Source organism: Methanoregula sp. (assembly GCF_003170075.1).
In the GTDB taxonomy this organism is placed as follows: domain Archaea; phylum Halobacteriota; class Methanomicrobia; order Methanomicrobiales; family Methanospirillaceae; genus Methanoregula.
In genome coordinates, this window is record NZ_PMZU01000035.1 from 1 (window position 1) to 87,899 (window position 87,899).

General features: G+C 56.7%; 91 protein-coding genes, 4 tRNA genes and 1 pseudogene. 43 read left to right on the forward strand and 53 right to left on the reverse strand.

The window, feature by feature from the left end:
* The first annotated feature begins 97 nt into the window (after positions 1 to 97).
* Both QZN75_RS03645 and QZN75_RS03650 read left to right on the forward strand, forming a co-directional pair.
* Positions 98 to 1,123, forward strand: a complete 1,026-nt coding sequence (locus QZN75_RS03645) for an XRE family transcriptional regulator (protein WP_292424864.1) — start codon at positions 98 to 100, stop codon at positions 1,121 to 1,123.
* An 11-nt stretch (positions 1,124 to 1,134) separates the two neighbouring features.
* Positions 1,135 to 1,635, forward strand: a complete 501-nt coding sequence (locus QZN75_RS03650; protein WP_292424866.1) for a PIN domain-containing protein — start codon at positions 1,135 to 1,137, stop codon at positions 1,633 to 1,635.
* Between the two features lie 852 nt (positions 1,636 to 2,487).
* Here QZN75_RS03650 and QZN75_RS03655 read toward each other — a convergent pair.
* From QZN75_RS03655 to QZN75_RS03670, 4 genes are all read right to left on the reverse strand, one after another.
* Positions 2,488 to 2,775, reverse strand: coding sequence for a zinc ribbon domain-containing protein (locus tag QZN75_RS03655; protein ID WP_366652794.1), 288 nt, complete (start codon positions 2,773 to 2,775; stop codon positions 2,488 to 2,490).
* 66 nt (positions 2,776 to 2,841) lie between these two features.
* Positions 2,842 to 4,917 carry a DEAD/DEAH box helicase gene (locus QZN75_RS03660; protein ID WP_292424870.1) on the reverse strand — a complete coding sequence of 692 codons (2,076 nt, stop codon included), beginning with the start codon at positions 4,915 to 4,917 and terminating at the stop codon, positions 2,842 to 2,844.
* Entirely contained in the window at positions 4,914 to 5,723 is an 810-nt protein-coding gene (locus tag QZN75_RS03665) for a MarR family transcriptional regulator (protein ID WP_292424874.1), read from the reverse strand. The genes QZN75_RS03660 and QZN75_RS03665 overlap by 4 nt, the downstream gene beginning before the upstream one ends.
* The gene (locus QZN75_RS03670; protein WP_292424877.1) at positions 5,707 to 6,219 is read right to left on the reverse strand and encodes an ArsR family transcriptional regulator; all 513 of its coding nucleotides are present in this window, start codon (positions 6,217 to 6,219) and stop codon (positions 5,707 to 5,709) included. Before QZN75_RS03670 ends, QZN75_RS03665 begins: the two co-directional genes overlap by 17 nt.
* Before the next feature lie 57 nt (positions 6,220 to 6,276).
* Between QZN75_RS03670 and hypF the strand changes: the two genes are divergently transcribed.
* The 3 genes from hypF to QZN75_RS03685 all read left to right on the forward strand — a co-directional run bounded on the left by hypF (position 6,277) and on the right by QZN75_RS03685 (position 10,030).
* Positions 6,277 to 8,517, forward strand: coding sequence for a carbamoyltransferase HypF (hypF, locus tag QZN75_RS03675; RefSeq protein WP_292424881.1), 2,241 nt, complete (start codon positions 6,277 to 6,279; stop codon positions 8,515 to 8,517).
* A 70-nt stretch (positions 8,518 to 8,587) separates the two neighbouring features.
* A complete protein-coding gene (locus tag QZN75_RS03680; protein ID WP_292424884.1) occupies positions 8,588 to 8,998 on the forward strand; it encodes a hypothetical protein in 411 nt (136 codons plus the stop codon).
* A 33-nt stretch (positions 8,999 to 9,031) separates the two neighbouring features.
* Positions 9,032 to 10,030 carry a radical SAM protein gene (locus QZN75_RS03685; RefSeq protein ID WP_292424886.1) on the forward strand — a complete coding sequence of 333 codons (999 nt, stop codon included), beginning with the start codon at positions 9,032 to 9,034 and terminating at the stop codon, positions 10,028 to 10,030.
* Positions 10,031 to 10,162: 132 nt separating this feature from the next.
* Here QZN75_RS03685 and rpl12p (QZN75_RS03690) read toward each other — a convergent pair whose 3' ends face one another.
* On the reverse strand, positions 10,163 to 10,474 hold the full coding sequence (rpl12p, locus tag QZN75_RS03690; RefSeq protein WP_292424888.1) for a 50S ribosomal protein P1: 312 nt from the start codon (positions 10,472 to 10,474) through the stop codon (positions 10,163 to 10,165).
* A gap of 23 nt (positions 10,475 to 10,497) precedes the next feature.
* On the reverse strand, positions 10,498 to 10,626 hold the full coding sequence (locus QZN75_RS03695) for a hypothetical protein (RefSeq protein WP_292424890.1): 129 nt from the start codon (positions 10,624 to 10,626) through the stop codon (positions 10,498 to 10,500).
* 86 nt (positions 10,627 to 10,712) lie between these two features.
* Here QZN75_RS03695 and QZN75_RS03700 point away from each other — a divergent pair, with 86 nt between their 5' ends.
* Entirely contained in the window at positions 10,713 to 12,242 is a 1,530-nt protein-coding gene (locus QZN75_RS03700; protein ID WP_292424892.1) for a response regulator, read from the forward strand.
* A 160-nt stretch (positions 12,243 to 12,402) separates the two neighbouring features.
* Here QZN75_RS03700 and rpl12p (QZN75_RS03705) read toward each other — a convergent pair whose 3' ends face one another.
* From rpl12p (QZN75_RS03705) to QZN75_RS03725, 5 genes are all read right to left on the reverse strand, one after another.
* Entirely contained in the window at positions 12,403 to 12,714 is a 312-nt protein-coding gene (rpl12p, locus tag QZN75_RS03705) for a 50S ribosomal protein P1 (RefSeq protein ID WP_292424894.1), read from the reverse strand.
* Between the two features lie 23 nt (positions 12,715 to 12,737).
* On the reverse strand, positions 12,738 to 13,586 hold the full coding sequence (locus QZN75_RS03710) for a 50S ribosomal protein L10 (RefSeq protein ID WP_292424898.1): 849 nt from the start codon (positions 13,584 to 13,586) through the stop codon (positions 12,738 to 12,740).
* Positions 13,586 to 14,230 carry a 50S ribosomal protein L1 gene (locus tag QZN75_RS03715; protein ID WP_292424901.1) on the reverse strand — a complete coding sequence of 215 codons (645 nt, stop codon included), beginning with the start codon at positions 14,228 to 14,230 and terminating at the stop codon, positions 13,586 to 13,588. The genes QZN75_RS03710 and QZN75_RS03715 overlap by 1 nt, the downstream gene beginning before the upstream one ends.
* 57 nt (positions 14,231 to 14,287) lie before the next feature.
* Positions 14,288 to 14,764, reverse strand: a complete 477-nt coding sequence (locus QZN75_RS03720) for a 50S ribosomal protein L11 (RefSeq protein WP_292424904.1) — start codon at positions 14,762 to 14,764, stop codon at positions 14,288 to 14,290.
* A 387-nt stretch (positions 14,765 to 15,151) separates the two neighbouring features.
* Positions 15,152 to 16,513 carry an MFS transporter gene (locus QZN75_RS03725; protein ID WP_394339491.1) on the reverse strand — a complete coding sequence of 454 codons (1,362 nt, stop codon included), beginning with the start codon at positions 16,511 to 16,513 and terminating at the stop codon, positions 15,152 to 15,154.
* Between the two features lie 259 nt (positions 16,514 to 16,772).
* Between QZN75_RS03725 and QZN75_RS03730 the strand changes: the two genes are divergently transcribed.
* From QZN75_RS03730 to QZN75_RS03740, 3 genes are read left to right on the forward strand one after another with little or no spacing between them, the layout of a single operon-like run.
* A complete protein-coding gene (locus QZN75_RS03730) occupies positions 16,773 to 17,690 on the forward strand; it encodes an ABC transporter ATP-binding protein (RefSeq protein WP_292424908.1) in 918 nt (305 codons plus the stop codon).
* Positions 17,690 to 18,433, forward strand: coding sequence for an ABC transporter permease (locus QZN75_RS03735; protein WP_292424911.1), 744 nt, complete (start codon positions 17,690 to 17,692; stop codon positions 18,431 to 18,433). The genes QZN75_RS03730 and QZN75_RS03735 overlap by 1 nt, the downstream gene beginning before the upstream one ends.
* 35 nt (positions 18,434 to 18,468) lie before the next feature.
* Positions 18,469 to 19,131 (forward strand): class I SAM-dependent methyltransferase, encoded by a 663-nt coding sequence (locus QZN75_RS03740; RefSeq protein ID WP_292424914.1) that lies wholly within the window; start codon positions 18,469 to 18,471, stop codon positions 19,129 to 19,131.
* An 85-nt stretch (positions 19,132 to 19,216) separates the two neighbouring features.
* Here the strand turns inward: QZN75_RS03740 and QZN75_RS03745 are convergent, their stop codons facing one another.
* The 3 genes from QZN75_RS03745 to QZN75_RS03755 are packed head-to-tail and all read right to left on the reverse strand — an operon-like array spanning position 19,217 to position 21,520.
* Positions 19,217 to 19,999 (reverse strand): DUF169 domain-containing protein, encoded by a 783-nt coding sequence (locus QZN75_RS03745; protein ID WP_292424916.1) that lies wholly within the window; start codon positions 19,997 to 19,999, stop codon positions 19,217 to 19,219.
* Positions 19,996 to 20,835: a DUF169 domain-containing protein gene (locus tag QZN75_RS03750; RefSeq protein WP_292424919.1), complete on the reverse strand. Its 840-nt coding sequence runs from the start codon at positions 20,833 to 20,835 to the stop codon at positions 19,996 to 19,998. The genes QZN75_RS03745 and QZN75_RS03750 overlap by 4 nt, the downstream gene beginning before the upstream one ends.
* A 16-nt stretch (positions 20,836 to 20,851) precedes the next feature.
* Positions 20,852 to 21,520: a flavodoxin family protein gene (locus QZN75_RS03755; RefSeq protein ID WP_292424922.1), complete on the reverse strand. Its 669-nt coding sequence runs from the start codon at positions 21,518 to 21,520 to the stop codon at positions 20,852 to 20,854.
* Positions 21,521 to 21,753: 233 nt separating this feature from the next.
* Between QZN75_RS03755 and QZN75_RS03760 the strand changes: the two genes are divergently transcribed.
* Genes QZN75_RS03760 through QZN75_RS03770 form a run of 3 tightly spaced genes read left to right on the forward strand, consistent with a single transcriptional unit; the run spans position 21,754 to position 25,367 of the window.
* The gene (locus tag QZN75_RS03760) at positions 21,754 to 23,175 is read left to right on the forward strand and encodes a nitrogenase component 1 (protein ID WP_292424925.1); all 1,422 of its coding nucleotides are present in this window, start codon (positions 21,754 to 21,756) and stop codon (positions 23,173 to 23,175) included.
* A complete protein-coding gene (locus QZN75_RS03765) occupies positions 23,156 to 24,514 on the forward strand; it encodes a nitrogenase component 1 (RefSeq protein WP_292424928.1) in 1,359 nt (452 codons plus the stop codon). The genes QZN75_RS03760 and QZN75_RS03765 overlap by 20 nt, the downstream gene beginning before the upstream one ends.
* A 7-nt stretch (positions 24,515 to 24,521) precedes the next feature.
* Positions 24,522 to 25,367: an AAA family ATPase gene (locus QZN75_RS03770; RefSeq protein WP_292424931.1), complete on the forward strand. Its 846-nt coding sequence runs from the start codon at positions 24,522 to 24,524 to the stop codon at positions 25,365 to 25,367.
* Between the two features lie 148 nt (positions 25,368 to 25,515).
* Here the strand turns inward: QZN75_RS03770 and QZN75_RS03775 are convergent, their stop codons facing one another.
* The 5 genes from QZN75_RS03775 to QZN75_RS03795 form a co-directional block, all read right to left on the reverse strand.
* Positions 25,516 to 26,037 carry a hypothetical protein gene (locus QZN75_RS03775; protein ID WP_292424935.1) on the reverse strand — a complete coding sequence of 174 codons (522 nt, stop codon included), beginning with the start codon at positions 26,035 to 26,037 and terminating at the stop codon, positions 25,516 to 25,518.
* Positions 26,038 to 26,510: 473 nt separating this feature from the next.
* Positions 26,511 to 27,035 carry a transcription elongation factor Spt5 gene (locus QZN75_RS03780; RefSeq protein ID WP_292424938.1) on the reverse strand — a complete coding sequence of 175 codons (525 nt, stop codon included), beginning with the start codon at positions 27,033 to 27,035 and terminating at the stop codon, positions 26,511 to 26,513.
* Between the two features lie 11 nt (positions 27,036 to 27,046).
* On the reverse strand, positions 27,047 to 27,253 hold the full coding sequence (locus QZN75_RS03785) for a protein translocase SEC61 complex subunit gamma (RefSeq protein ID WP_292424941.1): 207 nt from the start codon (positions 27,251 to 27,253) through the stop codon (positions 27,047 to 27,049).
* 6 nt (positions 27,254 to 27,259) lie between these two features.
* Positions 27,260 to 28,351, reverse strand: a complete 1,092-nt coding sequence (gene ftsZ, locus QZN75_RS03790) for a cell division protein FtsZ (protein WP_292424944.1) — start codon at positions 28,349 to 28,351, stop codon at positions 27,260 to 27,262.
* Positions 28,348 to 29,664 carry a D-aminoacyl-tRNA deacylase gene (locus tag QZN75_RS03795; RefSeq protein ID WP_292424947.1) on the reverse strand — a complete coding sequence of 439 codons (1,317 nt, stop codon included), beginning with the start codon at positions 29,662 to 29,664 and terminating at the stop codon, positions 28,348 to 28,350. Before QZN75_RS03795 ends, ftsZ begins: the two co-directional genes overlap by 4 nt.
* Before the next feature lie 102 nt (positions 29,665 to 29,766).
* Between QZN75_RS03795 and QZN75_RS03800 the strand changes: the two genes are divergently transcribed.
* From QZN75_RS03800 to QZN75_RS03810, 3 genes are all read left to right on the forward strand, one after another.
* Positions 29,767 to 29,943: a hypothetical protein gene (locus tag QZN75_RS03800; protein WP_292424950.1), complete on the forward strand. Its 177-nt coding sequence runs from the start codon at positions 29,767 to 29,769 to the stop codon at positions 29,941 to 29,943.
* 9 nt (positions 29,944 to 29,952) lie between these two features.
* Positions 29,953 to 31,158, forward strand: a complete 1,206-nt coding sequence (gene glp / locus QZN75_RS03805; protein ID WP_292424952.1) for a gephyrin-like molybdotransferase Glp — start codon at positions 29,953 to 29,955, stop codon at positions 31,156 to 31,158.
* Between the two features lie 240 nt (positions 31,159 to 31,398).
* The gene (locus tag QZN75_RS03810; protein ID WP_292424954.1) at positions 31,399 to 32,292 is read left to right on the forward strand and encodes a response regulator; all 894 of its coding nucleotides are present in this window, start codon (positions 31,399 to 31,401) and stop codon (positions 32,290 to 32,292) included.
* Positions 32,293 to 32,526: 234 nt separating this feature from the next.
* Here QZN75_RS03810 and QZN75_RS03815 read toward each other — a convergent pair whose 3' ends face one another.
* Positions 32,527 to 32,712, reverse strand: a complete 186-nt coding sequence (locus QZN75_RS03815; RefSeq protein WP_292424956.1) for a hypothetical protein — start codon at positions 32,710 to 32,712, stop codon at positions 32,527 to 32,529.
* Between the two features lie 213 nt (positions 32,713 to 32,925).
* Between QZN75_RS03815 and ileS the strand changes: the two genes are divergently transcribed.
* Positions 32,926 to 36,108, forward strand: a complete 3,183-nt coding sequence (gene ileS / locus QZN75_RS03820; protein WP_292424959.1) for an isoleucine--tRNA ligase — start codon at positions 32,926 to 32,928, stop codon at positions 36,106 to 36,108.
* A gap of 625 nt (positions 36,109 to 36,733) precedes the next feature.
* Positions 36,734 to 38,086: an ATP-binding protein gene (locus QZN75_RS03825; RefSeq protein ID WP_292424962.1), complete on the forward strand. Its 1,353-nt coding sequence runs from the start codon at positions 36,734 to 36,736 to the stop codon at positions 38,084 to 38,086.
* Here QZN75_RS03825 and QZN75_RS03830 read toward each other — a convergent pair.
* Both QZN75_RS03830 and QZN75_RS03835 read right to left on the reverse strand, forming a co-directional pair.
* Entirely contained in the window at positions 38,054 to 38,791 is a 738-nt protein-coding gene (locus QZN75_RS03830; protein ID WP_292424965.1) for a tRNA(His) guanylyltransferase Thg1 family protein, read from the reverse strand. The genes QZN75_RS03825 and QZN75_RS03830 overlap by 33 nt on opposite strands.
* A 79-nt stretch (positions 38,792 to 38,870) precedes the next feature.
* Positions 38,871 to 39,137 carry a PRC-barrel domain-containing protein gene (locus QZN75_RS03835; RefSeq protein ID WP_292424967.1) on the reverse strand — a complete coding sequence of 89 codons (267 nt, stop codon included), beginning with the start codon at positions 39,135 to 39,137 and terminating at the stop codon, positions 38,871 to 38,873.
* A 53-nt stretch (positions 39,138 to 39,190) separates the two neighbouring features.
* On the opposite strand from QZN75_RS03835, the gene QZN75_RS03840 reads away from it, so the two are divergent.
* On the forward strand, positions 39,191 to 40,324 hold the full coding sequence (locus tag QZN75_RS03840; protein WP_292424970.1) for a CBS domain-containing protein: 1,134 nt from the start codon (positions 39,191 to 39,193) through the stop codon (positions 40,322 to 40,324).
* 9 nt (positions 40,325 to 40,333) lie between these two features.
* Here QZN75_RS03840 and QZN75_RS03845 read toward each other — a convergent pair whose 3' ends face one another.
* From QZN75_RS03845 to QZN75_RS03855, 3 genes are read right to left on the reverse strand one after another with little or no spacing between them, the layout of a single operon-like run.
* Positions 40,334 to 41,995, reverse strand: a complete 1,662-nt coding sequence (locus QZN75_RS03845) for a radical SAM protein (RefSeq protein ID WP_292424974.1) — start codon at positions 41,993 to 41,995, stop codon at positions 40,334 to 40,336.
* Positions 41,985 to 42,611, reverse strand: a complete 627-nt coding sequence (locus QZN75_RS03850; protein WP_292424978.1) for a 6-hydroxymethylpterin diphosphokinase MptE-like protein — start codon at positions 42,609 to 42,611, stop codon at positions 41,985 to 41,987. The genes QZN75_RS03845 and QZN75_RS03850 overlap by 11 nt, the downstream gene beginning before the upstream one ends.
* Before the next feature lie 38 nt (positions 42,612 to 42,649).
* Entirely contained in the window at positions 42,650 to 44,119 is a 1,470-nt protein-coding gene (locus QZN75_RS03855; protein ID WP_292424981.1) for a DHH family phosphoesterase, read from the reverse strand.
* 109 nt (positions 44,120 to 44,228) lie between these two features.
* Here QZN75_RS03855 and QZN75_RS03860 point away from each other — a divergent pair.
* Positions 44,229 to 44,302: transfer RNA gene (locus QZN75_RS03860), tRNA-Lys, on the forward strand.
* 122 nt (positions 44,303 to 44,424) lie between these two features.
* On the opposite strand, the gene QZN75_RS03865 is transcribed toward QZN75_RS03860, so the two are convergent.
* Positions 44,425 to 45,093: a flavodoxin family protein gene (locus QZN75_RS03865; protein WP_292424983.1), complete on the reverse strand. Its 669-nt coding sequence runs from the start codon at positions 45,091 to 45,093 to the stop codon at positions 44,425 to 44,427.
* A gap of 349 nt (positions 45,094 to 45,442) precedes the next feature.
* Between QZN75_RS03865 and rbr the strand changes: the two genes are divergently transcribed.
* Positions 45,443 to 46,015 (forward strand): rubrerythrin, encoded by a 573-nt coding sequence (rbr, locus tag QZN75_RS03870; protein WP_292424986.1) that lies wholly within the window; start codon positions 45,443 to 45,445, stop codon positions 46,013 to 46,015.
* An 83-nt stretch (positions 46,016 to 46,098) separates the two neighbouring features.
* The gene (locus QZN75_RS03875) at positions 46,099 to 46,365 is read left to right on the forward strand and encodes a DUF4405 domain-containing protein (RefSeq protein ID WP_292424989.1); all 267 of its coding nucleotides are present in this window, start codon (positions 46,099 to 46,101) and stop codon (positions 46,363 to 46,365) included.
* Between the two features lie 35 nt (positions 46,366 to 46,400).
* Here QZN75_RS03875 and QZN75_RS03880 read toward each other — a convergent pair whose 3' ends face one another.
* The 4 genes from QZN75_RS03880 to QZN75_RS03895 form a co-directional block, all read right to left on the reverse strand.
* Positions 46,401 to 47,099: a molybdopterin-dependent oxidoreductase gene (locus QZN75_RS03880; protein ID WP_292424991.1), complete on the reverse strand. Its 699-nt coding sequence runs from the start codon at positions 47,097 to 47,099 to the stop codon at positions 46,401 to 46,403.
* Positions 47,100 to 47,237: 138 nt separating this feature from the next.
* The gene (locus QZN75_RS03885) at positions 47,238 to 47,984 is read right to left on the reverse strand and encodes a bifunctional 2-polyprenyl-6-hydroxyphenol methylase/3-demethylubiquinol 3-O-methyltransferase UbiG (RefSeq protein WP_292424994.1); all 747 of its coding nucleotides are present in this window, start codon (positions 47,982 to 47,984) and stop codon (positions 47,238 to 47,240) included.
* Positions 47,985 to 48,080: 96 nt separating this feature from the next.
* The gene (locus QZN75_RS03890) at positions 48,081 to 48,671 is read right to left on the reverse strand and encodes a transglutaminase family protein (protein WP_292424999.1); all 591 of its coding nucleotides are present in this window, start codon (positions 48,669 to 48,671) and stop codon (positions 48,081 to 48,083) included.
* Between the two features lie 109 nt (positions 48,672 to 48,780).
* Positions 48,781 to 49,119, reverse strand: coding sequence for an AN1-type zinc finger domain-containing protein (locus QZN75_RS03895; protein ID WP_292425002.1), 339 nt, complete (start codon positions 49,117 to 49,119; stop codon positions 48,781 to 48,783).
* Positions 49,120 to 49,217: 98 nt separating this feature from the next.
* On the opposite strand from QZN75_RS03895, the gene QZN75_RS03900 reads away from it, so the two are divergent.
* On the forward strand, positions 49,218 to 49,796 hold the full coding sequence (locus tag QZN75_RS03900; RefSeq protein ID WP_292425004.1) for a class I SAM-dependent methyltransferase: 579 nt from the start codon (positions 49,218 to 49,220) through the stop codon (positions 49,794 to 49,796).
* 66 nt (positions 49,797 to 49,862) lie between these two features.
* Here QZN75_RS03900 and QZN75_RS03905 read toward each other — a convergent pair whose 3' ends face one another.
* On the reverse strand, positions 49,863 to 50,462 hold the full coding sequence (locus tag QZN75_RS03905) for an NAD(P)H-dependent oxidoreductase (protein WP_292425007.1): 600 nt from the start codon (positions 50,460 to 50,462) through the stop codon (positions 49,863 to 49,865).
* Positions 50,463 to 50,662: 200 nt separating this feature from the next.
* On the opposite strand from QZN75_RS03905, the gene QZN75_RS03910 reads away from it, so the two are divergent.
* Positions 50,663 to 50,989 carry a type II toxin-antitoxin system PemK/MazF family toxin gene (locus QZN75_RS03910; protein WP_292425010.1) on the forward strand — a complete coding sequence of 109 codons (327 nt, stop codon included), beginning with the start codon at positions 50,663 to 50,665 and terminating at the stop codon, positions 50,987 to 50,989.
* 71 nt (positions 50,990 to 51,060) lie between these two features.
* Positions 51,061 to 52,593, forward strand: a complete 1,533-nt coding sequence (locus QZN75_RS03915) for a beta-ribofuranosylaminobenzene 5'-phosphate synthase (RefSeq protein ID WP_292425013.1) — start codon at positions 51,061 to 51,063, stop codon at positions 52,591 to 52,593.
* Between the two features lie 162 nt (positions 52,594 to 52,755).
* Here the strand turns inward: QZN75_RS03915 and QZN75_RS03920 are convergent, their stop codons facing one another.
* On the reverse strand, positions 52,756 to 53,229 hold the full coding sequence (locus QZN75_RS03920; protein WP_292425015.1) for a hypothetical protein: 474 nt from the start codon (positions 53,227 to 53,229) through the stop codon (positions 52,756 to 52,758).
* Between the two features lie 202 nt (positions 53,230 to 53,431).
* On the opposite strand from QZN75_RS03920, the gene QZN75_RS03925 reads away from it, so the two are divergent.
* Positions 53,432 to 54,046 carry an RDD family protein gene (locus tag QZN75_RS03925; protein ID WP_292425018.1) on the forward strand — a complete coding sequence of 205 codons (615 nt, stop codon included), beginning with the start codon at positions 53,432 to 53,434 and terminating at the stop codon, positions 54,044 to 54,046.
* Positions 54,047 to 54,134: 88 nt separating this feature from the next.
* On the opposite strand, the gene QZN75_RS03930 is transcribed toward QZN75_RS03925, so the two are convergent.
* The gene (locus tag QZN75_RS03930; RefSeq protein ID WP_292425021.1) at positions 54,135 to 54,389 is read right to left on the reverse strand and encodes a SemiSWEET family sugar transporter; all 255 of its coding nucleotides are present in this window, start codon (positions 54,387 to 54,389) and stop codon (positions 54,135 to 54,137) included.
* An 80-nt stretch (positions 54,390 to 54,469) separates the two neighbouring features.
* On the reverse strand, positions 54,470 to 55,375 hold the full coding sequence (locus tag QZN75_RS03935) for a metal-dependent hydrolase (protein ID WP_292425024.1): 906 nt from the start codon (positions 55,373 to 55,375) through the stop codon (positions 54,470 to 54,472).
* 215 nt (positions 55,376 to 55,590) lie between these two features.
* Here QZN75_RS03935 and QZN75_RS03940 point away from each other — a divergent pair, with 215 nt between their 5' ends.
* Positions 55,591 to 56,343 carry a hypothetical protein gene (locus QZN75_RS03940; protein ID WP_292425027.1) on the forward strand — a complete coding sequence of 251 codons (753 nt, stop codon included), beginning with the start codon at positions 55,591 to 55,593 and terminating at the stop codon, positions 56,341 to 56,343.
* Between the two features lie 296 nt (positions 56,344 to 56,639).
* Complete coding sequence (locus QZN75_RS03945) at positions 56,640 to 57,311, forward strand: hypothetical protein (RefSeq protein ID WP_292425030.1); 672 nt, start codon at positions 56,640 to 56,642, stop codon at positions 57,309 to 57,311.
* A gap of 378 nt (positions 57,312 to 57,689) precedes the next feature.
* On the opposite strand, the gene QZN75_RS03950 is transcribed toward QZN75_RS03945, so the two are convergent.
* The 3 genes from QZN75_RS03950 to QZN75_RS03960 form a co-directional block, all read right to left on the reverse strand.
* Positions 57,690 to 59,213 (reverse strand): PKD domain-containing protein, encoded by a 1,524-nt coding sequence (locus QZN75_RS03950; protein WP_292425033.1) that lies wholly within the window; start codon positions 59,211 to 59,213, stop codon positions 57,690 to 57,692.
* 130 nt (positions 59,214 to 59,343) lie between these two features.
* Positions 59,344 to 60,348, reverse strand: coding sequence for a mechanosensitive ion channel family protein (locus tag QZN75_RS03955; protein ID WP_292425036.1), 1,005 nt, complete (start codon positions 60,346 to 60,348; stop codon positions 59,344 to 59,346).
* 286 nt (positions 60,349 to 60,634) lie between these two features.
* Positions 60,635 to 60,708, reverse strand: a tRNA-His gene (locus QZN75_RS03960).
* 257 nt (positions 60,709 to 60,965) lie between these two features.
* Between QZN75_RS03960 and infB the strand changes: the two genes are divergently transcribed.
* The 3 genes and pseudogenes from infB to QZN75_RS03975 all read left to right on the forward strand — a co-directional run.
* The gene (gene infB, locus QZN75_RS03965; protein WP_292425039.1) at positions 60,966 to 62,744 is read left to right on the forward strand and encodes a translation initiation factor IF-2; all 1,779 of its coding nucleotides are present in this window, start codon (positions 60,966 to 60,968) and stop codon (positions 62,742 to 62,744) included.
* Between the two features lie 180 nt (positions 62,745 to 62,924).
* Positions 62,925 to 63,365, forward strand: coding sequence for a 30S ribosomal protein S6e (locus QZN75_RS03970; RefSeq protein ID WP_292425042.1), 441 nt, complete (start codon positions 62,925 to 62,927; stop codon positions 63,363 to 63,365).
* A gap of 139 nt (positions 63,366 to 63,504) precedes the next feature.
* Positions 63,505 to 63,768: pseudogene (locus QZN75_RS03975) on the forward strand (NAD(P)/FAD-dependent oxidoreductase); the annotation flags it as partial.
* A 380-nt stretch (positions 63,769 to 64,148) separates the two neighbouring features.
* Here the strand turns inward: QZN75_RS03975 and QZN75_RS03980 are convergent.
* The 5 genes from QZN75_RS03980 to hypB form a co-directional block, all read right to left on the reverse strand.
* Positions 64,149 to 64,673 (reverse strand): hypothetical protein, encoded by a 525-nt coding sequence (locus QZN75_RS03980; RefSeq protein ID WP_292425045.1) that lies wholly within the window; start codon positions 64,671 to 64,673, stop codon positions 64,149 to 64,151.
* 106 nt (positions 64,674 to 64,779) lie between these two features.
* The gene (locus QZN75_RS03985) at positions 64,780 to 65,223 is read right to left on the reverse strand and encodes a DUF2240 family protein (RefSeq protein ID WP_292425048.1); all 444 of its coding nucleotides are present in this window, start codon (positions 65,221 to 65,223) and stop codon (positions 64,780 to 64,782) included.
* Positions 65,224 to 65,237: 14 nt separating this feature from the next.
* Positions 65,238 to 65,660, reverse strand: a complete 423-nt coding sequence (locus tag QZN75_RS03990; protein ID WP_292425049.1) for a hypothetical protein — start codon at positions 65,658 to 65,660, stop codon at positions 65,238 to 65,240.
* A 145-nt stretch (positions 65,661 to 65,805) separates the two neighbouring features.
* On the reverse strand, positions 65,806 to 66,183 hold the full coding sequence (locus tag QZN75_RS03995) for a 30S ribosomal protein S8e (RefSeq protein WP_292425053.1): 378 nt from the start codon (positions 66,181 to 66,183) through the stop codon (positions 65,806 to 65,808).
* Positions 66,184 to 66,300: 117 nt separating this feature from the next.
* Positions 66,301 to 66,879: a hydrogenase nickel incorporation protein HypB gene (gene hypB, locus QZN75_RS04000; protein WP_292425057.1), complete on the reverse strand. Its 579-nt coding sequence runs from the start codon at positions 66,877 to 66,879 to the stop codon at positions 66,301 to 66,303.
* A 56-nt stretch (positions 66,880 to 66,935) separates the two neighbouring features.
* Between hypB and QZN75_RS04005 the strand changes: the two genes are divergently transcribed.
* From QZN75_RS04005 to QZN75_RS04025, 5 genes are all read left to right on the forward strand, one after another.
* Positions 66,936 to 67,211, forward strand: coding sequence for a signal recognition particle subunit SRP19/SEC65 family protein (locus tag QZN75_RS04005; RefSeq protein ID WP_292425060.1), 276 nt, complete (start codon positions 66,936 to 66,938; stop codon positions 67,209 to 67,211).
* The gene (locus QZN75_RS04010; protein ID WP_292425061.1) at positions 67,208 to 67,861 is read left to right on the forward strand and encodes a histidinol phosphate phosphatase domain-containing protein; all 654 of its coding nucleotides are present in this window, start codon (positions 67,208 to 67,210) and stop codon (positions 67,859 to 67,861) included. Before QZN75_RS04005 ends, QZN75_RS04010 begins: the two co-directional genes overlap by 4 nt.
* A gap of 103 nt (positions 67,862 to 67,964) precedes the next feature.
* Positions 67,965 to 68,243 (forward strand): H/ACA ribonucleoprotein complex subunit GAR1, encoded by a 279-nt coding sequence (locus QZN75_RS04015; RefSeq protein WP_292425062.1) that lies wholly within the window; start codon positions 67,965 to 67,967, stop codon positions 68,241 to 68,243.
* A 15-nt stretch (positions 68,244 to 68,258) separates the two neighbouring features.
* Complete coding sequence (locus QZN75_RS04020) at positions 68,259 to 69,263, forward strand: transcription initiation factor IIB (RefSeq protein ID WP_292425064.1); 1,005 nt, start codon at positions 68,259 to 68,261, stop codon at positions 69,261 to 69,263.
* A gap of 83 nt (positions 69,264 to 69,346) precedes the next feature.
* A tRNA-Ala gene (locus tag QZN75_RS04025) sits at positions 69,347 to 69,418 on the forward strand.
* Positions 69,419 to 69,721: 303 nt separating this feature from the next.
* Here QZN75_RS04025 and QZN75_RS04030 read toward each other — a convergent pair.
* A complete protein-coding gene (locus QZN75_RS04030; RefSeq protein ID WP_292425067.1) occupies positions 69,722 to 69,904 on the reverse strand; it encodes a hypothetical protein in 183 nt (60 codons plus the stop codon).
* 221 nt (positions 69,905 to 70,125) lie between these two features.
* Between QZN75_RS04030 and QZN75_RS04035 the strand changes: the two genes are divergently transcribed.
* Entirely contained in the window at positions 70,126 to 71,421 is a 1,296-nt protein-coding gene (locus QZN75_RS04035) for a PEGA domain-containing protein (protein WP_292425070.1), read from the forward strand.
* A gap of 97 nt (positions 71,422 to 71,518) precedes the next feature.
* Positions 71,519 to 71,590 (forward strand) — tRNA-Ala (locus tag QZN75_RS04040).
* Positions 71,591 to 71,677: 87 nt separating this feature from the next.
* Here the strand turns inward: QZN75_RS04040 and QZN75_RS04045 are convergent.
* The 4 genes from QZN75_RS04045 to QZN75_RS04060 all read right to left on the reverse strand — a co-directional run bounded on the left by QZN75_RS04045 (position 71,678) and on the right by QZN75_RS04060 (position 75,906).
* Positions 71,678 to 72,142 (reverse strand): hypothetical protein, encoded by a 465-nt coding sequence (locus QZN75_RS04045; RefSeq protein WP_292425072.1) that lies wholly within the window; start codon positions 72,140 to 72,142, stop codon positions 71,678 to 71,680.
* 85 nt (positions 72,143 to 72,227) lie between these two features.
* A complete protein-coding gene (gene thiL, locus QZN75_RS04050) occupies positions 72,228 to 73,091 on the reverse strand; it encodes a thiamine-phosphate kinase (protein WP_292425075.1) in 864 nt (287 codons plus the stop codon).
* A 2-nt stretch (positions 73,092 to 73,093) separates the two neighbouring features.
* Entirely contained in the window at positions 73,094 to 75,064 is a 1,971-nt protein-coding gene (locus QZN75_RS04055) for a DUF460 domain-containing protein (RefSeq protein ID WP_292425078.1), read from the reverse strand.
* Positions 75,049 to 75,906, reverse strand: a complete 858-nt coding sequence (locus QZN75_RS04060) for an RIO1 family regulatory kinase/ATPase (protein WP_292425081.1) — start codon at positions 75,904 to 75,906, stop codon at positions 75,049 to 75,051. Before QZN75_RS04060 ends, QZN75_RS04055 begins: the two co-directional genes overlap by 16 nt.
* A gap of 120 nt (positions 75,907 to 76,026) precedes the next feature.
* Here QZN75_RS04060 and QZN75_RS04065 point away from each other — a divergent pair, with 120 nt between their 5' ends.
* The 3 genes from QZN75_RS04065 to QZN75_RS04075 are packed head-to-tail and all read left to right on the forward strand — an operon-like array spanning position 76,027 to position 79,394.
* Positions 76,027 to 76,935, forward strand: a complete 909-nt coding sequence (locus QZN75_RS04065) for a tRNA(Ile)-lysidine synthase (protein ID WP_292425084.1) — start codon at positions 76,027 to 76,029, stop codon at positions 76,933 to 76,935.
* Positions 76,932 to 78,632 carry a TrkA family potassium uptake protein gene (locus QZN75_RS04070; RefSeq protein WP_292425087.1) on the forward strand — a complete coding sequence of 567 codons (1,701 nt, stop codon included), beginning with the start codon at positions 76,932 to 76,934 and terminating at the stop codon, positions 78,630 to 78,632. The genes QZN75_RS04065 and QZN75_RS04070 overlap by 4 nt, the downstream gene beginning before the upstream one ends.
* A gap of 15 nt (positions 78,633 to 78,647) precedes the next feature.
* On the forward strand, positions 78,648 to 79,394 hold the full coding sequence (locus QZN75_RS04075) for an NAD+ synthase (protein ID WP_292425090.1): 747 nt from the start codon (positions 78,648 to 78,650) through the stop codon (positions 79,392 to 79,394).
* Here QZN75_RS04075 and QZN75_RS04080 read toward each other — a convergent pair.
* From QZN75_RS04080 to QZN75_RS04090, 3 genes are all read right to left on the reverse strand, one after another.
* The gene (locus QZN75_RS04080; protein ID WP_292425092.1) at positions 79,372 to 80,085 is read right to left on the reverse strand and encodes a glucose-6-phosphate isomerase family protein; all 714 of its coding nucleotides are present in this window, start codon (positions 80,083 to 80,085) and stop codon (positions 79,372 to 79,374) included. The genes QZN75_RS04075 and QZN75_RS04080 overlap by 23 nt on opposite strands.
* On the reverse strand, positions 80,082 to 81,377 hold the full coding sequence (locus tag QZN75_RS04085; RefSeq protein WP_292425095.1) for a COG1361 S-layer family protein: 1,296 nt from the start codon (positions 81,375 to 81,377) through the stop codon (positions 80,082 to 80,084). The genes QZN75_RS04080 and QZN75_RS04085 overlap by 4 nt, the downstream gene beginning before the upstream one ends.
* 117 nt (positions 81,378 to 81,494) lie before the next feature.
* Positions 81,495 to 82,241, reverse strand: a complete 747-nt coding sequence (locus tag QZN75_RS04090) for a DUF128 domain-containing protein (RefSeq protein ID WP_292425099.1) — start codon at positions 82,239 to 82,241, stop codon at positions 81,495 to 81,497.
* A 60-nt stretch (positions 82,242 to 82,301) separates the two neighbouring features.
* Between QZN75_RS04090 and QZN75_RS04095 the strand changes: the two genes are divergently transcribed.
* From QZN75_RS04095 to lysS, 3 genes are all read left to right on the forward strand, one after another.
* Positions 82,302 to 83,276, forward strand: a complete 975-nt coding sequence (locus QZN75_RS04095) for a hypothetical protein (protein ID WP_292425102.1) — start codon at positions 82,302 to 82,304, stop codon at positions 83,274 to 83,276.
* A 10-nt stretch (positions 83,277 to 83,286) separates the two neighbouring features.
* Complete coding sequence (locus QZN75_RS04100) at positions 83,287 to 84,633, forward strand: NAD(P)/FAD-dependent oxidoreductase (RefSeq protein WP_292425105.1); 1,347 nt, start codon at positions 83,287 to 83,289, stop codon at positions 84,631 to 84,633.
* An 89-nt stretch (positions 84,634 to 84,722) separates the two neighbouring features.
* Positions 84,723 to 86,300, forward strand: coding sequence for a lysine--tRNA ligase (gene lysS, locus QZN75_RS04105; RefSeq protein ID WP_292425116.1), 1,578 nt, complete (start codon positions 84,723 to 84,725; stop codon positions 86,298 to 86,300).
* Positions 86,301 to 86,324: 24 nt separating this feature from the next.
* On the opposite strand, the gene QZN75_RS04110 is transcribed toward lysS, so the two are convergent.
* From QZN75_RS04110 to QZN75_RS04120, 3 genes are all read right to left on the reverse strand, one after another.
* Complete coding sequence (locus tag QZN75_RS04110; RefSeq protein ID WP_292425108.1) at positions 86,325 to 86,663, reverse strand: hypothetical protein; 339 nt, start codon at positions 86,661 to 86,663, stop codon at positions 86,325 to 86,327.
* A 94-nt stretch (positions 86,664 to 86,757) separates the two neighbouring features.
* Positions 86,758 to 86,901: a hypothetical protein gene (locus QZN75_RS04115; RefSeq protein ID WP_292425110.1), complete on the reverse strand. Its 144-nt coding sequence runs from the start codon at positions 86,899 to 86,901 to the stop codon at positions 86,758 to 86,760.
* Positions 86,882 to 87,676, reverse strand: coding sequence for a class III extradiol ring-cleavage dioxygenase (locus QZN75_RS04120; RefSeq protein WP_292425113.1), 795 nt, complete (start codon positions 87,674 to 87,676; stop codon positions 86,882 to 86,884). Before QZN75_RS04120 ends, QZN75_RS04115 begins: the two co-directional genes overlap by 20 nt.
* Positions 87,677 to 87,899: the final 223 nt, after the last annotated feature.

Consider the following 87,899-nt stretch of genomic DNA (forward strand, 5'->3'; position numbering starts at 1 on the left):
CATATTATTTTATATGTAATTACGTAGTTTACTTTATTGGTAAGAATTTACCAATTGGTAAACTTTGGTGATAGTAGTTTGATGAGAGGGTAGATCAATGTCATTAGGTGAACGCATTAAATCGGCCAGGATCAATGCCGGGTTATCGCAGGAGGCGCTTGGCAACAAACTGGGAATTACCAAGATGGCGATCTCGAAATACGAGAACGGGACCGTCACGCCGAATTCGGGAATTCTCATTGCTCTTTCAAAAGCGCTCGAAGTCAGGATTGAGTACTTCTTCCGGACTAAAGAGATCCGGCTGTCAAAACCAGTATACCGGGCACGAAAAGCACTGTCACCGAAAGATGAAACAAAAATCCTCGGGAAGACCGCGGACTGGCTGGAGCGGTACGTTGACGTTGAACAGATCGCCGGCTCAGAGAAGCCGCTCAGTCTGCCGGATCCCGGGTCCTGTCGTGTGTCCTCGCTGGACGAGATCGAAGAGGTAGCCGTGCGTGTCCGCGAGGAATGGAACCTCGACCTTAACCCCATAGAAAACTTAATGGACGTGCTGGAACAGCACGGGATCAAAGTCGGCGTGATCGCAGCCCCGGTAAAGTTCGATGCACTCACCATGAAGTACAACGATGAACACCCGCTCATCATTGTCAACAAGACATTCCCCGGAGACCGGCAGCGCCTCAGCCTCGCCCATGAACTGGGACACCTGGTCCTGAAACTCGATGAGGGGATCGATGAAGAGGAGGCTGCATTCCGGTTCGCGGGTGCATTCCTGATCCCAAAACAGACCGCGATACGGGAACTCGGCCCAAAACGAAGAATGCTGGACTTCAGGGAGCTCTACGTCTTAAAACACAAGTACGGTATGAGCATGGGTGCATTGATCTACCGGGCCAAGAACCTGAATATCATCTCGGATGCGGCCGCAGACCGGCACTGGGTCGAGATGCGATCCAGGAAATGGCATCTGGAGGAGCCCGGGAAACAAGTAGAACCGGAGGTACCTACCCACTTTGAACTCCTCCTTCTCCGGGCCCTTACAGAACACAAGATATCGCAGTCCCGGTTCGATGAACTGAAAGGAGACGATTCGCCCATCTTAGCGGCGCCGTGCCAGTGAGGAAGAAAATCATGAGCAGAAGAACATGTTGCATCGATGCGAATATCCTCTTCGATTTCGTCGCAGGGGATATCTTCGATCTGCTGTTTCTTCTCCCGTTTGATTTCCATACCTCCGATATCGTCGCAAATGAAATCTCCAGATCGTATTCTGAACGACAACTGGCCCAACTGGGACTCGAAATCCTGGCTCTCGATGATTCTGAAGTCCTTGAGATTTTCACCCTGAAGCAGGAGCACATCGGACTCTCAGTTGAAGATGTCTCGGTCTATTTCCTGAGCAGGAAACATGGTACAATGATCCTTTCAAACGACGGACCGTTACGGAAACTGGCTGACGCTTCCCGGATCGAATACCACGGGACTCTCTGGCTTCTCGAAAAGATGATCCAGGGAGAGATCCTGCGACCACAGGAAGCCGCTTCTGCTCTGAGATTCATGCTTAATAACAAACGCTGGCTTCCCCGTCCGGAATGCGAAACCTTGATCAAAAAATGGGAGTCTCATGAATAATCAATAAAAAAATTCTGTCGGGAAACTCATTGAATATCTCGGTGAATAAGAATCCAAATGTCGAGGGGATTTATAGAATTATTACTTTCTTTTAGTTAACATTCCAGGACCCTTCACAAATTCCCCAGAAAGTCTATGAGCCCCGCGTGAAGAAGATTAATAGTAATCGTCCAAGTGAAACGGTTTTGTGCTAATATCTTCCATGAGGCTGTTTAAGTTTCTTCCGCCATGGTTCCTTTCAATCTGGCGTGCGGAAACCATCGATCCTAAGTTGGCGGCGAACCGGCGGTGCGAGCGGTTGACGCAAGGCAGTACTGGAGAACGCGTTTGTTTGGAAAACGGGAGCCGGCTGTTGCAGTCAGTCCATAATTTTTCCTTTCCCGTTACCCCCTATCGCCCCCGATCCAGCCGTTTTTCCTGTGAGCCTCTTTGCAGACCCGACACAATCCGGGCTCAATTTGAGCCCCATTCGCCTTTTGATCACCCCAAAAGAAGCCCGTATCGGGCTCCTTTTCTAAATACCCCCAAATCAGCCGTATTTTGCCAATCTGACGAATTAAAACGCCCTCATATTGCGGTTTTAAGGCCCGATTCCGGGCCCGGATGGGTTTTCTGTTGATGAAAGAAATAATGGCCATTACAGGGCTTCTATGACACGGTAAAAGGTATTATATGGGGCTCAATTTGGACTTTTTTTGGCAAACAGGGGCACATACGTCACCAGATTTTATTGTTTCAAATCGAACGGTTTTACAGGCTTGAATTTGTCGGCAAAAAGGGATTTGAGGGGAAATCCTGCTACGACGGCGAATGCGAGACCGGGTGCTTTTCAGACATAGATAACCTCCCTGGTTACCGGGATCCAGTGAACCCAGGGATCATCCGCCGGGTAATTCTCCAGAACACCCATGTCACGGCGGCACCGGCAATGAGGCACAAAACCGCCCGGAGACTGTGATCGATCTCCATCTTACCGGTGACAACAAAGAGCAGGAGACTAATGGCAAGCATGACGGCAAAAAGGGCAACAACGATGATGCAGGCCTCGGCGAGCGTTCTCTCCTGCGGGGGAAGATATCCGCAGAAATGGCAGCGCATACTCCCTTCGGGCAACCGGGTTCCACAGTTCGGGCAGATCATATTTTGTATCTTGTTTCACCGTATAATCAGTTAAAACCGTAGGATTGTTGTGACCAGTATCACCCTTCACCGTCTCCCGTGCCCCTTCTTTCCCCCGTGATGCTGCTTTTCGGACTTTTTTGGAGACGTCTCCTTTTCCATCCCCTCGCTCTCCAGCTCCGCGATAATATCGAGCGGATCGTCCATCTTCTGCGCAAGCCGTACGATCTCAAGCAACCGCTCGATCCCGATGAAATGCTCGGACATCACGCGGGCAAGGGGCGTCAGCTCGATCTTTGACCCCTTCTTCTGCACGAGCCGGTGGGCGACGAGCTCCGGCAGCACCGGCTCCATGCTCCCCACCATCGTTGCATTGATCCGGGCAAGGTCAGCCTCCTCGCCCCCGCAGGCGACCGCGTTTGCCACGTACTCCTCCGAACTCTGTTCGAGATCGTGGACGGGTGCGACCTCCTCCATCTCCCCTTTGAGGAGTTTCAGCGCAATCTCCTCTTCCGTTCCCGGGTTCTCGCGCGAGTAACTCCCGCCGGGCTCGGCAAGGAGCACCACGCGGCCGAGGTCGTGGAAGTCCGGCCGCCCGGCCCGGCCTGCCATCTGGTTGAACTCCTGCACGGAGAGCCAGTCCCGGCCCATCGCAAGGGCATCGAAGATCACCTGCGACGCGGGGAAATCGACCCCGGCCCCGAGCGCTGCCGTCGTCACGACCGCCATCAGCTTGCCGCCAAGGAACTTGGTCTCGACCTCGCGGCGTTCCTGGCTTGAGAGCCCCGCGTGGTAAGCGGCCGCACGCATCCCGAGCGCATCGGCAATCGTGTGGCACCGGGCCCGGGCATTCGTGAAGATGATTGTCTGGCCCCGGAATCCCTTTGACGAGGTGTTCTTGTACTCATCGGTTGTCAGTTTCTTGATCGTCGGGATCTTCTGCTTGCGGTCCGTAAAAAGGAGGAAGCGTTCGAGTGCGACCGGCCGGTCGTCATACCTGACGAGCTGGCAGTTGAGTTTCTTTGCGAGCGTCTTTGGCGATCCTATCGTTGCAGAGAGATACAAAAACTGCGCCTGCGGGGCGAGATACTTGAGCCGTGCAATAAGGCCGTCGAGCCGGTGGCCCCGTTCAGGGTCCTCAAGCATCTGCACCTCGTCGATGACGACCGTCGCGATGTTCTGCATCCTCTGGCCGCACCGGATCATGTTGTCCACCCCTTCGTAGGTACCGACAACGATCGGCGCCTGCGGGTTCCGGTCACCGACCTTCCGGGTCTCGGGAAGGTTGAGGCGCGAGACGCCGGTCAAAAGACCGGTCTTTGCAAACGCGCTGTACCGCTCAGTGAACCGTTCGTACTTCTGGTTTGCGAGCGCGACAAGCGGTACCAGAAACAGCATCCGGCCCCGGCCCGCAAGGTAATTTTTCATCCCGGCCATCTCGCCGATGAACGTCTTACCGCTCGCGGTTGCAGCGACAACAAGGAGGTCTTTTCCGTACAACAGGCCGGCATCCACCGCAAGCTGCTGGACCGGCATGAGGGACTCGATCCGTGACGCAACCACAAATTCGTGCGGCAGCGGCAGTTCCTCCAGTTTTGCGGTCGCAAGCACCGGGTGCGCCTCGATCCGGTCGAAGAGGGCAGACTTCATCGAGAGTTTTTCCGGCTGGACAAGCGCGAGCACCCGGTCGAGGTTCCGGGTCGCATCAAGCAGTTCCTCGAAGTGTCGGAGCGTCTCCTTTCCCATGTGCCCGATCGGTGCCAGTTCGCGCCGGAGTTCCCGTCGCCCGCACTCAAGGCAGATCTTTTCGCTCTTCCCGAAGATCACGAAGTTGTCATTTGTGATCGGCGTGTACCGGTCGTCGAGCAGGCAGATCCGGCAGACATCCACGGGGCCGGTGCGGATCTGGAAGGCATGAAGAAACTCTTCGAACAAGGGGTCCAGCCTGACCATCCGCACGTCGCCCTCGCGGAGCTGGCCGATCAGGTCCTTTGACGGAGTGGCCCGGTACTCTTTCCGGGAACCCCAGCGGAGCCGGTACTTGACCGGCCGGGGCCCCTTGGGGGTATCGGTCATCTCGACAATGCCAATACCGTGGACGTGCTTCCCGTCGTAAAAGAGAAGTTTGTAACTGCCTTTGACCGGCTGGACGATGATCTTCATGAGGCGATCAGATCGACGATGACGTATGAGAGCCCGACGCCTTCAAGCCGTTTTAAGAAATCCGTGAACTCTTCGTCAACGATCACGATCACGCAGTCGATCCCGTGGAACGATGCCTCGATCACACCTTCACGTGCCCCGAAAAACAGGTCGGCTTTATGACCGGCGGCTTTGAGGGCGATATACGCCTCAAGCCCGACCGCCGCCACCATCCCTGCCGGGCGGATGAGTTCCTTTAATTTTTCCATCTGCACCCGGCGCGAGCCCCCATGCTGGATCCGGGGCACCTTGCAGATAGTGATGGTTCCTTCCCGGTGCTCGATGATACCGTTCAGGCGGGCCACGCCCACATCTTCGTCTTTTTTCGCGTCGGCGACGACCGAGCCGGTTGCCTGCTGCTGCTTTTTTGCGGCATACAGAAAACCGCCTTTCATGTAGACCCCGACCTCATCGCCGGCCCTGAGGTTTTCCGCGGCAATCGCCGTCCAGACTGAGACCTGCTGGATGATGTCGCGCCGGATGTGCCGGGCGTAGGACTCCAGAGACTCGGCGTTCGCGAGCACCCACTCGATGCCGGTCTTTGTGACCTCGTAGTTGCCGCGCCCGCTCGCGGAGACCATCCCCTCGTCCACGAGCTCGCGGATGTACTCGGAGATCGCCTGCGGCGTGACGCCGAGCTTTGTCGCGATCTCCTGCTGGCGCACCGCTGGCTGGTGCTCGGCGATCTCGACAAGGATCTGTAACCGGGAGACCTCGCGCTTGCTGCGCAGGATGGAGTAGAGGGGATCCTTAACGTCCGGTGTCAAGCAGCACCAGCCCCTGTCCCTTCACATCAAGCGCAGGTATCCGTTTCGCAAGTCCCTTGATGAACACCGGGCTGACACCGAATTTCCGGGAGAGATCGTTGATGGACGTGTTGCCGTTCCCCATTTCTGATTCTATCTGGCCGACAATTTCACGGAGGTTCTCATCGTTGGAGAGCGAGATGTACAGGATGTCCGAGAGGTCCTGCAGGCTGCACTGGAAGTTCGCGCGGAACTTGTTGTACGTCCCTCTGAACTCCCGTTGCGGTTTCGCCCCGGGCTTTGGCATTCTCCATTGCTCTTCGACAAGATTACCCTTCTTTAAGATCTGGAGACAGACCGGAACGGACTCATCGTTTACCTGCGCCTGGAGTTCTTCCTCGGTCATCCACGATTTGCTCAGCAGTTCATACACCTTCTTGAACGCAGGACTGTTGAACGTCATGAGGAGCGGAACAAGTTCTACGGGATCGTTGACAATTCGGATGTGACCCGGCACAGTAAAAACCCTATAATTATATCGCGGTATAAATCAATAAATTTATGCGGCTCAACCATGCAAAAAAAGGGCAGGATTTCGGTTCGCGGCATCGTGCAGGGGGTCGGGTTCCGCCCTTTTGTGTATGCACGGGCCTGCGAATTCGGGATCGCGGGCTCGGTGAAGAACCTCGGGAGCGAAGTGGAGATATTTGCCCGGGGCGAGCGGTTCGCTGACTTTCTTGCGGCAGTTTCCCGGGGCCCGCCGATGTCCCGGATCGATTCTGTTGACGTGACCGAGACAAGAGAAGACATTCCTGACGGTTTTGTGATTAAAAAAAGCGGGACCGGCTCTTTTTCCGGCATGATCCCGCCCGATATTGCGATCTGCGACGATTGTATCGCGGATATTTTCACGCCGGGCGGGAGATACGAGGGGTACTGGGCAACATCGTGCGTGAACTGCGGGCCCAGGTACAGCATCATCCGGGAAATTCCGTACGATCGGGAACGGACAAGTATGGATACGTTCCCGATGTGCCCGGCATGCGCGGGTGAGTACGGCAACCCGCACTCCCGGCGTCACCACGCGCAGACGATCGCCTGCCACATCTGCGGCCCGCAGCTCCGCCTTATGGATAAAACCGGCACCGATGTCCCATGCGGCGACCCGGTCCGGGAAGCGGCCGCACTACTCGATGCCGGGAAGATCCTCGCAATCCGGGGAATCGGAGGATTCCACCTTGCCTGCATCGAGGAGTCCTCGGGCGAGCTCAAATCCCGCCTCGGACGGATCGAGCAACCGTTTGCGGTGATGGTGCGCCCGGGTGTTATCGATCCGATCGCCGTGGTCTCAAAAGAAGAACTGGAACTGCTGGAGAGTCCTGTCCACCCGATCGTGGTGCTGGAGAAACGCGATCATTCCTCGCACAGTACCATCAGCAACCTGCACACGATCGGCTGCATGCTGCCTTACACCGGGCTCCACCACCTCCTTTTCTCGTCCTTAAAACACCCCCTGCTCATCATGACGAGCGCAAACATGCCCGGCTACCCGATGATCACCGATACTGACGTAGCGCTCGTAAAACTTGCAAAGGACGCAGATTATTTCCTCGTCCATAACCGCACCATCACCAACCGCGTGGACGATTCGGTCGTGCGCGATGGCTATATCCTCCGGCTCTCCCGGGGGATCGCCCCGAAACGGACCGCAATCGACCTTGGCCCGCACTGCATCCTTGGCGTCGGCCCGGAGCTGAACGCGAACGCAACGATCTACAAAAACGGGTTTGCCGTCACCTCCCCCCATGTGGGCAACGTCCGGAATCCGGCGACGCTCGAATACCTGCAGGAGACCGTCGCCAAACTCTCGCGGCTGCTCGGGGTCGAATACGAACTCGTCGCCCACGACCTCCACCCCCAGTTCCTCTCGACCCGGTTTGCACGGGAGATCGCGGCGGAGCGGGGGATCGATCTCGTGCCGGTCCAGCACCACCGGGCGCATATCGCGGCGACAACGACCGAACCCTGCATCGGGATCGCAATCGACGGCGTCGGGTACGGGGACGACGGCACGGTCTGGGGCGGCGAGGTCTTTGCCGGGCAAGTGCCGGACCTTGCCCGGGTCGCCCATCTCGAACCCGTGGCGATGCCGGGCGGCGACCTTGCCACCCGGTTCCCGGAGCGGATGCTGTACGGCATCCTGCCGGATGAGGAGTGCCTCGCACTGCTTCGCGACCGTGGCTGGTCTGATGTCGAATGCGGCGTGATAAAAAAACAGGTCGCGACAAATTTCAATGTCACGATGACGAGCAGCACCGGCCGGGTGCTCGATGCGGCTTCTGCCCTGCTTGGCATCTGCCGGGAGCGCACCTACGATGGCGAACCCGCAATGAAACTCGAAGCGGCTGCCGTGGGCGGGACAGCGGAGGCGTGGGAGCCGGTTTTTTCGACGGTCGGCGGGTGCGAAGTCCTCTCGACGCAGGCGATCCTTAAAACAGCGCTCTCGCGGTTCTCCCGCGCACCGGCGGGTGACAAAAACGCCGTCCGCGACATTGCGGCATCCGTCCAGTACAACCTCGCCCGGGGGATCGCCGCACTTGCCATCCATGCGGCAGAACGGGACGGCATTCCCCGTGTGGCCCTGAGCGGAGGTGTCGTCGCGAACCGGGCGATCCGTGAGACCATCCGTGCCGAAGTTACCGGGGCCGGGCTCACCCTTGTCATCAACGATGAGTACCCGCCCGGGGACGGGTGTGTCTCCTTTGGCCAGTGCATCTGGGCGGGAACGCTCCTTAAAGCCGGTGGGAACAGGTAGCCGTCACCGGTATACTAAAAAAACAAGCATTTTATCTAAACACACTTACAAAGATGAGATCAAGCTTGCGATGTATCCGCTGGACATAATTCAGGAACAGGAAAAAAGGCTTCAGAGCCTGGAGGAGGAGCTCACCGAGCTCCGTCAGGGGCTTGCGGCGGTGCAGGATTACTTCCTCGATATCAAGGATGCGGCCGATGAAAAGAGTGCCAGTGCCGAGATCAACATTGAGATTGTCAGGCCCCTTAATGAGGAGGATGCGGAGTTCGAAGGCATCTGGGATTTCCACCAGAAACTGCTTGTGACCGACTCTTCGGGTTCCATCCCGCTCGATATCATGTACGATACCTTCGCCCAGTTCTGCCGCGATAACAGGAGGAAGCCGGTGGACAAGGATGCATTCGAGTACCTGCTCCCGCAGATGGATGACCCCCGCCCGGTGATCTTCCGGGGAAAATGGCAGGGATGCCGGTTCCGGTAAACGGCAACCGGAACGGGCGGGCATGGAGAAGACATGGCACATGTCCGCATAACGGCTGACTCCGACATTCCCCTTGTTGGGTCGCTCTATTTTGGCATTATTGACCGGGGAACGAGCCTCTTACAGGTTCGCCCGAGCTGTGGCTGCAACTTAAACTGCCCCTTCTGCTCGGTCGATGCCGGGCCGTGCTCGAAGACACGTGCAACAAGCTATGAAGTGGAACTGGATTATCTCCTCTCCGCGGTTGAAGAGATCGCCCCGTTTAAGGGAACTGGCGTCGAGTGCCACATCGATTCCCCGGGCGAACCGCTCATGTATTCCCGGCTTCCCGAACTTGTCGCGGCACTCAAGTCGATCGACGCGGTTTCGGTGGTCTCGCTCCAGACGAATGGCACTCTGCTTGACAATGCGAAAATCGACGCCCTTGCAGCGGCAGGGCTCGACCGGGTCAACCTCTCGCTGCATGCGCTCGATCCCGGTCTGGCCCGGCAGCTTGCCGGCGTGGACTGGTACGATATCGACAAGGTCACCGGTGCGGCAAAAGCGGTTGCGAAAAGTTCCATGGATCTCCTCATTGCGCCGGTCTACATGCCGGGTATCAACGATGCGGAGATCCTGAAGTTGATCGCGTTTGCACGAGGATGCGGTGCGGGGAAACGGTTTCCTCCGCTTGGAATCCAGAAGTTCGAACGCTACCGGTACGGCCGGACGCCAAAAGGCGTGAAAGTCCAGAGCTGGTGGCAGTTTTTCAACCGGAGCATCAAAGAGTGGGAGAAAGCGTCCGGCCTCCACCTCCGCCTCGATCCGGGCCGGGACTTCGGCACCGTTCGGCGCCCCTCGCTCCCGCAGGTATTTGCCAAAGGCGAGAAGGCAACCGTCGAGATCCGGGCACCGGGCTGGATCCACGGGGAGCAGCTTGGCATTGCGCGGAACCGGGTGGTCTCGGTGTTCGGCTGCGATAAAGAGTCCGGGCAGGTCCGGGTAAAGATCGTCGCGGCGAAAAACAACATCTACGTGGGCGTGCCGGTCTAGAAAGCAGGGTGACGGTCCGGAAGATGACAGGAAAGCGGGCCGGGCATGCCGGTGCCGGAGCATCCGTTCTTTTGGATTGCTGATACGTGAGAAAAGTAATTACAGATTACAGGAAACGAAGAAGAAAAAGATTTAGCCGAACAGGGCACCGAGCCCTGCCATGCCGCTCTCTTCTTCCTGCTTCTTGTTTTCTTCCTTGTGCTCTTCCTTTGCTGGTGCTGCTGCATGGCCTGCTGCTGGTGCTGCTGCTGCAACGGCGACCGGTGCCGCTGCTGCCTTGCTGATGGCCTCTTCGATGTTGACACCATCGAGCGCTGCAATGAGTGCCTTGATCCGTGACTCGTCAGCTGCTGCACCTGCAGCGGTAAGGACTGCCTTGACGCCGTTCTCATCGACCTTCTTGCCTGCCTTGTGCAGGAGAAGTGCTGCATAGATATAGTCCATCTCAGATTCACCTTGTATAAATTTTATTTTACCAGGGTCTTTATCGCATGGCTTTCACTCCGGGCTTTATCAATAATCGCATCGACAACATCCTTCTCGTAGATTGCCGCCTTGATCGCAAGACCGCGTACAAGGCGGATACCGTATGCCAAATACCCGCACCGGCCATAATAGATCGATTAAATAATTTATTTAATATGGAGAGCAAGAAACTGGGATACTAAATAAGGGGTCCTAAATGCCGCAGACTATTTCTCTCCTCTGCATAGATGATAACCCCCTGTTTTTGGATGCTTTCAGGGCACGACTCGAACAGGAAAAGGATCTTGACGTCACAACCGCATCGACATCGGCCGAAGCACTGGATCTGCTCAACCGACAGTATTTTGATGTGATCATCTCGGATTATGCGATGCCCGATATGGACGGGCTCGCCCTGTTCAAGGAGATCCGGGCCCGGGGCGGTCAATCGATCTTCATCATCGCCACGGCAAAGAGGCTGGCGCACATCGCCAGGGACGCCCTCAACACCGGGGTCGACTATTACCTGCAGAAAGGCGCCGACATAAAGAACGAATTCCCGCGGCTGATCGATTTTATCAGGACTCGCGTTTCACAGAAGAATGCCGAGCACGAACTGAAAACACAGACCCGGTTCTACAATTCGATCGTACACAACGGAGCCGAGTTCATCTGCCGGATCAAACCTGACGGCACATTCAGTTTTATCAACGAACCCTGCGTCAATCTCTACAAAAAACCCTCCCAACAGCTCCTGCGGGAGAACTTCTATAGTTATGTTCCAGACAGCGAACGCAATGAGATCCTCGCGTGTCTTCAGGCCCTCTCTCCGGAAAAACCGGACTGCCTCCTCCTGCACCACGTGATTGCAGGGGACGGGAGAAGTGTCCTCCTCTATTGGGGATACCACGGGTTATTCTCCCCGTCGGGTGTGATCCAGGAATATCAGCTCACGGGAAGAGACTCAGGCACTCTGGTGCGTATCGGCACGACCGGGACCGGTGGAGAGCACGGCAAACCATCAGCCGTCACCGGGTCGTCACCCAAAACCATGGAAGAAAAACCTGGTAAAGGGAACGATCTGATGGCCATGCTGCAGTCGCTTGACGTCCCTTTTTTTGCTGTCGATAAATTTGGGGTGATCATCGCGTGGAGTGCAAAACTCGCCGAGCTGACCGATGTTGCCGCGACGGAGATGATCGGGAAAGGCAACCGGGAATATGCCGTTCCATTCTACGGGAAACCCGGCCCCATGCTCGTCGATCATGTGGTCTGTTCCCCCGGGAGCACAGGGGACAACAATCTGCCGGCGGCAAAAAAAACCGGGGACACGTTTATCGGGGAAAAGGAGCATGTGGCAATCCGGGGTAAACCGATGATCCTGATCGGCAAGTGTATCCCGGTCCACAATGCATCCGGCCACCTCATCGCGGCAATCGAGTCGATCGCGGTTAGCGAGACACAGGCAGAAACGGCGGGTGCAGAGCTCAACTCCGGGATTGTCAGGCCCCTTATGGAGGAAGATGCGGAATTCGAAGGCATCTGGGATTTCCACCAGAAAAGACTCGTGGGCGACCCTTCGGGTTCCATCCCGCTCGATATTATGTATGATACCTTTGTCCAGTTCTGCTGTAAAAACGGGAGAAAGCCGGTGGACAAGGATGCGTTCGAGTACCTCCTCCCGCAGATGGACGCTCCCCACCCGGTGGTCTTCCGGGGAAAATGGCAGGGATGCAGGTTCCGGTAAACGGCAACCGGAACGGGCGTGCCGGTCCAGGAGACGGCATCTTTGATTTGATACAGGAAACGGACGCACGTCGAAAATACCGGGGACGCATCCGCTCTTTTAGATGGCTGCAGAAAAGAAGATTGTTACGTACTACTGGAAACGAAGAAGAAAAAAAGATTTAGCCGAACAGGGCACCGAGCCCTGCCATGCCGCTCTCTTCTTCTGCCTTCTTGTCTTCTTCCTTGTGCTCTTCCTTTGCTGGTGCTGCTGCGTGGCCTGCTGCGGGTGCTGCTGCTGCAACGGCGACCGGTGCTGCTGCTGCCTTGCTGATGGCCTCTTCAATGTTCACGCCGTCAAGGGCTGCAATAAGCGCCTTTACCCGTGACTCGTCTGCTGCTACACCTGCGGCGGTAAGGACTGCCTTGACGCCGTTCTCATCGACCTTCTTGCCTGCTTTGTGCAGGAGAAGTGCTGCATAGATATACTCCATCTCAAATTCACCTTGTATAAATTTTATTTTACCAGGGTCTTTATCGCCTGGCTTTCTCTCTGGGCTTTACCAATAATCGCATCGACAACATCCTTCTCGTAGATTGCCGCCTCGATTGCAAGACCGCGTGCCTCCCTGACGGCCTTTGTCAGGATCGGTGCCATGGTCTCTTTCGTTGGGATCGCTGCATTGACCGACAGGTTGAACGCCTGCTGACCGGCAAGCTGGAGCTGGGCGAGGAATTTCGTCTCGTCCACTGCGAGCACGGATGGCTCGTAGATGTTACCCTCGTGGAAGGCTGCCTGGAGGGCGAGCCCCACATCCATGGGCTTGATGTCAAGCTTGATGAGCACACCGGCAAGCTTCGCCGAGATAACCGCGCCTTTCTTAACGACGGTTTTTGTCTCCCGGATCTTGACCTTGCCACCTTCAATCGCTGCGGGAATGCCGGCCTGCTGGAGCTCGCCGACAATCGGGCCGGGCTTGAAGCTCGTGGGCCCCTTCTCGACAACGATGTCCTCGGGGGCGATCTCGCCGGCCTTTGCGGCCATCTTGGTCTTGGTCTTCTCGAGCTGCTTGTACAGCTTGAACGGGTTATCGTTGGAGAAGATCACCGCTGAATGGCCCGAGATAAACCTGGTGAGGCCTTTTGCGTCCCCGCCAATCTCGCCGAACGCGTGCTCGATCAAGGTGTTTCGTGTCACCTTGATGACAGCCTTGCCCCGGAGGTTTCGCCGGATCTGCTGTACCTGCTGTGCGGGGATGCCGTATATGTCGACAAGCCCGATAAGCGCGTACTCTTTTGCGTGCTTCTTGATCTCCGCGACCTCGTCCTTTTTCCATGCGGGCAGGTGGTGGGTATAGATTGCCATTATACCAGCCTCACGGACGGACCCATAGTGGTCTTCACGAAGATCGAGCGGACGTTTAAGTGACCCTGTTCGAGTACAGATTCGATACGTTTGACAACCGCATCGATGTTCTCGGCGACCTGCTCCGGCGTCATTGCCGTCGAGCCTACCTTTGTCGAGAAGACCGTCTTGTCTTTCGTACGGATCTTCACCGATTTTCGCAGGCGTTCGACAATCGGGCGGATATCGGTCTGCCCGGTAATCGGCATCGGCATCCTGCCCCTCGGACCAAGCCGGGGACCTAAGAACCGGCCGACCTGTGGCATGGCCGCGGTCTCGGCAAGGAAGTACTTGTAGGTACTTGCTACTTTCCGGGCTTCGCGGGGTGCGCCACCGAGCCGTTCAACCTCTTCAGGGCCGATAATCAGATCAACCTTGGCCTCTTTTGCCTGAGTAACGATATCCCCTTTCCCGATAACACAGATACCGTTGTCTTCCCCGGTACCGTGCGGGAGAAGAATCGTCTCGTCGATACGATTTTTCGGCTGCGCCATATCGATATTCTTGAGATTGATGGTAATATCGATGCTTTCAGAGAATTTTCTCTTTGGCGCCTTTTCAATAGCCGTTTTTACGGCTTCCAGAATTTTGGCCCTATCAACCATCAGATTCCTCCATAGTTCGCGACCGAACCCTTCGATCTCCTATGGTGTTCTTCGGATCTATTTCACAAGGACGCTGTCATACTTGCCAGCTGCGATGTCGGCGAGCACTTCTTTGGGGCGCTTGCCGTCAACGTTTACACCCATGCTTACGCACGTGCCCACGACCTCTTTTACAGCGGTCTTGAGCTCGTATGAGAGCATTCCTTCGAGTTTCATGTTGGCAATTCTGACTGCGGCCTCGAATGGCAGGTTCCCTGCCATAATGGCGTTGGGCTCTGCGGATCCTTTCTCGATATTGGCCTCTTTCTTGATGAGTGCCGTCGTCGGTGGGACACCCACCGAGATCGTGAAGTTCTTCTTAGCGTCGACTTCGATCTTAACCGGGACCTGCATTCCGTTGAATGTGGCGGTCTTCTTGTTGATCTCATCGACTACTGCCTTCACGTTGATACCGAGTGGTCCGAGCGAGGGTCCTAATGGTGGACCTGCTGTTGCCTTTCCGCCGGGTACTAAAACCTCGACCACTTCTGCCATAGTCTTTGCACCATGCCGTCCCGTATAAGCGGGTTCCGAGCTTGGGTCTGTTAAATTTGACGTGATGGGAAATAAAGGTGATCGTGGGAAAAAAGGGTGAGCGCTCACTACACAGTTGCGATGAGTGTCGCCATACCTGTCCATACAATGTACCCATCCGACCCCTTCTATCCCTCACCCCCACCTTTTCCAGCAATTCTACTCTTATAAAAAAGCCCCATTTTGCCCACGCTTCCGGCCCTGTCCATGGGGGGTCGGGCAGGTACATTCTGAAAACTGGGACAGGGTGTGAAGGCATGGGACCGGAAATTCCAGAAGCATCAGGGCGGGCTCTTCCGCAACGGGTCAGACTGTACCCATCAGACCCACCAAGATTCTCTATAATCCCTACGGTTCTGATTGCCGGACCTCGTGTCCCCGCATCCACGAAAGGACAGCAGCAATTCCCATAACGCCGATCGATGCCCAGAGCGAGGCATCAATACCATGGAGGAATGCCTCCGAGACACCGCCAACAAGATTTGTTGTGCCAATGAACACCTCAAACGCAACACTCCGCGGGATCGATGCGGAGGCAACGGTGATGGCAATGACAAAACTTCCCAGGATCCCGATATTCTGGACGGTCCTGAGGACCCCCGAGATCCCGCCAAAGGACCCGTGAGGTGCATTTGCCATAACAGCGCTGTTATTTGACGGGAAGAACATCGCCGACCCGATACCGGAGATGCCGGATGCAACCAGGACAACCCAGAGGGGAGTATCGAGCTGGAGCATGAGATAGACAAGCGTTGCAAGGCATAACATTGCCGCACCGGAGCTTGCAAGGATCCGTGCCCCGTACCTGTCAGAAAACCTGCCCATCATGGGAGAGAGCAGGCTTCCTATCACATACCCCGGGGTCAGGAGGAGGGCTGCATCGAGCGGTGAGAACCCCCGGATACCCTGGAGATACATCGTAATAAGAAACATAACGGACATGTAGCCCAGACTCAGGAAAAATGCGGCCATGATGGAAAACTTCAGGATCCGGTTTTTAAATACACCAAAGTCGAGGAGGGGATGGGCACACCGTGATTCATAGGCGAGAAACAGGACAATTGCCACCACGCCCACAATAAAGAGGAGGACATTTTGTCCCGTAATACCCTGGCCGGCAAAGTCAACACTGGCATAGGAGACAAGCGTAAGTGCCAGGCCCAGGAGCACCATACCGGCAATGTCAAGGTGTGCATCGGCCCTCACCGAATCCTTCACATACCGCATCCCGAGGAGGGTGGCACAAATCCCTATTGGCAGGTTGACAAAAAAAATGTATTCCCAGCCCACGTAGGTCGTGATAATTCCCCCCAGGACAATACCGAGCACTGCCCCGCTCGTCCAGCCCAGGGAGATGTACCCGTATGCCGTTCCCCGCACATTCGGGGGGAAGGTATCGGCGATGATCGCACCGCTGTTCGCCTGCATCAGTGCCCCGCCAAATGCCTGGATACCCCGGGTTAGGATCAGCCAGTAAATCGTCGGGGACAGCCCGCAAAAGAGTGAGCCCAGCGTGAAAACAAAAAAACCGGTATTGAACATCCGGCTCCTGCCATAAATATCGCCCAGTCGCCCGAGCTGAGTAGTGCAAACAGCGACGACGAGGAGGTAGATGAGGATAACCCAGAGGGTTGTAACAAGGTCCGCGTGGAGGCCGGCTGATATGGTGGGAAATGCGAGAATAACAATAGTAGAATCAACAGAACCCATCAGGGTCCCGAGCATGAGAACGAAAATGATAATTTTTTGTCGGGTATCCATCGGATCCGTGAGAGATTACCCTCTGTTTGTTCTTGTACCTTTCGGACGGTTGCCGGGGGTTATCAGGATATGACGTATCTGGCCCGGGGGAGAGGTTCAGGGAGAACGGAGGAGTCACCAGAATCGCCGGGGTCATAGCGTTACCCGTGACAGGCTGACAGATACCCTCATATGATACCATTCGGTAACAATGTATAGGAAACCATACATGGACATTATCAAAGCAGATAATCTCAGCAAATCATTCGGGTCTTTCAGGGCTGTTGACAACGTCAGTATTGCCGTAAAAGAGGGGGAAATCTTTGGTTTTCTCGGGCCCAACGGTGCCGGGAAGACCACAACCATCCGGATGCTTACCGGTGTGCTGACACCGGATACCGGCTCCGCCCGTATCTGCGGGATAGATATCAACAAACATCCGCTTGAAGCCAAACTGAAGATGGGGATTATCCCCGAGAACGGCACGGTCTACAGCGACCTGACCGCCGAACAGAACATTCTCTGGACGGCGAAATTCTACGGCATGGACAGTATCTCCCGCAAAAAGCGGGCAGATGAGATCCTTTCTTATTTGGGACTCACCGACAGAAGGAACGATATTGTCCGCACATTCTCAAAAGGGATGCGGCAGCGGATCAGCATCGCGTGTGCCATCGTCCCCTCGCCACCGGTGCTGTTCCTCGACGAGCCCACGGGAGGGCTGGACGTGTTCAGCCGCCGGCTCGTGCTCGATACGATCCGCAGAATGAACGACGAGGGCAGCACGGTCTTTCTTACCACGCACAACATTGAGGAGGCCAATGAGCTCTGCACGGTCATCAGCGTCATCAACAAAGGGAAGATCGTGGCAACGGGCAGCACGGAGAGGCTCAAAAAAACCTTCGATACCACAAAATACGTGGAGATCGCGTTCGAGCAGCCGGTGAAAAAAGAATGGCTTGAATCCGGGGGAGTCTTCCGCGTGGAGAATCACGGCGACAAGTGGAGACTGTACACGGATGACCCGGATCCTGCCGTAAAATACCTTGCCGCCCTTGCTGAACGGGAACACCTGAAAATCATTTCGGTTGCTACATCGACCCCGACGCTTGAAGAGGCATTTGTCCAGCTCACGGGAGGTGCGTGATGGATCCCAGCCTTTTTACCCGGAGTGTCCTTTTAGTCGCCGAGAAGAATATGCGGATTTACTATTACAAGGGAGCGGTTGTGATCTTCGGTCTCCTGTTTCCCTTCCTGATGTTCCTGACCTTTTTTATCGGGCGGAACCTCAATCTCGTCCTCTTCTTCCCGGCATTCCTTGGCATGATGCTGTTTTTCTCCTCCTCCTCCACCGGACCGCTCATTACCCCGTGGGAGAAAAGGGAAAAGACCTACGAGCGCCTCCTGTCGCTCCCGGTAACGCTGGAAAGCATCATCCTTGGCGACATTCTTGCAGGGGCACTCTTCGGGATCGTTATCACGACAATAGTGTGGAGTGCGGGATCGCTTATTCTTCACTTACCCCTCGCACATCCTTTGCTCCTGGCGGTAACATTGATCCTGGGTGGGTTTACCTTTGCAGCTCTCGGGACCCTCCTTTCGTCCCCCGCAATGAGCAATCCCTCCAATGTGATGATGGTCTCCAACCTGATCCGCCTTCCCCTGATATTTGTCTCGGGCATCTTCATTCCCCTGAGCCAGCTCGGAAGCTGGGCATGGACAAACGAAGTGTCCCCGCTCACGTATCTCGTTGACCTGTTTAACGGAGCGATCAACGGCAATGCAGTCTACCCAGCGGGTCTTGATATAATTGTTCTGGTTGTGGTAATTCTGCTCTTCATCGGCAGTGCAAAACTGATCCAGCAGTATAATCTTTCAAAGGGGATTTAGGAATGAGCGCGAAGGAGAAACATTGAAACACCCCAATGGTTGATTATTCCATCAGGGTGACCTGCATGAAATATGCCGATGTCGACAGGATTTACCAGACCATGCCCCTGGATAGCATCCCATGGAACAGTGAGACTCCCCCCGATGCACTCGTGAACCTTATACAGAACGGGATTGTGCAACCCTGCAGGACCGTTGATCTCGGGTGCGGTGCCGGCAACTATGCGATCTACCTTGCCGGTCTCGGGTTTGACGTCACCGGTGTCGACAGTTCTCCAACGGCAATAAAGATCGCAGGGAAGAATACAAAAAAGCGGGGAGCCCGGTGCAGGTTTATTGTTGCTGATCTCCTTGGCGATCTGCATGAAGTGACGGATACGTTTGACTTTGCCTATGACTGGGAGTTCCTGCACCATATATTCCCGGAAGACCGGGAGGCCTATATCAGAAATGTGTATAAGATCACAAACCCGGGGGCCACGTACTTCTCCGTCTGTTTTGCTGAGAGCGACCCCCAGTTTGGCGGGAGCGGAAAATACCGCACGACCCGGATCGGGACAACGCTCTATTTCTCATCAGAATCCGAACTAATGGACCTTGTTTCCCCGTATTTCACCATCCGGAAATTAAAAACCATGGACGTCAGCAGCAAGTTTGGCCCCCATCGTGCAGTCTGTGTGCTGGCTACGCGACACTGACATTTTTTCAGGGAAAATATTTGGAAAGGCAAGCTTCACACCATGAAGCAAAAGAATAATTAAAAAAATCAACGTTCCGGTGAGCCTATCGGTTCAATAGCCTCTCATGATTGGGAAATGCCACCTGCGGCCTCCGGGTAATGAAAGAAGCATCCAGGTTTTTTACCATCCGTGCAGCCATGTCTGCGGGAATACCGAGTGCCATCATCTCAGGGGGCATCGAATGGTTCTGGGTCGGATCCTGCGGGCCCATGAACGCGGTATTTCTGGGCGTGTTTTCCGCAAGGCCGGCCGGGAAGGTGATGAATGTCGAGCAGGACGACCCCCACGGAACGATGACCGGTGAGAACGGGTCGTCCCGGTCAAAGTGAATGAGCGCTGCCATGTTCCGGATCTGTTCGCCGTTCCCGAAGATACAGAGGGAGAGGACGTCGGGCATGGGATCAGGCAGCGCCTCGCAGGCCTGCACGACAAGATATTTACCCGGCGGGTGGATCGGCCCGGCCGCCATCGAGCAGTGCTCGACCAGGTTGGGACTTGCCTTGAGGAACTCCGCTGCCCCGCCCCGGACGTCTTTTTTGCCGGTCGAGACAAAATATTTGATGTCATCGGGGACCGGGATGTAACCCGTGTGGAACAGCCCGCCGGGGCAGCAGCCCTCAGTTGCACCGGCGCCAATATAGATCGCCGGTATCTCGCGTCCTGCCGCCATCCGGTACATGCTGACTGCAAAACACCGGTTTATCCCGGCCATCGGGGGGATGCCTGCCGGCAGGACCTCCGTTCCATACACCGCAAGAGGCCGCGTCGAAAGCCGGAACGCAGACGCAAGACTCGACCCAATCGTCCTGAAATCATCACCTGTCATGATACAACTCCTGTCTTTTCCGCCGCAAGCCCTTTCCAGATCGGGCCGTCGAAGACACCATCTTTTGCCTCCTCCTCCATTTCCAGGTAGAGCGAAAACGGCACGGCAAACGTGAACATCTTTTCCGGTATGGTCTTTCCCACATTTGCCCGGGCCGCAAGGTCCGTGTACCCGAGCACTGCCCGGGGGTGCTCCTTTGTTGCCTCATCGTACGCGAATGCCCCGATCTGCTGGCAGGCAGCCATGGGCGGGACCCGCACGGGATCCGTGCCCTCGCGGATTGCCCCCACGAGCGTGACAAGGCCGGTGATCTGGAGCGGGTCTGCCACAAAAACCACGACAACCGGGCGCTCGCCGGGTTTCACTTTGCCGAGGGGGATGAAGATCACATACTTCTCAGCAATATCCGTGATCGGCAGGTCTGCGGTCATGAACCGCTTTGCCTTTTCCGTATCCTTGTGAAGACGTTCACCTTGCAGGAACTTGGCCCGCTCCCGCTCAGGGATATGCTGCACGGTCGCGCAATAGGCTTCCGGGTTCTTGCTGCTCTCCGCTCCTTTCACAAAAAAAGCGGACATGAAATCAACGCCGGCTCCGCCAAAGGCATCGTAGTACCCGTTGCCAAAACCAAGGCCGGCCCGGGCGCCGGGACAGCCATAGGTCTCCCGGTCGAATACGGCCGTTTTTCCCTTCGTTGCGACCTGCGCAAAGAACGGCATGATGCAGGTCTGCCCGTGCGGTTTTATCTGTAATGCTCCTTCGGGTTTTGTATTGCTCCAGAGAATGGCCACGGGTTCGTAGTCAAGCCGGAGTTTTTCTGCGGTTATACTTTTCATGCTTGTTCACCTTTGCTTATTTCATCCAGCCCATCTGGACATACCAGTCGTACTCGTGGGCGAACCGGTCCTTGTTGTACTTTACGAGCTGGCAGAAGAACTCCCTCTTCTGCCGGTGAATCTCGTCCTGTTCCGGGTAGGAAATTTCACCCCTGATCGACCGGGCCAGCGTCTTTCCCATCTTACGGGCTTTTGTTTCGGCTTTTCCGAGGGCGGCCGGATCCCTGCCGATCGCGACACCTATCCCTCCCACGATGTTCGCGCCAAGCGTTGTGAGTACTTTGTTCATGTACCCGACAACTTCAGACTCACCACTCCCCCCTGCCGTGCAAACCGAACACCCGAACTTACCCGTCAGCATCTGACAGTGAATGGCATCCGCCATACGGTCAAAAAGTGCTTTCATTGGCGCAGGCACGGAATCGATATAGTTGGGAGCGCCAAGCACAATCCCATCAGCATTCATCAGACGGTCAAAGAGATCCGAAAAATCGTCAAGCAGGGTGCACTCCCCGGTGGCATAGCACGTCCCGCAGGCCGTACAGTACTCTATGCGCAACGTGTGGAGATCCACGTATTCTGTTTCTGCACCCTCGTCTTTCGCACCCGCCAGTACTGCGTTCACCAGGCGTAGGGTATTGCTATCCTTTCCCCGGGGACTTGCGTTCACTCCTATGACTTTCATATATGATCGTTCCTGTTGGATGGGAATCGGAGAATGTTTATAATAAAGGTATTGACTGGAGGTTCCGGCATGGTAAACCAAAACGAGGAGGGATAATCCCTGTCCGGGGCACAAGCCCCTGTTCTCTTCTCTTCAGATTGAACACCGGCCGGCATTGCATCCTTTTATTCTCAATAAAAAGATTCGGTCAGTAAATATATATCCTGTATGTGTGATGGAAGTGTGTGTGAATCATGGAGAACGATTCCATCGTATTTCACGGCACCCTGCAGCAGTTACTGGAGAAAGTCGAAACCGGCGAGATGATCCCCAAACTACAGGCCTCGCACGCCCCGATGTGCAAGTTTTTTACTGCGTACTACGTCATCAGCGGCATACGGCACGTGGTCCCCCTCGTGCATGGCCCCACGGGATGCCCGCTCTACATGTCCGACTTTGTCAGGACCCGGGAATGCTGCGAGATCCGCGGTGTCCCGCTCGAACCCACTGCCTGTACAACCCTTGACGAAAGCAACATCATCTATGGGGGCGAGGGAAAACTCCTGGAAGCGGTAAAGGAAGCATACGCAAAGTACCACCCCGACCTCATTGTCATCCTCTCCTGCTGCTGTTCCGGGATCATCGGCGACGATGTCGAAAGCATCGCCCGCGAAGCAGAGAAACTGGTCGGCTGCAGGGTACTTGCACTCAGGAGCGAGGGCTTCGGCGGCGATTTCCGGAGCGGCTACGAGGATGCGTTTAAACTGATCATGGAGCTGATGGACCCCCCGGAAAAGATGATGAAAGGGACGATCAACATCCTCGGAGCCCGCTGGGGGCCGTCCCCCACGGAGTTCAACTGGGATATGGATGAGATAGAAAGGCTCCTTTCCGAGATCGGAATAAAGATAAACGCCATCATCGCGGGAGGGTGCACCGTTGAGCAGATCCGGCATGCCCGGGAGGTCGAACTGAATGCCTCGTGGTGTTATGACTGGGGTCAGAAACTCGGCGACCTGATGCAGGAACGGTTCGGCATCCCGTACAGCAGGACCGGGCAGCCCTACGGCCTCGCGGCAACAACGGAATGGCTGCTCGGCGTTGCAACTCCCCTTGGAATGAAAGAAAAAGCGCTGGATGTAATTGAACGGGAGACACTGGAGGTTGAGCCGGATCTTGCCTACCTGAGGCAGGCCCTGTCGGGAAAAACTGCCATCATCGAAATATCGGAATTTCCCGGCCCGATACGGGCCCTCTCCCTTGCCCGGATGGCGGCAGAGTTCGGAGCCCGCCCTGTCGTGATCAATGTCCACCCCTATACAATCAAGGAACGGATGCCCAGCATCAAGTTCCTTTTAGAAACGGGTGTCAACCCGGAGATCATCCTTACAAAAGGACTCTTCCGGCTGGGAAGCTTCCGCTCGTCAAAAGAGACCGAGGACGAGTTGGAGGCGATTGTAAAGGGGTATGATAACCCCATCTTCTTCGGGAACTCCGGCCGGTTCCCACCCTGCCCGGTGGTGAACTTAACGCTCATGAACCCGACGTTCCAGCCCCAGTACGGCTTTAAGGGGATCAAAAACATCGCCACTCTCGTCAGGCAGGCTCTTGAGAATAAGAATCTCCCGCGCTCGCGTCTGTTTAAGGGGATGCTCTATGGAACAAGGACACGATAAAGAAGCGGCCGGGGCGGCACCCCCGTTTCCTGATAAATGCACGGATCCCTACCTCCGGTGTGCTTTCAATGGCGCCGCACAGACGGCACTGGGAGTCTCCGGTTCCGCCCTGCTCGCCCATTCCCCTCAAGGGTGCGATTACCTTGTCAACAATGCATTTGCCTCGCAGGAGTGCGACTACATGGAGACGGTCACGCTCTGCACAAAACTGTGCGTGAACGAGATCGTGCACGGCGGTGAAGACATTCTTGCCCGTACGATCCTGGAAGCAAAAGATCTTCCCATATCAGCCCTGTTCGTGATCAGTGCGTGCGGGCCTGAAATTGTCGGCGACGACATCGTTGCGGTATGCGAGACCCTGCAGCCGGAGGTGAAGTTCCGGCTCGTTCCTGTTCCCTGTGCCGGGTTCAGGGGATCGCAGTATGACGGCATCGACATCTCGCTGGATACGATATTAAAAAGACTGGTGAAGAACAGCGATGAGAAGATCCCGGATTCGGTCTGCCTTATCGCCCCCCACGCAAACGCCAACCCGACCTGGACAGCAGACCTTGAATGGGTACAACAGGTCCTTAAGAGACTGGGTATCCGGGTTGTTGCCACGCTCACACACAGGACTCCGCTTTCCGACATTGAGAATGTTGCATCTGCCGAGACATCGCTCCTGCTGAGCCACGATGCCGGACAGAAAGCAGCGGATTATCTTTCCGCAGCCTATGGAATCGAACAGATCTGCAAGGGGATCCCCCTGCCCATCGGAATGACCAACACCCAGCGCTGGCTGACTGTGCTCGGGGAGCGGTTCGATGCGCAGAAAACAGCGGAGGGTATGGTAGCGGAAGGCGAAAAGATGGTGATGGCGACGTGCCGGCGCAAGTGGCCGATGGCGCGGTTCCTGTACCGGACTCCTGCCGCCATCGTTGCCGATGCCACGATCGGTATCCCGCTTGTCCGGTTTGTCACCGAGGAAATGGAGATGACACCAGAGCTCGTTGCCCTGTACACCTCCAGTCGTCCGGTGCGGGAACTGCTGGAACGGGAACTCAAAGACCTCGGGCTCAGCCCTAAAGTCGTGTACGGTACTGACGTGTACAAGACAAGGATGAGCTTGCGTGAGGTAAAGCCGAAGGTCATATTCGGCAGCACGATCGAACGGCACGCCAGTGAGGGGCTTCCTGTGGCGTATGTTGTCGAAGTGGTGAGAATAATGCGCCAGTTCAGGATGATTAACAGGGAATATTTCGGGTATACCGGCATCCTGAACCTCTTCGAGTGCGTCCAGAACGAGTGGACAATGGGATGGCGTTCAAAAGAAAAAAGGTACGAGGCAAAGTGGTGAATGGAGCATGAGGCAGATCGCGATATACGGCAAAGGGGGCATCGGGAAGAGCACGATCGCCTCAAACCTGTCTGCGGCGTTGAGCGGGATGGGGTATACAGTCATGCAGGTCGGCTGCGATCCCAAGAGGGACTCAACAAGAATCCTTGCCGGCGGGCGGTTTATCCCAGCCGTCCTGGAAGAGCACCGGGAACAGCTGATGGTGGGTAAAGACGAATATGCAATCAAGCTTGACCATATCGTCTTCAAATCGCCCGGCGGGATCTACCTTGTCGAGGCGGGGGGGCCGGAGCCGGGAGTCGGCTGTGCCGGCAGGGGCGTGCTGACAGCGCTGCAGATCTTAAAAGACCTCAAGGCGTTTGAGACCTACAAGATCGATGTGGCGATCTACGATGTCCTCGGCGACGTTGTCTGCGGGGGCTTTTCGATGCCCATCCGCGAGGGGTTCGCAAAAGAGATCTACCTCATCTGTTCCGGCGGGTTCATGAGCATCTATGCGGCAAACAACATCGCCCGGGCAGTGCAGCGCCTCGCTAAGCGGGGGGACACCGGGCTTGCCGGGATCATCTGCAACAGCAACGGCGATGAAGCGTTCGAGCGTGCCGTCATCCCGGAATTTGCAAAAAAACTGGGAACCTCATTTGTCCAGTTCGTCCCCCGGAGTCCCGTGATCCAGGCGTGTGAGATGGAAGGCAGGGCCGTGGTGGAGCACTCTCCCGGTTCAAAGGAAGCCGAGATCTTCAGGAATCTTGCTAAAGCGATAATCGAAAACAATTCTCAGGTGATCCCGACACCGGTGAATGATCTCGCCGAGCTTGAGACGATGTACCGGCAGCATCTTGTAAAGAGATGATGCGTTTAGAAGCGGCAGGGCATCGTGCCCCGCTGTTGTTGCCGAGAAGAGAGTGTCTGCCGCAACGGGTCATACGGGAAGTCGGCACGGCCGATCACCGCATATAACTGGAAGAAAAAAAGATTCGGACCCAGGTCACCGTATGTGGTTACTGACCGGATCCTGATGTCGCTGTTGTACTGGTGCGGTTGCCATGATAACCACCGGGGGCACTAAACCCAAGTGCTGTCCTGAGCTGCTGTGGGGTCACGCCAATCTGTTGTGCCGCGACGGTTATGTTCAGCCGCTCCCCGCTTGTGGGGGTCAGGGCATTCTTGAGGTCCTGTTCGGACACCCCCAGCTGGGTGGCTGCTGCGCTGAGCAGGGTATCGTTTGTAAGGAAACTCTGCCCGGCGTACTGATGGCTCCAATTGCTGGTGTTCCCGGCATAACTGCCGGTTTGTGATCCGACATTACCAGATGTTGGACTGTTGCCTGTATTACTGCCACTTTGTGATCCGCCATTATCCGAAGAAGGACTGTTTCCCGTGCTTGCAGGCAAAGCCTGCTGGCTGTTCGTGACAGAGTTTGAATCGCTGCCGGTGTCCTGCGTGCATCCTGCGATAATAACCCCGGCAACGAGAAGTGCCGCGGCAAGAACGGTGATTATATTGATTTTTGTTAGTTTCATTCTGGTATCCTCCAGAGGGGTGGGTTTAAGATGCGGGCTGATAGTGGGGCCCACATNNACATTACATTTTGTAATATTAAACCTATGCTTTATCAAGTCTTGCTTACAAAAAATGGGCGGATGGCGGCCAAGGAGTGCCCCCTTCGGCGCTTTGACACCTCAACGGTACCACCATACTGAAACCACATGAGATCTTTTTGTGGTTGACATCGTTTATCGCACTCACCGAGGTACCGTATATCATCATTCATCAGCGTAAAAAGATTGAAAAAAGCACAGTGCTTCATGAAGGGCATGATTCCCCGATACAACCACGTGATCCAGACAGGGGGAAATTCTGCATTGTTACGGTGCGGTGCTTCCGTATGTATGACCCGGGTCTCAACGGATCTTCGAGCAGAACCAGCAGGTTCGTTGCGGATCGGTCAACACAGTTGTCAGTTCACGACATTTACTACAAATAATAAAAAAAATTACCGGTCGCTGATCTTCTCAACGACCCTGACATTATCTCCGCGGACAGTGATCGGGATCGGGACCACACTTTCGTACAGCTCGACCGTGATCTCTTCCTTTGCCGAATCGACGCGCTTGACCACGGCCTTCTCGCCCTTGAACGGCCCGGCAATCAGCTCGACAATCGTGCCCTCATCGATGCCGGCCACGACAGGTTTCGGGATCAAAAAGTGACCCACTTCGGCAAGCGTCGTCTGGCCCTTTGCGACCGCACGCGCATGGGCGATCATCTCCACAAGCTGCTCGATCCTGTTCCGCTGCTCGGGGGTTTCGACAAGGACGTATCCCTGGAGTTCGTTGGGGACAATAATCGAGGTGACCTTAATGTCAGTTGCCTTCATCTCGATGGCCTTTAAAATATTGTCGGCCACCGTCCGCTCCTGCCGGGAGGTCGTCTTGATCGCGAAGATCCGGTTATTGAAGACCTCCGGTGCGGGAGGGATCGATGGCGCTGTCGATGCGGGAGTTGGTTCCTGAGTCATGGCGATCAGGATCAGAATCCTAAGAGCGTTTTGTGGTCGAAGATCAGGTAGATGATAAACCCGATCATCCCGATAAGGAGAACACCGGCTGCCGCGACGGTCGCAATCTTGGTGAACTCCTCACGGGTGGGAGTGCGCGCGAGTTTCAGGACACGGAAGTATTTGCGGAATAACTCCTCGTGCATGTTGATTTTGATATCAGGTTTTGAAATTTCCATAACTGCTCACTTGAGAAAATCGATCTCAAACTGTTTCTGTACTTTGGGGGTAAGCTTCTCATTGCGACCATATATTTGTGGCGACCGTACGCCCGTGACCACAAGCAGGGTCCGCATCTTGCCCTGCATCGTCGGGTCGACCTGCGCACCCCAGATGATCCGGGCGTTCGGGTCGACGCGGGAAAAGACTTCCTGCACGACACCTTCGGCGTCCGCCATCGTCATGTCCGGGCCGCCAACCACGTTCACAAGCGCGGCAGTCGCACCCGATATATCCACATCGAGAAGCGGGGAACGGATCGCCTTTTTCACCGAGTCGACCGCCTTATCCTCGCTGTCACTCTCGCCCATCCCGATCATGGCGACCCCGCCGCGCTCCATGACAGTGCGCACATCAGCAAAGTCCAGGTTCACGAGGCCCGGCATCGTGATCAGTTCGGTGATGCCCTTGACCGCCCGCATGAGCACTTCGTCAGAGACCTTGAATGCCGCAGACAGGGGGAGCTTGGGAACGACTTCGAGCAGCCGGTCGTTCGGAACGACAATGACCGTATCCGCCACATCCCGGAGGCGTTCGAGGCCTGCTTCTGCGTTCTCCATCCGGATCGCACCCTCGGAGGCAAACGGCAGGGTAACGACCGCGATCGTGAGCGCGCCTTCTTCCCGGGCGGCCTTTGCCACGACCGGCGCAGAGCCGGTCCCGGTGCCGCCACCGAGGCCGACCGTAATAAAGATCATGTCGCAGCCGGAGACGGCAGCCCGGATATCCTGCTCGTTCTCAAGCGCGGCTTCCTCACCGATCTGCGGGATAGAGCCGGCGCCGAGGCCCCGGGTCCGCTGCCGGCCGATCAGCATGCGCTGGTCGGCGTGGGTCCGTATCAGGTGCTGGGCATCCGTGTTGACGGCGATGAGTTTTGCACCGTGGATACCCTCTTCCATCATGCGGGTGATGGTGTTGGAGCCGGCCCCCCCGCAGCCGATCACGGTGATCTCGGTCTTGAGTTCGCTTAAGATCTGATCAAGATCCTCGTTATTCTGCGATGGGGACGCAGTCTCGTCCCTTGCCTTTGTGAGTGCCTCTTCAACAATCGACCTCATGAATTTTTCTCCAGTCCCGGGATGTGGATCTTTGTTTCAGTACGGACCGATACCATTTCCGGCAGGATTACCCGTCCATCATGCTCCACTGCCTGCCCAAGAGCAAGCTGCCGGTAGGCAGGTCCGGCCGGGATTCCCAGTTCGCGCGCTTTTTCGGGATCGAACCGGACCTTTCTGATGATCAGGCAATCACGTTCCGTCGCTGTGATTTCCTTACTACGTATGATTTTTACGCACAACGTATTTAAAGCATTTATTATTTCCGAAGAATCTTTCCTAAAAACCACAAACTGCGGGAGCAGAACGTTGTTCTCATCGGTCAGGTGCACGACGGAAAGCGACCCGAGATCCCGGATCAGCGCAGGTTCATCGGCTTTTTTTGCTTCTGTAAGCAGCGCCGGGTCAAGGGAGACCGCTGCAAGGGGGCCGGTGCCGTCCAGTGCATGGATGAAGCACCGGGTGTTAGGCGAAACGGTAAGGGCCAGTGCCCGTACGGCAGAGTAGGTTTCCCACGATAAATGCCCCAGGGAGGCGATCTCGCTCTCGGACAACCGGGGGATCGCGAGGGCGTCGAGGATCGCAGTCAGCCTTTCAAGGTCGGGATGGGTCACGGCCTTCCGGTCGATGTAGGCGGCAACGGCTCCGCTCTCTCTGACCATCGCCTGCACCATCTCCCGGTCCAAGGCGGCAACCTGCCGACGGGAACTGGCGATATGCCCGAATGCCCCCCGGGTGGCAAGGGCGATGGCAGTCTCGCGGGGAGCGTAATGGGTCCCCCCGATGCCGATCAGCGGGATGGCATTGACCGGTTCTGCACCAAGCACGGCTTCCGCAACGGCCCGGCCGGCGACCGGGTCTCCCCACTCCTTTTCGGTGCTGCCGATCTCGACAAAGAACGAGGGATGCACAAGTCCTGTCGGGCCGTGATGGGTTACCTCATAGGAGACCTGGTACCCCTCCGGGCAGTGCCGGGCGAGCGCCCGCAGGGTTGCCTGCATCATCTCCGGTGCAGCCAAAGGGAGCGTGCGGGGACTCCCGCCCAGCTCCGCCACCCCGTAATTCCCGGTGACGTGGACTGTGAGCACCGGCACCGGGTTGACGCTTGAGTGCCGTGAGAGAAAGATCACAAGATCGGCATCGATGCCGGCATCGACACCCTCCGCGTAGATGAGCCGCCCGTCCACTTCGAAAAACTCATAGGTCCGGTCGCCCTTCTGGCCCGTACCGGGAGATGTGGCGAGGCACTGTTCGATATGGTGCCTGATGTTGCATCCCGCAATATCCTGGTGGGAATTGATCAGCGCTACCTTCATGCCTGAATATATACTGTTCTTGACGAAAAGCCTCGCTGGCTCCGGATCTTTTGTGCCGGCTTCGCAAATGCTATGATAAGGAACGCACAATTCACTGTTACTATGGACGAGAAAAAGATTGAGAAGGCATTTGCGGACGAGAAGATCGCAAAAACGATCACCTGCCCACAGGCATTCGCAATTGCAGAAAAACACAGGATCCCAAAAGCGGACATCAGCGAGTACTGCAACACCCACGGGATCAAGATCCATGCCTGCCAGCTGGGCTGCTTCAAATGAGCAGGTCAAATGAGTCTTTTTTTATCCGTTGTCCCGGTGAGCGAGGCAGTCGCCACAGTGCACCGCCTTGCCGGGCTCGTGCCTCATGAGACGGTGCCCCTTGCCGAAGCATGCGGCCGGGTGCTGGCCGCTGACGTGCATGCGGACGTGGATATCCCGGGATTTACCCGGTCGGTGATGGACGGGTACGCGGTGCGGGCTGCCGATACGACCGGCGCCGGCGATGCAGTGCCGGCGATGCTCACCCTCCGGGGCAGGATCCTGATGGGAAAAACCGCCGACCAGCCGGTAAAACCCGGGGAGTGCTGTTACATCCCGACAGGGGGTATCCTCCCGGAGGGAACCGACGCGGTCGTGATGGCGGAAAACACCGAGCCGTTCGGAGATAATATCCTCGTAAAAAAGCCGGTGGCGCACAATGAGAACGTGCTCCAGTACAATGAGGATTTTAAAAAGGGAGAGACCGTCCTCTCCCGCGGGCGCCGGCTCTCGGCGCAGGATGTGGGCATCCTCGCCGCGGTCGGGTGCGCAGATGTTCCGGTCACCCGCAAGCCGAAGATCGGCATCCTCTCTACCGGAAATGAACTGGTACCGGTCACCGAGATACCAAGGATCGGTCAGGTGCGGGACGTCAACAGTTACGTGATTGCCGCGTTCGTCCGCGACCACGGGTGCATCCCGGTAACGTACGGGATCGTCAGGGACGACCGGGCCACCTTTGAGGCGGCGCTTGCCCGGGCTGTCGGGGAATGCGACGCGGTGCTGATCTCGGGCGGGAGCTCAAAAGACGACCGTGACATGGCAGCAGCCGTCATCGCTCAACGGGGCGAAGTGCTGATCCACGGGGTCGCCATTGCGCCGGGAAAACCCACAATCATCGGGCGGTGCGGAACCATCCCGGTCATCGGGCTGCCCGGCCACCCGGCTGCAACCTTTATCGTCATTGTCGTTATCGTCAGGCATCTGCTTGATGACATGACCGGCAGTGCCGCGCCGGAACCGGTGACGGTGACGGCAAAACTTGCGATGAATGTACCGTCAACAAAGGGGCGGGAAGACTATATCCGGGTCTCTGTGAGGGACGGGATCGCAACCCCGCTCTTCGGGAAATCCGGCCTCTTAAATACGCTCGCAAAGAGCAACGGCGTGATCCGGATCCCGGCCGAAAGCGAGGGGATCGAGACCGGCCGGCAGGTAGAGATTATTCTCTGGTAACTCTGTACTCCCGCATCCTTTTTTATCACCGGTTCTTGCGTGTTTCACGGCCGGGATGGTTGCCGATACGATGCCGGCCACACGGGGGGCACCGGTTCCGGAAATCTGCCCGATCTGACCATTCGTCCACCATAGTTTAACCCCGGGGCTAGTACCGGGAAGGACTGCCCCATTGATCAAATTAAATAATTTATTTACTATGGAGAGCAAGAAACTGAATTAGTATAAGAGAGCCCAGGTATGCCGCAAGCTATTGCTATCCTCTGCATCGATGATGACCCCCTGTTTCTGAATGCATTCAAGGCACGGCTCGAAAAGGAAACGGATCTTGCTGTCACATCCGCATCGAATGCTGCCGAAGCACTTGATCTGCTCAACCGACAGTATTTCGATGTGATCATCTCTGATTACATAATGCCCGAGATGGACGGGCTCACCCTGCTTAAAGAGATTCGCGAACGGGGCGGCCAGTCAATCTTTGTAGTAGCCACGGGAAAGAGACTCGCGCATATCGCAAAGGACGCCCTCAACACCGGGGCCGACTATTACCTGCAGAAAGGCACCGACATTGCAAACGAGGTCTCGCAGCTGCTCGATTTTGTCAGGACCCGGGTCCCGCAGAAGAATGCCGAGGACGAACTGGTCGCATGGGGCCGTTTCTACAATTCCATCGTGGACAATGGTCCGGAGCTCATCTGCCGGATCAAACCCGATGGCGCACTCAGCTTTGTAAATGAGCCCTGCGTCCACCTCCTTAAAAAACCCTACCAGCAGCTCGTGCAGGAGAATTTTTTTGCATATGTTCCCGACAGCGAACGCCCGGAGATCCTCACCTGTCTCCAGGCACTCTCTCCACAAAAGCCAGACTGCCTCCTCCTGCACAACGTTCTTGCAGGTGACGACAGACGAGTCCTTCTCGAATGGGGGTATCACGGGTTTTTCTCCGCACAGGGTGTGGTCCAGGAATACCAGCTCACGGGAAGGGACGCAGGCTCTCTCATCCGGATTGGCCGGCCGGATGTCGGAACAAAGCAAGAACTGCCTTCTGCCGCAACCCGGATCTGGATCACTCAGCCCCACAGGACAGCCGGATTTTCGAGACGGAAAAGGGAGAGATCGAAAAGATCATACTGAAAAAACCTGTGCCGCTCCCGGGATACGTGGAGATTATAAAGACGGGCGTACCGCCTTGAAGGGGTATATCGATCACAAGAAGGCGTTTATCTACATCAAAACCCGATGAGAAGGTTTGCCCCAGACTTTGTCAGTTTCGAGTGCCAAGACAAAACAGTTCACCTTTTTCCTGCCCTTTCGGACGGACAGATCCGGGTACAAAAATGCTGTGTTCTTTGTCTGCACGAAAAAAGTTCAGGCTCTGGCCAGCTTCACCGGTACCTGGTACACGGCATCACTGACACCCGATTCCTTGCGGTCATCGATATCGATGAAAAAGTGGCCTTTGTTCTTAATCGTCAGGGTGTTGCTCCGGGGTGATGTAATATCGATGAGTTTTACGAGAGGGACAATGCCCTCGTAGGTCCAGGTATTCTGCACGAAATCCCAGACTGATGTGATTGTCCCCGGGGTTTGTGTTGTTCAGTCACATCAAGCACGAAGGGGATCGGGGTAATCATTCCGGAACCGGGCGTGGTGACCCAGACTATGGCCCCGAATAAAAACCGGCTGGTACAAGAAAACTACTTTGTCATATAGATCCAACATTCATCGATACGTTTGGGCATCCCGCCATCGTAACAGAGGGATTTTGTGAAGGAAGTCACCGCGAACTTCAATACAAAGGAGATCGAGCGCGAGGTGCAGGAATACTGGCGCACCCACGAGACCTACAAGGCAGTAAAGCAACACCGGAGTGCGGGTAAGGCATTCTTTTTTGTCGACGGCCCGCCATACACCACGGGGCAGATCCACTTGGGCACCGCGTGGAACAAGATCATCAAGGACTCGCTCCTCCGGTACCAGCGGATGAACGGCAGGAATGTGATCGACCGTGCGGGCTACGATATGCACGGCCTCCCGATCGAAGTCAAGGTCGAGCAGGCGCTCGGATTTTCGTCAAAAAAAGATATCGAGAAGTTCGGGATCGGGCACTTCATCGAGAAGTGCAGGGAGTTTGCCATCAGGAACAAGAAACTGATGGATGCCCAGTTCGAGAGCCTCGGGATCTGGCTGGATTTCCCGAACGCGTACCAGACGATCACGCCCGGGTACGTGGAAGCAGCCTGGTGGACGCTTGCCCGGGCAGAGGAAAAAGGGATGCTGGAACGGGGGTTCCGGGTCGTGAACTGGTGCCCCCGGTGCGAAACGGCGATCGCGGACGCCGAGGTTGAATACTGGGACGAGACCGACCCCTCGGTCTTTGTCAAGTTCCCGATTAAGGGGAAAGCAAACGAGTTTCTCGTTATCTGGACGACGACACCCTGGACGCTGCCGGCAAACGTCGCAGTCGCCGTCTCAAAGGAGTTTGTCTACGCGAGAGTCCACGCGGAGAAAAACGGCCATAAGGAATACCTCTGGATGGCAGAGCCACTCATAAAATCGGTGCTCAAGAAAGGGCGGTACCAGAAGTTCGAGGCGCTGGAGACAAAGACGGGTGCAGACCTGGTCGGCTGGGAGTATGACTCCCCGCTCGCGGAACAGGTCCCGCTCCAGCACGAGATTGCGCACCGGGTCGTTGCCGCGGATTTTGTCGCGATGGAGAACACCGGCATGGTGCATATCGCGCCGGGCCACGGCTGGGACGACTACGTGCTCGGGACAAAGGAGAAACTTGCCATTGTCTGCCCGGTCGACGGAGCCGGGAAATTTTTGCCCGTGGCAGGAATATTTGCCGGGAAATTTGTCCGGGATGCAAACCAGGACGTACTCGATGCGTTGGGCGACCACCTGATGGCGACAGAAAAGATCACTCACCGGTACGGCCACTGCTGGCGCTGCAAGACGCCGATCATCTTCCGGGCGACCTCGCAGTGGTTCCTAAAGGCCTCGGAGATCCGGGACCTCATGCTGGCCGAGGTCGAAAAGGTCACGTGGTATCCCGAGTGGGCGGGCAGTGCACGGTTCTACGACTGGATCAAGGAGGCACGAGACTGGTGCATCTCCCGGCAGCGGTACTGGGGCATCCCGATCCCGGTCTGGGTCTGCGATAAGTGCGACAAGTACCGGGTCATCGGCACCATCGCTGAACTCGAAAAGGCGAGCGGAACAACCGTGCCCGATCCGCACCGCCCGTTCGTAGACTCGGTGACGATCCCCTGCGAATGCGGCGGCGAGATGCACCGGGTCGGGGACATCTTTGATGTCTGGTTCGATTCCGCAGTCGCCTCGTGGGCGACGCTCGGCTTCCCGGCAAAGACAGCGGAGTTCGAGAAACTCTGGCCGGCGGATTTCATCACCGAAGGCCAGGACCAGACCCGGGGCTGGTTCTACTCGCAGCTCGGCGCAAGCACGATTGCATTCGGAAAAGCGCCATACAAGAGCGTTTGCATGCACGGGTTTGCACTCGATGCCGAGGGGAAGAAGATGTCAAAGAGCCTCGGCAACGTGGTATCTCCCGAGGAAGTGATCGCAAAAGTTGGCGTTGACGTGCTCAGGTTCTACGTGCTTTCCACCTCTGCCCCGTGGGACGACCTGAAATTCAACTGGGACGGCGTCGCGACCGTCAACCGTGCGGTCAACATCCTCTGGAACGTGTACCGGTTCCCGCTGCCGTACATGATCCTCGACAAGTTCGAGCCGCAGTCAAAGGACGGGGTCTGGGACAAGGCATATATCGCCTCGCACCTCCATGAACTTCCCGACGAGGACCGCTGGATCATCTCCCGAGTGAACACGGTGGCAGGCATCGTGGATGCGGCGACAAAGGAGTGCCAGCTCCACCGGGCGACCCGGGAGCTGATCAACTTCATCCTCGAAGACCTCTCGCGCTGGTACGTCCAGCTCGTCCGGCCCCGGATGTGGCTGGAAGGCGAGTCCGAACAGAAACGGTTTGCCTACGAGACGATTTACTACGTGATGCGCCGGCTCATCGGGCTTATGGCGCCCTTCTGCCCACATATCACCGAGGAGATCTACGGTAACCTCCGGTGCAGAAACGATCCGGCAAGCATGCACATGCTCGACTGGGAGACCTGCGACGATTCTCTCGTAAACGCAGAACTGGAGCACGCAATGGAACTCGCCCGCTCGTTTGACGATGCTGTGCAGAACGCCCGGCAGGCCGGGAAACGCAAACTCCGCTGGCCGGTGGATGAAGTCGTGATCGTGACTGCCAAGGAAGAAGTAAAGGCTGCAGTTGCACGGCTCAATGCGATCTGCATGGACCGGGCAAACGCCCGCAAGGTCACGGTCGTGATGGGCCGGTGGGACCGGATCGGCTGGCACGCGGAGCCGGTCATGAAGGCGCTCGGGAAAGGGTTTGGCAAGGATTCATTCAAGGTCAAGGGACTCATTGAAGCCGCGGACGGCAATGCAATCAAGGCCGCTACCGGTGCCGGGCAGACCTATACGCTTACAAGTGGCGATGCGAAATTCGAGATCGGTGCAGAGCATGTGACCTTCACGGAAAAACTTCCGGCCGATATCTTCTCTGCACCTATGGAGGACGGAACCGTGTACGTGGACGTGGCACTCACACCCGACCTTGAAGCAGAAGGCTACGCCCGGGAAGTGATCCGCCGGATCCAGGAGATGCGCAGGCAGCTCGATCTCGCGGTCGAGGATTTCATCACGGTCGACGTAGCAGTTGCCGACAAAAGGATCTGCGACCTTGTTGGGGCGAACTGGAAACCCGGGATCGCAGAAGAGGTACGGGCAAAGAACTTGTCACTGCATAATGCAAATGAGCCGGCAGCATCTGCGTACCAGCTCATCAAAGAGTGGGATGTTGAAGGGATCGCAATGACAATCGGGATCTCGAAAGCGAGCCCATAATAAACTCTTTTTTCAGCACTGGAGAAAACCTGTGCTCATCCCATTTTTCCGAATCGTTTAGATACGTTTTGAGGGTACCCCCACTCATCCCCAAAGGGGGAGGCAGCCCATTTAATGCAATATCTCACATCCGGGCAGCACCGGAAACGCCCGTAAAACCGTCCGTTTCAATCTATCCGGAAATGCAGCAATTTATTTGCCCGGTTTGCAAAAATAAGCCCGGATTGAATCCCATATAATGCCCTCCGCAGCCCCATATCCGCGTTCTGTTCGATCCCACGTCCGCCAACACCTCCCGGAAAAACCCGACCGCTGGAACGCTGCTATTTAGTACCCCATTTCTCCAGCGTGAAAATGCCCCTTTGACCCTGAATGAGGGCCTGTTTTTGGGGAATGAGTGCCTCCCGGCCGGAAAATGAGGATGATCGGAGCCCAAAACAGGCCCGGAATACCCGGTGTCGCAGGGGATCCTGAAAATATCGGTCACGAACGGGGGGGATGGATCAGGACGTTATCGGGCACATGGGAAATACCGGACCCGGTCGTCATGGATGAGCCCGGTGACACACTCAGTTACTCATTGCCAATGAGAACATTTTAGTATTTCTACTAACTACTAATTAGTATGAGTTCCCGGGAGATCCTGCGCCACCTTGTGATCCAGCAGAAGAACCAGATCGAAAAAGGCGGCGATTATATCGAACGGTCGATCCTTCCTGAGGTTCTCGATGCATTCAGCGACAACCGGGTGCTGATCCTCACCGGGATCCGGCGGTGCGGCAAATCAACGCTCTTAAAACAGATCATGCAGACGAAAACCCGGTACTGCTATATCAACTTCGAAGACGAGCGTCTGCTGGATTTCCGCGCAGAAGACTTTGAGACGCTCAATGAAGTCCTCTTCGAAGTATACGGCATGCCTGATATCTATTTCTTTGACGAGATCCAGAACATCGACCGGTTCGAAACCTTTGTCCGGCGGCTCCAGGACCAGGGCAAAAAAGTCGTGATCACCGGCTCAAATGCCACACTGCTCAGCCAGGAATTCGGGACCCGGCTCACCGGGAGATACAAACTCTTTGAAGTCTACCCGTTCTCCTTTGCGGAATTCTTACGGTTCAACAGGATCGGAACCGGCAGGGATTCCCCGTACCTGATAGAAGAGCGGGTCAGGCTCATTTCCGCATTTGAAACCTATACCCAAACCGGCGGGATGCCGGAATATCTCAAAAATTCCGACCCCGATTACATCAGGACGCTGTACGACAATATTCTCTACCGGGACATCATTGCCCGGTATTCCATCCGGAGACAGCGGCTCGTACGGGAACTGGTCAGTATGCTCGCATCGTCCATCTCGCTCCCGTTCACCTATAACTCCTTAAAAAAGACGCTCGGGCTCAAAAACGCGATCACTGTCAAGGAATACATCTCCTACCTTTCCGGCGCATACCTGTTCTTTGAGCTCTCCAAGTTTGACTACTCAGTAAAAAAACAACTGAACTCCCCGCGAAAAATCTACATGATCGATAACGCGTTTGGCATTCTCAACGGGTTTTCATGCTCGCCCAATACCGGGCGGCTTCTTGAAAATATTGTGTTTGTCGAGTTGCTGCGCAGGGAAAGCAAAGTGTATTATTATTCCGGGGATCATGAATGCGATTTTATCATCAGGTGCGGCCGGAAAATAACCCGGGCCATACAGGTGTGTCATGAGCTCAATAACGACAACGAGGACCGGGAGATCGGCGGGCTTCTTGAGGCCATGGACAGTTTCGGGTTGCTCGAAGGTATCATCCTGACAAGCCACCAGGAAGAGACCCGCAAACTTGGAGACTCGACCATTACCCTTCAACCGGTCTGGAAGTGGCTTATTGAGGAGAGCACGGGATACACGATCACGCTGGGACATGCAGAAAAAGACAAGGAAAAAACTCCCGACCGGTCACGCACCGGTACTGCAGACCAGCTTCTTTAAGAACGCCTGCCCTTCTGGTGTCGTAAAAAGCGGGAGGTCGCGGTCAGCTGCAACCACGCTCCGTGTCACCGTCACGTGCTCTTTTGTGATCGGGTTGTAGCCTTCTTTTTGTATCTCCTTTTTGCAGACAAGCACCCCCCGGCGCTGCCAGGCCGGTGTCTTTGCGAGGTTGACGCCCCGTTTGTGCATCATCTCGTGGAGCTCCTGCGCCGGCATCCCCTTGAGCTGCCTCGCCGCGTCGGTCCCGTCCATCCCTTCCGCAATCAGCGCCTGCTGGCAGTAGGCATTCAGGTGGTTGCGCCATGCCTCGTCCTGCCGGCCGGTCATGTACTCGATCGCAGACTCGGGGGTTGCCTGCACGATCCGCGCATCGAAGGCGAGCGGTTCTTTCGCATCAAGGGCGAGCGTCAGGGCACTTGCCGCGTACGAAGCGGCCACCGAATCGATCTTCTCCACCCGGCCCGAGAAGGGGAGCTCGGTGAGGTACAGGCTGATCTCGTCCGAGAACGTGTACGCGAAAACCGGTGAAAGGCCGCTCTCCCCGACGAGCATCCGGCAGACTTCGACCATTGCACCGCAGAACCGGTCGTCAAACGGTTTGGCAAACCCGAACTTCCGGGTCAGCCCATGGAATGCGCGGCCATCGAGCCTGACAAAGACCGGGGGAATCGTGGCAAGAGTTGAAAAGATCTCCCGGTTTTCCATAGAACACACCTGTCGCGGGAGAAAGAAAAGGGAGCAGTCCCGCACCACCCGGACTATCGCTACTGCTAAAAAACCCGGTTTATTGTTCCTCGATCGTTCCGGATGCAAACGCGCCCGGCAGGTGGCGGATAAGCACAATATCATCGATGGCACTGATGATCCGGTAGGGGATCTTGAGGCCCTTGTAGTTCTTGAGCTCGAAGAGCTGGTCGTTTACCTTGCCCACAACAAGCGATTCGATCTTTTTAGAGTCCACATCGATGACAACATCGTCGACTTCTCCGATGTACATGCCCTTGTCAGTGTAAATCGAAAGCCCGAATAAATCCGTAATCTGGGTTTCCATCGTTATCAGATGAAAGTATATACCATATGGGTTAAAAAGATAATCCATACTTTATGGACGGATCTCTTCGGATCGGGCGGCTTTTTGGTATCCCGATCCTGCTCCACTACACATTCCTGCTGGTCATCCCGCTGTTTGCGTACATTATCGGCAGCCAGATAGGGTCCACGACGGACATGCTCAAAGAAATTTTCAGCGTTCCGATCGACACGGGCATGATCACATCGGGTTTCATGCCCTGGATCCTCGGGACGGTCGTCGCGCTCGGACTCTTTCTCGGGGTGCTTGTCCACGAGCTCGCCCACTCGCTTGTCGCCCGGGCAAAGGGCATCAGGATGCAGAGCATCACGCTCCTGATGTTCGGCGGCGTCGCCCAGATGGACGAAGGGGCGCCGGAACCCAGAACTGAGCTCCCCATGGCACTTGCCGGGCCGATCATGAGCCTCATCTTCGGTCTTTTCTGCTGCGGGCTCGTGTACGTGACCCCGGAGATGGCCTCTGACGCTCCCACACAGGGCGTCCTCATCTTTATCTTCGGGTATCTCGGTGTGCTCAACATCATTCTCTTTGCGTTCAACCTGATCCCGGCCTTCCCCATGGACGGCGGCCGGGTGCTCAGGGCGATACTTGCGATCCGTATGCCGCTTGACCGTGCGACACGGATCGCGGCAAATGTCGGCAAGGCATTCGCCATCATCTTCGGGATTATCGGACTCTTCCTCTTCAACCCGTTCCTGATCCTGATCGCGCTCTTCATCTACATCGGCGCGAGCATGGAGTCCACGGCCGTTCAGTACCATGTCCTTTTACAGAATGTGACGGTGGGGAACATGATGAGTACCCCGGTAACCACGGTCCCCGAAAACACGCCGCTAGCAAAGGTGATCGAAATGATGTATGCGAGCAAACACCTTGGGTTCCCGGTCACCGAACGGGATACGCTGGTGGGCATCGTGACCCTTGCCGATATCAACCGGACGTCACCGATCGACCGCGAGGCGATGCAGGTAAAGGATATCATGACCCGGGATATTATCACCCTCCCGCCCACGGCATCGGTGATAGACGCACTCCGGATCATGTCAACCCGGAACATCGGCAGGATACCGATCGTGCATGAGGACCGGATTGTCGGGATCGTGACCCGTACCGATATTCTGAAACTGACCGAGTTAAAAAAGATCTAAAAACCATTTTTAGCATACAAGCAGCGGGTCGAGCGGTGAGCTCCCCGCGACTTTCTTAAACACCGCAACATCTGCAAACGGTCTTTTTGCGATCACAGCGGCCACCCGTTTCTTGCCGATACCGGGCATCCAGCGGAGCGCTGAGGCCGGCAGGGTGTTGACATTGAGCGGGAGCGGGAGGGCAGTGATCGACCGCATTCCCCAGTCCACCACCACGGCATCGATGACGGTGCGGATGGGAAGGTTGACCGGGATGCCCGCGAGGATCGGGTACGACCCGGGCTGCCGGCCAAACGAGAGTTCCCCGGAGACCTCGATCCGCACATCGCGGAGGATGGTACCGATGGGGAAGACCCGCTGGAGCATCGGGAGATCGATCTTATTCCTGACGAACTCCTTGAATGCCTTAAAACGCCTCTCGTTTTTCCCGAGCGTGTTATCCATGTACGCCGGCGTCCCCTCAAAGGGCATCACCTGCCGGATGTTGACGCGCCGGACCATGAGCCCGGCTGTAAGCACGCGGGCAAGGAACTGCTCGTTTTTGTCGTAGGTCGCCGGGGTCTCGCCCGCAAGCCCGCAGACAAAGTTGAGGCCGGGCAGCAGTCCGGGGATCCCGTCCTGCCTCGCCCCCCCGACTTCGTTTACTATCTCTATGGCCCGGAAGACCTCGTCCGGCTGCGCCTTGAGGTTGTTTGCCGCGATCACAGCCGGATCTGCGGTTTCCATCCCGAACGCGGCGACATCGCCGGGTGTGTGGTACCGGATGATCGCGGCAAGCGCTTCCCGGCTCTTCTCCTCGTGCCGGGCGATGGTGGCCGGGTTCGTGTTGTCGATGTGGAGCGTTTTTAAGGCCGGCGCCGAGGCACGGATCGCAGAAAAGAGTTTTTCGAGGAGGTCCGGCCGTGGCGCCGGGTACTCCCCCTCCCCCGCACCGTAGGCAAGGATATCCGGCTGCCGGCCGACCCGGAAGTGCCGGGCGCCGTGGCGAGAGAGCGCTGCGACTTCAGCAGCAACCCCGGCAACCGTCCGGTACCGGGGCCGGCCGTAGAAGGGCTCGGTGCAGAACGAGCAGCCACCCGTAGCCCCGTGTGAGCAGCCCCGGGCGGTCTCGAGCTCGCACATCACGTACGGGAAATCCGGGTGCTGCGTGATGATCCCGGCCCCCGCGACGCTCCATGGGTCGGTCAGGGTGTAATCGAAGACCCCGGTGGGCCCGCGCCCGGCAAGGTACCGGTCGAGCGCTACGGCCGGCTCTCCCGTAAGCAGTGCGTCAAAACCGGTGATCAACTGCCGGACGGCTTTTTTCCCGCCCTCCCCGGCGTACCCGAACCCGATGGGACCTCCGATCAGTTTCTTTGCGCCCCGGACCATGTGGCCCACCTGCTGGATCTCGGTGAGGGTTGCCGGCGTGCCGCCAAGGTATTTTCCCGGTACCGTGACCCCCGCGATCATCACGAGCAGGCCGGCCCGGTCCATCGTGGCTGCCAGCCGCGGGTCGTTTCTCAGCTGGTCTATCGTGAGGTACCGGACGGAAAAGCCGTTGTCGGCAAGCGCCCCGGCAACCGTCCGGATATAGGGAGAAACATACGGCGGGACGCCGAGACATGCGGGTTCATCCACATACCCATCGAGGATGACCGCTTCCCGGTTTTTATTTCCCTCAAGAGTCATGGCCGATCAGGGCAAGGAGTTTTTTTGCCCACATAAGTTTTCCGCGCTTGACCGGGTCGACATTTTTATCGTCGAGATCGAAACCGATCAGCGTGACCGTTTTCGCACCGAGCGCATCAGCGGCAAAGACCGCACGGTCGCCATCAGAAAACCCACCAAAGTTGTGAACGTGTGAGAGCGGTGTGCTCTGCGTGGTGGCGACAACAGGGCCGGTGAATCTCTTTGTCCAGTGCCGGAGGAGCGGGATGTTGTCGCCGTGCGCATGGACGACCACAATGGTTCCTGCCGCGTTCATTTCAGGGAGCAGGTCGGTTGCCCCGTCAAGGTCCGTAAAAACGGCATCCGGCCGGATCCCGTGCGTGAAGAGGACATCGGCCGCTGCATCAGCGGCAAAGACCACGCTCCCTTTGGGGATGCGGCCGAGTTCCTTTACGAGGCAGGGGGCGTTCCCGCAGACCACGACGTCGCGGCCCCTGACAAGCCGGGCCAGCACGGGAAGATCGTCCCGGTCAGTCAGGGTCGCAAGAAGTGCAGCGGCCTTTTCGTCGTCCTCGCGGGAGAAACCGAAGTACCTAAGGATCTCGCGGTAGTGAGGCTCCCAGAGAGAAAAGTCCACACGGTCACCTGCGAGGGTGAGTTGGGGCCGGCATGGCTTCATTCCTCATTTTTCTTATCCTCGTTTTCAAGGCCGACAAGGTTCTTGAACTTCTGGAGGATCGGCTCGATGGAGATATCGAGGAGCGACACCTTGTCGGACACGTTCCCGAAATAGTGGAGCGGGAGGTTTGCTGCCGCCATGTTCGGGTGGCCGCCCGCGTCTCCCATGTCCCCGAATGCCTCGGCAAGGGCATTCCCGATATGCAGCCGGATGTCCCGGTTCCGGGCCGAGATCACGATCGACGTATCCGTGATCCCGTACACGAGTGCCGTGTTCACGCCTTCGAGCGTGATGAGCAGGTCGGCTGCCTGCGGCAGTGCGTCCCGGTTCATCACGTAGCCGACGTTCGAGAAGAGGTACCCGCTCTGGATCTTCCGGTTCTGGATCGCCTTCCCGATTACGTCGAGCGTTTCCTGCGACATGGACGGCGACATGATCTTGTCGAGGAGATCCGCATCCGTGAGCGGGAGGAGGAAACCGGCGTTCCCGAGATCCTGCGGGGTAACGTTTCTCTTGAACTCCTTTGTGTCCGTCCTGATACCGTACAGGAGTGCAGTCGCGACCCTCTTGTCGACCGGAATATCAAGCTCCTGGAGATACTGGGTCATGATGCTCGCGGTCGCCCCGATGCCGGGCCGGATATCCGTGAATGTACCTTGGCCGGCCGCGTGGTTCCCGTCCTTATGGTGGTCGATAATAATATGAATCTTCGTCTGGGGAGGAATATCGTTGTTGGCACCCGGACCCGAACAGTCCACCATGGCAAGGTAGGTGCATTTCTGGAGTGCGTCGGGTGTTACGTGCTCCATCTTGATATCGAGAAGGTTCACAAACGTCCGGTTCTCCTGGTGCCCGATATTTCCCTCGTAAAAGATCCGGGTGGTGAGCGTCTTTGAATTCGCGTGCCGTGCGATCTCGGCAAGGGCCATGGCGCTTGCGATCGCGTCCGGGTCCGGGTTCTTGTGGGTGATGATCCCGAGGATACCATCCCAGCCGGCAAGGAGCGAGAAAAGCCGTTGCGAGATCCGGCTCGCGTGCTGCTTTTTGCTCTGGAAGACGGCGGTTTTTGCGACGATCTCCTGCGGGTATATAACAAGATCTGCACCGGCTGCCGTGAGCTTGCCGCCGGTCAACGGGTCGATCGCCCGGGCGATCACCTGTACGGCCGGGTATCGTTTTTTTATGGCAAGGACGGCGGCGAGATTTGCGTCCGCGTCGCCGGTCATCACGAACGCGATCTCGAACGCAGGGAGCCCGACAAGCATTTCAGACGAGGTGATGTCCCGCATGTACGCGTCATACTTCTGGTCGCGGAGGTGGCGCACGCGCGACTCGTCACGGTCGACGACGATCACGCGCTCGTTTTCCTTCGCAAGTTCGAGGATGATGTTGTACCCGTTTGTCCCGCACCCAAAGATACAGTATTTTATCGGGGCTGCCGACTCAAATGCGGCGGTGTCAGGCATGTTAGAAGAAGATGTACCACCCCCACGTATAAAGGGATTCTCCGGGCAGCCGGGCTTTCGTGCTCCAAAACATTTATTCGGCTGTATCGTCCACATTATTAGGCTACGTGGGTCTGTAGCTTAGTTCGGCATAGCGGCGGACTCTTAATCCGCAGGTCAAGGGTTCGAATCCCTTCAGGCCCGCTTTTCTTTTCGTAATTGTTTCCGATGCGATTCTCCGGTACGTTCTTTCAGCTAGACCGCCCTCTCATTCAGGAGGCGTCCCGGTATTTCCGTTCCTGGACCGGTGGCAATAAAATCCCGGCTCACCGGATCCAGCCCATCTTCACCCACCGCTCGTACTCATCGGTGCGGAGATCCCGGTTCTCAAGAACAAGTGACCTGAAGTACGCCCGGTTGTCCGCAAGAACCGCTTCCTGGACCGGATCGGGGTACCCGTCCCGAACCGCGTCCACGAGTTTTTTCCCGAGTGCCCGGGCGGCAGGTTCCTCTGCATCGACGGACTCAGCTTTTCCCCCAATGGCAACGCTGATGCCACCCACCGAAACGACACCGAGATAATTGAGCACGTGGCTGAGGTACACAACCACATCATCACCCCCGGATTCTTCCGTAGTCGCAACGGCGCACCCGAACTTCCCGGCCAGCTGCTGGTAATGGATTGCATCCGCGAGCCGGTCGAAGAACACTTTCATCTGGCCGGAGATATTGTCGATATAGACCGGTGAACCAAAAACGATGGCATCGGCCGCCTGCATCCGGGCCATGAGAGGCGGGACATCGTCATCGTTGACGCAGATGCCATTTAAGCTGCATGCTTCGCACGCGGAACAGGGAATGATCCGGTGATCGGCAAGGTCGATCATTTCGATCTCTGCACCGGCGTCTGCTGCCCCTTCGAGAACAAAACCGGCCAGCTTCCGTGTGGTACTCCGGATCGTCCGGGGGCTCCCGTGGATAGCGAGGATCTTCATTTTCGTTGTGCTTCCTTTGTACAGGTCATTGGGCGGGAAGGGATATGAGGAAATTGGATTTGTTCCTCCATCCATTTCCTGATGTATTCCCACAGTGCTCGTATACCAGCACAACGTCAGGCAGCTCACAACATTCATAATATACGAGAACAATTACCGGTCATTCAGACAGTGCGCCAGCCATCACATGCGGTGTTCCGGCATGTATCCTCTCCTCTGCGTCAACAATGAGCCGGGACCACTCGGAACCGGCAGGCAGCATCGGCCCGCGACAATTATAGTACAGGGACGATCCAGCAGAGTATAAATCGCAGGCAGACAGAGTGGATAAAAAAAAGGTGCGTATCACATGAAATTCAAAGGCAGTAAGACGGAAAAAAACCTGCTCGCGGCATTTGCCGGCGAGTCGCAGGCACGGAACCGGTACACGTTCTTTGCGAGCGCGGCAAAAAAAGAAGGCTACGAACAGATCGCAGCGATCTTCCAGCAGACCGCTGAAGAGGAGAAGGAGCACGGGAAACTCTTCTTCAAACAGTTGAAGGGGGGCGACGTGGAGATCACAGCATCTTATCCTGCGGGCGTGATCGGGAAAATGAAGGAGAACCTCGCCGCTGCCGCTGATGGTGAGAAGAAAGAGTGGGGCACACTCTATCCAAATTTTGCAGAAACTGCCGAAAGAGAGGGATTCCATGACATCGCCGCCCTGTTCGAGGAGGTGGCAACGGTAGAATCCCATCACGAGGAACGATACCGCCGGCTGCTCGCCAACGTCGATGCGGGCCAAGTATTCATTAAAGATACCCCTGTGAAGTGGTACTGCCGGAACTGCGGGTATGTCCATGAGGGGACGTCAGCACCGCTGGTGTGCCCGGCATGCAGCCACCCGCAGGCCTATTTCGAGGTACAGGCACGGAATTATTAACGCACTTTTTTTAAACTATACGGGCGCTCCTACCGCAATTGCCATAACGATCTCATACAAAACAGGAAGCAGGGGGACATATCATGGCCGAAAGAAACATGCAGACAGTCAAATGGGGCGTGGACCTTGCGCTGGGCATCACCCTGCTGGTAACATTCGTGACCGGGCTTTTCAAGTGGACGCTCCTTATGCAGACGCTGGGCCTCAGCGATCTCGTGCTCCCTATCGCAGTGATGAGCGTCCTCCATGACTGGGCAGGGTTCCTTCTCGGGTGCTTTGTGCTGGTTCACCTGTACCTCAACCGGGCGTGGATCCTGACCATGACCCGCAGGATACTTGCCGGGAAATAGCCTGAATTTAAGAAAAAACAGGATTTTTTTGGAGATCAGGCGCCGACGTAGCTCTGGTTGAGATCCCCGCTGTTGGAGTACCCGCGTTCTTCCCAGTAGCCCCGGTACCCGGGATCATCGGTGAGTTCGATCTTCTCGATCCACTTGATCCATTTGTACCCCCACTTGTCCTCCGCCACAAGCTGGAAGGGGTAGCCACGGTCAACGGGCAGGGTGATGTTATTAACCCTGTAGGCCATGATGATGTCGCGGCCCATGATATACCCGAGCGGGAACGATGTGGTATACCCGTCAGCGGCAGTAAAGACGATCGTATTTGCACGGGGATCCGGGCCGGCGTCTTTTACCAGATCGCGGACCTGCACACCCTCCCAGAGGATCGTGGCATCCCAGCCTTCGACACAGTGGAGAGTGACAAGCTTCGTATAATGCGGGTATTTTCCCAGGACGTCATTGTAGGTATACGAAAGGCTCTGGTTGACAAGCCCGGTGATATTGAGCCGGTAATCCGTCATGTTGATGTGCTGCGGCCCCTTGATCGAGTTGTCCGGAAGCGACTCTGCAGCGGTGAGATCCTTGCCCTCGTACGACGCGATCTCCACCCCGGGGAGCGGCGTGGGAGATCCGGTTGAAGGCGGAAGGGCAGACTTCTGCTCCTGTATGACAAAGACAACAAAGGCTCCAAGGAGTACGGCAGCAGCCACGAAAATCACCAGGGCCTGCTTTTTCATCATACAGGGAACTGTCATCAACAGGTAATAAAAGGTTGGAATGGGGAACGGCTTTTTCCGGCTGGCTGATCAACGGGCGGTACATGAAAAGAGCAGGGAGGTGTTTTTCCTACGGATAAAAACCCGGCCCCGTGCTTGTGATTATTCATCCACTTTTTTCGCGCAAAACTCAAATACGCACTTTTTATCGCCCGGATGATGTGCCTCGTGAGGCCTTGTTACCAGCACCGGCCCGGTAAACCCGGCGGCATATAGATGCCGGATCAGGTCAGCCCGGGGCATCACCCGTGGTGGCCCCTGATTATCCGGGGAACAGGTATCTCCATCCTCAAGCCCGAGCGTGGATCCAAAGAGAATGCCACCAAGCCTGAGCACTCGCCAGACATTATTCAGGTACCCGCACAGCTCGTCCTCATCCGCTATCACGTGGATCACGGAGCCGGAGTAGACCGTATCAAAGGTCTCCTCCCCGAATGAGAACATATCGTTCACCACGAAGAGTGCCCGGATCGCATCCCTGTCACGGTACAGATCAAACCCGAGGTTGATGCTCTCCCATGTGAGATCAAAACCGGTGATCTGTTCGCGCGAAAAACCGTCGCGGAGGAGCTGCCGGATATTGTCGCCGGTCCCGCATCCGTAATCGAGAAACGGTCCGGTGCGTTGGAGCATCCGGTTGTAGAAAAAATGGCCCCGGATCCGCGGCTCTCCAAGGATCGAAAGGATGTGCGGGTAGGGGACACCGTCCTTTCCGTACTTCGCGATGAGCTCGTCGCAGTAACCATCCGGGTACGTGACCCCGAGTACCCCGACCCGACCCATTGCGGCACGAAGTTCCCCTGCAAGCGTTTTTCCATCCCGGAAACTGCGGGAATGTGTGGCTGGCATGATGGATGTAGTGTTGGCTCCCGATCGTCATTGAAGGTTTTTGAGATACAGAATCATGATAAGCAGTGCCGCAGATTGTTTGTTTTACGCGTTTTATTACTCTTCCACGTCAGGCATGTTCCGCCGTACATCCAAATAATCGGTGTACTTTGTGAGCAGGTCGACCACGAGGGGGAGCGGATCGCTGAAGGTCCCGGTCAGGTCGGCCTCGCCCGGTTCTTTTGGGACAAACGCGAGGTGTTCCTCCGGTGGCGTAAACTCCGCGTGCACGTCCGCACGGTTGCCCCGGGCATCTGCCCGGTACCAGCCGTACTCTTCGAACCAGACCGCGTTGAGACCGTGCAGGTAGAAAGCCGGGCCAACATCACTGTGGTTTTTAAGGCGCTGATAACAGAATCCGGCGGGGATCTTGTTTGCACGGAGCAGGGCGGCAAGCAGGTGGCTTTTTGCAAAACAGGAGCCGGTGGTGTGCGCGAGGACCGCGGAAGCCGAAAGCGTGACCGGGTTTGTCTTGTAGTCCCAGCTGTGCCGGATCCCGTCGCGGACGAACACAAAACAGTTCCGTGCGATCTCCCCCTCCCCTTTGCAGCCTTCGGCGAGTGAAAGGGCTTTCTTTCGCACGGCCGGGTGGTCGTGGTCGATGACGGGGGTTGCACGGAGGAATTCTTCGTGACCGGAATGCTTCATTGTAGGGAACGTTCATCACGGGAAGATAAAATAAACGCGGTAACCTACGACCGGAAGTGTTTACCCTTACCGTCGCCATCCAAAACACCGCGGCCTCTTTAGGTACGGTTCAGGAGATCGGCAGGTTCCCGGTCAGCCTAAGGAAGAGCAGAACCACCAGCAGGATAACGATGGCTGCAACTAAAATCTTCAGATACGGGATATTTCCAAACGAGAGCCGCCCGGGTTTTTTGCCTTTCGGAGCCGCTGCGTATCCTCCCCCATATGCCGATACCCCGCCCCCGCCATAGCGTAGGCCAACACCCGGCGCCGGGGTCTTTTTCCATTCCGCAAGGCCGGCGCACGCGTGGTTGGGCGGCAGCCGGTGCTCGTCGCAGAAATTTTTACCGCAGTACTGGCAGTGGAATGGCAGCGAGACAGTTTTCCCGCATGAGTCGCAGCGTGGCATTTCTTTATTTCACTCTCGCCCGGGATCTCATAAGGACTCCGGTGTGCTGCCGTGTCGTGAAGAAATAATGATAAGCATATCAGAAACTATGGTGTGGTATGGATTTCTTTGACTCGGCATACAAGGGCACACCACCCTGGGACATCGGCCGGCCCCAGAAGGAGTTCGTCGAGCTGGTCCGGCGGGGAGAGATAACAGGATCTGTCCTGGACATAGGATGCGGGACCGGGGAGCATGCCCTCTTCTTTGCGGGGGAAGGGCACGAAGTGTGGGGGATCGACTCCACCTCCCTTGCGATCCAGAAGGCAAAGGAGAAGGCTGCCGGAAGAGGACTCCAGGTGCATTTTCTTGTCCTGAACGCACTGGACCTCGCGAGGCTCAACAGGAAGTTCGATACCGCCACTGACTCCGGGCTTTTCCATACCCTGTCCGATGAAGACCGCCCGATCTTCGTGGATAACCTTGCAGCCATCCTGTCCCCGGCCGGGAAATACTTCATGCTCTGCTTTTCCGAACTGGAGCCCGGCGGATACGGTCCGAGGAGGGTAACAAAGAGTGAGATACAGGACAGCTTCCGGGACGGGTGGTCTATCAATTACATCAGGCCGGCGGTCTTCGAGAGTCGCACCCGGGCCGAAGGACCCCGTGCCTGGCTCTCATCGATATCAAAAAAATGACGAATCACTGACAGAACCGTCACCACATCAGAACATTAGAGCCAAAAAAGGATCCGAAATCCCAGATCAGAACACGATCTCGCTTCTGGGAAAACGGATCTTCGGTCCCTGCTTGTCTGCTGCGTACCCGATCGGGCAGAGCATCACCGGCGTGAGATGTCCCGGAATTTTGAGGATCCGGGAATAGGCTTTCGGGTCGAACCCCCCCATCGGACAGGAGTCAAAGCCGAGCGACTTTGCGCCGTTCAGGGCATTTCCCAGCGCGAGGTAGGTCTGTGCCTGTGACCACGCGGCCTGCTGCTCCTTTGACATGCCCGCGGCAAACTGTGCTGCCATGCCGGTCACCCTGTCGACTACATCTTTTGGGATGTGATTCGCAGTCATCAGTGCCCCGAGCCGTTTAATCAGGCTGTCGTAATCAGAATCCGCGCAGAAGATAAGCAGGTGCGAACAGGTCGTGATCTGCTCCTGGTTGTTTGAAGCCGGGCGGAGCGTCTCTTTCACCTTTTTGTCCGTGATCACCTTGATCTTCCAGGGCTGGACATTCAGGGCCGATGGTGCAAACCGCACCAGTTCCAGCAGCTCATTCACCTTAGCTTCGGGAATTGTTCTCCCATCAAACTTCTTTGTTGCATACCGCTGCATTACGCATTCTGCAAACTGCATTCTGTCACCACCGTGGTATGATCCGATCATCCACCGCCCGGATGTAAATGGTTTCTCATGGCCGTGTGGCGCGGCCTGTCTGGATTGTGTGGGCCGTCAGGTGCCCTGACCGATCAATTACCTTATGCTTTGAAAAGCCGGATTATCAGGGTATATGGGACGCTTTGTAAGGGGCGACGTGATCCTTGCCCCGGTTCCCTTTGAAGAGCGGAGCGAAGACCCGGCCTGCCGTAGTCGTGGCCGCACGGGAGAACGGGGACGTCTGCGTCTGCCCGGTCAGCAGTAAACCCTCTTCGGACTCGCCCTGTGTCCCCATCGGCCTTGACGATTTTTCTGAAGGAGGTCTCGATCTCTTCAGCGAAAGTTTTGTCCTTACCTCAAAGGTCACCGTGCTCAGGGCCGGCGACGTGATCGGGAAGAAGGGCCGGCTCGCGGCTGATGCCATAGACACGATTGGCGAACAGGTACCGTACACGTCCCATCCCCCGCAGAACCGGAAGAGTGCCCGCCGGTCCCCCCAGAAATAATAAACGCCGTTTGGCCGTTCTGGTTCCGCCGGATCAGTAACCTTAATATTTCCGGCATGGAGGTTGTGTGGATGGATATTGCACACCGTCTCAAAGAGATAGAAGAGCATGTGGGCAGGCTCTCCCCCGTGCAGAAAATTCTTCTGGGTACTGACGGATCGGTCACGCAGCTGCTGGAGTCAGTCACCGGTCACCCGGTATCGGTCCGGACCCGCGAACAGGAAGTCGTGAAAGCCGATACACTCGCAGCAGAACGCCTCGACATTGCGCCCGGCGATGCGGTGAATCACCGGATCGTGGAACTCTTGGACGCCGCAACCGGTGAAGTGCTGGTCTATGCGAAATCGCAGACGCCAATTGCCCGACTTGCACCGGAGTTCCGTGACGACCTCATGAAGGCCGACATACCGATTGGCAGGATCATCGAGCGCCACCATATCGAGGCCCGGAGGGAGATCCTTGCCGCCCGTGTCACCTCCGCGAATGATGACGTGAGCGGGATCTTTTCGATCTGCAAAAACGAACCGCTGCTGATGCGCCAGTACCAGATTATCCATGGCGGAGAACCGCTCATCTTCATTGAAGAGCGGTTCCCGTACAACAAATTCCTTGACGAGCGCCGGGTGATTGTAAGGACGCCGTCGCGCATCCATATTACACTGCTTGATATGAACGGCAGCCTGGGAAGAGTTGACGGTGGAATCGGGATTGCACTTGACGACCCCTCGGTTCTTCTTGAGGCACGGGCAAACCCTTCAATTGAAGTCCATGGTTGTGACAGCCGTACCGCGGCACTGATCCGGGATAGTGCAAAAAACGTGCTCGCCCAGATTCATGCGGGTGGCAGCGTTTCGATCACGGTCCGGGAACACTTCCCGACCCACATCGGCCTTGGGGGCGGTTCCCAGCTGGCGCTTGCCACGGCCCGGGCCTGCTGTGAATTGTACGGAAAAACCATGACTACGGGAGACCTTGCAAGGATGGTCGGGCGCGGCGGGACCTCCGGTATCGGTACAGCAGCATTTGAGCATGGGGGTTTCATCGTTGACGGTGGGCACCGGTTCGGGCCGGACTGCGAAAAAACCGGGTTCGCACCATCCTCCGCGTCAATTGGCGTACAGCCGCCGCCGGTGCTCATGCGTCACGATTTTCCCGTTGACTGGCGCATCCTGCTTGCGATCCCGGCACTCCCGGAAGGGGCGAGTGGAACGAGGGAAGCCGAGATCTTCCGGACCTGCTGCCCGGTCCCGCTTGATGAGGTGCAGACGCTCTGCCACGAGATCCTGATGCGGATGCTTCCCGGGATCGCGGAACAGGATCTCGATCAGTTTGGCACATCGGTCAATACCATCCAGCAGCTTGGTTTTAAAAAAGTCGAACTCTCCTTCCAGCCCCGGGAAGTGACCGGTCTCCTTGACGCAATGCGTGCGGCCGGGGCCGCCGGGGCTGGGATGAGTTCGTTTGGCCCGACCCTGTACGCCATCGGTGATACGGGGATGCAGGGGATCGAACGGGCAGCGCAGTCGTATATGCAGGATATCGGGGGTGGATCCACGATGATCACCTCCGCACGCAACAGCGGCGCAGCGGTACGGATCGCGTAATGTTTCCCGGATGCAGGCCCGGGTTTCCACCCGGTTATCGCTATATAGGGGATGCCACAGCGGCGGGGGCGGAGGCAACACTTGCCGAAGTCCCAAAGAGCATTAAGAGTAATATATTGAGGATTTCTACAAAGCCAAAAAAAGAAAAACACCGGAGACCGATCACTGGATCGCGTAGAGATTCTCATCGATGATCTTGTAGACTTTCCCCGAGGTTGTCACCCAGACCTCGCAGTGGTCGCCGTTCCTGGTTCCTAAAACGACCATCTCGTCGCCACGCCTAGGCTGGTTGCCCCCGTCCATGAGCTGATCAGTCACCGTGCCATCCGAGCGAGTGACTTTCATCCTGACGCTCTGGACATAGATTTCACCATTGCCGCCATTGTACAGCAGGTGGATGTTGCTTGTGGGCCGGTCTTTGGTCAGCTGGAGATCGACATACAGGTTGGCAGGCAGCGGGACGACGGATTCTAACGTAGTGGTGGTCTCTACTACAGTTGCGGTTGTCTCGGGCACCGGCGTTGTGACCGTTGTGCCGACGGGTTTTATCTCAGCCTGGGTCGGGCTCGTGCACCCGGCAAACAGCGCACAGAAAAAAAGCGTGATACATATGGCTGCTATTGTTGCGTATTTCATGAACAACCCTTTTGTTTTTTGATATTTTTTATTTTGCGTTCAGAATTGAAGCATTGAGGGCCGGAAAGGACCGGCACGTACATCTTTTCCGGTACTTCATGTTTTCATGCAGAGGGGCGGGAAAATCCTGCAAAATCCCCGAAAAGAACAGTTAAATTAAAAAGGACACCCGGATTAACCTTACCTATCAGGAGTATGAGGAATGTTCTGTCCAAAATGTGGGAAAGAGACTGACGCTTCCGGACAATTCTGCCAGTGGTGCGGAGCCCCGATTGAGACGGCCTCCGCAGTACCGGCAGCGGTCGTTGCGCCGGAGGTTGACGAAGCTCCCGATGTCGGCATCTATGCCGGCCTTGGGAGACGGTTCGTCGCATTCATCGTAGACTTTATTCTAATCGCCCTCTTCGGCATTATTGCGGTTGCATTCTTCAACCAGGAAAACGGGATTATGTACCTGTACTATCTCGTGGTTTCCCGTGCGCCGATTACCTCGTTAACCGAGGCCGGAACACCGATCGCCGCTCTCGGGCCGATCGTTGCCGCAGTCGGGATTCTGATCGTCGTCGTTCCCTGGCTCTACTACGCGGGCTTTGAATCCTCGCGGGGACAGGCGACACCGGGAAAAGTCCTGATGCATCTTGAAGTGACCGATCTTGAAGGCAACCATATCTCCTTTGCCCGGGCAACGCTGCGGTTCTTCGGGAAATTCATCTCGGTCCTGATCATCTTCATCGGGTTTTTGATGATCGGCCTCACCAAGAAGCGCCAAGGTCTCCACGACAAGATCGCTGGCTGCCTCGTACTCCTCATGGACTAAATCTTTTTTTTATCGTACTCCCCCGCCGCATGGGGATAACCTGTTTTATGCCGATGCATACAGCCATTCTGCCGGATAAAAGAGACAATCACCGGTACCGCAGCTTGATCCCGAGCAGGACGAGGATCAAAACAAGCGAGATGCCGTTTGCCACTATGATGGGAAGGGCGTTTGTCCAGACCCCGTATACGAACCAGAGGGAGACCCCGACGGCATAGAGCACGAGCATGGTAAGGGAGATGTCTTTTGTTTCTTTAAGTTTCCAGCTCCGGATAACCTGTGGGACATATGCAACGGTCGTGAGGGTCCCGGCAATAAAACCGACCATCGTGATGGTGTCCATACCGCTCATTTTCATTTAGTGGGTTATCCGTTCATTTATACCGATGGGCACACGGGTAACGAAAGTTGCAAAAAAAGCAGTCATCCGCCCGGGGCACACACCCCAATCGCGATGCGGACCTGCTTAAAGTGCGGCGGGTAAAAGAGCCTTCCCGACACCCGCAGCGGATCGAAAAAGAGTATAGTATCGCCTTCTTTTTCCGCGGTCACGATGTACGAGTAGTACCGCAGCCGCATAACTTCCGGCAGCGCGAGACAGGGAGCGACCTCTTCCGGGCTCGTATTTTTGTATTTCGGGTAGTTCACCGGGTCAGTCATCCCAAGGCCGATCCGGTAGTCCCTTACCGTCCAGGCATACCCGCTGTCGCTGATCGCAAGCCACCGCAGCGGGTTTACCTGCGGGATCGCCCGCATGGTGCCGCGAAGTGCCGGCCGTGATGCAAGGAACGCGACGAACCGGACGAGCAGGAACGCGACCAGGATCGCCGCGTAGGTTGTTATCCCTTCCGCGAGGGTGACGACACCAAGCGCCAGCCAGATCAGGAAAAAGAGGCTGACGGTCAGCATGAACAGGCTCGGGCCCGGAAGGATAAAAAGTGCATATTTTTTATCTGACTTCGGGGCGAAGAGCGGGATGCCGGGCGTTGCCGGGAGATCCATGGCGATATGGAGGAATGCGCCGAAGAGCACCGCGGCAAAACCGGCAGGGCCGGCGCGGACGAGGAGAGCCGGATTGATAAGCCCGACAAGGGCCGCAAGGGTGATGCCGGTATATGCAAGGGCCGACATCACGACCGCTCCCGTAAGGCTGTGGGCGATCCCGCCGTGAACAAAAAGGTAGAGCGACGGGTGGCTGTCGGAGATGAGGGAGAAAATTATGTCCGTATCGATAATAACGGCACCGATTACTGCAAACGGGATGAATTGAGGGAACCCGATGGAGTACGCGATGATAGCGGCGGCAAGTGCATGGGTGAGGGAATCCACACGTTCCGTTTATGGGCGAAACAAGAAAAGGCTGCCCGTCCCTGCAAAACGCCGGGGCCCCGATCGTAAAGGGCAGCCCGTACCGGCAGCTCCGCTCCTGTCGTTGATTGCAAAAATGACAGGAATAATAGATATAACCCGACGGTTACATCACCGGAAAGTACTCAAAACCCGGGTGATAAAGTATAACATTACCAAGGAGTATTAAACCAGGAATGAAAATACCATCAGTCCGCTGTCTCAGTAACCTGAAGGGAACCGGGCCTCTTGTCCTGATCGTTCTCTCTATCCTCACGGTCCTTGCGGCCGGGTGCACGGGTACAGGTACGACCCCCCAGTCCCCTGCGGTCACGAATCCCCTGTCGTCGGTCACCTCTTCAGGATCCGCAGCCTCGAAATTATCCTTCGACCCCATTGTCGGTGTCTGGAGAAGCCCGGGCGCCGTGTACAAATTTGAGATCTCCTTCGATGTAAATGGCAAAACAGAGGAGACCTATTCGAGCGTCCCCCATGTGTATTATAACGGGACGTGGATTCCTGCGGGAGACAATATGTACCTTGTGACCCGCGAGACCGGGGAAAAAACCCTCTGGATCCATGACATGTCCGCCAATACCATCTACAAACAGGAGGCCCCCAGTATTGTCTATTCCCTCTACCAGGGGACCAGCATGTCAGCGGGAAGATCGGCCGGCACCGCAGGTTCCTCTGCGGTCTTTTCCGGGACCGGAAATATGGTTGTGCCTTTTGCCGCGACCGAATCCGGGTTATGGGTGTTTACCATAAACTATTCCGGCCAGAGCAATTTCATTGTCTGGCTCGGGGACAACCAGGGCAACCGGCTTGCTCTCCTCGCAAACGAAATCGGCATTTATTCCGGGGTAAAGCCCCAGAAACTTGACGCAGGGAAATATTACCTGAACGTTACGGCAAGCGGCCCGTGGACCATCCAGGCCTCGGTATCGTAACACCGTTCCTCTTTTTCAGGGTATTGCGGGAGTTCATGATGGCCAAAGCGACGGTCGAAGATGCGTTCCTTCTCATCTGCAGGCATACCATTGCTAGTATCCTTTCAAGACGATACCAAGCACGGCAGTGTTGTTCCGCGTTGGCGGTTGGTTTTAAATGCTACCGTGGTGAAAAACAGGTTACCACCCGCAAACTAAAATCAGCACTCCTTATCGGATGTGTGTAGCATATTCTGGAATAGATTAATACCCTACAAAATTAAGCATTGAAGTGAAAATTTTTATTGAGGTGTGATATGGATCCTGTTTCAGTCAATCTGGCAAATCAATGGTATAGTATCATTATGACCTATCTCCCCGGCATCATAGGTGCGCTTATTATCCTGCTTATCGGCTGGATAGTAGGCCGTCTCCTCGGCAAAGCGGTCCGGATCATTCTGGACAAAATTACCGCGATGCATGTGATCGAGGACACACACATCTCGGACACGTTTAAACGTGCCGGTGTAACGATCGGCTATCTTGGGGATATCGCCGTGCGGCTTATCGTTTACCTGATCGCGATCCTTGCCGCGGTCGATGTCCTCCATATGGAGTTTACGAGTGCCCTGATGTCCACCATTGTCAGTTACATTCCCCATATCGTTGCGTTCATCATCCTTATCGTGGTTGGATTAATCCTTGTTGACTATTTCATCGATTTCTTAACAAATTACTATGGGGGCCGGGTCGAGTTCATTTCACCGGTACTGATGTTACTCCGAATCTTCCTTTATTTCGTGGTTGCCATCCTTGCGCTCTCCCAACTCATGCTGGATCTCACGATCATCTATACGTTCGTCACGCCGATTGCATGGGGTATCGGCATTGGTCTTGGTGCGGCGATTGCGATCATTGTCGGCTTCGGCCTGAAAAACCGGAGTGAGGCCATCATGGACCGGTTGATCGATACAATCGTAAAAAAGTGAACTGAAATAAAACGAAAAAAGTATCTCCTTTTTTATTGACACAAATCTTTGCTCTCCCAAGGATGTGCAGTTCCATCGCATTATAGGAGTCGCTGCGAACGGTGGTAGCGAGCCGATGGCAAGCCCCCGTGAGTGTCTCTCATGGGGGGTAATTCCCGGAATAGTTCAGGAAATGCCGGGTGCTAAAATGGTAATTTACCCTTTTTTTATTCTGGCTCGAAAGCCTTTGTGATCTGTTACTGATAAGCAAAGACGGGATAAAAAAGCACCGGGGCTGCCAGAGAATCCGTTTCAATAACCGTATCAACAATAAAACGGTTCCTCCCGATTGAGGGCAGATAAAGAATGGCTGTAGTTGATACTATATTAAAAAAAAGATTACACCAGCATGAACGTGAAGAAATAAAACGCAATCAGCGGAATGAACAGCACGAGAAACAGGGGGCGGTTCCATTTCCAGATCGCACTGCCGTCCATCGTGGAAATGGGTATCAGGCTGTAGACTGCAGTGATGAGGTTAATGGTAAATCCCAGACCACCGGCGATTGCCCAGACCCCTCCAAATTGAACCATGAACAGGAAGACCAGCATGAGGATGATACTGATAACAGGTCCCGCAACCATCTCAATTCCCAGCTCGCGTGTCTCATCCGCATTCTCATCCCGTTCCACGATATTCCGGTAGGACTGGGCAAAGGCATTCCCGTAGAGCCAGGCCGTCAGAAACATGATAACCGTGCCAAGGCCCCAGAACTGGATATCGGTGTCGTGGCCGTACCGGTTTGCAAAATACCTGTGGGCAGAATCGTGAAGTATGACCGAGAACGCACCGACCAGTATGTAGATGAGCACCATCTGCAGGGTAAGGGCAGCGCGATCCGCGAGCAGGAATGCCACTGCCACCATAATGACGGCTGCCTCAACGACAAGGAGTTCCGTCGCTGACAGGCCGAAGAAGTGCCGCTCCCGTTTCTTTGCTTCGATTCCCCGGGCCTCGATTTCTTTCTCGCTGATCTTTTCGACTGCATGACCCCCGGCAAGATCGGCTAAGAACTTGGCAAATTTTGCACCGAACTGGGCGATAGTGCTGATATTGGCGAGGAGGAACTGGACAAATATCACGCCAAAACTCGTCAGCACCGCAGCGAGGGCCATGAACTGCGGGGGGATAAATGCTGCAGTGGGGAGGTTCTTGTCGGTGGTGCCCTTCGCATCCTGGATCAGGCCGACGATTCCTGTAGCATGGGCCTTGACCAGGGTAACCGGCGTGGGCACCGGAACCGGGGCCGGACGACTTGCATTGATGTAATGTGTCCGGACGAGCGCGTCGCTGCCGAAGTGGCTGCTCACTTTTAACCTGACATCATAGATGCCTGCCAGCGTATAGGTATGAACCGGATTCTGGTCCGATGAGGTTGTCCCGTCACCGAAGTCCCACTTCCAGTCAGTGGGCGTGTTCTTTGAAAGATCAGTAAATGTAACCGTGAGCGGAATAGTCCCATCGGCTGGTGAGGCAGAAAAGTTTGTTTCTGGCGGGAAGCCCGCCCCGATGAAATCAGCAACAGTCTTGGTATCCGAGCCGTACTGGTTGGTCACGGTCAGGCTGACAGTGTATTCTCCGTTATAATGATAGGTATGCGTCGGGTTCTGCATTGCCGAGCTTGCGCCGTCGCCAAACTCCCACAGATAGGTCATTGGCAGAGAGCCCCGGGATGTATCAGCGAAACTGACCGTAAACGGGGACGGACCGTACTGGACACTGGTGTAAAAATCGGCAACCGGCGGGTTAATTACCGAGATGTAACCACTCCCGTTACCTGCTGATGTATCCGCGGCAACGCTGACTGGCAGGAGCGCTGTACAGAGCAAGGCGACAAGCAGGATAGGTGTGAGGTATTTCATAGTTTCCCTGATCCACAGAATCCCGGGCATTTGTGCATAGGAAACTGTTCCGGATATTCACACTGGTTTTCCTTCTGGCATCTTAAAGAAATTGGTTGGAAAAACGAGGGAATACGCTTGAGGCCTTTATTTAGCAAAAGGGAATCTCTTCTTTCCGGAACCGCTCGATGATCCGGACGTTCATGTAGTCCTGAATAATGTTGTCATACTGGAAGCCGGCTGCATAGACCGTGATCAGGAATGTGATTGTGGACTTGTCCATCTGCATGAGGTATACTGTCGGGGATGGATCGTGAGCAAACAAGTCTGGCCGGCTCTTTACCGCCTCATCGCAAATCTCTCCAAGCACCCTCTTGATACGAGTAATATCTTCAGAATTTGAGACCGTTACCGGGATCTGGATCCTGACCTGCGGGTTTGGCAGGGAATAGTTATGAACCACGCTTGTTGCTATCTTGGTGTTGGGGATGCTCACGACATCTTTATCGAGCGTGAGGAGACGGGTGCTCCGGGGACCGATATGGGTCACGTCCCCGAGAACATCGTTAATCAGCACCCGGTCCCCCACTTTGAACGGCTGGTCGGTGATGATGACCGCACCGCCAAAGAAGTTCGAGAAGAGATCCTGTGCAGCAAGGGCAATGGCAATGCCGACGACTCCTGCACCGGCAATGAGCGGTGTAATATTGACACTGTACAGGGTCAGGATATAGAGGATCCCGATAAACCAGATGAAGTACTTCCCGATCTTCTGGAGGATCTCCACGATCCGGTCATCGAGGTCGGTCTCGGTCGTCTCGGCAAGGGCAGTACCGTAGATCCGCAGAAAATCGTCAAGGAATGTTGCAACAATCCATGTTCCGACGATGACATATGCCGATAAAAGGATGTTTGCATCAGCAATCCACTGGTATTCGGGATAGAGATCAATCAGGTGATGGATCGCAAAGAAAAACGGGATGAAGAACGCGAGTATCGTAAGCGGTGCGCCAAGTGAGTGCACAATAAGATCATCCATCATTGTCTCTGTCTTCTCTGCCTGCTTCTTGAGGAAGATGAAGACAAAATGGACAACAACAGCGGCAATAATCCCTGCCGCAAGGAACAAGATCGTATCTACAATTGCCGGGTCCATGCGGTATAGTGTTGGCATTTCCTGAAGATGAAGATTGCAGGTGCTCACGGGCATCTGCCCATGCCGGGGGAGAGTGCCGGCAGATTGAGAGCGGGATCGCGCAGTTTTACAAATCAATGCCCCTCTTTCTCTTTAGGCGATCAACTACTCAAGCGCATGAAAAGAATCCGGTTCCAGACCTGCAGGAAGATCAGAATCGCTTTTTACGTGATCGCTTTGCAACTGGGGAGAAATACGATCGGTTTGAGCCTTAAAAAGAGAAGGAGACTTTAACTAACGATAACGAGGCCAGGGCCGAGATTTGAACCCGGGTCGAGGGATCCACAGCCCCTTAGGATAACCAGACTACCCTACCCTGGCAAATGTTCCTGTTAATTTGGTCGTGGACTCTGATTAATTTAACTCCCTGCTCTGAAGTGCATCCCGCACACGGATGACCGGCCGGGCCCTGACTGCTGTCCGGGAGCGATTATTAATAGGGTGGGGCGTCCATTAAGTTATCAGGTGGCCTTGACAGGATATTCGTAGGGTGGGCATGCGGCGTCTGATGATGCCGCACCACGGATAATTTTTTTTTAATCCGCGATCAGGGCACGTGCGAACGGGAAGGTGGGGAGATGGCGGCAGACCCGAAGATAAGGACGCCGATTGTGTGCGTCATGGGGCATGTGGATCATGGCAAGACCTCACTTCTTGACCGGATACGCGGCTCGTCGGTCGTCGCATCGGAAGCGGGTGCGATCACCCAGCATATAGGGGCGACGATTGTCCCCATCGAAGCGATCCGCACGATGAGCGGGTCGATGGAGAAGATCCCCATAAACATCCCCGGCCTGCTCTTCATCGATACCCCGGGGCACCACGCGTTTACCACGCTCCGGGCCCGGGGAGGGGCGCTTGCCGACATGGCGATCCTCGTTGTCGATATCAACCAGGGATTCCAGCCCCAGACGGTCGAGGCGCTCCAGATCCTGCGGAACTGTAAGACGCCGTTTGTGATCGCGGCGACAAAAATTGACCGGCTCCACGGCTGGCGGATCAACAAGGACGAGTCGTTCCTTTCGACGTTTGCAAAACAGAACGAGCGGGTCAAGACCGAGATCGAGACGAAAACCTACGAGATCGTAGGCAACCTCTCGGACCTCGGGTTCTCAGCGGATCGTTTCGACCGGGTCTCAGATTTCCGGCGCAACCTTGCGATCGTGCCGGTAAGTGCCCACACGGGCGAAGGGATCGCCGACCTCCTGATGGTCATGATCGGGCTTGCCCAGCGCTACCTTGGCGAGGAACTCAAGCTCTCGGCCGAGGGGCCGGGGGTAGGCACGGTCCTTGAAGTAAAAGAGGAGCGGGGCCTCGGGGTGACGCTCGATGTGATCCTATATGACGGCACGCTCTCGGTGGGCGACGAGATCGCAATGGCCTCGCAGGATGACATCGTGGTGACCAAGGTCCGCTCGCTCCTGAAACCCCACCCGATGAAGGAGATCCTTGTCGAGGACAAGTTCGAGCACGTCAAGTCGGTGGTCGCGGCGGCGGGGATCAAGGTCTCGGCCCCGGGCCTCGAAAAGGTGATCGCGGGTTCGCCGCTCTTTGTCGTCCGGGGCAATCTCGACGAGCTCGCGGCCCGGATCAGAAAGGAAATGCGGGAGATCCATGTCAACCTTGCCGAAGAGGGCATCGTAATCAAGGCCGACACGATTGGCGCCCTTGAAGCGCTCTGCAAGGAACTGGAGGCGAAAGATATCAAGGTGATGCGGGCGCAGGTCGGCCCGGTAAGCCGGCACGACTTGATCGACACCGAGACGATCAAGAACCCGGCGTTCCACGTGCTCCTGTCGTTCAACACTCCTATCCTTCCCGATGCAGCGGAGATTATCAAGGACCCGCTCTACACGCAGGTGAAAGTGTTCTCTGCCCAGGTGATCTACCAGCTTATCGACCAGTATGTCGCGTGGCGGGACGAGCAGAAACGGATCGCGGAGAAGGCGCAGTTCGAGCATGTGATGATGCCGGCCAAGATCCGGCTGCTGCCGGACTGCGTGTTCCGGCAGAGCAACCCGGCGGTAGTCGGGGTTAGGGTACTGGGCGGGAAACTCCGGGGCGATGTCGATCTCGTCAAGCTGGATGGGAAAAAGGTCGGGCACTTAAAGTCCATGCAGATCCGGCAGGAGACGATCCGCGAGGCGGACGCCGGGCTCGAAGTGGCGATCTCGATTGAGGGCGCAACGATCGGCCGGCAGCTGAATGTGGGCGACGACCTGCTCGTGGATCTCCCCGAGCGGCACGTGAAGGTTCTCGAACGCGAAATGCTCAAGAACTTAAATATCAGCACGCAGGAAGTGCTTGCCGAGTTCGTGGCAATCCGGCGCAAGGCTGAGCCGTTCTGGGGCAAGTAAGAGACCCCGCGTACCGGCATATACGGCTGCACTTTCGCGTGACGCGAGGATTTAATAGCGTTACAGTAGAATAACATGGGTACTTCACGTGCACAGGCGTTCTTGCGCCGGAGAGCCGGAGAGTGAACGGGTCACCCGACAACGGGAGCGGCCCGGGATAATCAATAAGGAGAATCAAGCATGGTTGAGTTAAAGGTAGTTGTTTCAGACCCAAAGACCGGTCGCGCCTACAATGTTGATGCCAGCACCGGGGCAGCAGGATCGATCGTAGGGAAAAAAATCGGGGACGAACTTGACGCGGGCCCGCTCGGGCTTGCAGGCTATAAGATCCTGATCACCGGGGGCACGGACCAGACCGGGATTCCCGCGAGAAAGAGCCTCCCCGGCGCAGGAAGAAGAAGACTCCTCCTCGCTGAAGGCGTCGGGTTCCACCCGGGGATGGAGGGCGAGCGCAAGAGAAAGATGATCCGCGCCCACGAGATCACCCCCGAGTTCGTGCAGGTCAACGCACGTGTGACCGCGTACGGCGATAAGCCCCTTGACGAGATCTTCCCCAAGGTCGAGAAGGCTGAAGGCGAGAAGAAGGCCGACAAGTCAAAAGAGAAGAAGGCCCGGAAATAATTCCGCGGCAGAATACTTTTTTCGCGTTATTGTTTTTGTTGTTGTGCGTTGTTGGTACGCATGCGTCATGGCCGGGGTTTGTTCCCGGGCCGAAAAGGAGATCTGTTTTTAAAACACTCTTGGGGGCTGCGGCGGGAGTCACACGCGGGACATCGGCATTCTGGGATCAATCAAGGGCTGGACGGTGTTCTTCGGCGGGAATGGCGGCACCCGCCCGCGGTTCGGCGACGTGATTGCTCACGGCTTCACCCCGACCGAAGCCCTCGACTGCACCCAGCGTCTCGTGGAATATTACCGGAAGCATGCGAAACCTCATGAGAGGACAGCAAGGTTTGTGGAGGGGCTGGGAATCGAAACGATAAAAGGTGAGCTGTTACCGCTGATGCCGTATGTGGGGGTGTGAGGGGAGCAGACCCCGTCATTACCCCACACCGACGGCAAAAACCGCTGCGAATTCACGAAGGGAAACGGTGTGGTCAATGGCCCGTCCGATGTCGATGCGCTCGTCTCGTACGTCGGGTCGCTCCCGCAACGGGTGTACGGGACTGCAAATGAGAGAATTATCCGGAGTGCGTGAGCTGCCCCCGGCACCTGGTACACATTTTCAGGCGCCGGGTAGATCGCGATAGATATTTTCAGTGGGGATACGAAGACAGCCGGAAAATTTCCCGGCACAATCACAATAGCGATTTTTTTCAGATGCAGTTCTATCAAAAAAGTATCCCGATCAATTATTCAGCCAAACGACACGCGGAAAAAAGGATTCCCGCCGGATCGTCAGGGTTATATGCTTGCCGTAACCGTAACCTTTCCGTGTGCCGCGCTCGTGCTGTTGGTTGCGACCTGGCTGCCGTTCTTATAGATGCTTACGGTCAGCGGGTGGGTGGCAGTGTTGTCGCTTTTCTGGAAGACCGCCGTTACCGTGCTGGTTGCATTGGCAACCAGGTACATTCGGGTTCCCGAGTCCGTTTCCTTTACGGTCTCGCCATTGGTCGTATAGGTGCCGGAGAAACCACCGATATAATCGACCTTGACATAGACCCCCGTGGCCGGGATGGTCACCGGTGTTGTCGTGGCAATAACAATAGCAGACGTTGTTGACGCCGATGTGATGAATGAGGCCGCTGCGCTTGTGGTTGGTTTTACCGTAGCGGTACCGGAAGAGGTGGTTCCTGCCGACGATCCCGCGAGACCGGAGAGAAAGAAGAATGCGACAATCACGACCACAATGATGCCGACCACCGTGACAATCAGAAGCCAGGGGATCTCAGGCGACCGGCGCCTGCCCCCATGCGTATGTGTATGCATGTGTAACTGTATCACGTTGTGTTTAATATTGCTTTTTAGAGCAAATCCGGCACCGCAGGGAGAATTGCCCGGATACGGCCCCGGTCAGGACAAAAATGCACTGGCGTTATTCTTTCTTAAGCGCTGCGGAAAGGGCATCGCGCAGATCCTCATACGGCACCAGGTATTTCTTTGCAAGCAGGACAAGCGCTGCCGGGGGCAGCAGGTTCCCGTCGAACTGTTCCTTGATGAGTTTGTTCATCTCGGCAACTACGTCCGTCTCCGGCACCTCCCGGGCCTTCACGATCCGGCCGATCAGTTCCTGCGCCGGATCGTTAGCCTCGAAAATGGCCGAGGTCGGCTTAAACCCAATGGGAATTGTCACGGTGGCCGGGTCAAAGAGGATCGAGAAGACGCCATTCTCCTGCCGGATGAGACCCGCCTCTTCAGCCTTCCTGAGCAGGACGGCCGCCTGATCGGTGCTCATCCATTTGCGGTCGAGCGCATAGTAGTAGACGAGCTCGTTCTTGCGCATTCCTGTCTTGCGGGTGTGTTTGAACGGTGCAGCCACCGTGATCTGAATGGTCAATTCGGGTTACCAAGAAGGATTTTTTTCATGTCGCGGGCGTCAAGACCTTCCCCGGGACCCTCTTTTGCGATGTCGATGTCGGTGCTGGTGTTCCGGTCGGTGAGCCGGACGTAAAAGACATCGTTTGCAACCGGGACTTTCCCGGTCCCGCGCAGGGCAAGCGCAAGCACCGTGACCTTGAGATCGGCAGATTCGGTGATGACGCCGGGGCGCAGGACATCTGGTGTGATATCGCCGAATTCTGCCCGGTTGATGGCAATCTCCACTTTGACCCGAACCCGGACCAGTTCTTTGCCGGTGGTCTTGGTGGACTCCTGTCCGTTCAGTTCTGCGATATATTTCAGGGTTTCAGGAAACGTCATTCCCATCGCAAACGAGAGATCCACCCGTTGCGGGTAACGATAACAGATCCTTCGCATAGTTACACTATGGGAGAGCCAAACCTAAAAAAACAATTGCTGCGCCCTAGGGGGCATTTTTAAACCTGCGCGGTAGCGTGCCGGTTGCAAAAGAGGTCGTTTCACGAAATGTAAATGAAAAAAAAAGGTATCCTCTTTTGCAGGTTTATTCGAGTAATACAGCGTTGATGATACCGTCCTGGCCGGGGCGGCTCATGATCCGGGCGCGTCCGATCTCGGTCCTGACGATTGCTCCCTTGGTGAGCAGGCTCCGCCGGACGTAGTTCGGGTTTGCGCCGTTCTCTTCAACGGTCTCGATCTTAACTTTCTTGGTCTCGCCGTTCGTGAGATTCGCCACGTTCGCGTAATTTGCACGCATGGACCGGACCTTCGTGTTCCCGCCCGTGGTGCGGATGATCTTCGCCCGGGCTTCACCGAGGTGCGTGTCTGCGGGTGCGAGCCCGACTTCAAATCTCCGCTTTCCCTGTGCCGGCCGGCGCCGGCCGCCGGTTACCTTCCGTACTGATTCTCCCTGCCACTGCATGGTGTTCCTCCTTTATATTCGTGTATTCCGGAAAAATCCCCTTCCCGAGAATGGTGCTCTATATATTCTTTTCAGAGTTATTTATACTATTTCCCGATGGGGACGATTTTTGTGTCTTCATGCGAGGATAGCATCAAGGAGCGGTGCAATGTTCTCGCCAGTCTTCATGTTGGTCAAAAAGACCGGCATCTTCGGGTTGTACCGGTGGATNNTGCAGTCCCGGAACATCATCGGGTGCTTGTTGACCACGTCGTCCCCCTCGGTCGAGCTGACGATCACGATTCTTTTTTCCGCACCGAGCCGGAAATCGGTCGGGCAGACCATGTTTCCCACGTTCTCAATAAAGAGGATATCAATCTCGTCCAGCGGGAGATGCTCGATTGCGTGCTCCACAAGGTGGGCATCGAGATGGCATTCCTTGCCGGTGTTCGCGTTGTAGGCCGGGATGCCGGTCGCTACGATCCGCCTGAAATCGTCGTCGCCGTACACGTCACCGGCGATTGCCCCGGTCCTGAGCCCCTTTGCCTTAAGTAACGGGACGAGGCGCTCGATGAGTGCAGTCTTCCCCGACCCAATCGCGCCGAGCAGGTCGAAGGCCCGTATGCCGTGTTCCTTTAAGTGCCGGGCGTTCCCGTCCGCGATCGCGTTGTTGACGTCGTATACATCCTTCTCCATCCTGACGTCGATGTGGTGCATGCCTGTACTTTTTGAGCGGACAGTGTTTATATCTTGACCCCCATACTTTTCATGCAATGGAAAAAGGCGTGTGCATCCTGTATCCCTGCTATTTTAACGCATCCCTCTCCCGTGAGGAAGGACGGAGAGTCCCGCGTACGCTCGGTACGAAAGGTCCGGTGGCAAGCGATATCGGGCGGGCATTAAACCGCATCGGCATTCCCTGCGATATCGAGGAGCACCACCACCCGGCCCACTGGGCCCGGCACGAAGGACGGGTCATCGTCACATGGACCGGGAAAAAAGAGGCACTCATAAAAAAAGTTGCCCGGAACCTGGTGGTGAAACGGTGACCGGCCTGTACGACTTCCACACCCACACGATCCTTTCCGATGGCGAGATGCTGCCCATAGAACTGGTGCGGCGCATGGCCGTGCTCGGGTATACCACGGTCGCCATCACCGATCATGTCGATACGTCCAATGCGGTATCTGTCGTAAAGACGCTTCTCGCAGTCCAGGAATCCGCCCTGCTCTTCGGGGTCCGGCTCCTGTGCGGGGTCGAGATCACGCACGTGCCCCCGTCCCAGATCGCAGCGGTCGCCCGGCAGGCCCGCGAGGCGGGAGCGGAGATCGTGGTCGTCCACGGTGAGACGACGGTCGAACCGGTGGCGCCCGGCACCAACCACGCGGCCTGCACCTGCCAAGACGTGAACGTGCTCGCCCACCCGGGGCTTATAACGATTGAGGACGCCCGGCTCGCACACGAGAATGGGATTGCCCTTGAGATCACCTCCCGGGCCGGGCACAACCGTACGAACGGCCACGTCGCGCTTATCGCACGTGAGGCTTCGTGCCAGATTGTGGTGGACTCGGACGCGCATGCACCTCACGATCTGCTGGACAGATCAAGCAGACTGATCGTGGCGCAGGGTGCCGGGCTGACCGCTGCCGAATCCGCGGGCATTATGTCTTTAAATATCGATCGGTTCCTCCGTTTCTGAAATTTCTATTTATACTTTCACGGAATGTTTAAATAGGGCAATGTCCCACATATATAGATTACTAAATTACTTTAGTACTTTGTTTACCCCCCGAGGTTGTTGTGTGAAGGTTGTTGGTCGAGCGATGAGCACCTATGGCAGCAGGATGTTCATTATCCAGTGCGATGCCGCCCAGCTCCCGGGGTTGTACAGCGAAGTGATGGACCGGAGGACAAAACCGGTGGGAAAGATCATGGACGTCTTTGGAAACGTGAAGTCGCCCTACGCCCTTGTCCTCACCCATGGCCCGTGCGGTGTCACAGCGGGCGAAAAAGTATTCGCAAGGGAAACCCGTACCCCCGCGATAACCCGTTCAGAATCGATCAGAACAACAGTAAGATAACATTGGTGAAATCGGATGCAGGAAGTAGAGAAATTAAAACTCCTCCAGACTGAGAGAGAAGCGCTCAAATCGCGTATTAAAGTAAAAGAGCAGGAAAAGAAAGCCGAGAACCACACCGAGACGGTCTGTCCGGAGTGCGGAGGCAGGCAGCTTGTCCATGATTACGAGCGTGCAGAGCTGGTCTGCCAGAACTGCGGGCTTGTGATCGATGACGACTTCATCGACCGCGGCCCCGAGTGGCGTGCGTTCGACCATGACCAGCGCATGAAGCGTTCGCGGGTCGGCGCCCCGATGACCTTCACAATCCACGACAAGGGTCTCTCTACGATGATCGACTGGCGCAACCGGGATTCGTACGGCAGGGCCATCTCCTCGAAGAACCGCGCCCAGCTCTACCGTCTCCGCAAGTGGCAGCGCCGGATCCGTGTCAGCAATGCGACGGAAAGAAACCTCGCCTTTGCACTCTCGGAACTTGACCGTATGGCCTCGGCCCTCGGCCTGCCGCGAAACGTGCGTGAGACCGCCGCTGTGGTCTACCGTGATGCAGTGGACAAGAACCTGATCCGGGGACGGAGCATCGAAGGTGTCGCAGCAGCGGCGCTCTACGCGGCCTGCCGGCAGTGCAGCGTGCCCCGTACGCTCGACGAGATCGCCGAAGTGTCCCGTGTCTCAAGAAAAGAGATCGGCAGGACATACCGGTTTATCTCAAGAGAACTCGGCTTAAAGCTCCTCCCGACCTCCCCGATTGACTACGTACCGCGTTTCTGCTCCGGGCTCACGCTCAAAGGAGAGGTGCAGAGCCGTGCGGTCGAGATCCTGCGCCAGGCAGGAGAACGCGAGCTCACCAGCGGCAGGGGCCCGACCGGTGTCGCAGCGGCCGCCATTTACATCTCGTCCATCCTTGGAGGAGAGCGGCGCACCCAGCGTGAAGTGGCGGAAGTGGCAGGGGTCACGGAAGTTACTATCAGGAACCGGTACAAGGAACTCGCAGAGAAGCTCGACATCGAGATCATTCTCTGATTTTTTTATTTTCCCGTGGTGATGCCACACCACAACAACAACTATATTCCATCCGCGGGAGAATTGTAATACCACAATCGGGCGGGCTCGTAGATCAGGGGTAGATCGTTACGTTCGCAACGTAAAGGCCGCGGGTTCAATTCCCGCCGGGTCCATTCGTTTTTTAATTGTTCGGCTCTGTAGAAAACTTTAGTTTTCTTAACAAATTACAAAACACATGGACGGAGGGAACCGTGCCTGTTCCCCCCTGAACGTTGCGATGAGTGCCGCCGCTCCCGAAGGGACGCCCCGCGGCAGATCGGTAACTAAAAAAAACTGAACAACTCTCCTGCCCCGCTCCTGATGCGGGGGGACCCCGTGTATTTTTTCATAATTTCCATGGGTTCTGATGTGAAGTCGATTGACTCATGTCGGTTTTTCAGAGCCCAAAAAAACGTGAGATTTTTCACGGAGTTGGTTTATTTCGCAGTAAGTATTTTTACCTCGTTTTCCAGCGTCTCTTTGAGGCGCTGCACGGCCTCGTTAAGATCGTTTGTGATCGTGACGGTAAACTGGTTGTCGGTCTTCACATCGTGGTACGTGACGACGTAATCGATCTGGCCGTCCTTTGCCTTTTTTGGTTCAATGATGAGTTTTACCATGGAGGTATCTCCGGTTGTTCCGGGTGAGCGACAAAACGCTTTCCCCGAGCCTGATTAGTTCTTGGGCATGCTGTTTTATAAAATCTTCATCTTCGGCAACATCACACCTGCCCTCAGGCGAATGGGGGAAACGGCGTCATACAGCGTGGGATCGTGCGGGCGGATACGAAAATATCAACAATATGACCGGCTAACAGTGATCTCAAACAGGAGAATTGCTTATGGTAATCCTATCTCACGCTCTGACCATATGTGCGACGGTTCTGTGTGTCACCTTTGTACTGGTGATGCCGACTGCCGCTATCAATACCGCCATTTATGGCGATACCGCAGGATTTATCCCGGCCCTTCACCAGGATACGTTTGCGGTCGCATGCACCCTTCCGGGTAACGCGGGTGTCGAACTCGACACCGGTATCTCGTGCTTTACCAATGTGTCCACGGACGTCCTCTTCATCGGGGGGGACGCAGGGTACAGCCAGGATACCGCAACAAAACTTGCAGCGGCCGTAAAAGACGGTAAGATCCTGGTCGTAACCGAAAAAGATCTCCCCCGGTTCACCGATATCCTGCCTGCACAAACGGCAGGCACTGCCCCGGGAAGTCTTACGCTGAATGTGACCAGCCCCAATGCGACCCTTTCAAAGGATATTTTTGCCGGGATGCCATCGGTCTTTTCCAATACCACGCTTGTCTCAACACGTGTACAGTTCGCGGCACGGAACGGCACGACAACGCTCATGAATTTTGATAACGGAGATCCCGCCCTGCTCTTTACCCGGTACGGGGGTGGGTACGTCGTCGCATGGCTGCCGCCCTCCACCCAGGTATACCTTAACAGCACCGATGCCGATACAATAAACGAGCGCCTTATCACCCAACTGATGGCGCTGCGCAGTACGGCGGTTGCAACAACCGAGACCACGGTTCCTGCAACAACCACACCGACCATTGTAGAGACCACCGCCACGGCAACAGCTGCCACAACAACGGCAGCCGTTGTGGAGACTGCCGGGAATGTATCGGTGTATTCCTCGCCGCTCAACGCCAACGTGTACATTGACGGCGTGTACAAGGGAATTGCCCCGGTCGACCTTACCGGCATCTCCGCCGGGAGCCATGCGCTAAAACTGGCGCTGACCGGGTACTATGATTACGACACCACGATCACAATCGTGGGTGGCGGCACCATTACGGCATTTGGCTCGCTTCCCCCCCGTGGGAGTGTGGTGACGGTGGTGGAAACGGTGGTGGCAACATCCACACCGGTCGCCGTAGCCACGACTGAGGTGTCTTCGATCTGGACGAATCCTACGGTCGTGGCGGCGGTGCTCGGTATCCTCACCGCGGTCATCGGTGCAATTGTCACCCTCTTCACAATCTATCACAAGCAAAAAGAGCCAAACGTACCATACGTACCAAAAGAACTAGAAGAGCCAGAAAAAGAACTAGAAGAACCTGAAGAATCTGGAGAACCTAAAGAATCTGGAGAACCAAAAAAACCTGAAGAACCATAAGCAAGCGATTGGAAACAATCTCCCGTTTCCCCTTTTTTACAGGGTGGATCAGTAACAACTATATGGAAGCCGCAGAAAAAGTATATGCCACACAAAAGGGCTCGTAGATCAGGGGTAGATCGTCACGTTTGCAACGTGAAGGCCACGGGTTCGAATCCCGTCGAGTCCATCGTTTTTGTATCCTTTTTTAAATAAGTATTAAGATTGCCGGTCAAGAGGCAACAAGGGCCGTTTCTCCACCCGTTTTCGTTATTGATCAATCAATCCAGTCGAGCAGTTTGTTTTTTGACGCCTGCTCGCTCTTTTGTATCAGTTTTCTCTTGACTTTTTTTACGGCTTCATCCGCGGGAGAGGGGGGGAGCGGGACCGGAGCGGCCTTTTCAAACCTGCCGTAATCCAGGAACCCGTCCGGGGTGTCTTTTGTGTCGCTCACGGCGATCTCCTGGATTGCCGCAGCGGGCTCTGCCTCATGGATCGGGACGACAGCGGCCTGCGGGGCGTACTCCCGGGGCCGGGGCATGGCCGGCTCCTCAACCGGGACGGGATCCGGGGTGATGAGCGGGGGTGCAACAGACTTTGCGAGGGAGGGGACATCGTGGGATGCAACCTGGACGGTGACGCGGATCCCTTCCGCCCGCTGGATCAGAAAGTCGACAAAGTCCTCGACCTCCCGGCGCTGATCCGGGGAGAGTCTATCCAGTTTGCTTTCCAGCGATTCCATGATGGGTGAACGGGTCTTTGATTATCCATTATCTTTTGTTGTTTGTATTTAAGAGAAATGCGCCGGCACATCCCATAATGCCGGGCTACGACCACCGGTGCTGGTACCCGCGTTTTTCCATGGGTTTACCGTCTACGAGTACGGCCTTTTCGGCGATCACCGCCCCGATCACCGTGCAGGGAACACCGGCTACCGGGTACCGGTCCGGGGGCAGGGTGAAGATCAGTTCATAGTCCCCGCCGCCGTACAGCGCCAGCTCCCGTGCATGTGGTTCGGGGATGCCGGCGGGGCGGGGAACCTTACCTGATTCCAAGGAGAAACCGCATTCGTTGACGCCCAGAAGATCGTAGAGCGAGAGGGCGATCCCGTCGCTGTCGTCCATCATCGCGGTCACTCCCCCACGTGAGAGCAGGTGTCCCTCCGCTACCCGGGGCTGCGGCTCGAAAAGCGCCTTTTCGAACTGCTTATACCCGTCAAGCCATGCCTGCGCCTGCCCCGGGGTGCCGGTGATACAGACAAGGTCCCCCGGCCGGGCACCGGTCCGCTGCACGAGATGTACCCGGTCCACAAGGCCAAGGCCGGTCGTCACGACCGTGAGTTCATCGTGGTGGTCGATGTCCCCCCCGATGATTGCGGCACCAAATTTTTTGCAGCAGTCCTGTGCCCCCTGCATGACGCCGGCAAGGTGCTCCCACCGGTCGAGCCCCACCGCGATGAGCACGTACTTCGGTGCCGCCCCCATGCTTGCGATGTCGCTGATGGTCACAGCAGCGCTCATCCAGCCGATCTGCCAGTCGGTCATGCCCTCCACAAAATCGGTCGTCTTATGGAGCATGTCGGTTGTTGCCACCATCAGCTGGTCGCCGCACGGCAGCACGGCGCAGTCGTCACGGCAGTTCTCTTCCCCGACAATTCCCATCACGGTCTTCAAGAGTTCCCGATCGTCCATGGTCAGTTGCCCCCTTTGCGCACTTCCTTTCCCCGTTCGCTCTTGTACTCCTTGAACATGTGCTCGATCTGGCTGGATTTTTTCTCGCGTAAAAACTGCGCCTGCTCCTCCTGCCACCGGGCGATGGCGGCTTCGAACCGGTCTTTTGCGGCAAGCCCCATCCTGCCCCGCACCTGAACACCGGCATCCATATCGGTGAGCAGGGGGATACCGGCCTCCCGGAATGCAGGGAGGATCTGCGGGTCGCGCTCATTGGGGGCAGCGGCATGAGTGATCAGGGCCCGGACCGGTATATCGGCCAGATCCTTGACCACGCTCCGTCCCCAGCCGTCGGTGCGCTGCACAAAGACAATCTCGCCTTCGCTGATGCCGGTATCGTCTATGAGCCGGCGCAGGCCCTCTTTCGTGAGCGCGTCCATCACTTTTACCGGCAGTGCCTCACCGTCAATGGATAGCTCGGCAAATGTCCTGATCCGTTCCACCCGTTTTGCGAGCGTGCGGCTGTGGCGCTCCTCTTTCCTGAGCCGTTTTTTAAGGCTCTTGATGATCGCGTCCTGTTTTACCACCTCAGCATCTTTTGCAAGCTGCACGTCCCGGGTATCGTGCATGGCACGGACCCGTCCCTGGAGCCGGTGGATCTCGTACTCCTTTGCCTTGACCGTTTCCTGGAGTTCGGCCACGTACGTGCGCAGACGCTTCGCCATCCCCTCCAGCACCCGCACCCGCTCGTCGTGCCGGGCCGCAACCGGCGCAGGGGGCACTTCCTGTGTCGGGGTGGCCGGTGCGACGGCATTTAAGTCAAGGAGCACCTGGTCGAGCGCCTGGCCCCGGATCACGCCGGCCCGGACCTCGTCGAGGTCGTGGCCCGGGGGCACGCGCCTGATGAGGTTCCGAAACTTGTTCTGGTACTGGAGATATGCATCGAGCGCTGCCGAGAGCGCGTCCCGCTCGTGGACGTTTGCATACGGGAAACCGGCGGTGAGCTCGAGTTTGGCCTCGACACTCGTGTCCTGCCGGGGGGTGTAGGAGACCGCCGAGAACGCCCGACGGATCTTCTCCACCGAGTACGGCATCTCCTGCACATCGGATGCGACAACAAGCGGTTTTCCGACCCGGTAGAGAGCCTCGATCACGCCGGACATATTCATCTGCCGGGAGCTTTCAAGGTGCATGAGGTTCCCGTCGAGGTCGAGCGCAGCGATCGCAGTCGTGGTGCCCGGATCGATCCCCACGATCAGGTACCGGGGTTTTCCCGAGAGGGGCCGGAACCGGATCCGTTCGAGCCTCTTGCCGCTGATCCTGACCTGCACGTCGGCGCCGCGGTACGTGGAAACCGGCACCTGTCCCCGCACCGCGAAGACCCGGAAGGCCACCCGGCTGCACCCCCCGAATGCCTTAGTCTCCTTCTTCTCGTATCGGAGCCCGGCCGCTGTAAGCTGCTGCTCGATCTCCCGGCCCTTGAACTGGACGGCGCCGTGGATCTTCCGAACGTACCGGTTCTGGCTCCACCCACCCCGGCCCGGTGACCGGTGACGGCTTACCACGACCTCGCTCTCGTCGAGAAAAGCGATGACCTCTGCGCCGGCGCCGAGCGAGGCCACACGTGCCGTGGTGCGGGCCTCGGCGAAGGGGTCAAACCGGTCGAAACCGATATTGAACCGGGCGGCAACTTTCCCGAGCGTCTCTTTTTTCTCGCCGCCAGTCACCTGCACGAGCTTGGTCTGCGGCGGGAGGCCCTGCAAAAAGGAGAAGAGCTCGTGCTGGTCGGTCGCGATCTCCTGGAGGCTGTCGACAGCAAGAATGTCAGGCCGTTCCTCGGAGAGCAACCGGAAAAGCCGGAACATCGAGACCGTGCTCTCGTTTAAAATATCCTGCCCGTCCATACGGACAAGGGCGTACATCGGCCGGCGAGATCGCGACCGCACCGAGCCTTTGACGATATCGATCCCAAAAACACTCAGCCGGTCACGCATCGCAGTGCTTCCCCGGGGTCATACTCCAGTTTGTATTTCCGCACAAAGAAGGCTAATATATTGCTGATATCGCGTTCGAGAATGGCACCGGCATTGGGGTGGGTGGTCTCCATCCACTGCGGCCAGTCGATGAGGACGCATTTGTTGTCCTCCATGAGAATGTTGAATTCCGAGAGATCCGCATGGATCACGCCGGCCTGGTACGCGGCCCGCACGTTTGCGAGGATCTCGTCAAGCGTGGCCCGGGGGTCCGGCAGCCTGTACCGGGAGAGGTTCGGCCCGTCGATGAGCGCCATCACGACCGCGTTCCGGTTCTGGCCGATGGGAAGCGGGACCGATACCTTCGGGTGGAGGAGCGTGAGTGCCGCGTACTCCCGTTCGGCAGAGAGCCGGGAGGCCAGCAGCCACGGGCAGCTGCCGGTCTCAGGGATATACTCCCGGTTGACCCGGGCTGTGTTAAACGAACGCTGGCCGATCCGGTGGAACTTGATCGCCACCGGCCCAAGGCCGAGCGCATCGAACACCACCGACTCCTTTCCCTCCCCGATTTTTGTTCCCAGCGCCGAGATAATGCCTTTCCGGGTAAGGGTGGTAAGCGCGAGCGTGTCGTACCCGCCAAAGACGAGTGCATAGCCATCGTACGGCACCGGGTTGAACCGCACCATGCCCCACTGGATAAGCCGTGACAACCGGTAATTGACCTCAGACTCGGAGAGCTCCGTCGCCTGCTCGATACTCTCCAGCGGCACCCACTCGTACCGCTTCATCTGGCGCTCGAGCGCGACAAGGATAGCTTTTTCGTATTTGTGCAGGCTGCGGATACGCTCCGGAGACACGACCATGGTTGTTATGAGTGGTTATGTGGCAGACTATAAAATCATGGTCTCCGTGGCAGATTCCGCCGGAGCATCACAACCTTAAACATCTCTCATTATCCAGATCAGAACAGGATCTGTCCCCCTATGCAGTGCGATGCGTGCCGGCGCGAGGCGCTCATTTTCCAGCCCTATTCTGGAAAGCTCCTCTGCCCGATGCATTTTCTTAAGGATTTTGAGACCAAGGCCAAACGCACCATCCGTTCTCATGGATGGCTGCGCCCGGGCGACCATATTGCCGTCGTGCTGCCGGGCGATGCTGCGGGCGCGGCTTTGCTCGCGTTCCTCGTAAAACTCACCGCAGACCGTCGTGACATCCGGCTCTCCGCGATCACTGTCGACACCGGGATCAGCGGCAACCCTGCACCCGAGCAAGCCCGCAAGGTGGCGGTTGCCTGCGGCGTCGAATGGCTCTGCAGCTCGTTTGCGGAGCGGTACGGCACGACGATGGATGCGATCATACAGCAGGACGGGCGGGAGGCAGCCTGCCGCTCCAGCCGGGTGCTCAGAAACGATCTGATCGGGGAGAGCGCAGAAGCACACGGTGTCACCCGGTGTGCATTTGCCACTACCGTTGACGATTGCGCAGGAACTTTTTTTTCAGGCCTGCTCTCAGGAACAATCGAATGCACCCTCTTTCCTTCCGGTGCGACAGGAAAAACACGCATTCCCGCAATCCGACCTTTCATGGACATCCCGGCGCCTGAAGTCATCTGGTACGCGGAACTGCACCCGGAGTGCGCCGGTTGTGGTGCCCTGCCTCCCTGTGCTGACAGCGATCCCGGTGCAGATGATGCTCTGGCGGCGCTCGACGCTTACGATCGCCGGCACCCGGCAACAAAGTTCGCACTCGCAAACCTTTCCGGCACCCTTGCCGGTATCGCTGCTGCGCAAGGGCCGCCTCCGTTATGCCAGGAATGCGGCGAATCGATCGACGGTGAGGAATGCGAAGCCTGCTCCATCCGACGGAAATTTGACCGGAGGTCTGTATCATGAAAGACCGGAAAAGTGTTGTCTGGCGGATCATCCACACGTCCGCATGGATGCGGGTCCTGATTTATTTCGTGCTGTTCGCCCTGCTCATTCTCATCTATACCATTATCTTCCACCGCTTGTACCCGCAGCTGGAGGGGACACCGGTAGACTGGTCGCAGTCGGTCTTATTCGTGATCCAGACGATCACGACCACGGGGAGTCTTCTTACCTATCACTCGGACGAGATGATCCTCATCTCATCGATCATGATGCTCTCGGGAGTCATCATGATCTTTATGGTCATCCCCCTCATCCTCACCCCGTATCTCGTCGCGATGCTCCGTTCGGGACCGGCCCGCCGCACGCCCCGTGCCCTCTTCCACCACACCGTGATCGTCGGGAACGGCGAACTGTCCCGTGCTCTCGTGGAGAGCCTGTCCCTCTCGGACAAGGAGGTGCTCCTTGTCGAAGAAGATGAGACCGCGGCACGCGAACTTGCACGGAAACACCGCCATGGGGCGTTTGTCATATGGGGAGATTATGACGATCCGCAGACATGGGAGCAGGCATGGATCAAGAACGCGGATTTCGTGATCCTCTGCGAGAACGAGCGGACGACGGCGAGCATTATCCTTGGGATACGGGGGCTTACTTCGGCCCGGATCATCTCGATTGTCGACAAGATCTCCTTTGACCGGTACCTGATGTATGCCGGGGCGGAGTACGTGCTCTCCCCAAAACAGGTTACCGGGAGGATTCTTGCCCGGCATGCCGTCCTCAACCCGGCAGGGGATACCGAACCCGCCATCCCCGGTCTTGACCGGCTCACCATCAACAAGGATGAATTCCCGGAAAAGACTCTCCGGCTGATCCATATTCCGGTCATGCCCGAAAGCAATGCGGCGGGAAAAAAGCTCGGCGAGCTGGATCTGTACGGGCAATATGGCATCACTGCCCCGTTTATCTGGAAAGCGGGCAGGTTTATCTCCCGCCCGGAATCGTCCGAAACGATCGATACCACCACCTCGCTCTTTTTATTCGGGAGGGTGGACACTCTCCGCAGGGCAGTCCACGAAGAACTGGAGGTCGACAAAGAACAGATCGGCCACGCGGTCATCGCGGGATTCGGGGACGTGGGATCTGCCGCATACACCGAGATGGTGGCATCGGGCATCTCCTGCGTGGTGGTCGACGCAAAGAAGTATGACGTGAACGAGGTAGTCGGGAACGCCGAGGACGAAGGAGTGTTGCGCGAGGCGCGGATCGAAGAAGCCCGGTTCTGCATCGTCGCACTTAACAACGATGACGTCAATATCTTCACCACGCTGATGGCACGCAACCTCAATCCCGGCATCCGCATCCTTGCACGGGCAAACGAGCCATCCTCCGTGGAGAAACTGTACCGGGCGGGTGCGGATTATGTCGCACTGCTCCCACGGATCGGCGGCCAGACGGTCGGCAGGATCGTGCTCGCTGATACAATCACGGTCCTGGTCGATCTCCCGGACGGCGAGGTAGTCGTATTAAAACAGGTCCGGCACTCCACGGATATGACGGTTGGGAGTGCCGGAGGCGCAAGCGGCGTGCGGTTCCTGGGGATTGAGGCCCCGGACCGGGTCATTATAGCACCCCAAAAAACAGAGGCGCTGCGGGAAGGCGATTCGGTGATCGTGGCGGGGAATATCGAACAGTTAAAAAGATTTATCCGCTTATTCTAACAGAGGAGAAGAGATATGGCCGCAGAACTCGGGTGCAGGATGGGACAGGTCGAGCAGATGATCCGGTATGCCTACTGGAACAGCGGGTGCACGGGAATAATCGTCGGCGTTTCCGGGGGAGTAGACTCTGCGCTCGCCGCTGCCTTCTGCTGCCGGGCGATAGGGCCGGACAAGGTGCTTGGGCTCTCCCTGCCGACATCGGTAAGCAACCCGCAGGATGAAAAGGATGCACAGGAGCTTTGCGCCGGCCTCGGTATGGAGCACCGGGTAGTAAGCATTGACCCCATGCTTGCGGCCTTTAAGACCCTCCCGGGCTTTGTTGAGTCCCCGTATCTGCTCGGGAACCTCATGGCCCGGATCCGGATGACGGTGCTCTATTACTACGCGAACCGCGACCACCGGCTTGTCTGCGGCACCTCGAACCGGAGCGAGTACCTGCTTGGCTACTGCACCAAGTACGGGGACAATGCGGCGGACATCCAGCCGATCGTCCACTTCTACAAAACCGAGGTCTACGAAATGGCACGGGAGATGAAGATCCCGAAGCCGATCCTCACAAAAACGCCGTCGGCCGGGCTCTGGGCCGGGCAGAGCGACGAAGGCGAGATCGGACTTTCTTACGCCGAGATCGATGCGGCGCTGAAAAACCTCGACGCAAACGGCTGGAAGGCCGCTTCCCCGGCCGAGGAAAAAGTGCTGGCACGGGTACAGAAGAATACCCACAAGCGCCAGCCGGCCCCTAATCTTTTAACAGTCCTTTAAAAAGGTCCGGGTATTTTTCCGGCTCGTTTAAGAATGCAAGGGCCTCACGGTCGCCAATCAGGGAGTAAATTGACCCGGCGCAGGCCCGGCCGGCCGTTCCCTGTCCTTTAACCGCGGTGCATTTTCGTGCCGGCGGTACGTCCGGGTAGTGCAGGTTTTTTATGATCCGGCCGTCGCTCATGACATAGTAGGCCGCCCCGTGGAGAGTCTCATACTCCCCATACTCGCTCTCAAACGCGGTGGAGACCAGGTTTGCCAGAACGAGCGTAGTGTCCGGTGACGGGTTGATGGTGATATGACCGTAGCCCGGCGGGATGATCACGCACGCCCCGGTGCTCGCGAGGACGAGGATAACATCGTCCAGCCGGCGTGACTGGAGGAGAAACTGTGCCGTCCCTTCCAGAACTTCGTACAGTTCCGGGTACCCGGTGCCGACGGGGTTATCCGGGTGATAATGCCCTTTTGTCTTGACATGCTCGCCACAGAGATCCCGCGAGGGAATGACGGTTATGTCATAGCGGAGACGGTGATTACAAAGCCAGCGCCGGTCCGCCTCCGACCGTGCCAGGTCGCGGTACATGTAATAGAGGGGATCGCTCGCCGCGCACGTGGGATCTGCAAGGACGGGACGCATCTCCCGGATCGTACGTATCCCCGGCGCCGGCAGCGGCCCGTTCCACCCGCACCTCACTTTTTCTTCCTCACAACGAACACGTAGTAACCGACAGCGGCAAGGATCACCGCGACAACAGCGACGATCTCGAGCAGTTGTACCAGGGCAGGGGTTGCGGGCCGGGGCACCACCTGGACGTCTGCCTTGAAGGTATCGGAGATCTGGCTGTTGTCGAGAGCGTCACGGTACCTGACTTCGGTATCGAGCGCATACGTCGCGGGTGCGGCCCCGCTCGCGGCGCTTATCGCGTACCGGGCGGTCGCTTTCCCGCCGGGCGGGATATCGCCAAGGTAGGCAGTAGTGTCCGAGCTTGAGAGCGGGTCAACCATTGAGAGCCGGGCCTGGGCGTTGTGAGCCGTAATGATCCCCATATTCTGGTATTCCATCACGACCACGCTTGTTTCACCCTGCGTGACAACTGCCGGGGGCGAGGTGATAGTAAAACTGAGTTTAGCTTCCACCGGCACCCCGATCGTATCGGTCGCCGAAGTGACCGTATCGCCCTCCGCGTTGGTGTAGGTCACCGCCACGTCGATCGGGTAGGTCTGTGCCTGTGCATCAGCAGAGATGGCGACCTTGTACAGGCAGGTAACCACCCCGTTTCTCGGGAAATCCCCGATATAGACGTTATTGTCGGTCGGGATCACGGCACTGCTGCCGCTTTGCAGGAGCTTGACGGTCGCCTGCTTCCCGTCCTCGTAGCCGATATTTTTAATTGTCAGGTTGACGTAGCCTTCTGTTCCCACGACCAGGTTCGACACTACGGCATCGAGCACGTCGATCTTTACTTCCGGTTTTATCTTGATCGTGAGCGGGATCGTCACGTTCACGGGGGTGTACTGGGACTGGATCGTGTCGCTTGTCAACTGATCTGCAAGGTTATTCGTGAGGTACTTGTACTGCACGGTCAGGGGAAGCGTGTATTCACCGAGCGTCGCGTCAGAGGTGATCTTTGCCGTGAATGTCGCGGCAGTCTGTCCCGGGCTCTTGATATCACCCAGGCTCTGCGGGTCGGTCTTGATGACGATCGGGGCAGTTCCTGATGAGAGTCCCACCGTGACGAGTTTTGCGGTTGTCGCGAGATCGACAGAAGCCAATGTGCCCTTGTCGGTAAATTTCATCGTGTTTGTACCGCCGTTCTGGAGGATGACCGTTATCGTGGCATCCTGCCCCGGAGAGAACTCGTTTACTCCGGAGATATAGGCCGTTATTTCGGGGCTTCCCCCCACATATTTTACCGCACCCAGCGCGGGCATGCAGCAGAACACTGCTGCCAGGATCAGGAGCGCGAGCGTATTATGATATTTCATCGGAAATCACGTGCTGTTGTTAGTGGTACACATTTATATCGGATCATATAAAGCGATGTGAGCCAGGCTGGACGCGAATCTTAAAAAAAACGAACAGAAACGACGGTAAAACCCGGTTTAATAATCCCGGATCTCGACCAGTTCCCTGACATCCATGAGACCCTTCATGGCCTGAGTCTGGACCCAGCGCCCGCCCTCGCGGATCGCAGCCATCGGGTTTGTGCCGCCCACCGCGGCGAGAGAGACGTACTGCGGGCTTCCCGGTACGCCGAGCAGGGGGACGTTGGGCACGCCCACTTCGAGGATGCCGGTGAGACTGCTGTCCGCGAGTTCGTCGAGTACGCTCCCCACGAGCGGTTCTGCCTCCATGTGGAACTCCCGGATATTTGCAAGGATACTCCCGCTGCCTTTCCGCATCACATCGTTAACCGACGTGATCTGCTGGGAGATGAGCACCTGTAACGGATCGATGGTAGTATACTCATAGAGGATGATATGCGTGAAACGGATTGGGGTACGGTTCTCAATTTCGACCACGCCCCCGCCGATCGGAGTTATTGGGACCCCCCGCCGGATCAAAAGACCGTCGACCGTGATGCTGCAGATCGTGCAGATGGCCGTGCACCCGTCGGGTACAACGTAATCCGCGATCCGCTCCCCTGAGGGATAGAATTTTACAAGCCCGCTGACGGAAACGCCGGTCTTGTAGGCGTCCTTGAGGATCGAGACGGCATACTCAAAATCCTCGTTTTTGACAAGTGAGAGATTGTAGACGACGTTTCCTGTCCCCTTGGCAGGATCGTAGGTTACCTGCATCGCGTAATCGTCGATACTGTGATCTACAAACTTGAGAGGCCGGATCATTGTAGTGATTTCGGCGATTACAATAGAAAAATTGTTCTATAAGCCCAAGGTAATCCTTATATGATGGAACACGACATGCGGGAAAAAGCCAAGAATGCGATGAGGCTCATTCTTGAAGCTGCACGGTTTGAGGTCGAAGAGGTGGATGAACCCCTGGACCTTTCTGCGGTCCGGGACGGGGAGTGCCTCCTTGTGCTCTGTTCAAACGATGCCGAGCTGATTGGCCAGTTTGACAAGACCAACTACAGCCTGATGGTTGACGACCATGAGATGACCTGTAAAAAGCTCCTCTTTACTCTCGAAAAGGATACCACAACAGAGAACTGCACCCAGTGGGGTATCGACGAGTTTGTCCAGTACGCGGGTGAGGCTGTGCTTGCCGATATCGTCGCGCGGGAACTTACCCTTGACCTCACACCGGGCAAGGGAAAGGTAAAGAAGGCAGCCGCTGCCGGATCGGCAGCAGGATCTGCGGAGGCCGCGGAGGAGGAGCCCTCCGGCATTTCGATTCTGCATTTCCCGGTCAAACTTTCCGAGCAGGCGGCCATCCGCACCGCAGGTGTCCAGGGAGCGGCAAAACTCCGGTTCATTCCCTACTACCTGATCCATTACACGAGCAGCGGGGAGCAGGTGTACAAGGACCGGCGCATCCCCTTCGACGCTGACGGGTGGGGTGCGATCAATGCTATCAATGGCATCAAGCTTGACCTTGACGGGACAAAAGTCGAGGACTCCGAGATCCCGGCAAACGCGGAGGTCTCTGACGCGCATATCACCAAAGAGGAGGCATCCGAACGGATGGTGACCGAGCTCGTCGAACGGCTTACCCAGAAGGTCCGGATCAAGCAGGAGAAAGGCGATGCGATCTTCTACGAGGAAAAGACCTTAAAACCGGACCGCAAGAACATCACCATCGACACAAAACAGGTCTATATCCCGGTCTGGCAGATCCGGGGCAAGAAGATCGTCGAGGTCAATGCCTTTACCGGTGAGCTCCTCTCAGAGCCGATGGACGAGGGCGTCGAAGTCTTCTGATTCTCTCCGTATGATCGTTGTTCTTGGCGGGGGTCCTGCCGGGCGGATCGCCTCGATCCGTCTCGCAGCGGCAGGAAAAAAAGTCACGCTTGTCGAACCCGGGGGAAAATCCCGGGGGATCGGCGGGCAGTGCCTCCATTTTGGCTGTATGCCGGTCTGTGCCCTCAATGATATCGCCCGAATCGTCATTCAGGCACGCAGGTTTTACGAGCAGGGGATGATCGATGCCGTCCCGGCGCTCCGGTTTTCAAAAGTTATGGATGAGACGCTTGCGGTCCAGCAGAAGATCGCCGGCATCCTCGACCAGGAGACCCGTACCGCAGGGGTGGACGTGGTCTACGGGAAAGCGGGTCGCGTCGAGGGGCGCCGGGTTTTTATTGGCGATGATCCGGTTGAGACAGAGGCGGTCATCATTGCCACCGGCTCCCGGCCGAATGTCCCGGATATCCCGGGGATCGCTCTCCATGGGGTGTTCACTCCCCATACCTTGTGGGATCTCCGCGAGCTGCCGGAGAAGATCGCCATTATTGGCGGGAGCGTGATGGCGGCGGAGTTTGCGTATATTTTCAATGCGTTCGGGAGTGAAGTGACTGTGCTCTCCCGGAGCGGTTTCTTAAAAAACCTCGACAAACACCTCCATGCCATCGCGCTTAAAGAACTTGCCGGTGTGGACATTCAGGAAGGGGCCACGGTGACCGGGATCGCCGGTACATCCCGGGTTACGGGTGTCCGGTACTCAACCAGGGGAGCGAATGCATCCGTCGATGCCGGTGCCGTGCTGCTTGCGGCCGGTCTCGTACCCAACGCCGGGATGGTAAGCGGGATCGACAAGGGACCGGGCGGGGAGATCATTGTCAACGACCGGATGCAGACGAACGTTCCCGGCGTCTATGCCTGCGGGGACGTAGCCGGGGCGCCATTTTTGACCCCGGTCGCCCGGCACGAGGGGATTGTCGCGGCCGACAACATCCTCGGGAAGGAGCGGCACATGGATTATTCCCGTATCCCTCAGGCGATCTACCTCGCTCACGACATTGCGTTCTGCGGGGCCGGTGGGGAGGGAAGTGCCTCCCTTGCCCTTCCCGGGCCGGCCGGGCCGGGGACATACTGGTCGGTGCCGTACGGCGATACCGGGCTTGCGAAGCTTTTCACAGATCCGGCATCCGGTGAGATCACCGGCATGTGCGCTGCGGGGCCGGCGGGCGGCGTCATTACCGGGTACCTCGCGTTTCTCATGCAAAGGCACATCACCGTGCACGATTTCGAGGAGTTTATAGAGGTCCATCCGTCAACGGACGGGGTGCAGGGCCTTGCAAAATATGCCTCAGAACTGTTCAGGAAACAGGACTCTCCCTAACATTTTGACGCGTCTTTTTTCCGGTTCACCTGACCCTCCCCGGCGTGCCGACCGGCGCTGTAGGTATTATTACGCTTGACATCGAAGGTATGAGGTACAGTTTAAAAGAGCGGAGCATTCTCGTGACCGATCCTTCTGAAACTCTTGCATTTGACCAGACCCGGCTCGACAAAGTCCGTGCATTGCGGGAAAAAGGCGTCGACCTCTATCCTCCCACGTTCGACAGGAAAATCACGATAGCGGACATCAGGACGAAGTTTGCGGAGATCACCCACGAGAAGAGCGAAGAGAGTGTTGCAACGGCCGGACGACTCTACATTATCCGCAACCATGGCAAGACCATCTTCGCCGATCTCGGCGATGAGAGCGGCAAGATCCAGCTTTATATACGAAAAGCCGACCTCGGGGATGAAGCATTTGATTTCTTCAACCAGTACATCGAGCGGGGTGACTTTATCGGCGTGACGGGCCACGTCTTCCGGACGAAACTGGGCGAGATTACGATCTGGGTGGATACGATCACCCTGCTCTCCAAAGCGATCTGTTCACTGCCGGAGAAATTTCACGGCCTCACCGATGTGGAGAAACGCTACCGGCAGCGGTACGTCGACCTGATCGTAAACGAAGAGAGCCGGCAGGGGTTCCGGAGCCGGAGCCGGATTATCACGTCCATCCGCAGGTTTTTGAATGACCGGGAATTCCTCGAGTTCGAGACCCCGATCCTCCAGCCGATTTACGGCGGGGCAAACGCCCGGCCGTTCACCACGTTCCACAACTGCCTCGGCCAGAAACTCTTCCTGCGGATCGCACCCGAGCTCTACCTCAAGCGCCTCGTCGTCGGCGGTTTTGAAAAAGTGTTCGAGATCGCACGAAACTTCAGGAACGAGGACATCGATACCCACCACAATCCCGAGTTCACGATGGTGGAGATCTACTGGGCCTACCACGATGTCTACGACATGATGGATCTCACCGAGGATTTCCTTTCGACCCTCATGCATGAGATCAACGGGACGCAGGAGATCAAGTTCGAGGAGACTACGATCTCGTTTAAGAAGCCGCTGCGCAGGCTCACGATGGAGGATGCGGTAAAAGAATACGCCGGCATCGACATCTTTGCGCATTCTGTCGACGAACTCCGGGCGCTTGCCGTGCAGAATCATCTCAAGGAACCGGATAAGCCAAAGAGCCAGCGCGAGTTCCTCGTGTACTTCTTTGAGAACATGGTCGAGGAGAAACTGATCCAGCCGACGTTCATCTACGATTACCCGGTCGAGAACTCGCCGCTCGCCAAGCGCCACCGCACCAAGGAAGGCTTCACCGAGCGCTTCGAGCTCTTCATCTACGGGATGGAGATGGCAAACGGTTTCTCGGAGCTCAACGACCCGCTCGACCAGAAGGAGCGTTTCGAGGCGCAGGACAGGAAACGCTTGCTCGGCGATCTCGAAGCCCAGATGATCGATTACGATTACATTAATGCGCTCGGTTACGGCATGCCGCCGACCGGGGGCGTGGGCATCGGGATCGACCGGCTCGTAATGCTGCTCACCGGCAATAACTCGATCAAGGAAGTCATCCTGTTCCCGTCCATGAAGAGCATGCAGGCGGAAGGGGAAGAGGCGGCCGGGAAGGAATCGCCCGCGGCAGAGCCGACACCGAAGAACTAAAAGGGACGTGACGGCGGAGGGCCACTACCCAAGGTCAGGCCCGTCCCACGGGCGGCGTAGCTTTCCCTTATCCTTTTTGAAAAAAGCAAGGGTTACCTGCTCGTCAGCTTTTTTCATATCCCTTGAAACCGCAGGCTCGTCCAGCGGGCCGGCGCGACCGGCCACCTTTCCTGCAGGGAGATTGGGATCTTCTCCCGGCAGCAGCGGAGGCAGGTCGATCCTCGTTGCCGGTTCATCGAGGTCTTTTATTTCGTATGGCGAGAGCGGGGTCGTATCGTTTACAACAAAATCCTGCTCCTCCGGGTAGAGCCGATCCACCTTGAAGACATGGGGAAACGGATCGTCATCCGCATCCGGAATCATGGACAATCATAAGCGCCCTGCAGGCATCAGCATTGTGATCGTATGAAAAAAGGCGGTTACCTGCGGCCCGCATACCGGAAAAACAAGAAAGAGTTCAGGCCCTGTTTATGGTTGCTGTATAGTACTGCCGGAGGGTCAGGTCAACATCGTCCGGGCAGGTATCGCAGACCGCTTTTGGCGACGGGACAACAATCTTGAACAGCACGGCATCGCCCGGTTCACCGGAACTCCCAGGCACCCATCCCGAGGTTGCCCCAGTACCAGCTCTGGTGGAGGACGGTCCCCCTGCTCCCCCGGCCGGAGGCGCCGTGCGCCACGAGCAGCGGCATGAAATGGTCGGGGTACGGCTGGGCGTGCTCTGCTGCCGGGGCGAGCGACCGATACACCGCAAGGCTCTCCGTGTCCCCGCTCGTGAGAACCCTGGTGAGCCAGTCGTTGAAGGCGACCGCCCAGTCGCCGGTCTGAGCGCCGGGGCCGAGCGCGACGGTCGGGTCCCCGAGCGGGTGGACCGCCCCGCCGCTGCCGAGGATGAGAACGCCTTCCTTTCGCAGGGGAGCGATCGCTTCCCCGAGTGCGAGGTGCCGCTCCGGGTCGAGATGTCCCTGGATTGAGAACTGGACGACAGGCATACGGGCGTCCGGGTACATCAGCATGAGGGGCACCCATGCCCCGTGGTCGAGCCCCCGGCCCGGATCCCTGTCGCAGGGGATACCAGCCGATTCTACAAGATCCGCAGTCCGGGCGGCGAGCTCCTCCGATCCTGTGGCAGGATACGTTATCCGGTACAGATCTGACGGGAACCCCGAGAAGTCGTGGATGGTTGTGGGGTGTTCCGCGAGGTTGACCGCAGGCCGCGGGGTGTTCCAGTGCGCAGAGACGCAGAGGACCGCCCTGACGCCGGGGTAACGTTTCCCGAGCGTGGTGAGAAATTCCCGGGCCGGCTCGCCCCGTTCGAGGGGCAGGGTCGGCGCACCGTGCGAGACGAAAACCGTGGGCAGGGATGCCGGAGCCATGCAGGGGAATTGGATGTCCGGGGATAAAGGATAAGGGGTGGGGGCAAAGAGCGCGGTCAGGTTTGACGGCGGGCCATCATTTGTGGGGGTCAGAAACCACCTGCTGGAATTTCTGGATGAGGTAGAGAAGGGAAAGTAACCCAGCTGACCTCACCACCCCACAACCCATATCTCTCCCCTCCCCCAACATCACTCCAATGACCCCCAGCGAAAAACCCCACAA

Bases quoted from the DNA above. Each gene is read 5' to 3' on its own strand.
- QZN75_RS03645 (WP_292424864.1), top strand. From the start codon at position 98: ATGTCATTAGGTGAACGCATTAAATCGGCCAGGATCAATGCCGGGTTA.
- QZN75_RS03650 (WP_292424866.1), top strand. From the start codon at position 1,135: ATGAGCAGAAGAACATGTTGCATCGATGCGAATATCCTCTTCGATTTC.
- QZN75_RS03655 (WP_366652794.1), bottom strand. From the start codon at position 2,775: ATGATCTGCCCGAACTGTGGAACCCGGTTGCCCGAAGGGAGTATGCGC.
- QZN75_RS03660 (WP_292424870.1), bottom strand. From the start codon at position 4,917: ATGAAGATCATCGTCCAGCCGGTCAAAGGCAGTTACAAACTTCTCTTT.
- hypF (WP_292424881.1), top strand. From the start codon at position 6,277: ATGCAAAAAAAGGGCAGGATTTCGGTTCGCGGCATCGTGCAGGGGGTC.
- QZN75_RS03680 (WP_292424884.1), top strand. From the start codon at position 8,588: ATGTATCCGCTGGACATAATTCAGGAACAGGAAAAAAGGCTTCAGAGC.
- QZN75_RS03685 (WP_292424886.1), top strand. From the start codon at position 9,032: ATGGCACATGTCCGCATAACGGCTGACTCCGACATTCCCCTTGTTGGG.
- rpl12p (WP_292424888.1), bottom strand. From the start codon at position 10,474: ATGGACTATATCTATGCAGCACTTCTCCTGCACAAGGCAGGCAAGAAG.
- QZN75_RS03700 (WP_292424892.1), top strand. From the start codon at position 10,713: ATGCCGCAGACTATTTCTCTCCTCTGCATAGATGATAACCCCCTGTTT.
- rpl12p (WP_292424894.1), bottom strand. From the start codon at position 12,714: ATGGAGTATATCTATGCAGCACTTCTCCTGCACAAAGCAGGCAAGAAG.
- QZN75_RS03710 (WP_292424898.1), bottom strand. From the start codon at position 13,586: ATGGCAATCTATACCCACCACCTGCCCGCATGGAAAAAGGACGAGGTC.
- QZN75_RS03715 (WP_292424901.1), bottom strand. From the start codon at position 14,230: ATGGTTGATAGGGCCAAAATTCTGGAAGCCGTAAAAACGGCTATTGAA.
- QZN75_RS03720 (WP_292424904.1), bottom strand. From the start codon at position 14,764: ATGGCAGAAGTGGTCGAGGTTTTAGTACCCGGCGGAAAGGCAACAGCA.
- QZN75_RS03725 (WP_394339491.1), bottom strand. From the start codon at position 16,513: ATGGGTTCTGTTGATTCTACTATTGTTATTCTCGCATTTCCCACCATA.
- QZN75_RS03730 (WP_292424908.1), top strand. From the start codon at position 16,773: ATGGACATTATCAAAGCAGATAATCTCAGCAAATCATTCGGGTCTTTC.
- QZN75_RS03735 (WP_292424911.1), top strand. From the start codon at position 17,690: ATGGATCCCAGCCTTTTTACCCGGAGTGTCCTTTTAGTCGCCGAGAAG.
- QZN75_RS03740 (WP_292424914.1), top strand. From the start codon at position 18,469: ATGGTTGATTATTCCATCAGGGTGACCTGCATGAAATATGCCGATGTC.
- QZN75_RS03745 (WP_292424916.1), bottom strand. From the start codon at position 19,999: ATGACAGGTGATGATTTCAGGACGATTGGGTCGAGTCTTGCGTCTGCG.
- QZN75_RS03750 (WP_292424919.1), bottom strand. From the start codon at position 20,835: ATGAAAAGTATAACCGCAGAAAAACTCCGGCTTGACTACGAACCCGTG.
- QZN75_RS03755 (WP_292424922.1), bottom strand. From the start codon at position 21,520: ATGAAAGTCATAGGAGTGAACGCAAGTCCCCGGGGAAAGGATAGCAAT.
- QZN75_RS03760 (WP_292424925.1), top strand. From the start codon at position 21,754: ATGGAGAACGATTCCATCGTATTTCACGGCACCCTGCAGCAGTTACTG.
- QZN75_RS03765 (WP_292424928.1), top strand. From the start codon at position 23,156: ATGGAACAAGGACACGATAAAGAAGCGGCCGGGGCGGCACCCCCGTTT.
- QZN75_RS03770 (WP_292424931.1), top strand. From the start codon at position 24,522: ATGAGGCAGATCGCGATATACGGCAAAGGGGGCATCGGGAAGAGCACG.
- QZN75_RS03775 (WP_292424935.1), bottom strand. From the start codon at position 26,037: ATGAAACTAACAAAAATCAATATAATCACCGTTCTTGCCGCGGCACTT.
- QZN75_RS03780 (WP_292424938.1), bottom strand. From the start codon at position 27,035: ATGACTCAGGAACCAACTCCCGCATCGACAGCGCCATCGATCCCTCCC.
- QZN75_RS03785 (WP_292424941.1), bottom strand. From the start codon at position 27,253: ATGGAAATTTCAAAACCTGATATCAAAATCAACATGCACGAGGAGTTA.
- ftsZ (WP_292424944.1), bottom strand. From the start codon at position 28,351: ATGAGGTCGATTGTTGAAGAGGCACTCACAAAGGCAAGGGACGAGACT.
- QZN75_RS03795 (WP_292424947.1), bottom strand. From the start codon at position 29,664: ATGAAGGTAGCGCTGATCAATTCCCACCAGGATATTGCGGGATGCAAC.
- QZN75_RS03800 (WP_292424950.1), top strand. From the start codon at position 29,767: ATGGACGAGAAAAAGATTGAGAAGGCATTTGCGGACGAGAAGATCGCA.
- glp (WP_292424952.1), top strand. From the start codon at position 29,953: ATGAGTCTTTTTTTATCCGTTGTCCCGGTGAGCGAGGCAGTCGCCACA.
- QZN75_RS03810 (WP_292424954.1), top strand. From the start codon at position 31,399: ATGCCGCAAGCTATTGCTATCCTCTGCATCGATGATGACCCCCTGTTT.
- QZN75_RS03825 (WP_292424962.1), top strand. From the start codon at position 36,734: ATGAGTTCCCGGGAGATCCTGCGCCACCTTGTGATCCAGCAGAAGAAC.
- QZN75_RS03830 (WP_292424965.1), bottom strand. From the start codon at position 38,791: ATGGAAAACCGGGAGATCTTTTCAACTCTTGCCACGATTCCCCCGGTC.
- QZN75_RS03835 (WP_292424967.1), bottom strand. From the start codon at position 39,137: ATGGAAACCCAGATTACGGATTTATTCGGGCTTTCGATTTACACTGAC.
- QZN75_RS03840 (WP_292424970.1), top strand. From the start codon at position 39,191: ATGGACGGATCTCTTCGGATCGGGCGGCTTTTTGGTATCCCGATCCTG.
- QZN75_RS03845 (WP_292424974.1), bottom strand. From the start codon at position 41,995: ATGACTCTTGAGGGAAATAAAAACCGGGAAGCGGTCATCCTCGATGGG.
- QZN75_RS03855 (WP_292424981.1), bottom strand. From the start codon at position 44,119: ATGCCTGACACCGCCGCATTTGAGTCGGCAGCCCCGATAAAATACTGT.
- QZN75_RS03865 (WP_292424983.1), bottom strand. From the start codon at position 45,093: ATGAAGATCCTCGCTATCCACGGGAGCCCCCGGACGATCCGGAGTACC.
- rbr (WP_292424986.1), top strand. From the start codon at position 45,443: ATGAAATTCAAAGGCAGTAAGACGGAAAAAAACCTGCTCGCGGCATTT.
- QZN75_RS03875 (WP_292424989.1), top strand. From the start codon at position 46,099: ATGGCCGAAAGAAACATGCAGACAGTCAAATGGGGCGTGGACCTTGCG.
- QZN75_RS03880 (WP_292424991.1), bottom strand. From the start codon at position 47,099: ATGATGAAAAAGCAGGCCCTGGTGATTTTCGTGGCTGCTGCCGTACTC.
- QZN75_RS03885 (WP_292424994.1), bottom strand. From the start codon at position 47,984: ATGCCAGCCACACATTCCCGCAGTTTCCGGGATGGAAAAACGCTTGCA.
- QZN75_RS03890 (WP_292424999.1), bottom strand. From the start codon at position 48,671: ATGAAGCATTCCGGTCACGAAGAATTCCTCCGTGCAACCCCCGTCATC.
- QZN75_RS03895 (WP_292425002.1), bottom strand. From the start codon at position 49,119: ATGCCACGCTGCGACTCATGCGGGAAAACTGTCTCGCTGCCATTCCAC.
- QZN75_RS03900 (WP_292425004.1), top strand. From the start codon at position 49,218: ATGGATTTCTTTGACTCGGCATACAAGGGCACACCACCCTGGGACATC.
- QZN75_RS03905 (WP_292425007.1), bottom strand. From the start codon at position 50,462: ATGCAGTTTGCAGAATGCGTAATGCAGCGGTATGCAACAAAGAAGTTT.
- QZN75_RS03915 (WP_292425013.1), top strand. From the start codon at position 51,061: ATGGATATTGCACACCGTCTCAAAGAGATAGAAGAGCATGTGGGCAGG.
- QZN75_RS03920 (WP_292425015.1), bottom strand. From the start codon at position 53,229: ATGAAATACGCAACAATAGCAGCCATATGTATCACGCTTTTTTTCTGT.
- QZN75_RS03925 (WP_292425018.1), top strand. From the start codon at position 53,432: ATGTTCTGTCCAAAATGTGGGAAAGAGACTGACGCTTCCGGACAATTC.
- QZN75_RS03930 (WP_292425021.1), bottom strand. From the start codon at position 54,389: ATGGACACCATCACGATGGTCGGTTTTATTGCCGGGACCCTCACGACC.
- QZN75_RS03940 (WP_292425027.1), top strand. From the start codon at position 55,591: ATGAAAATACCATCAGTCCGCTGTCTCAGTAACCTGAAGGGAACCGGG.
- QZN75_RS03945 (WP_292425030.1), top strand. From the start codon at position 56,640: ATGGATCCTGTTTCAGTCAATCTGGCAAATCAATGGTATAGTATCATT.
- QZN75_RS03950 (WP_292425033.1), bottom strand. From the start codon at position 59,213: ATGAAATACCTCACACCTATCCTGCTTGTCGCCTTGCTCTGTACAGCG.
- QZN75_RS03955 (WP_292425036.1), bottom strand. From the start codon at position 60,348: ATGGACCCGGCAATTGTAGATACGATCTTGTTCCTTGCGGCAGGGATT.
- infB (WP_292425039.1), top strand. From the start codon at position 60,966: ATGGCGGCAGACCCGAAGATAAGGACGCCGATTGTGTGCGTCATGGGG.
- QZN75_RS03970 (WP_292425042.1), top strand. From the start codon at position 62,925: ATGGTTGAGTTAAAGGTAGTTGTTTCAGACCCAAAGACCGGTCGCGCC.
- QZN75_RS03980 (WP_292425045.1), bottom strand. From the start codon at position 64,673: ATGCATACACATACGCATGGGGGCAGGCGCCGGTCGCCTGAGATCCCC.
- QZN75_RS03990 (WP_292425049.1), bottom strand. From the start codon at position 65,660: ATGCGAAGGATCTGTTATCGTTACCCGCAACGGGTGGATCTCTCGTTT.
- QZN75_RS03995 (WP_292425053.1), bottom strand. From the start codon at position 66,183: ATGCAGTGGCAGGGAGAATCAGTACGGAAGGTAACCGGCGGCCGGCGC.
- QZN75_RS04005 (WP_292425060.1), top strand. From the start codon at position 66,936: ATGGAAAAAGGCGTGTGCATCCTGTATCCCTGCTATTTTAACGCATCC.
- QZN75_RS04020 (WP_292425064.1), top strand. From the start codon at position 68,259: ATGCAGGAAGTAGAGAAATTAAAACTCCTCCAGACTGAGAGAGAAGCG.
- QZN75_RS04030 (WP_292425067.1), bottom strand. From the start codon at position 69,904: ATGGTAAAACTCATCATTGAACCAAAAAAGGCAAAGGACGGCCAGATC.
- QZN75_RS04035 (WP_292425070.1), top strand. From the start codon at position 70,126: ATGGTAATCCTATCTCACGCTCTGACCATATGTGCGACGGTTCTGTGT.
- QZN75_RS04045 (WP_292425072.1), bottom strand. From the start codon at position 72,142: ATGGAATCGCTGGAAAGCAAACTGGATAGACTCTCCCCGGATCAGCGC.
- thiL (WP_292425075.1), bottom strand. From the start codon at position 73,091: ATGGACGATCGGGAACTCTTGAAGACCGTGATGGGAATTGTCGGGGAA.
- QZN75_RS04055 (WP_292425078.1), bottom strand. From the start codon at position 75,064: ATGCGTGACCGGCTGAGTGTTTTTGGGATCGATATCGTCAAAGGCTCG.
- QZN75_RS04060 (WP_292425081.1), bottom strand. From the start codon at position 75,906: ATGGTCGTGTCTCCGGAGCGTATCCGCAGCCTGCACAAATACGAAAAA.
- QZN75_RS04065 (WP_292425084.1), top strand. From the start codon at position 76,027: ATGCAGTGCGATGCGTGCCGGCGCGAGGCGCTCATTTTCCAGCCCTAT.
- QZN75_RS04070 (WP_292425087.1), top strand. From the start codon at position 76,932: ATGAAAGACCGGAAAAGTGTTGTCTGGCGGATCATCCACACGTCCGCA.
- QZN75_RS04075 (WP_292425090.1), top strand. From the start codon at position 78,648: ATGGCCGCAGAACTCGGGTGCAGGATGGGACAGGTCGAGCAGATGATC.
- QZN75_RS04085 (WP_292425095.1), bottom strand. From the start codon at position 81,377: ATGAAATATCATAATACGCTCGCGCTCCTGATCCTGGCAGCAGTGTTC.
- QZN75_RS04090 (WP_292425099.1), bottom strand. From the start codon at position 82,241: ATGATCCGGCCTCTCAAGTTTGTAGATCACAGTATCGACGATTACGCG.
- QZN75_RS04095 (WP_292425102.1), top strand. From the start codon at position 82,302: ATGATGGAACACGACATGCGGGAAAAAGCCAAGAATGCGATGAGGCTC.
- QZN75_RS04100 (WP_292425105.1), top strand. From the start codon at position 83,287: ATGATCGTTGTTCTTGGCGGGGGTCCTGCCGGGCGGATCGCCTCGATC.
- lysS (WP_292425116.1), top strand. From the start codon at position 84,723: ATGAGGTACAGTTTAAAAGAGCGGAGCATTCTCGTGACCGATCCTTCT.
- QZN75_RS04110 (WP_292425108.1), bottom strand. From the start codon at position 86,663: ATGATTCCGGATGCGGATGACGATCCGTTTCCCCATGTCTTCAAGGTG.
- QZN75_RS04120 (WP_292425113.1), bottom strand. From the start codon at position 87,676: ATGGCTCCGGCATCCCTGCCCACGGTTTTCGTCTCGCACGGTGCGCCG.